The 111,131-nt window shown below is 65.8% G+C and carries 108 protein-coding genes, 1 rRNA gene and 2 pseudogenes (1 of these 111 running past the window's edge); 73 read left to right on the top strand and 38 right to left on the bottom strand.

The features are described 5' to 3' along the window. The 3 genes from AC1RQC_RS11460 to AC1RQC_RS11450 all read left to right on the top strand — a co-directional run. Nucleotides 1-749, top strand: partial view of a MetQ/NlpA family ABC transporter substrate-binding protein gene (locus AC1RQC_RS11460; protein ID WP_492883374.1) — the 3' portion only. 64 nt of this gene lie to the left of the window's left edge; the window shows 749 of its 813 coding nt (coding positions 65-813); its start codon lies beyond the left edge, outside the window; it ends in the stop codon at nt 747-749. 63 nt (nt 750-812) lie between these two features. Further along, nucleotides 813-1,706 (top strand): methionine ABC transporter ATP-binding protein, encoded by an 894-nt coding sequence (locus AC1RQC_RS11455; RefSeq protein ID WP_492808212.1) that lies wholly within the window; start codon nt 813-815, stop codon nt 1,704-1,706. Then, a complete protein-coding gene (locus AC1RQC_RS11450) occupies nt 1,687-2,343 on the top strand; it encodes a methionine ABC transporter permease (protein WP_150984309.1) in 657 nt (218 codons plus the stop codon). The genes AC1RQC_RS11455 and AC1RQC_RS11450 overlap by 20 nt, the downstream gene beginning before the upstream one ends. 60 nt (nt 2,344-2,403) lie before the next feature. Here the strand turns inward: AC1RQC_RS11450 and AC1RQC_RS11445 are convergent, their stop codons facing one another. Further along, a complete protein-coding gene (locus tag AC1RQC_RS11445) occupies nt 2,404-3,225 on the bottom strand; it encodes a class II aldolase/adducin family protein (RefSeq protein WP_492883372.1) in 822 nt (273 codons plus the stop codon). Between the two features lie 216 nt (nt 3,226-3,441). Between AC1RQC_RS11445 and AC1RQC_RS11440 the strand changes: the two genes are divergently transcribed. Both AC1RQC_RS11440 and AC1RQC_RS11435 read left to right on the top strand, forming a co-directional pair. After that, nucleotides 3,442-4,407, top strand: coding sequence for a tripartite tricarboxylate transporter substrate binding protein (locus AC1RQC_RS11440; protein ID WP_492883370.1), 966 nt, complete (start codon nt 3,442-3,444; stop codon nt 4,405-4,407). 408 nt (nt 4,408-4,815) lie between these two features. After that, nucleotides 4,816-5,325 (top strand): hypothetical protein, encoded by a 510-nt coding sequence (locus tag AC1RQC_RS11435; RefSeq protein WP_492883368.1) that lies wholly within the window; start codon nt 4,816-4,818, stop codon nt 5,323-5,325. Nucleotides 5,326-5,447: 122 nt separating this feature from the next. Here AC1RQC_RS11435 and AC1RQC_RS11430 read toward each other — a convergent pair whose 3' ends face one another. The 4 genes from AC1RQC_RS11430 to AC1RQC_RS11415 all read right to left on the bottom strand — a co-directional run bounded on the left by AC1RQC_RS11430 (nt 5,448) and on the right by AC1RQC_RS11415 (nt 9,493). Next, nucleotides 5,448-6,785, bottom strand: coding sequence for an FG-GAP repeat domain-containing protein (locus AC1RQC_RS11430; RefSeq protein ID WP_492883366.1), 1,338 nt, complete (start codon nt 6,783-6,785; stop codon nt 5,448-5,450). 111 nt (nt 6,786-6,896) lie between these two features. After that, the gene (locus tag AC1RQC_RS11425; RefSeq protein WP_492883364.1) at nt 6,897-7,907 is read right to left on the bottom strand and encodes an AraC family transcriptional regulator; all 1,011 of its coding nucleotides are present in this window, start codon (nt 7,905-7,907) and stop codon (nt 6,897-6,899) included. Nucleotides 7,908-8,068: 161 nt separating this feature from the next. Beyond that, complete coding sequence (locus AC1RQC_RS11420) at nt 8,069-9,124, bottom strand: alkene reductase (RefSeq protein WP_174427523.1); 1,056 nt, start codon at nt 9,122-9,124, stop codon at nt 8,069-8,071. Between the two features lie 72 nt (nt 9,125-9,196). Next, nucleotides 9,197-9,493, bottom strand: coding sequence for an ArsR/SmtB family transcription factor (locus AC1RQC_RS11415; RefSeq protein WP_174427524.1), 297 nt, complete (start codon nt 9,491-9,493; stop codon nt 9,197-9,199). A gap of 313 nt (nt 9,494-9,806) precedes the next feature. On the opposite strand from AC1RQC_RS11415, the gene AC1RQC_RS11410 reads away from it, so the two are divergent. The 3 genes from AC1RQC_RS11410 to AC1RQC_RS11400 all read left to right on the top strand — a co-directional run bounded on the left by AC1RQC_RS11410 (nt 9,807) and on the right by AC1RQC_RS11400 (nt 14,074). Further along, entirely contained in the window at nt 9,807-10,961 is a 1,155-nt protein-coding gene (locus AC1RQC_RS11410) for an MFS transporter (protein WP_492370594.1), read from the top strand. Nucleotides 10,962-11,106: 145 nt separating this feature from the next. After that, nucleotides 11,107-12,693, top strand: coding sequence for a DUF1800 domain-containing protein (locus AC1RQC_RS11405; RefSeq protein WP_492883362.1), 1,587 nt, complete (start codon nt 11,107-11,109; stop codon nt 12,691-12,693). Nucleotides 12,694-12,721: 28 nt separating this feature from the next. Then, complete coding sequence (locus AC1RQC_RS11400; protein WP_492883360.1) at nt 12,722-14,074, top strand: DUF1501 domain-containing protein; 1,353 nt, start codon at nt 12,722-12,724, stop codon at nt 14,072-14,074. Nucleotides 14,075-14,100: 26 nt separating this feature from the next. On the opposite strand, the gene AC1RQC_RS11395 is transcribed toward AC1RQC_RS11400, so the two are convergent. Continuing rightward, on the bottom strand, nt 14,101-14,685 hold the full coding sequence (locus tag AC1RQC_RS11395) for a gamma carbonic anhydrase family protein (RefSeq protein WP_492370455.1): 585 nt from the start codon (nt 14,683-14,685) through the stop codon (nt 14,101-14,103). 246 nt (nt 14,686-14,931) lie between these two features. On the opposite strand from AC1RQC_RS11395, the gene AC1RQC_RS11390 reads away from it, so the two are divergent. The 6 genes from AC1RQC_RS11390 (at nt 14,932) to AC1RQC_RS11365 (ending at nt 19,356) form a co-directional block, all read left to right on the top strand. After that, nucleotides 14,932-15,660 (top strand): SAM-dependent methyltransferase, encoded by a 729-nt coding sequence (locus AC1RQC_RS11390; protein ID WP_492370454.1) that lies wholly within the window; start codon nt 14,932-14,934, stop codon nt 15,658-15,660. A gap of 151 nt (nt 15,661-15,811) precedes the next feature. Beyond that, the gene (locus tag AC1RQC_RS11385; protein ID WP_492370593.1) at nt 15,812-16,330 is read left to right on the top strand and encodes a BON domain-containing protein; all 519 of its coding nucleotides are present in this window, start codon (nt 15,812-15,814) and stop codon (nt 16,328-16,330) included. 160 nt (nt 16,331-16,490) lie between these two features. Continuing rightward, a complete protein-coding gene (locus AC1RQC_RS11380; RefSeq protein ID WP_492808198.1) occupies nt 16,491-17,366 on the top strand; it encodes a hypothetical protein in 876 nt (291 codons plus the stop codon). 45 nt (nt 17,367-17,411) lie between these two features. Beyond that, nucleotides 17,412-17,816: a nuclear transport factor 2 family protein gene (locus AC1RQC_RS11375; RefSeq protein WP_492370452.1), complete on the top strand. Its 405-nt coding sequence runs from the start codon at nt 17,412-17,414 to the stop codon at nt 17,814-17,816. A gap of 224 nt (nt 17,817-18,040) precedes the next feature. Further along, complete coding sequence (locus AC1RQC_RS11370) at nt 18,041-18,970, top strand: alpha/beta hydrolase (protein WP_492370451.1); 930 nt, start codon at nt 18,041-18,043, stop codon at nt 18,968-18,970. Next, nucleotides 18,967-19,356, top strand: coding sequence for a RidA family protein (locus AC1RQC_RS11365; protein ID WP_492370450.1), 390 nt, complete (start codon nt 18,967-18,969; stop codon nt 19,354-19,356). Before AC1RQC_RS11370 ends, AC1RQC_RS11365 begins: the two co-directional genes overlap by 4 nt. A gap of 120 nt (nt 19,357-19,476) precedes the next feature. Here the strand turns inward: AC1RQC_RS11365 and AC1RQC_RS11360 are convergent, their stop codons facing one another. Beyond that, nucleotides 19,477-20,193, bottom strand: a complete 717-nt coding sequence (locus tag AC1RQC_RS11360) for an FCD domain-containing protein (RefSeq protein ID WP_492370449.1) — start codon at nt 20,191-20,193, stop codon at nt 19,477-19,479. A gap of 431 nt (nt 20,194-20,624) precedes the next feature. Here AC1RQC_RS11360 and AC1RQC_RS11355 point away from each other — a divergent pair, with 431 nt between their 5' ends. From AC1RQC_RS11355 to AC1RQC_RS11285, 15 genes and pseudogenes are all read left to right on the top strand, one after another. Further along, nucleotides 20,625-21,614, top strand: a complete 990-nt coding sequence (locus AC1RQC_RS11355; protein WP_492808196.1) for a Bug family tripartite tricarboxylate transporter substrate binding protein — start codon at nt 20,625-20,627, stop codon at nt 21,612-21,614. 45 nt (nt 21,615-21,659) lie between these two features. Beyond that, nucleotides 21,660-22,619: an NAD-dependent epimerase/dehydratase family protein gene (locus AC1RQC_RS11350; RefSeq protein ID WP_492370447.1), complete on the top strand. Its 960-nt coding sequence runs from the start codon at nt 21,660-21,662 to the stop codon at nt 22,617-22,619. Nucleotides 22,620-22,894: 275 nt separating this feature from the next. Continuing rightward, nucleotides 22,895-23,962, top strand: coding sequence for a porin (locus AC1RQC_RS11345; RefSeq protein WP_492883358.1), 1,068 nt, complete (start codon nt 22,895-22,897; stop codon nt 23,960-23,962). Nucleotides 23,963-24,065: 103 nt separating this feature from the next. Next, nucleotides 24,066-24,281, top strand: a complete 216-nt coding sequence (locus tag AC1RQC_RS11340; RefSeq protein ID WP_492370445.1) for an EthD domain-containing protein — start codon at nt 24,066-24,068, stop codon at nt 24,279-24,281. Nucleotides 24,282-24,558: 277 nt separating this feature from the next. Further along, the gene (locus tag AC1RQC_RS11335; RefSeq protein ID WP_253931624.1) at nt 24,559-25,056 is read left to right on the top strand and encodes a MarR family winged helix-turn-helix transcriptional regulator; all 498 of its coding nucleotides are present in this window, start codon (nt 24,559-24,561) and stop codon (nt 25,054-25,056) included. 188 nt (nt 25,057-25,244) lie between these two features. After that, entirely contained in the window at nt 25,245-25,670 is a 426-nt protein-coding gene (locus tag AC1RQC_RS11330) for an organic hydroperoxide resistance protein (protein ID WP_492370443.1), read from the top strand. A 145-nt stretch (nt 25,671-25,815) separates the two neighbouring features. Then, nucleotides 25,816-26,742, top strand: a complete 927-nt coding sequence (locus AC1RQC_RS11325; protein ID WP_492370442.1) for a LysR substrate-binding domain-containing protein — start codon at nt 25,816-25,818, stop codon at nt 26,740-26,742. Nucleotides 26,743-26,875: 133 nt separating this feature from the next. Further along, the gene (locus AC1RQC_RS11320; protein WP_492883356.1) at nt 26,876-27,259 is read left to right on the top strand and encodes a CzcE family metal-binding protein; all 384 of its coding nucleotides are present in this window, start codon (nt 26,876-26,878) and stop codon (nt 27,257-27,259) included. Nucleotides 27,260-27,371: 112 nt separating this feature from the next. Then, on the top strand, nt 27,372-27,743 hold the full coding sequence (locus tag AC1RQC_RS11315) for a helix-turn-helix domain-containing protein (protein ID WP_492370440.1): 372 nt from the start codon (nt 27,372-27,374) through the stop codon (nt 27,741-27,743). 2 nt (nt 27,744-27,745) lie between these two features. Then, nucleotides 27,746-28,680 (top strand): annotated as a pseudogene (locus tag AC1RQC_RS11310) (HipA N-terminal domain-containing protein). 204 nt (nt 28,681-28,884) lie between these two features. Then, nucleotides 28,885-29,889 carry a tripartite tricarboxylate transporter substrate binding protein gene (locus tag AC1RQC_RS11305; RefSeq protein ID WP_492370439.1) on the top strand — a complete coding sequence of 335 codons (1,005 nt, stop codon included), beginning with the start codon at nt 28,885-28,887 and terminating at the stop codon, nt 29,887-29,889. A gap of 52 nt (nt 29,890-29,941) precedes the next feature. Further along, nucleotides 29,942-30,331 carry a Zn-ribbon domain-containing OB-fold protein gene (locus AC1RQC_RS11300; protein WP_492370438.1) on the top strand — a complete coding sequence of 130 codons (390 nt, stop codon included), beginning with the start codon at nt 29,942-29,944 and terminating at the stop codon, nt 30,329-30,331. After that, entirely contained in the window at nt 30,328-31,509 is a 1,182-nt protein-coding gene (locus AC1RQC_RS11295; protein WP_492883354.1) for a thiolase family protein, read from the top strand. The genes AC1RQC_RS11300 and AC1RQC_RS11295 overlap by 4 nt, the downstream gene beginning before the upstream one ends. A 14-nt stretch (nt 31,510-31,523) precedes the next feature. Then, nucleotides 31,524-33,680 (top strand): 3-hydroxyacyl-CoA dehydrogenase NAD-binding domain-containing protein, encoded by a 2,157-nt coding sequence (locus AC1RQC_RS11290; RefSeq protein ID WP_492883352.1) that lies wholly within the window; start codon nt 31,524-31,526, stop codon nt 33,678-33,680. A gap of 218 nt (nt 33,681-33,898) precedes the next feature. Next, nucleotides 33,899-34,972: an FUSC family protein gene (locus tag AC1RQC_RS11285; RefSeq protein WP_492883350.1), complete on the top strand. Its 1,074-nt coding sequence runs from the start codon at nt 33,899-33,901 to the stop codon at nt 34,970-34,972. A gap of 95 nt (nt 34,973-35,067) precedes the next feature. On the opposite strand, the gene AC1RQC_RS11280 is transcribed toward AC1RQC_RS11285, so the two are convergent. Further along, complete coding sequence (locus AC1RQC_RS11280) at nt 35,068-35,889, bottom strand: CPBP family intramembrane glutamic endopeptidase (protein ID WP_492808178.1); 822 nt, start codon at nt 35,887-35,889, stop codon at nt 35,068-35,070. A 294-nt stretch (nt 35,890-36,183) separates the two neighbouring features. Between AC1RQC_RS11280 and AC1RQC_RS11275 the strand changes: the two genes are divergently transcribed. Together AC1RQC_RS11275 and AC1RQC_RS11270 are read left to right on the top strand one after the other, a co-directional pair. After that, nucleotides 36,184-36,471 carry a hypothetical protein gene (locus tag AC1RQC_RS11275; RefSeq protein ID WP_492808176.1) on the top strand — a complete coding sequence of 96 codons (288 nt, stop codon included), beginning with the start codon at nt 36,184-36,186 and terminating at the stop codon, nt 36,469-36,471. A gap of 440 nt (nt 36,472-36,911) precedes the next feature. Beyond that, nucleotides 36,912-39,491 carry a penicillin acylase family protein gene (locus AC1RQC_RS11270; protein ID WP_492808174.1) on the top strand — a complete coding sequence of 860 codons (2,580 nt, stop codon included), beginning with the start codon at nt 36,912-36,914 and terminating at the stop codon, nt 39,489-39,491. A gap of 440 nt (nt 39,492-39,931) precedes the next feature. On the opposite strand, the gene AC1RQC_RS11265 is transcribed toward AC1RQC_RS11270, so the two are convergent. The 4 genes from AC1RQC_RS11265 to AC1RQC_RS11250 form a co-directional block, all read right to left on the bottom strand. Continuing rightward, nucleotides 39,932-41,023, bottom strand: coding sequence for a porin (locus AC1RQC_RS11265; protein ID WP_492370431.1), 1,092 nt, complete (start codon nt 41,021-41,023; stop codon nt 39,932-39,934). Nucleotides 41,024-41,189: 166 nt separating this feature from the next. Continuing rightward, complete coding sequence (locus AC1RQC_RS11260; RefSeq protein WP_492370430.1) at nt 41,190-41,966, bottom strand: enoyl-CoA hydratase; 777 nt, start codon at nt 41,964-41,966, stop codon at nt 41,190-41,192. 9 nt (nt 41,967-41,975) lie between these two features. Beyond that, a complete protein-coding gene (locus AC1RQC_RS11255) occupies nt 41,976-42,947 on the bottom strand; it encodes a Bug family tripartite tricarboxylate transporter substrate binding protein (RefSeq protein ID WP_492883348.1) in 972 nt (323 codons plus the stop codon). A gap of 47 nt (nt 42,948-42,994) precedes the next feature. Then, the gene (locus AC1RQC_RS11250; protein ID WP_492370428.1) at nt 42,995-44,176 is read right to left on the bottom strand and encodes a CaiB/BaiF CoA transferase family protein; all 1,182 of its coding nucleotides are present in this window, start codon (nt 44,174-44,176) and stop codon (nt 42,995-42,997) included. A 316-nt stretch (nt 44,177-44,492) separates the two neighbouring features. On the opposite strand from AC1RQC_RS11250, the gene AC1RQC_RS11245 reads away from it, so the two are divergent. Next, entirely contained in the window at nt 44,493-44,918 is a 426-nt protein-coding gene (locus tag AC1RQC_RS11245; RefSeq protein ID WP_492370427.1) for a phasin family protein, read from the top strand. A 159-nt stretch (nt 44,919-45,077) separates the two neighbouring features. Beyond that, the gene (locus AC1RQC_RS11240; RefSeq protein WP_174426797.1) at nt 45,078-45,224 is read left to right on the top strand and encodes a DUF3096 domain-containing protein; all 147 of its coding nucleotides are present in this window, start codon (nt 45,078-45,080) and stop codon (nt 45,222-45,224) included. 191 nt (nt 45,225-45,415) lie between these two features. Here the strand turns inward: AC1RQC_RS11240 and AC1RQC_RS11235 are convergent, their stop codons facing one another. The 6 genes from AC1RQC_RS11235 to AC1RQC_RS11210 all read right to left on the bottom strand — a co-directional run bounded on the left by AC1RQC_RS11235 (nt 45,416) and on the right by AC1RQC_RS11210 (nt 50,372). After that, complete coding sequence (locus tag AC1RQC_RS11235; protein ID WP_492883346.1) at nt 45,416-45,973, bottom strand: phasin family protein; 558 nt, start codon at nt 45,971-45,973, stop codon at nt 45,416-45,418. Nucleotides 45,974-46,342: 369 nt separating this feature from the next. Beyond that, a complete protein-coding gene (locus tag AC1RQC_RS11230) occupies nt 46,343-46,666 on the bottom strand; it encodes a putative quinol monooxygenase (protein ID WP_492370425.1) in 324 nt (107 codons plus the stop codon). A 112-nt stretch (nt 46,667-46,778) separates the two neighbouring features. Next, complete coding sequence (locus AC1RQC_RS11225) at nt 46,779-47,528, bottom strand: SDR family oxidoreductase (protein ID WP_492808169.1); 750 nt, start codon at nt 47,526-47,528, stop codon at nt 46,779-46,781. Between the two features lie 224 nt (nt 47,529-47,752). Next, nucleotides 47,753-49,402, bottom strand: a complete 1,650-nt coding sequence (locus tag AC1RQC_RS11220) for an acyl-CoA synthetase (protein ID WP_492883344.1) — start codon at nt 49,400-49,402, stop codon at nt 47,753-47,755. A gap of 159 nt (nt 49,403-49,561) precedes the next feature. Then, nucleotides 49,562-50,128 (bottom strand): SH3 domain-containing protein, encoded by a 567-nt coding sequence (locus tag AC1RQC_RS11215; protein WP_492883342.1) that lies wholly within the window; start codon nt 50,126-50,128, stop codon nt 49,562-49,564. Between the two features lie 76 nt (nt 50,129-50,204). Beyond that, nucleotides 50,205-50,372, bottom strand: a complete 168-nt coding sequence (locus AC1RQC_RS11210; RefSeq protein ID WP_006164149.1) for a hypothetical protein — start codon at nt 50,370-50,372, stop codon at nt 50,205-50,207. Between the two features lie 194 nt (nt 50,373-50,566). On the opposite strand from AC1RQC_RS11210, the gene AC1RQC_RS11205 reads away from it, so the two are divergent. From AC1RQC_RS11205 to AC1RQC_RS11195, 3 genes are all read left to right on the top strand, one after another. After that, nucleotides 50,567-51,121 carry a YbhB/YbcL family Raf kinase inhibitor-like protein gene (locus AC1RQC_RS11205; RefSeq protein WP_492883340.1) on the top strand — a complete coding sequence of 185 codons (555 nt, stop codon included), beginning with the start codon at nt 50,567-50,569 and terminating at the stop codon, nt 51,119-51,121. A 275-nt stretch (nt 51,122-51,396) separates the two neighbouring features. Beyond that, the gene (locus AC1RQC_RS11200) at nt 51,397-51,525 is read left to right on the top strand and encodes a hypothetical protein (protein WP_492883338.1); all 129 of its coding nucleotides are present in this window, start codon (nt 51,397-51,399) and stop codon (nt 51,523-51,525) included. 75 nt (nt 51,526-51,600) lie between these two features. Continuing rightward, a complete protein-coding gene (locus tag AC1RQC_RS11195) occupies nt 51,601-52,806 on the top strand; it encodes an NAD(P)/FAD-dependent oxidoreductase (protein WP_492883514.1) in 1,206 nt (401 codons plus the stop codon). 39 nt (nt 52,807-52,845) lie between these two features. Here AC1RQC_RS11195 and AC1RQC_RS11190 read toward each other — a convergent pair whose 3' ends face one another. The 3 genes from AC1RQC_RS11190 to AC1RQC_RS11180 all read right to left on the bottom strand — a co-directional run bounded on the left by AC1RQC_RS11190 (nt 52,846) and on the right by AC1RQC_RS11180 (nt 56,284). After that, nucleotides 52,846-53,385: an RrF2 family transcriptional regulator gene (locus tag AC1RQC_RS11190; protein WP_492883337.1), complete on the bottom strand. Its 540-nt coding sequence runs from the start codon at nt 53,383-53,385 to the stop codon at nt 52,846-52,848. Between the two features lie 121 nt (nt 53,386-53,506). Beyond that, the gene (locus tag AC1RQC_RS11185) at nt 53,507-54,301 is read right to left on the bottom strand and encodes an SDR family NAD(P)-dependent oxidoreductase (RefSeq protein ID WP_492370419.1); all 795 of its coding nucleotides are present in this window, start codon (nt 54,299-54,301) and stop codon (nt 53,507-53,509) included. A gap of 1,140 nt (nt 54,302-55,441) precedes the next feature. Then, entirely contained in the window at nt 55,442-56,284 is an 843-nt protein-coding gene (locus tag AC1RQC_RS11180; protein WP_492883335.1) for an OmpA family protein, read from the bottom strand. Between the two features lie 409 nt (nt 56,285-56,693). On the opposite strand from AC1RQC_RS11180, the gene purT reads away from it, so the two are divergent. Further along, nucleotides 56,694-57,899, top strand: a complete 1,206-nt coding sequence (purT, locus tag AC1RQC_RS11175; protein WP_492883333.1) for a formate-dependent phosphoribosylglycinamide formyltransferase — start codon at nt 56,694-56,696, stop codon at nt 57,897-57,899. Nucleotides 57,900-57,945: 46 nt separating this feature from the next. Here the strand turns inward: purT and AC1RQC_RS11170 are convergent, their stop codons facing one another. Together AC1RQC_RS11170 and AC1RQC_RS11165 are read right to left on the bottom strand one after the other, a co-directional pair. After that, the gene (locus tag AC1RQC_RS11170) at nt 57,946-58,338 is read right to left on the bottom strand and encodes a type II toxin-antitoxin system VapC family toxin (RefSeq protein WP_150984262.1); all 393 of its coding nucleotides are present in this window, start codon (nt 58,336-58,338) and stop codon (nt 57,946-57,948) included. Then, nucleotides 58,335-58,577 carry an antitoxin gene (locus tag AC1RQC_RS11165; protein ID WP_492883331.1) on the bottom strand — a complete coding sequence of 81 codons (243 nt, stop codon included), beginning with the start codon at nt 58,575-58,577 and terminating at the stop codon, nt 58,335-58,337. Before AC1RQC_RS11165 ends, AC1RQC_RS11170 begins: the two co-directional genes overlap by 4 nt. A gap of 158 nt (nt 58,578-58,735) precedes the next feature. Here AC1RQC_RS11165 and AC1RQC_RS11160 point away from each other — a divergent pair, with 158 nt between their 5' ends. Next, nucleotides 58,736-59,434 (top strand): aspartate/glutamate racemase family protein, encoded by a 699-nt coding sequence (locus AC1RQC_RS11160; RefSeq protein ID WP_492374390.1) that lies wholly within the window; start codon nt 58,736-58,738, stop codon nt 59,432-59,434. Nucleotides 59,435-59,501: 67 nt separating this feature from the next. Beyond that, nucleotides 59,502-59,882 carry a DUF427 domain-containing protein gene (locus tag AC1RQC_RS11155; RefSeq protein WP_492374391.1) on the top strand — a complete coding sequence of 127 codons (381 nt, stop codon included), beginning with the start codon at nt 59,502-59,504 and terminating at the stop codon, nt 59,880-59,882. A gap of 62 nt (nt 59,883-59,944) precedes the next feature. On the opposite strand, the gene AC1RQC_RS11150 is transcribed toward AC1RQC_RS11155, so the two are convergent. Then, complete coding sequence (locus AC1RQC_RS11150) at nt 59,945-60,709, bottom strand: GntR family transcriptional regulator (protein ID WP_492374392.1); 765 nt, start codon at nt 60,707-60,709, stop codon at nt 59,945-59,947. A gap of 237 nt (nt 60,710-60,946) precedes the next feature. On the opposite strand from AC1RQC_RS11150, the gene AC1RQC_RS11145 reads away from it, so the two are divergent. The 7 genes from AC1RQC_RS11145 (at nt 60,947) to AC1RQC_RS11115 (ending at nt 68,126) form a co-directional block, all read left to right on the top strand. Further along, on the top strand, nt 60,947-61,843 hold the full coding sequence (locus tag AC1RQC_RS11145; protein ID WP_492374393.1) for an isocitrate lyase/PEP mutase family protein: 897 nt from the start codon (nt 60,947-60,949) through the stop codon (nt 61,841-61,843). Nucleotides 61,844-61,845: 2 nt separating this feature from the next. Then, entirely contained in the window at nt 61,846-63,246 is a 1,401-nt protein-coding gene (gene leuC / locus AC1RQC_RS11140; protein ID WP_492374394.1) for a 3-isopropylmalate dehydratase large subunit, read from the top strand. A gap of 2 nt (nt 63,247-63,248) precedes the next feature. Further along, nucleotides 63,249-63,875, top strand: a complete 627-nt coding sequence (gene leuD / locus AC1RQC_RS11135) for a 3-isopropylmalate dehydratase small subunit (RefSeq protein WP_492374429.1) — start codon at nt 63,249-63,251, stop codon at nt 63,873-63,875. Continuing rightward, nucleotides 63,872-64,498, top strand: a complete 627-nt coding sequence (locus tag AC1RQC_RS11130; RefSeq protein WP_492374395.1) for a YbhB/YbcL family Raf kinase inhibitor-like protein — start codon at nt 63,872-63,874, stop codon at nt 64,496-64,498. Before leuD ends, AC1RQC_RS11130 begins: the two co-directional genes overlap by 4 nt. Nucleotides 64,499-64,556: 58 nt before the next feature. Further along, nucleotides 64,557-65,564 carry a Bug family tripartite tricarboxylate transporter substrate binding protein gene (locus AC1RQC_RS11125; protein WP_492883328.1) on the top strand — a complete coding sequence of 336 codons (1,008 nt, stop codon included), beginning with the start codon at nt 64,557-64,559 and terminating at the stop codon, nt 65,562-65,564. 72 nt (nt 65,565-65,636) lie between these two features. Further along, nucleotides 65,637-67,085, top strand: a complete 1,449-nt coding sequence (locus tag AC1RQC_RS11120; protein WP_492374397.1) for an MmgE/PrpD family protein — start codon at nt 65,637-65,639, stop codon at nt 67,083-67,085. Nucleotides 67,086-67,121: 36 nt separating this feature from the next. Further along, entirely contained in the window at nt 67,122-68,126 is a 1,005-nt protein-coding gene (locus AC1RQC_RS11115) for a Bug family tripartite tricarboxylate transporter substrate binding protein (RefSeq protein ID WP_492374398.1), read from the top strand. Nucleotides 68,127-68,145: 19 nt separating this feature from the next. On the opposite strand, the gene AC1RQC_RS11110 is transcribed toward AC1RQC_RS11115, so the two are convergent. Next, the gene (locus AC1RQC_RS11110; RefSeq protein WP_492374399.1) at nt 68,146-69,702 is read right to left on the bottom strand and encodes an MFS transporter; all 1,557 of its coding nucleotides are present in this window, start codon (nt 69,700-69,702) and stop codon (nt 68,146-68,148) included. Nucleotides 69,703-69,950: 248 nt separating this feature from the next. Between AC1RQC_RS11110 and AC1RQC_RS11105 the strand changes: the two genes are divergently transcribed. Further along, nucleotides 69,951-70,859, top strand: a complete 909-nt coding sequence (locus tag AC1RQC_RS11105) for a LysR family transcriptional regulator (protein WP_492826170.1) — start codon at nt 69,951-69,953, stop codon at nt 70,857-70,859. A gap of 112 nt (nt 70,860-70,971) precedes the next feature. Here the strand turns inward: AC1RQC_RS11105 and AC1RQC_RS11100 are convergent, their stop codons facing one another. From AC1RQC_RS11100 to AC1RQC_RS11090, 3 genes are all read right to left on the bottom strand, one after another. Beyond that, nucleotides 70,972-71,772, bottom strand: coding sequence for an SDR family oxidoreductase (locus AC1RQC_RS11100; protein ID WP_183035589.1), 801 nt, complete (start codon nt 71,770-71,772; stop codon nt 70,972-70,974). A 191-nt stretch (nt 71,773-71,963) separates the two neighbouring features. Further along, nucleotides 71,964-73,118 (bottom strand): patatin-like phospholipase family protein, encoded by a 1,155-nt coding sequence (locus AC1RQC_RS11095; protein WP_492374401.1) that lies wholly within the window; start codon nt 73,116-73,118, stop codon nt 71,964-71,966. A gap of 272 nt (nt 73,119-73,390) precedes the next feature. Then, nucleotides 73,391-74,026, bottom strand: coding sequence for a LysE family translocator (locus tag AC1RQC_RS11090; protein ID WP_492374402.1), 636 nt, complete (start codon nt 74,024-74,026; stop codon nt 73,391-73,393). A 127-nt stretch (nt 74,027-74,153) separates the two neighbouring features. Here AC1RQC_RS11090 and AC1RQC_RS11085 point away from each other — a divergent pair, with 127 nt between their 5' ends. Beyond that, nucleotides 74,154-74,615, top strand: coding sequence for an Lrp/AsnC family transcriptional regulator (locus AC1RQC_RS11085; protein ID WP_492374403.1), 462 nt, complete (start codon nt 74,154-74,156; stop codon nt 74,613-74,615). Nucleotides 74,616-74,660: 45 nt separating this feature from the next. Here the strand turns inward: AC1RQC_RS11085 and AC1RQC_RS11080 are convergent, their stop codons facing one another. Next, on the bottom strand, nt 74,661-75,026 hold the full coding sequence (locus AC1RQC_RS11080; protein WP_492883325.1) for a hypothetical protein: 366 nt from the start codon (nt 75,024-75,026) through the stop codon (nt 74,661-74,663). Between the two features lie 156 nt (nt 75,027-75,182). Here AC1RQC_RS11080 and AC1RQC_RS11075 point away from each other — a divergent pair, with 156 nt between their 5' ends. From AC1RQC_RS11075 to yfiB, 4 genes are all read left to right on the top strand, one after another. Continuing rightward, entirely contained in the window at nt 75,183-76,139 is a 957-nt protein-coding gene (locus tag AC1RQC_RS11075; protein ID WP_492374405.1) for an ATP adenylyltransferase family protein, read from the top strand. Between the two features lie 128 nt (nt 76,140-76,267). Then, the gene (gene yfiR / locus AC1RQC_RS11070) at nt 76,268-76,897 is read left to right on the top strand and encodes a regulatory sequestration protein YfiR (RefSeq protein WP_492374406.1); all 630 of its coding nucleotides are present in this window, start codon (nt 76,268-76,270) and stop codon (nt 76,895-76,897) included. Beyond that, the gene (dgcN, locus tag AC1RQC_RS11065) at nt 76,894-78,219 is read left to right on the top strand and encodes a diguanylate cyclase DgcN/YfiN (protein ID WP_492883323.1); all 1,326 of its coding nucleotides are present in this window, start codon (nt 76,894-76,896) and stop codon (nt 78,217-78,219) included. Before yfiR ends, dgcN begins: the two co-directional genes overlap by 4 nt. Then, on the top strand, nt 78,194-78,715 hold the full coding sequence (gene yfiB, locus AC1RQC_RS11060) for an outer membrane lipoprotein YfiB (RefSeq protein ID WP_492883512.1): 522 nt from the start codon (nt 78,194-78,196) through the stop codon (nt 78,713-78,715). The genes dgcN and yfiB overlap by 26 nt, the downstream gene beginning before the upstream one ends. Before the next feature lie 117 nt (nt 78,716-78,832). Here the strand turns inward: yfiB and AC1RQC_RS11055 are convergent, their stop codons facing one another. Beyond that, the gene (locus tag AC1RQC_RS11055) at nt 78,833-79,912 is read right to left on the bottom strand and encodes a Leu/Phe/Val dehydrogenase (protein ID WP_492883321.1); all 1,080 of its coding nucleotides are present in this window, start codon (nt 79,910-79,912) and stop codon (nt 78,833-78,835) included. A 361-nt stretch (nt 79,913-80,273) separates the two neighbouring features. On the opposite strand from AC1RQC_RS11055, the gene AC1RQC_RS11050 reads away from it, so the two are divergent. Further along, a complete protein-coding gene (locus AC1RQC_RS11050; RefSeq protein WP_492374409.1) occupies nt 80,274-80,711 on the top strand; it encodes a universal stress protein in 438 nt (145 codons plus the stop codon). A 107-nt stretch (nt 80,712-80,818) separates the two neighbouring features. On the opposite strand, the gene tdh is transcribed toward AC1RQC_RS11050, so the two are convergent. Both tdh and AC1RQC_RS11040 read right to left on the bottom strand, forming a co-directional pair. Beyond that, complete coding sequence (tdh, locus tag AC1RQC_RS11045) at nt 80,819-81,874, bottom strand: L-threonine 3-dehydrogenase (protein WP_492374410.1); 1,056 nt, start codon at nt 81,872-81,874, stop codon at nt 80,819-80,821. A gap of 57 nt (nt 81,875-81,931) precedes the next feature. Then, the gene (locus tag AC1RQC_RS11040) at nt 81,932-83,134 is read right to left on the bottom strand and encodes a glycine C-acetyltransferase (protein WP_441640428.1); all 1,203 of its coding nucleotides are present in this window, start codon (nt 83,132-83,134) and stop codon (nt 81,932-81,934) included. Nucleotides 83,135-83,445: 311 nt separating this feature from the next. Between AC1RQC_RS11040 and AC1RQC_RS11035 the strand changes: the two genes are divergently transcribed. From AC1RQC_RS11035 to AC1RQC_RS11020, 4 genes are read left to right on the top strand one after another with little or no spacing between them, the layout of a single operon-like run. Next, nucleotides 83,446-84,855 carry an ABC transporter substrate-binding protein gene (locus AC1RQC_RS11035; protein WP_492883510.1) on the top strand — a complete coding sequence of 470 codons (1,410 nt, stop codon included), beginning with the start codon at nt 83,446-83,448 and terminating at the stop codon, nt 84,853-84,855. A gap of 50 nt (nt 84,856-84,905) precedes the next feature. After that, entirely contained in the window at nt 84,906-85,961 is a 1,056-nt protein-coding gene (locus tag AC1RQC_RS11030) for an ABC transporter ATP-binding protein (RefSeq protein ID WP_492808140.1), read from the top strand. Beyond that, complete coding sequence (locus AC1RQC_RS11025; protein WP_492883319.1) at nt 85,958-86,890, top strand: carbohydrate ABC transporter permease; 933 nt, start codon at nt 85,958-85,960, stop codon at nt 86,888-86,890. Before AC1RQC_RS11030 ends, AC1RQC_RS11025 begins: the two co-directional genes overlap by 4 nt. 1 nt (nt 86,891) lies before the next feature. Then, nucleotides 86,892-87,758 (top strand): carbohydrate ABC transporter permease, encoded by an 867-nt coding sequence (locus AC1RQC_RS11020; RefSeq protein ID WP_492808136.1) that lies wholly within the window; start codon nt 86,892-86,894, stop codon nt 87,756-87,758. 129 nt (nt 87,759-87,887) lie between these two features. Here the strand turns inward: AC1RQC_RS11020 and AC1RQC_RS11015 are convergent, their stop codons facing one another. Then, a complete protein-coding gene (locus AC1RQC_RS11015) occupies nt 87,888-88,619 on the bottom strand; it encodes a TetR/AcrR family transcriptional regulator (RefSeq protein WP_492808134.1) in 732 nt (243 codons plus the stop codon). A 276-nt stretch (nt 88,620-88,895) separates the two neighbouring features. Between AC1RQC_RS11015 and AC1RQC_RS11010 the strand changes: the two genes are divergently transcribed. From AC1RQC_RS11010 to AC1RQC_RS10970, 9 genes are all read left to right on the top strand, one after another. Then, nucleotides 88,896-91,025, top strand: coding sequence for a hydantoinase/oxoprolinase family protein (locus tag AC1RQC_RS11010; protein ID WP_492883317.1), 2,130 nt, complete (start codon nt 88,896-88,898; stop codon nt 91,023-91,025). Further along, nucleotides 91,022-92,755 (top strand): hydantoinase B/oxoprolinase family protein, encoded by a 1,734-nt coding sequence (locus tag AC1RQC_RS11005; RefSeq protein ID WP_492883315.1) that lies wholly within the window; start codon nt 91,022-91,024, stop codon nt 92,753-92,755. Before AC1RQC_RS11010 ends, AC1RQC_RS11005 begins: the two co-directional genes overlap by 4 nt. Before the next feature lie 65 nt (nt 92,756-92,820). Next, on the top strand, nt 92,821-93,825 hold the full coding sequence (locus tag AC1RQC_RS11000; protein ID WP_492826182.1) for an ABC transporter substrate-binding protein: 1,005 nt from the start codon (nt 92,821-92,823) through the stop codon (nt 93,823-93,825). Nucleotides 93,826-93,839: 14 nt separating this feature from the next. Further along, nucleotides 93,840-94,613, top strand: coding sequence for an ABC transporter ATP-binding protein (locus tag AC1RQC_RS10995; RefSeq protein ID WP_174426758.1), 774 nt, complete (start codon nt 93,840-93,842; stop codon nt 94,611-94,613). A gap of 4 nt (nt 94,614-94,617) precedes the next feature. Beyond that, nucleotides 94,618-95,457, top strand: a complete 840-nt coding sequence (locus tag AC1RQC_RS10990) for an ABC transporter permease (protein ID WP_174426757.1) — start codon at nt 94,618-94,620, stop codon at nt 95,455-95,457. 108 nt (nt 95,458-95,565) lie between these two features. Beyond that, the gene (locus tag AC1RQC_RS10985; protein WP_492374419.1) at nt 95,566-95,964 is read left to right on the top strand and encodes a hypothetical protein; all 399 of its coding nucleotides are present in this window, start codon (nt 95,566-95,568) and stop codon (nt 95,962-95,964) included. Nucleotides 95,965-96,059: 95 nt separating this feature from the next. Further along, nucleotides 96,060-97,133: an efflux RND transporter periplasmic adaptor subunit gene (locus AC1RQC_RS10980; RefSeq protein WP_492883314.1), complete on the top strand. Its 1,074-nt coding sequence runs from the start codon at nt 96,060-96,062 to the stop codon at nt 97,131-97,133. Further along, nucleotides 97,133-100,258, top strand: a complete 3,126-nt coding sequence (locus AC1RQC_RS10975) for an efflux RND transporter permease subunit (RefSeq protein ID WP_492883312.1) — start codon at nt 97,133-97,135, stop codon at nt 100,256-100,258. The genes AC1RQC_RS10980 and AC1RQC_RS10975 overlap by 1 nt, the downstream gene beginning before the upstream one ends. A gap of 8 nt (nt 100,259-100,266) precedes the next feature. Beyond that, a complete protein-coding gene (locus AC1RQC_RS10970; protein WP_492883310.1) occupies nt 100,267-101,529 on the top strand; it encodes a TolC family protein in 1,263 nt (420 codons plus the stop codon). A 42-nt stretch (nt 101,530-101,571) separates the two neighbouring features. Here the strand turns inward: AC1RQC_RS10970 and AC1RQC_RS10965 are convergent, their stop codons facing one another. Then, complete coding sequence (locus tag AC1RQC_RS10965; protein ID WP_492883308.1) at nt 101,572-102,267, bottom strand: TetR/AcrR family transcriptional regulator; 696 nt, start codon at nt 102,265-102,267, stop codon at nt 101,572-101,574. Nucleotides 102,268-102,386: 119 nt separating this feature from the next. On the opposite strand from AC1RQC_RS10965, the gene AC1RQC_RS10960 reads away from it, so the two are divergent. Next, on the top strand, nt 102,387-103,415 hold the full coding sequence (locus AC1RQC_RS10960) for an SDR family oxidoreductase (protein ID WP_492826193.1): 1,029 nt from the start codon (nt 102,387-102,389) through the stop codon (nt 103,413-103,415). Between the two features lie 170 nt (nt 103,416-103,585). Further along, nucleotides 103,586-104,443 (top strand): D-amino acid aminotransferase, encoded by an 858-nt coding sequence (locus tag AC1RQC_RS10955; protein ID WP_492883508.1) that lies wholly within the window; start codon nt 103,586-103,588, stop codon nt 104,441-104,443. 7 nt (nt 104,444-104,450) lie between these two features. On the opposite strand, the pseudogene AC1RQC_RS10950 reads toward AC1RQC_RS10955, so the two are convergent. Then, a pseudogene (locus tag AC1RQC_RS10950) lies at nt 104,451-104,579 on the bottom strand (ABC transporter permease); the annotation flags it as partial. Nucleotides 104,580-104,789: 210 nt separating this feature from the next. On the opposite strand from AC1RQC_RS10950, the gene msuE reads away from it, so the two are divergent. The 3 genes from msuE (at nt 104,790) to AC1RQC_RS10935 (ending at nt 107,592) form a co-directional block, all read left to right on the top strand. Continuing rightward, nucleotides 104,790-105,353, top strand: a complete 564-nt coding sequence (gene msuE, locus AC1RQC_RS10945; RefSeq protein ID WP_492374425.1) for an FMN reductase — start codon at nt 104,790-104,792, stop codon at nt 105,351-105,353. Between the two features lie 157 nt (nt 105,354-105,510). Continuing rightward, entirely contained in the window at nt 105,511-106,542 is a 1,032-nt protein-coding gene (locus AC1RQC_RS10940) for an isocitrate/isopropylmalate dehydrogenase family protein (protein WP_492883306.1), read from the top strand. A gap of 168 nt (nt 106,543-106,710) precedes the next feature. Beyond that, nucleotides 106,711-107,592, top strand: a complete 882-nt coding sequence (locus AC1RQC_RS10935; protein ID WP_492883304.1) for an alpha/beta fold hydrolase — start codon at nt 106,711-106,713, stop codon at nt 107,590-107,592. A gap of 29 nt (nt 107,593-107,621) precedes the next feature. On the opposite strand, the gene AC1RQC_RS10930 is transcribed toward AC1RQC_RS10935, so the two are convergent. Further along, complete coding sequence (locus AC1RQC_RS10930) at nt 107,622-108,257, bottom strand: 3-oxoacid CoA-transferase subunit B (RefSeq protein WP_174426746.1); 636 nt, start codon at nt 108,255-108,257, stop codon at nt 107,622-107,624. Beyond that, complete coding sequence (locus AC1RQC_RS10925) at nt 108,254-108,946, bottom strand: 3-oxoacid CoA-transferase subunit A (protein ID WP_492883506.1); 693 nt, start codon at nt 108,944-108,946, stop codon at nt 108,254-108,256. Before AC1RQC_RS10925 ends, AC1RQC_RS10930 begins: the two co-directional genes overlap by 4 nt. 143 nt (nt 108,947-109,089) lie before the next feature. On the opposite strand from AC1RQC_RS10925, the gene AC1RQC_RS10920 reads away from it, so the two are divergent. Next, nucleotides 109,090-110,016, top strand: a complete 927-nt coding sequence (locus tag AC1RQC_RS10920; RefSeq protein WP_492826196.1) for a LysR family transcriptional regulator — start codon at nt 109,090-109,092, stop codon at nt 110,014-110,016. A gap of 56 nt (nt 110,017-110,072) precedes the next feature. Here AC1RQC_RS10920 and AC1RQC_RS10915 read toward each other — a convergent pair whose 3' ends face one another. After that, nucleotides 110,073-110,477, bottom strand: a complete 405-nt coding sequence (locus tag AC1RQC_RS10915) for a ProQ/FinO family protein (protein WP_174426743.1) — start codon at nt 110,475-110,477, stop codon at nt 110,073-110,075. A 589-nt stretch (nt 110,478-111,066) separates the two neighbouring features. On the opposite strand from AC1RQC_RS10915, the gene AC1RQC_RS10910 reads away from it, so the two are divergent. Then, nucleotides 111,067-111,131, top strand: a 16S ribosomal RNA gene (locus tag AC1RQC_RS10910); the annotation flags it as partial.

Here is a 111,131-nt window from a genome sequence, read left to right as displayed (position 1 = left end):
CCCCGGCGCTGGCCGCCGACAAGCCCATCAAGGTCGGCGTGCGCGGCGGCGTGGACGAAGAGATATGGGAAGTGGTGACCAAGGTGGCCAGGAAGCAGGGCCTCAACGTGGAGCCGATCGTGATTACCGGCACCGCCAGCCCCAACGAGGCGCTGAACAATGGCGATCTCGACGCCAACGCGTTCCAGCACAAGCCGTTCCTGCGTGACCAGATCAACCAGCGCGGCTACAAGATCGTGGCGGTGGCGGATACGCTGATCTCGCCGATCGCCTTTTACTCGCGCAAATACAAGTCGCTGGAGTCGCTGCCGCAGGGCGCGCGGCTGGGCATTCCCAATGATCCGAGCAACCAGACCCGGGCGCTGGTGATCCTGCGCGATCATGGGCTGATCAAGCTGCGCGAGGGCTTCGACCCGTACACCGGCACGGCCGCGCTGGGCGATATCACCGCCAACCCGAAGAAGCTGGACCTGGTGGAAAGCGCCTCGGTGGTGCTGGCGCGCTCGCTGCCGGACGTGGATGCCGCCGCCGTGGTCAACACCTTTGCCTACCAGGCCGGGCTGATTGCCACGCGCGATGGCATTGCGGTGGAGAAGAAGGAGCACAACCCGTACGTCAACGTGATCGCCGTGCGCGAGCGTGACAAGGCCGCGCCGTGGGTGGCACCGCTGATCAAGGCGTACCAGTCGGACGAGGTGCGCAAGTTCATCCTGACCAAGTACCAGGGCTCGGTGATCCCGGCGTTCTGATGTGGTGGATGTCGTTGTTCACGCTGTTCATGCTGTTCATGTCGTTCCCGGAGGATTTTCATCGTGTCACAGGCGCCCCCGCTGCAATCAAGTCCGCCGCACATCGTCTTCGAGCAGCTTGGCAAGCACTACCCGGGCGCGCCCGCGGCCGCTTTGCAGGAAGTGTCGTTCACGGTGGCGCGCGCGGAGGTCTTCGGCATCATCGGGCGTAGCGGCGCGGGCAAGTCCACGCTGTTGCGCACCATCAACATGCTGGAGCGCCCCAGCGCTGGGCGGGTGCGCGTGGATGGCGTGGACGTGGGCACGCTGGATGAAGATGGCCTGGTGGCGCTGCGCCGGCGCATTGGCATGATCTTCCAGCATTTCAATTTACTGTCGGCCAAGACCGTGTTCGAGAACGTGGCCTTGCCGTTGCGCGTGGCCGGCGTGCCGCGCGCGGAGATTGTGCCGCGCGTGATGGCGTTGCTGGAACTGGTGGGCCTGGCCGACAAGGCGCAGGTTTATCCGGCCACGCTGTCCGGCGGGCAGAAGCAGCGCGTGGGCATTGCGCGCGCGCTGGTGCACCGCCCGGAGATCCTGCTGTGCGACGAGGCTACCTCGGCGCTGGACCCGGAGACCACCGAATCGATCCTGGCCCTGCTGCGGGATATCAACCGCACGCTTGGACTGACCGTGGTGCTGATCACGCACGACATGGCGGTGATCCGCCAGGCTTGCGACCGCGTGCTGGTGCTCGATCAAGGCCGTGCGGTGGAACTAGGCACGGTGTGGCAGGTGTTTGCCGAGCCGCAGGCCGCCGCCACGCTGGCGCTGCTGCGCCCGCTGCGGCTGGATTTGCCAGTGCCGGCCGGCGGCGAGTTTGCCAATGCCATGCATGCCGCCAATGCGGCCAACGCGTCGTACGCGCGTGCGCGCGCCAATATCGAGATACAGGCTTATGTTCCCGCCAATGGCTGACAAGTACGTGAAGGCGCTGGGCGAGACCTTGCTGATGGTGAGCGCCGCCTGCCTGGTGGTGTTCGTGTGCGGCATGGCGCTGGCCATCGTGCTGACGTTGAGCGCGCCGGGCGGCTTGCGCCCGCGTCCGCGGCTGCACCGTACGCTGTCGGCGCTGGTCAACACCTTCCGCTCGATCCCGTTCATCATCCTGCTGGTGGCGATGCTGCCCGTGACGCGGCTGATCGTCGGCACCACCATGGGCACGTGGGCGGCGGTGGTGCCGCTGAGCGTGCACCTGATTCCCTTCTTTGCGCGCATTGCGCAGGTCAGCCTGAACGAGATCGATCCGGGCCTGATCGAGGCCGCGCGCGCCATGGGCTGCCGGCGCTGGCACATCGTGCGCCACGTGCTGCTGCCCGAAGCGCTGCCCGGCATCGTTGGCGGCGCAACCGTCAGCGTGATCGCCATGATCGGCTCGTCGGCCATGGCCGGCGCGGTGGGCGCCGGCGGCCTGGGCGACCTGGCCATCCGCTACGGCTACGAGCGTTACGAGACCGCGGTGATGTTCAACGTGATCGTGATCCTGGTCGCGCTGGTCACGCTGGTGCAGTTCGGCGGCGAGCGGCTGGCGCGGCGCTTCGACCACCGGCGCTGAGCCGGCCACGGAGCGCGTGTCGTTACCGCCGTACTGACGGTTACTGGGGACGACTGCCGGTCACTGGCGATACGACGGATCGCTGCGATCGAGCTGCCGCAGCAGGGCGGCCCAGTGCTTGCGCGTGACGGGGCCGCCGGCATTGCTCACCACCAGCTCCGCCACCTTGCGCGCCACGGCATCCGGCGCGATCACCAGGGGCGCGCCGCCGGATTGCGCGGCCAGCTGCGCCACGCAGGCGCGCTCCAGCATATGCAGTTCCTGGAAGGCTTGCGCAATGGTGGGCGCGCAGGTCAGCAGGCCGTGGTTGCGCAGGATGAAGATGTCGCGCTCGCCTAGGTCCGCCACCAGCCGGGAGCGTTCGTCCAGGTCGATGGCGATGCCTTCGTAGTCGTGATAGGCCACCCTGTCGAAGAAGCGCATGGCGTGCTGCGAAATCATCAGCAGGCCATCGCGCTGTGCCGACACGCCGATGCCGGCGGCGGTGTGGGTATGGAGCACGCAGCCCACGTCGTGGCGCGCGGCGTGGATGGCGCTATGGATCACGTAGCCGGCCGGGTTGATGCCAAGGCCGGTGTCGTCGCGCAGGATTTCGCCATCGATATCGACCTTGACCAGGTTGGACGCGGTGATCTCTTCGAAGGTCAGGCCATAGGCGTTGATCAGGAAATGCGCATCCGGGCCCGGCACGCGCGCGGAGAAGTGCGTGTAGATGTGATCGGTCCAGCGGAACTGCGCCGCCAGCCGGTAGGCCGCCGCCAGCTCCACGCGCACGGCCCACTCGGCGGGCGAGACCTCGGTCTGGACGGCGGGGAAGTGCAGGGAGGGGAGGGAGAGGCTCGGGTCCGACAAGGCAAGCAGCGGTTCGGTGACGGCGTTCATGCGGCGCTCCGGAAGAAGGGGGGAGCGGAATATCATACGGCTGCCTCTCGGGCTTGCCAACGCCGCAATCGGCATATGGAAATGCACGGGCGATATGCAGCAACGCGGCGGCGATGCGCCATCCCGTAGAATTCCCCCTGCGCGGTCGTGCCGATGCACCGCGCATCATGCACGCACCTAGCACAGCACATAAAACCAATAAAGCAGGAGAGCCCCTTGAAGCAGCCCTTTGCCCTCATCGCCGTCGCAGCAGCATTGACGATGGCCGCCACCTTCGCCCACGCCGCTTATCCCGAGCGGCCCATCAAGCTGATCGTGCCCTTCCCGCCGGGGCAGGCCACCGACATCTTTGCGCGCGCGCTGGCCGAGCGGCTGGGCAAGCAGCTTGGCCAGCCGGTGGTGGTGGACAATCGTGCCGGGGCGGGCAGCAACCTCGGCATGGAGATCGCCTCCCATGCCGCGCCCGATGGCTACACCCTGGTGATGGCCGGCAGCGCGATGGCAATCAACCAGACGCTGTACAAGAAGCTGAACTACAACCCGCGCCAGGATCTCCAGCCGATCTCCGGCGTGTTCTCAGTGCCGCTGGTGTTCCTCGCCACGCCGGCTTCCGGCATCGTCTCGCTGCGCGACCTGATCGCCAAGGCCAAGGCCGCGCCAGGCAAATACAGCTACGCCAGCGCGGGCGTGGGGGGGACCCAGCATCTGTCGGCCGAAATGCTCAAGGCCCAGGTGGGCATCTTCATGGTGCACATCCCCTACAAGGGCAGCGGCCCGGCGCAGTCCGACTTTCTCGGCAACCAGATCCCGCTGATGGTGGATTCGGTGACGGCGGCGCTGCCCCTGATCCAGTCGAAGAAGGCCGTGCCGCTGGCGGTCACGGTGGCCAAGCGCACGCCGCAGCTGCCGTCGGTGCCCACGGTGCGCGAGCAAGGCGTTCCCGGCTTCGAAGCGCTGGGCTGGGCCATCCTGATGGCGCCCAAGGGCCTGCCACCCGCGCTCGTGAGCCAGCTCAACGCGGAAACGGTGAAGGCGCTGCAGTCGCCCGAGCTGTCGAAGTTCATCACCGACCGCGGCTCGGAGCCGATGCCGATGAGCCCGGAGGAAACCGGCAAGTTCGTCGACAGCGAGATCCAGAAGTGGGGCGCGGTGGTGAAACGCTCGGGCGCGCAGGCGGACTGAGCACGTAGAGGCGGGCACCCGGGCTTGACCTGCGCAAGGCGCTGGTGAGCGCCCTCGCCCTCGCCTTCGTGCCGGAAATCTGCCCTGGGCTCGACCAGGGCGTTTGTGGAGGGAGGGGAAAGACTGCCAACCGCCCCTTCGCCATTTGCGGCGGCGTGCAATGGAATAAATCCTGGACGCCAAGCGTTTACTTAACCGGGCCACAGTTCTTCTGCGGTGGATGCATCGTGTGCGATTTGCCACTCTGGTTCCGGGCCACCCGTGGGCACGCGATCGCCGAACTTGTGCTTGCCACATTCGCATCGCTGGCGGGCGCCGTCAGCCCGACTTAGCCAATCGAGGCGGACGGGCGGCCCGATCGGTATGCCGGCCGAAAGGAACTGCACCTTTCTGCAGTGGAGAATGGTCATGCAAAATCGTTTCGCCAAGTGGCTGGCCGGCACCGCGGTTGCGCTGTCTGCCTGTGCGTCCCTGCAACCCCTCCAGACTGCGCAGAAAATGATAGGCAGCCCGGCAAGCTCCGTGCGCGAGGCCTTTGGCGCGCCCACGGAGACCCATCAGCTCGCCGACGGTACCAGCCGGTGGATCTATTCGCACCAGCCCTTGGGATATGAGGTCTACGCCGCGGATTTCGACGGGAACGGAAAGCTCGTCAACTTCCGCCAGATGTTGACCGAGAAGGAGATCTACGAGGCAAAGCCGGGGGTCTGGACCAAGCGCGACGTGGCCGAGCGCTTCGGCCTGCCGCGCGAGCCTGTCCAGTACTACCCGCTCATGAAGCGCGAGGCATGGTCGTACCGGCTCTATGCGAATGGCTATCAGCCTGCCCACTTTAGTGCCTACTTCGACGACCAGGGCGTACTGGACCGCACGATGATCATCGTTGATTCGCTTGGAGGCGGCCGGCGGCGCAAGTGATGCTGCAACTGCTGATGCCCCCGGTTTTCGACGTTGTCCAGCGACGGTCGAAGCGTGCAATCGGCATCGGCTCTGCGATCCGTTGCAGCAGTCGTCGTTGACCGCCTCTCTCACCGCACCCATCAGAGAGCAAGGTGCACGGCAGGCAGGAATTGGCCACGCTGTTGCGCGTTCTGGAACAGGATGGCGATGCCCTCGCCGTCGTCCACAACGATATCCGGTGCCTTGTCGCCATTGAGGTCGCCCACGGCCATTGTGTTGGCGCCTTGGAAATTCCCGATCCTGACTGGATTGCTGAACGCCCCGCGTGTTTGGCCCTGGAAGTAGATTTGTACGCTCCCATTGAACGGCGGGGCGCCACTCGCATTCGCCGTGACGATATCCGGCTTGCCGTCGCCGTCGATATCGCTAATGGCAATGGCCATCGGCGCATGGGCGGACGGGTAGCTGACCGCGTTCAAGAATCGCCCAGGCGATGCGGCGTCCTGAAGCAGCACGGACATACTGGGGCTCGACCCGTCGCCGGCGCCTTGGTTAGCCACGGCCAGATCCGGCTTGCCGTCGCCGTTCAGGTCACCAATCGCGATGGCCGTCGGTTGGAGTCCAACCACATACTCCGTCGCCGGCAGGAAGGTTCCAGGGGTGACGCCATCCTGCATAAAGACCAGCACCTTACCAGGAGCGTTGTCCACGGCAGCCGTTACCGCGATGTCCAGACGGCCATCGCCGTTCAGGTCGGCGAGGGCAATTGCCCCGGAACCTGTGGCAGTCATGATCGACTGGGACAACACGAACGTGCCGGGCTGCGTCGCGCTCTGCGTGAAAACCAGAACCGTCGGACCGGCTGATGCCGGAGTCGCCGTCACGACGATATCGGGTCTGCCGTCACCGTTGACATCGCCGATGGCCACATCGTTGATGACGTGCGTTCCGATTGGCACTAGTTGTGGGCTGAGGAACGAGCCGGGATGGCTCGGGTCGTGCCTGAGAATGACGAAGTTATTGGGAAGCAGCATACCGGCCTTGGTGTTCTGGCTTCCCAGGACGATGTCTTTCCCGCCATTGCCGCCGAGGTCCCCGAGCGCCAGTCCTGAGGGATCGAATTCCGCGCCGAAGCGCACGCTAGCTGTGAAAGTACCCGGCAACAGTGGATTCTGCGTCAGAACGGCGACAAATCCCGGGTGCGGGGGAGCAGAGTGAACGATGGCGGCTGACACCACCAGATCGGGCGCGCCATCCTGATTGACATCGCTGATGACCACGTTGGCGGGTGAGACAAATGCGGGGATGACGTTACCGCCACCGCCACCGCCACCGTCCCCTCCACCTCCACAGCCCTGGATGGCCAAGGTCAGGGCGACCAATGCCAGCGGCCTTGCGCTCCTCGCCACGTAATGGCGTGAAGCCATGTATACGCGGGGAAACAGATTGTTGATCATCGCGTACTTCTTGTTCTTCATCTTGCACTCGCGGCCCCCGGCCCGCCATGAAGGCGATGGCCACTCCGCGGAGGCGCACTCGATGGATTCAGTATAGAAAAAATCCGGTGCGCCGCGCTGTTCGCCCCCGCGCTATAGCGCACGCACGGGAATACACAGCTCGCAAGTCAGTGAGCCCGTTCGCGCGTCCAGCGCCGACACTGCCGAGAACCGCTCGAAGCACGGGCGCTCGTCGCATTGCAGACCGCTGGACGGCAGCCATTCCCGGGTCAGCCAGGTCCATGCCTGGGCGATGGTGGCAGGGGCGCCGCTGAATTGCGCCACGGCGTAACGTCCGCCCGGCAGGACGGAGATGCTGGCCTGGCCGCTGGGCTGGAAGGTCTCAGGTATCTCCACGCAGGCGTCGTAGCGGCACTTGTCCGGCGGCGTGATGCCGGGGGCGTCGTGCCCGATGCCGTAACACGTTTGCCCGGCCAGGCCGTTGGCGTGCATCCATGGCGCGACGGCTTCACGCCAGAAGGTGCCGATCGCCGGACCGTAGGGGCCGATGTGGCGTTGGTAGGCGACACGTGCTTCGGGTAGATCGATGACGCGGACTTCCATATTGCTCTCTCCATCTGTTTGGCAGGAGAGGCCATGGTCGATGAAAGCACCGCCATCCACCTGATCGGCATTGCGCAGGACCTGATCCGGATTGCTATGGCGGTTGGCCAGGCGCGCGCGCGCCGCCGCGGCCTGCGTGGCCCGGTGTTCGGCTGCGCCGGCGCGCCAGGCAGAGGGCGTGCAGCCAAACTTGAGCTTGAAGGCGCGCGCGAATGCCTCGCCGGAGCCGAATCCGGTGGCTAGTGCGATTTCCAGCACCGAGGTGCCGGATTTGCAAGCCAGCTGAAATGCGGCGGACTCGAGCCGGCGCCGGCGTGCGTAGTCGCCCAGCGTCTCGCCCATCCAGGCCGCGAACAAGCGATGAAAATGGAAGCGGGAAAAGTTCGCGACGTCCGCCAGTTGGGCCAGGTCGAGCGGTGTGTCCAGATGCTGGTCGATATAGTCGAGCACGCGGTTCATGCGCCGCGTGTACTCCGCGCGATGGATGCGCAGTTGCGATGGGTCTGACTGCGGGCCTTCTGCTTGGTCGGTGGGTGCCATGGCTGCGGATTATGGCATGACGGCGACAAGCGCAAACCGTCCCGACCAACGGAAAACGCCCCGCGCTGGGCGGGGCGTTCAACCGTTCAACCGTTCGACTAATCGACCAGTTCGCCCGGCCGCGCGCGCTCATGCAAGCCAGCGCGGGCCGGCAGCCGTGCTCAGGCAAGCGCGGGGTAGTCGATATATCCTTCTGCGCCCGAGTGGTAGTAAGTCTCCGGCTGCGGCGCGTTCAGCGGCGCGTCGATCTGCAGGCGGCGCGGCAGGTCCGGGTTGGCGATGAACAGCTGGCCAAAGGCCACCGCGTCGGCTTCACCGGCTTGCAGCACGTGCTCGGCGGTTTCCTTGGTCATCTTCTCGTTGGCGATATAGGTGCCGCCAAATGCCTTCTTCAGCGCGGGGCCGAGGCGGGGCTCGCCCAGCGCTTCACGTGAGCAGATGAAGGCAATGCCGCGCTTGCCGAGTTCGCGCGCCACGTAGCCGAAGGTGGCCGGCAGGTCCGAGTCGCCCATGTCGTGCGCATCGGCACGCGGTGCCAGGTGAACGCCCACGCGCGATGCGCCCCACACGTCGATGCAGGCGTCGGTCACTTCCAGCAGCAGGCGGGCGCGGTTTTCGAGCGAGCCGCCGTAGGCGTCGGTGCGCTTGTTGGTGCTGTCCTGCAGGAACTGGTCGAGCAGGTAGCCGTTGGCGCCGTGCACTTCCACGCCGTCGAAGCCGGCGGCCTTGGCATTCTCGGCGCCGTGGCGGTAGGCCGCGACGATGCCGGGGATTTCATCGGTTTCCAGCGCGCGCGGCGTGACAAACGCGCGCTTGGGGCGCACCAGGCTGACATTGCCCGCGGCGGCAATGGCGCTGGGCGCCACCGGTAGTTCGCCGTCCAGGAAGACCGGATCGGAAATACGGCCCACGTGCCACAGCTGCAGGAAGATGCGGCCGCCGGCGGCGTGCACGGCATCGGTCACCACCTTCCAGCCAGCGACTTGCTCGTCGGACCAGATGCCCGGGGTGTCGGCATAGCCCACGCCTTGCGGGGTGACAGAAGTGGCTTCGCTGAGGATCAGGCCTGCGGAGGCGCGCTGCACGTAGTACTCGGCCATCAGGGCGTTGGGCACGCGGCCGCCGCCCACTGCGCGCGAGCGCGTCAGCGGCGCCATGATGACGCGGTTGGGGAGGTCGAGGTCGCCGATGCGGATGGGGTCGAAGAGAGAGGTCATGTCAGTTTGTCTGGGTGTCGAGGAGAGTGGCGCACCGTGGGTGCGTAAGTAGGCGCTCGCGCGCCGCGGGTATCAAAGATCGCTGTGCATGTGATCGAGAAAGGCCTGGATGGTCTGCTCGTCACGCTTGAAAAAAATCCATTGGCCAACCCGCTTGGAAGTCACCAGCCCGGCGCGTTGCAACGTGGCGAGATGTGCCGACACGGTGGATTGCGACAGTCCGGTGCGCGCGTCGATCAGGCCCGCGCAGACGCCCAGCTCGAGCGGATAGTCCTGCACGGCGAAATTCTCCTGCGGGGCTTTCAGCCAGGCGAGGATGCTGCGCCGTACGGGATTGGCCAGGGCCTTGTGGATGGCGTCGATGTCCATTGCGTGGGTTTGTCCGGTATCGGAGGCGCGGGCTGTTTCGCGTTTTGGCGAAACATATATCCGCTTCTCACAAAATTAATATCGTGACTATACGATATACGTCGCGGCTCTGCTGGAGTGGTCTTTGCGCCACCTGGTAGTGCCTACTCGACGTATGGTTATTTCTATCTGGTTGCTTAAAGAAACCAATGTGATTTAGACTCCGTTCAGTTTCTTTATAAAACCAAATGGATCCATGATGACGCCTAACCCAGCCACCGCCGCCACCCTGGCCACCGCACCGTTGGCGCAGACCTCGGACGCGCCGTCTGCCATGCCGTCGTCGCTGGTCTGGCTGTTCGCATTGGCGTGTGGGCTCAGCGTGGCCAACGTCTACTACGCGCAGCCCTTGCTGGATGCGATGGCGCGCGAGTTCGGCTTCGGCTATGGCTCGGTCGGCATCGTCGTCACGGCCACGCAGGTGGGCTGCGCGCTGGCGCTGCTGCTGCTGGTGCCGGTGGGCGACCTGGTGGACCGGCGCCGCCTGATCCTGTTGCAGTTGCTGTTGCTCGCCGTCGCCCTGGCGCTTGTGGCGGCGGCTTCGACGCGCACGGCATTGCTGGCAGGCATGCTCGCCGTGGGTCTGCTGGGCACGGCGATGACCCAGGGACTGATTGCGTTCGCGGCCACGCTCGCCGCGCCGGCCGAGCGCGGGCGCGTGGTGGGCGCCGCGCAGGGCGGCGTGGTGATCGGCTTGCTGATGGCGCGGGCTATGGCGGGCGCGCTGGCGGATCTAGCCGGCTGGCGCGCGGTGTACGTGGTCTCGGGCGTGCTGGCGTTGCTGATGATCGCGCTACTGGCGCGCCGTTTGCCGCGGCAGGCCAGCGCGCCGGTGAAGATGCGCTACATCAGCCTGCTCGCGTCGATGTTCATGCTGCTGGCGCAGGAGCGCGCGCTGCAGGTCCGTGGCGTGCTCGCCATGCTGATGTTCGCCGCGTTCAGCGTGTTCTGGACCGCGCTGGTGCTGCCGCTGAGCGCGCCGCCGTATTCGATGTCGCATACCGCTATCGGTGCCTTTGGGCTGGTTGGCGCCGTGGGCGCGCTGGCGGCCGCGCGTGCCGGGCGCCTCGCGGATCGCGGGCTGGGACAGTGGACCACCGGCATCGCGCTGGTGCTGCTGGTGGCGTGCTGGGCGCCGCTGGCTTTTGCGCCGGAGTCGCTGTGGCTACTGGTGGCGGGCATCATCGTGCTGGACCTGGCCGGGCAGGCCATCCATGTCACCAACCAGAGCATGGTGTTTCGGGTGCGGCCGGAAGCGCACAGCCGGCTGGTGGGCTGCTACATGTTGTTCTATGCGCTCGGCAGCGGTGCCGGGTCCATCGCCTCGACGCATGTCTATGCGCGCGCAGGATGGTCCGGCGTTTGCATGCTGGGCGCGGCGATCAGCGCGGCCGCGCTGGTATTCTGGGGTGTGACCTTACGCCGGTAACGCGGTGATAAAGCTGCGATAAAGCGGCGGGAACTTTCATTTTGCTTACTGGTTCAGGCTGGATATCGGGTGAATCCACGTCAACCAAATCCCGTCCGCCAGCGTAAGAGCGGTGTCACCCCTTGGGGTTCGAGACAGGCCAACCATGTCCTTGAGCATTTCACGCCTGCTGTCACGCCTGATGTCGGCTTGCCTCCTGAGTGCGGCCGCAGGCCTGCTGGGTGCTTGCGCGCAAGGCGGCAGCGCGCCGGAGGGTACAACCGGTGCGGCCCTGAAGCCGGCCGACCTGCACTGGCTCAACACCGTTACCTTCGGCGCCAACCAGTCCAGCATCGAGCGCCTGCGCAAGCTGGGGCGCGAGCGCTATCTCGAAGAACAACTCAAGGCGCCCGGCACCGATACGGGCGAGCTTGCCACCACCATCGGGGCGCTGAGCATTGCCCAGCAAAGTGGTGAGCAAAGGCTGCGCAGCGTGCGCGCCGAGCAGCAGCGCATCAACACCCTTACCGACGAAGACGAAAAACAGAAGGCGCGCGACGCGCTCAACCGCAGCGGCAACGACGTGGTGCTCGACACCAGCCGCCGCCATCTGCTGCGCGCCCTCTACTCGCCCGCGCAGCTGCGCGAGCAGATGACGTGGTTCTGGATGAACCACTTCAGCGTGTACTCCGGCAAGGGCTCGGTGCGTTGGGTACTGGCCGACTACGAGGACAAGGCGGTGCGCCCGCATGCGCTGGGCAAGTTCCGCGACCTGCTGATGGCGACCGTGACATCGCCCGCCATGCTGGAGTACCTGGACAACGCGCAGAGCGCGGTCAACCGCATCAACGAAAACTATGCGCGCGAGCTGATGGAGCTGCACACGCTGGGCGTGGCCGGCGGCCCGAGCGGCTCGCGCTATACGCAGCAGGATGTGCAGGAACTGGCCCGCGTGCTCACCGGCCTGGGCATCAACGCCAGCGGCGAGCCGCCCAAGCTAGCACCGCAAAAGCAGGCGCTTTACCGCGCGGGCGGGTTGTTCGAGTTCAACCCGAACCGGCACGACTTCGGGCCCAAGACCTTGCTTGGCCATCGTATCGAGCCGAGCGGTTTCCACGAGGTGGAGCAGGCCGTGGAGATTCTCAGCCGCGATCCGGCCACCGCGCGTTTCATCTCCTACAAGCTCGCCGCGCACTTCGTCGGCGATACGCCGCCGCCGTCGCTCGTCAATCGCATGGCAGGCACCTTCACGCAGACCGATGGCGATATCGCGGCGGTGCTGCGCACGCTGTTCCTGTCGCCTGAGCTGAACACCACGCTGGCCTCCGGCACGCGCAAGTTCAAGGACCCGATGCAGTTCGTGGCTTCGTCGCTGCGGCTGGCATATGACGGCCGCACGGTGGCCAACCTGCGCCCCGCCATCGGCTGGCTTAACCAGCTTGGCGAGCCGCTCTATGGCCGCATCACGCCGGACGGTTTCCCGGCAGCGGAGAGCGCATGGGCCAGTTCCGGGCAGATGGTCAAGCGCTTCGAGATCGCGCGCGCCATTGGCTCGGGGCAGGCCGGGCTGTTCTCCAAGGATGATGGCAAGCCGGCCGAGCGCACCGGCTTTCCTTTGCTGACCAACCGCGTGTTCTTCGACAGCATCGAATCCACGCTCGGCCCCGCCACGCGCACCGCGATGACGCAGGCGACGTCGCAGGCGGAGTGGAACACCATCTTGCTGTCGTCGCCCGAATGGATGCAGGACTGAGCAGTCCGCCCTGAACAAGGAGTACCCCATGCAACGACGTGACTGGCTAAAGGGCGCGGGGCTTGCCGGACTCGCGGCATTGGCGCCCGGCATCGTCTCGCGTGCCTACGCGCTGCCGCAGCAGGCCGATGCGCGTTTCCTGCTGGTGTTCCTGCGTGGTGGCTACGATGCCACCAACGTGCTGGTGCCTGCGGGCAGCGATTTCTACTACGCATCGCGCCCGACCATCGCCATTGCCAGGCCGGTGGCGCAGGGCGCTCCGGCCGATCCGCGCGCCGCGCTGTCGCTGGCGGCGGCCTTCGATGGCGGCGCGGGCAGGGGCATCGATGCGTGGGCGCTGCACCCCGCGCTCAAGGACAGCCTGCTGCCGCTGTGGCAGAAGCAGCAGCTTGCGTTCGTGCCGTTTGCCGGCACCGATGACCTCTCGCGCAGCCACTTCGAGACGCAGGACGGGGTCGAGGCCGGGCTGCCGCTCACCGGCAACGGCAAGGGCAGCGGGCACATCGATGCCTCGCTGCGCGGCTCCGGCTTTCTTAACCGGCTGGCCGAATCCATGGGCGGGCGCGCCGCGCCCGTCGCCTTTACCGATGGCCTGCCGATGGCGCTGAGCGGCGCGCTCACCGTGCCCAATGTCTCGCTCAAGGGTACCGGACGCACGCCCTTCGACGAGCGCCAGACCCGCGTGCTTGCGCAGATGTATCGCGGCACCCGCTTCGAGTCGCTGATCAACGAGGGCTTCGAACTGCGCCAGACCGTGGCGCAGGAGGCCGAGGCCATGCAGCGCCGCAACACAATGATGGCCGCGAACCTGCCCGCGCAGGCCGAGCCTGACATGGCGGGCCGCATGCAGGAGATGCAGGCGGCCAACCGCCGCGCGCTCAGCGCCAAGGGCTTCGAGGTGGAAGCGCGCCGCATGGCGGGGCTGATGCGTGAGCGCTTCAATCTTGGCTTTATCGATGTCGGTGGCTGGGATACGCACGTGAACCAGGGCGGCGCACAGGGACAGCTGGCCAACCTGCTCGATAACCTCGGGCGCGGCATCTCCGGATTCGCGGACGAGATCGGGCCGGCGTGGAGCAAGACCACCGTGGTGGTGGTCTCCGAATTCGGCCGCACCTTCCGCGAGAATGGCACGCGCGGCACCGACCACGGTCACGGCACGGCGTACTGGGTGGCCGGCGGCGCCGTGCGTGGCGGGCGCATTGCCGGCGAGCAAGTGGCGGTGGAGCAGCGCACTCTGAACCAGAATCGCGACTGGCCGGTGCTCAATGAATACCGCGCGATGCTGGGCGGGCTCTTCAAGCGCCTGTACGGGCTGGACGATGCGCGCCTGGCACATGTGTTTCCCGATGCGCGGGCAGTGGATATCGGGCTGGTCTAGCTCGCGGCGATCGTGGAGAGTTTGTGTCAAACGTCGGTCGCCCCCAGCTCCGCCTGCAGCCGCTCCATCTCTCGCATCATCTGCGCCGAAAACGCCGGCCCTTCCCACGCCCGATAATTCTGCTCCGCATAGGCCAGCGCGTTCTTGTAATACAAGAACGCATTGAGCCGGTTGCGCACATAGTTGTTCTGCGTGCGCGTGACCTTGCCCGGGCTGCCCATCACGATGGAGTTGGGCGGAATCACGGTGCCTTCCTTGAGGAAAGCGTGCCCGGCAATGATGCAGTTGTCGCCGATCACGCAGCCGTCCATGATTGTGGCGTTGATGCCGATCAGGCAGTTGTCGCCGATCGTGCAGCCGTGGATGGTGCAGTGGTGGGTGATCGAGCAGTGGCTGCCGATGATGGTCGGCGTGCGATCGCCGATATGCAGCATCGCGAAGTCCTGGATATTGGTGTAGGCGCCGATCACGATTTCCCGACTCTCGGCGCGCGCTGCCACATTGATCCAGATCGATGCGCCCTCGTGCACGGTGATCTTGCCGTAGAGGTAGGCCGATTCGTGCACGTAGGCGGTGGGGTGCAAGCTCACATCGGGGCCGATGAATGCCATCGCTGTCTCCTTGGGTTATTTTTGGATTGCGCAGATTGTACGTCGATGCGTTGATGCGCCGGGGTACGTTCCATCTGCCGCGTTGATGCTTTTGCGACGGGTTCGTTTCCGTTTTTGTATTCAACCTTGTGCTGGTAGGTTTCATCCCAGCATAAGTTGTCATCTTGTCGCGCAGGGACCGGCCCTTTAGGCTGTTCAGGGTCATCTCCCTGCAACAAGACAGAGCGAACGAAAAGGAACGTTTCCATGACCCCCAATAAAACCGCCGCCGCTGATCCCGCAGCCAAATTCGACCCCGGCCGCGCTGGCGAGTACGAAAAGCAAAGCCGCATCGCGCTGGCTGGCTACGACGCCTGCCATGAACTGTCCGCCTGCATGCTGGCGGCAACGCTGGGCACCGGGCGCGCGGCCGAGGTGCTGGTGGTCGGCGCCGGCGGCACGGCACAGGAGATCGTTTGCGCGGCCAGGCTGGAGCCGGCGTGGCGCTTCACGGCGGTCGATCCGTCGGCGCCGATGCTGGACCTTGCCATGGCGCGCGTCGCCCAGGCCGGGCTGGCCGAGCGCACGCATGCCGTGCCGGGCGTGGTGGAGGACCTGCCCGCCACGCCGCGTTTCGACGCCGCCACGTTGATCGGCGTGCTGCATCACCTGCCGGGGGACGACGCCAAGCGCGATATCTTGCGCGCCATCGCCGCCCGCCTGAAACCGGGCGCGCCGCTGATCCTCGCCGGCAATTACCGCGCCTATGCCAGCGAGCCGCTGCTGCTGGCTGCGTGGGGCGAGCGCTGGCGCATGCAAGGCGCCAGCGCCGACGAGGTCCAGGCCAAGCTGGGCAAGATCCTGCAAGGCGCGGACCCGCCGCACTCGGAGGCTGCCGTGCAGGCGCTGCTGGCCGAGGCGGGCTTTGCCGCGCCGCAACGCTTCTTCGGCAGCCTGTTCTGGGGCGCGTGGCTGGCGCGCAAGCAGGGCAGCTGAGCCTGGACGCTCGCGCATGGCCGGGCTTTGCGCGCAGGCCAGCCGGTTCTATCCTACGCAGACGAGAGCCGCCCTCAAGGAGCTTGCCATGCCCGTCCGCTCTTTGTCCTTGCCCGTGCTGATCGCCATGGCGGCGCTGGCCGGCACCGCCATGCTGGCATGGCCGGCGCGCGGCGCCGACAGCGACCAGGAAAACCGTGGCCACGATCCCTTCTTCCAGATCTCGTCGCGCATCGCCAGTTGCCCGGAGCCGCTCGGGCCTCGCGTGGACGAAGCACAATGGCGGCGCGACGCCCATCACCGGATCGAGGACGGCAACCACTGCTATGTCGAAGGCCGCTGCCGTCTCGGCAATGCCTACCAGTACGAGAAGGAAATCGTGGAAAGTACGCAGCGCCGCCTGCAGTCGCTGTCGATCACGCTGCCGGGCTGGCGGGAATCCTCGCTGTGGCTCACCGTGCGGGGCCGCTGGCTGCTGGTGCAGGGCTGCGTGGGGCGGGGTTTCCCCGGGCAGCCCTTCGTGGCCGCATTGCGCGAAGTTGCCGACGTGGAGATCGTGGTCGACCAGATCACGGCGGATCCGGCGCGCGGCGTGCCTTACCCCGTATTCGGTGGCCGTCCCGGCCCGGCGGCGGCCGTTCCGCCTCAATCCGGCCGAGAGCCGAATTAGGCATTTTCTTCCTGGGCTTGGATTCTTTGGTGCTGGCGCCAATCCGGGTTGTGGGGCGTCATGCCAAGTGCTACCTTCTGGGCGTGCTGGCGGCCCGTCCGGGTTGAGACCCCGACCCATGGGGAAGCGCCAGCGGCAGGTTTTTTGCTCGGGACACGACATGACTGCTCACCCTCACGGGCCGAAGCCCGCCTTCAGGCGGCTGGGTGCGGTGCTGCTTCCATTGCTGCTATGCGGGCTCGCCGATGAAGCCCTGGCGCAGCAAGGCCCCGCCGATAACCCGGCGCAGGGCGTGCCCGGCACCATCTGCGACGCGCCCTGGTTCCAGTCCGGCGCGCGGGCGCAGATGGAGGCCAGTGGCGACATGCCGATGTCGATCACCATGACCATCCGGAACCCGACGCTCACGGATAATGGCTGCAGCGCCTGGCTGTCGATTCACTCGAAGTCGGCGCTGGCGGCCATGATGGGCCCGCCGGTCGTCATGGACCAGGTCCACAAGATGACATTCGACCGCGGCGCGGCGGCCGGCTCGGTCGGCAGCGTGAGCAGCCAGCGCGCCACCATCAATGCGCAGGCGCGCTACACGCGGCTGTTCGGACAGGCATCGTTCCAGGGCAAAGGCGTGCTCAGCTACGCGGGCCTTGCGATACGGGAGGGCGTGGTGCTGCCGGGCGAGACGCTCAGTTCCAGCCTGGATCTCGAGATCCACAGCCTGGCAACGGACGAGATGGTCACGACCATTCGCGCGCCATCGGCCTCGGTCTCGGTTGGCGAGCGGCGTGTCGGCCGTGCGCAATCCATCGAGACCATGCTGGGCCGCCGCGAATGCATGCCGATCACTTACGAAAAGCGCACCTCGCTGGGGCCATTGATGATGGGCGACGACCTCATCCAGACCGAGCCCGCGATCATGAACGTCACCGACTGGTACTGCCCGACGGAAGCGTTCGTGCTGCGCACAGAGGTGCGGCAAAAAGGCAAGGTCGAGAGAATCGACACGACTGCCATTGGCATGGACGACGACGCGCAGTGAGGCAGGATGCTGAGCGCTGGCGGGAACACCAAGGAGCACCACGACATGAACAACGAGAACCAAGAGATCGATTTGCTGCCCTTGCTCCGGCAACTCGAAACCGAACTGCACCGTCCCGCCGCGCGCGGCGATCGCCATCGGCTGGACGCGCTGCTGCACGACGACTTCCTGGAGTTTGGCCGCTCGGGTGGCATTTATACCAAGGCCGACACGCTGGACGAGCTGCCCACCGAAGCCGCCTCGGGCACGATCTGGGCGCAGGATTTCTCGCTGCGCTCGCTTGCGCCGGGCGTGGCCATGCTGAACTACCGCTCTGCCTGCCAGCAGCCGGACAGCCGGCTGGAGCGGCACACCCTGCGCACCTCGATCTGGACGCTGACTGACAAGGGTTGGCAGATGTCGTTTCACCAGGGCACGCCGACGGAGAGCTTCGCGGCAAAGCCCGTGTAATCGAGCAGCTGCATAGCGGCTCCTGCTCCTGGCCGCCACCACATTCATACCGATCCCGGCAGCACAGCGCGCCTGCGGCCCTCTGTGTGCTGAATTGTACGTGTCGCAATAATTTATAAATAATTGCGATTTGTGTTTGTTGACTTGCTATGCATATTTAAATACATTGTCGAGCACGCGGGCGCGCCCGCCATGGAGAAGGCAGGCCGCGCTTTGCAGCCCGCATGACACCCAAGCAAGAACACGCGGCGAGACATGCCGATTCGACCGAGACCAGATTGAATACTTCAGACCCAACTTCCCATGAACCGCAGGCGCAACTGCCCACTGAGGCGGCCCGCACATACGAGCAGACCGTGTTGGACTGGTCCCAGGATCTGCCCGGCGGCATTACGGCGGCGCGTGACCTGCGCTATGGACCGGACCGCCAGCACAGCTATGACGTGTTTACCGCCAACACCTTGCGCAATGCGCCCGTGCTTGTGTTCTGGCACGGTGGGGGATGGACGAATGGCTATAAGGAGTACGTCTCCTTCCTGGCGTCCAACGTGATCCGCCTGGGCATGGTCCTGGTTGCGCCGACCTATCGGCTGGCGCCGGCGCATCGTTTGCCCGCGGCATTTGACGACGCCGTGGCGCTCCTGGCGGAATTGCCCCGACGGATTGGGGCGCTCGGTGGGGACGCCAGCCGGCTTTACCTGGCCGGGCATTCCGCCGGGGGCGGGATCGCGGCAATGGCGGCGCTGCGTACACCGGCCTTGCGCGCGGCCGGTGTCGGGCCCGAGGCGATCCGAGGTTGCCTGCCGATCAGCGGCATCATGGATCTCCATCATCCGAGCCCGCTGCCGCAAAGCCTGGAGGACCGGGTCTATACCATGCTGCTGGAAGCGCCCGATCTTGACGCTGTTATGAGCCCATTGTGCTGGGCCGCAGGCAACACCGTCCCCATGATCCTGAGTTACGGCGAGCACGATAGCGAGCGCGTGGTTCTCTCTAACCGCCGCCTGCGCGCCATGCTGGCTTGCCAGGCCGGCCCGGTCGCATGCCATGTGCAACAAGGGGAGGATCACTTCCGAACGCACACTGCGCTGAAGGATCCTTCGCACCCGTGGTTCGCGCGGCTTTCCGCGCTCGTCGAGGAGACGTCACAATGAAAGAGGTGATCGATATCGGCCTGCCCGTACCGGGCCAGCCCTTCTCTTGGGCAACCAAGGCGGCGGGGCTGCTGTTCACGGCGCATGGCCCGGTTCGCCGCGATGGCTCGGTCGATACCGGGGACATCGCGATTCAGGCGCGGCTCACTTTCGAAAACCTGCGGATGGCAGCCGAGGCGGCGGGCGCGGATCTGTCGTGTGTTGCCCAGGTGCTGGTCACGCTGGTGGATGCCGGCGATGTGCCCGTTGTCGATGCCGTGTATCGGGAGTTCTTTGCCGCGCCCTATCCAAACCGCTCGACCGTGATTGCAAAGGCGCTGGTGGTGCCTGGCATGCGCATCGAGATCGTTGCCTATGTTTCGCTGACTTCCGTGCAAGCTGGCTAAGTCGGCGAACCATGTACGTGAACGAGCGAACACGCAAGTTCGCTGAATGCAGGTGCGCGGAAACACCGGGCGCTGCCCACAATTGGGGCAGCGCATTTCCGCGTTGACCGGTGGCGCGGGCTACTCCGCGAAGCGTTTGCTGAGTACGTCGGCCGTGCGCATCAGGTGCTGGCGCAGCAGCTTGGAGGCCTTCGCGGTGTCGCGGGCGAGGACGGCTTCCATCAGGTCCAGGTGTTCCTTGAGGACATCGTTGGCCAGCTCTTTGCTGGAGCGCGGATAAGCCAGGCGGATACGGCGATACCGCTCCGAATGATCCACCAGTTGTTCGTCGATGCGCAGCAGCCATCTCGAAGTGGCCGCGGAGACCAGCGCGAAATGAAAGCGGCGATGCGCCGATTCCCATAGTTCGACGGCGACAGTATCTGAAGCATCCGTCGGGAGCCGGGCCTTGGTCAGCTTGTAGTAGGCGGCCATGATGTTTGCACCCCAATCGTCGTCGCCGTGCGCGATGGCATCTTCCAGCAGCAACAACTCAATCGACGTGCGCGCGCTCATCAGGTCGAGCAGGTCGCTCCTGGACAGCGGCGAAACGCTGAACCCACGCTGGCCTTCGTTGCTGACGAGTCCTTCGCCGCAGAGCAGCATCAGTGCCTCGCGAATCGGGCTGACACCCAGTTCGTAGCGCTGTTGCAGCGCCTGGAGGCGAAGCTTTTCCCCGGGGGCCAGGCCGCCCGCGATGATGTCCGCGCGCAGCAGTTGATACGCCCGCTCGGAGATGGTCTGCGCTGGAGCGGGTTCGGTGTTCTGCAGCTTACGCAGCAAGTCTGTAGTCCGCATGATCGCTCTTCTATGGTGAATCTCGGCGGGTTTCGGGAAAAACTCAGGAGCGCAGAATTATATACCTGGGATCATCTTTCATAAATTATCGGAGTTCAACGAAATTGTGAGCTAAAGGGATTGCCGCAGCCAGATACGGCTGTGTGCCTGCAACGCTGGTAAACGAAGCGGCACTCAGCGATCCGCTACCCTCCGTACCTCCCTCCCCATTTCCTTCCGACGCTCGGCATGATTTGTTCGCCCCGGCGTTGTTTAGGGTTTGTACCAACGCTTATTTGATCGAGAAAAATTTATAATTTTTCACATTCCTTATGTGAACATATGTTTCATATATGAACAGATGGGACGTGGCAAAGAGGGCCTCATGGCGCATGAGGCTGCGTGATCAAGAGTGCATATGTGCAGGTCTAAATAACTTCCAGAGGGTTGTCATGAAGCATTTCGAAAGGCGCAAGGTGTTGGTTGCCATCGCAGCCGTTGTCTCCGTCCTGGCCACCGGTGCCACTTGGGCACAGGGCGGCTATCCGACCAAGCCCGTCACCCTCGTCGTGGCCTATCCGGCGGGCGGCGACACGGACGTGCTGGCACGCCTGTTTGCCGAGAAGCTCACCGGCCGCCTGGGGCAGCCAGTGGTGGTGGAGAACCGCTCAGGCGCGGGTGGGACGATCGGCACGGCATACGTGGCGAAGGCGGCGGCCGACGGCTACACGCTGCTGTTTGCGCCGAACACCATCTCCATCTCGCCGCACGTGCTGCGCCCGGGCACTGGCGCGTCGTACGACCCGCAAAAAGACCTGACGCCAATCGCGCTGCTCGGGACCCAGTCGTTGTTCGTGATCGTGAACAAGGCCGCCGGCGTGAACAAGATGGAGGACCTTGTGGCGCACGCGAAGTCGGGCAGCCTGCAGAGCTATGCCAGCCCCGGCAATGGTTCGCCGATGCAGATCCTTGCCGAGCTCTTCAACAAGTCGGCGGGCGTGAAGATCATGCAGGTACCTTATCGCGGCAGCGCACCAGCGGTCGTTGATCTGCTTGGCGGCCAGGTCCCGATGATGTACTCGACGCTGGGACCGGTTGCGCAATATTTTCCCTCCGGAAAGCTGATGCCTCTTGCCGTGGCCGACCAGAAGCGCTCGCCGTTTGCGCCCAACGTGCCGACGCTTGCCGAGTTGGGATACAAGGACGCCGAGGTCGGGGCCTGGCAAGCCGTGGTCGGACCGAAGGGGATGCCGGCAGAGCTTGTGCGCACGCTGAACGGCCACTTCAACGAAATCCTGAAGATGCCCGATGTGGTTGCCCGCATGGCCACCATTGCCGTGACGGCCCAGGGTAGCGACCCGGCCACGCTGGGCAAGCTCATTGCCTCGGACTATGCGCGCTACGGCAAGCTGGTCAAGGAATTCGGCATCCAGGCGGATTAGTCTTCCGGCAATCAGCGAATCTGCGTTGGGCGCGGAGAACTCAATATGACTACCTTGATAACCGGTGCCGGCCTGATCGGCCGACTGACCGCTAGCCAGCTGCAAGCCCAGGGGGAACCCGTCTTGCTGGTGGACGTAAAGCATCCGGCGCCACAAGACCTGGGCACGCTGCCACTTGAGCTTTGCGACGTCACGGATTTCAACAGGCTCAGCCAGTTGGCAGACGAACACGGTGTCACCGCGATCGTGCACACCGCGGCGCTGCTGTCCACGGCAATCCGCAAGGACCCGCTGGCCGGAATCCGCGTCAATACAATCGGTACCGCCAACGTGCTGGAGCTGGCGAGGCAGCGCAAGCTCGGTCGCGTGGTCATCGCCAGTTCCACGACCGTCATGTACTCGGCGTTCGCCTCGCTGCCGGCTACGCCCATCGTCGAGGATTTCCCGTATCGCATCGTGAGTGAGCGGCCGGCCAGCATCTATGCCGCCACCAAGATCGCGAGTGAGCACCTGGCGCTAGCGTACGCGTCGCTGTACGGCGTGAGCGTTGTCGTGCTGCGCTACGGCGCGGTGCTCGGCGCAGGGGGGGATGCGGTGACCAGTGTGCCCGGAAGGCTGCTGACCAGTTTGCTGCAGGCAGGCCGCCTGGATGAAACCGCGCACCTGGACGATCCGATCCTTCTCTGGAACGGCCGTGAGGAGTTCATCGATGCACGCGATTGCGCCGCGGCTAACCTTGCCGCGCTGCGGGCGCAGGCGCCGCAACAGCGCGTGTACAACATTGCGACCGGCGATTGGTTCTCGGTCACCGAATTCATCGATGTGGTCCGCCAGCGCTACCCGGCGCTGCGGGTAGCGGAGTTGCGTCTGCCGGAGGGCGGCTTTGCCGCTTTCCCCCATGTGCGGCCCGCGCCGTCAGACGTTAGCGCGGCAAGGCGCGAACTCGGATTTCATGCGGCTCACTCACTGGCCGACTCGGTCGGGCATTTCTCCGACTTGCTGTGATCTAGCCAGACCATCCGGGCGGGCTGCGCCGCTACGCAGCCGTCCCTGAAATCGCATTGCACCTGTTTTCCCCCGTCGTTTCGCCCGGGGTGGGTTTTGTGCGCGCTGGATCCTTATTTGTATGAAGTCATGGAATTTGTAAATTTCTTGCGTGATTGCTGATGCTGCCCGCGCAGTAGGGGCAGCTTCGCGAGCAGGGCGAGTCCGAGAGAGCGGGGAAAGTCCGTCTCTCTTGGAATCAAAACGATTCGATTCGAACGGCTGGAGGGAAGGGAATGAAGCGGGCATTGATGGTGTTTGGCGCGGTGGGAGCAATCGGCGCAACGGGAGGAATGAGCGGGGCCTGGGCGCAGTCGTCCAGCGTGACCCTCTATGGCGTGACGGACATGGGCGTTGTCCGTGAAAGCGGTGCCGCTGCCGGTTCCGTGACCAAGGTCACCAGCGGGATGATGGCGGGATCCCGTGTTGGTATGCGCGGGCGGGAAGAGCTGGGGGGCGGATTGGCCGCCTTCTTCACGCTTGAGGCGGGCATCCTGATGGACACCGGCGCTTCGGGGCAGGGCGGCCTGTTGTTCGGCCGCCAGTCCTACCTGGGACTGGACTCGCGCTATGGTCGGCTGACCCTAGGGCGCCAGTACACGACGCTGGCCTACGCCCAGGTCGAAATGGATCCCTTCGTCACGGGCCTGGCCGGCACTTCCGCCAACCTGATTTCGGCTGGTGGGCGTGGCGGCAGCAACCGTTTCGACAATGCCGTGAAATACAACCTGCCTGGCTCGCTCGCGGGCCTCGAAGGCGAAGTGTCGTACAGCTTTGGCGAGGTTGCCGGAAGCACCAATACCAACAGCCAGTTTGGCGCGTCTCTCGGCTATACGCGTGGCCCGTTCAAGGCGAAACTGGCTTACGCCGATGCCCAGGATGCCAACGGACCGGGCAAGAATGCCCGCGAGGTCTTCTTTGGCGCGAAGTACGATTTCGGCATCGCAACGGGGTACTTCAACTATGTCGTCAATCGCGGCGCGATCGTTCCTGGCACGCCCAACTACAAGTCGGAGGATGTGCTGGTCGGGGCTTCCGTGCCGATTGGATCGGGCCGCGCCATCCTCTCCTACATCTACAAGAACGATCGCACGGCGGCGAACAACGATGCCCAGCAGTTCGCCGTGGGCTATGTCTACGACCTGTCCAAGCGGACCAGCATCTACACGTCATACGCGCATATCCGGAACAATGCGCCGAACACCGCAGCGACCGGTTTCTATCGTGTCTGGAATGCGAATGATGTTGGCAATGCCGGCGCCGGCAACAGCGCGGTGAGCATTGGCATGAACCACATTTTTTGATTTGCGGCGCTGGGTGCCAATGGCTAGGGCTGGCAACCCTGCGCTGGCGGCCAGCGCGGCCGCAGGATGCCGCCGCCAGAGCGAGTTTCGTTGAGGAGAGACCGTGATCGTACGTTGTGCATGCTTGCAGGGCGATGTCGACCCGGAGAACCGTATGGCTTTCGATCGGTTCATGGCGTCCGAATTGCGGCCTCTGATGAAGCGCTTTCCTGGCGTTATCTCCGTGCGCATCATGCGTGCCGAGCGCATCGAGGACGGCGGACCTCCGATCTATATGACATTCGAATCTGTCTATCCATCGATCGAGGTCATGGAGTAGCGCGCGAAGAAGATTGCCGTGAACTCGATCGCTCCCGGATTCACCGATACGCCGATGTCGCGCAGGATGCCCGCCGACCAATATGCTTCCGCAGTGGCGCTGGAGCCAGGCGGCGCGGCAGCAAAGCCGGATGATATCGCTAAGGCGTTCCCTGATTTCGGTCAAGCCGGAAGTGGCCACGCAGGATGTCCTGTGCGAAAAGCGTGATTGAAAGTGATGCAATGTGCTCATTAAAAATAGCTTGCAATTAAATAACGCGCTATGTATATTTCAGCCCATGGACACGAAACGCACCTCCCGGACCAAGCAGGCGGCACACGACGCCACGGCAAATGCCGCGTCGGCGTTGCTTCTGGACCAGCAGTTCTGCTTTTCCGTGTACGCCACGTCGCTTGCGCTGAACAAGCTGTACCGCAAGTTGCTGGCGCCGCTGGGCCTGACATATCCGCAGTATCTGGTGATGATGGTGCTGTGGGAAGCCGATGGCCTGACCGTGTCGGAAATCGGCGGCCGCCTGCATCTGGATTCGGCCACGCTGACCCCGCTGCTCAAGCGCATGGAAGCGCAGCAACTGCTGCGGCGTGAACGTGCCGTAGCCGACGAGCGCCAGGTCATTGTCACGCTGACCGCCGAAGGCCATGCGCTCAAGGAGCCGGCGCAGGCGGTGCCCCGCGCGGTGCTGTGTGCCTCGGGCTGCAGCGTCGATCAGGTGGTGGCCGTGAAGGCGGAGTTGGACCAGTTGCGCGAGCGGTTTGCCGTAGCGGCCGGCGGCTAAGGATCAAGGCGCCGGCGTGATGGGCGCGGCGGCGGCTGATGGTGGGCTGAACAACTTGACAGCCCGTTTTGATTGTCTAATATATAGCGTGCTATTTAATAGCTAGCTATTAAATATGGAAAGCGAACAGGCTTTCTCCAACCCAAGGCTCGATGAGCCAGTTTTATCAACTAGCCAGGAGTGTCATCATGTCGATCGAAAAAGTCCTCTACCGTGCTTCCGCCACCGCAACCGGAGGCCGTGACGGCCGCGCCGTGTCGTCCGATGGCGCCCTGGATATCAAGCTGGCCACCCCGCGCGAGCTGGGTGGCGCGGGTGGTGCCGGCACCAACCCGGAACAACTGTTCGCGGCTGGCTACTCGGCTTGCTTCCTCGGCGCGCTGAAGTTCGTGGCGGCGCGTGACAAGGTGGCACTGCCTGCCGACACCGCCATCACCGGCCAGGTCGGCATCGGCGCCATTCCCACCGGGTTTGGCATCGAGGTGGACCTGAACATCGCGCTGCCCGGCCTGGACCGCGCCGTCGCGCAAGACCTGGTCGACAAGGCACACGTGGTCTGCCCGTACTCGAATGCCACGCGTGGCAATATCGACGTGCGCCTGACGCTGGTCTAAGCGTAGATCCGGATCCCGAGGGTCCCCGGGCCGGCCCCGCGCAATGTTCTAAAATGAGCATCCCTTGCGCGGGGCCGGCTGCTTTGTCTCGCGTGCCGCCTCAAGTGGCAACCAGCGAAACAAGAAGACGGACCCCGGAGACACAGTGCGCTACGAACTCACCGACCTGCGCCTGTTCCAGGCGATTGCCGAAGCACAAAGCCTTTCCAGCGGTGCTTCCGCTATCCACATCACGGCATCCGCCGCCAGCTACCGCCTCAAGAATCTCGAACACGCGATGGGCACGGCCCTGTTCGTGCGCAGCGCGCGCGGCATGGAACTCACCCCTGCCGGCGAGACCTTGCTGGTGCACGTGCGCGAACTGCTGCGCGGCGTGGAGCGCATGCATGGCGAGGTCGGGCGCTTTTCCGCCGGACTCAAGGGCCATATACGGCTGCTGGCCAACAGCAGCTCGCTCAACGGTTTTATCATCCCCAGCGTGAGCCGCTTCCTGGCGGCCAACCCGGACGTCAACATCGACCTGGAAGAGCGCGCCAGCCAGGCGATTCCCTCCGCCGTGGCCGCGCAGGAGGCCGATATCGGCATTCTGGCTGGCGACATCGATGCCAGCGACGTGCGCGCTGTGCGCTACGCGGTGGACGAACTGATCCTGGCGGTGCCCAACGGCCATCCGCTGGCGCGCCAGGCCGAGTTGCGCTTCGGCGCCGCGCTGGATTTCGATTTCGTCTGCATGAGCCGCGGCAGCAGCAACTTCCTCTTCCTGCGCGACATGGCGCAGCGCGCCGGCAAAAGCCCCAACGTGCGGCTGCACGCCCACAGCTTCGAGGCTGCGTTGTCGCTGGTCGAAGCCGGCGTGGGCGTGGCGCTGGTACCGCGCAGCGTGGCCGCGGCGGCCCTGCGCGAAGCCCGGATAGCCGGCGTGCGGCTGGCGGAAACCTGGGCCCGACGCGAGCTGAACCTGATCGTGCGCGCCGAAGGCAAGCTGCCGTCCTTCACGGCGGCGTTCGTGCAATTCCTGCTCAATGATCCGCGTGTTGCCGCCACGCGCGAGGATGGCGCCCCGGTCGCGTAGTTGCCGGCGTCACCACTGAGTATGAAAAAAGCGACTGAATGCACGATGAATATATCATTTTTAGAATAGATTCATCGTCGCTACACTTTCCTCGTGTACCCAGATCTGACAAGGGTAGGCACAAGGAAAAACGATGAACAAGAAGCAAACGCTCGCCGCCGCTCTGGCACTCTCCCTCCTCGGCATCGCCTCTGCGAGTCCCTCCGCCTGGAGCGCCACGGCGCCCACGCCGGCCACGCCGGCCACCAAAGCCGCCCGTGTCGCCGCCCTGTTCGGCAGTCCCGCCGACGTGAGCACGACGACCCGCACGGTCACGCTGGTCCCGGGCATGAACTACGTGAACGTGGCATCCGGCGAATCGGTGGCCTTCCGCGCCGGCGACAAGACCGTTGGCTGGACGTTCCTGGAGGCCATTGGCGGGACCTCGGTCGATATGAGGACCATCTTCCCTGAGGTGGCGCAGGCCAAGGGGATCCGGGTGTACATCGCGCCGAGCCAGTTGTTTACCGGAGGATGAGCTTGGATGGAATACAGTACATAGATTGTATTTTCAATTTACATTGTTTAACCTGTATTCTGTTTTTACAAGCTATAGTTTGTTGGGTAAATAACATGTGCCGGAGATCGCCATGGACTATCCCATCAAAGCCATCAGCCAGCTACGTCCCATCCTGCAAGGCTTTCGCAAGGCCAGTCACCTGACGCAGGCGGAGGTTGCCGCCAAGCTGGGCATCACGCAGCAGTCCTACGCCCAACTGGAGGCCAACCCCGCCGCGGCCAGTATTGAGCGTCTCTACCGGACCCTGCAAGTTCTTGGGGTGGAACTGGTATTGAGTCCGGTAGCCTCACAGGCTGCCATGCGTCCCAGCGCCTATCAGTCGGCGCCGGGACAAGGCACCGCGGCGACTGCATTGGTGGCGCAAGATAGCGCCGCCTGCGCCAAGCCCAAGCGCGCGAAGGCGACCGCGCCCACCGCGCCGAAGCGGCGCGAGGCTTGGTAGGCATGGGATGCCGCTCACACAAGCAAAGGCTGCAGATCTGGATGAACGGCGTCCCGGTCGGCATCTGGGAGCGCGCAGGTGGAGTCGCTGACCTACTTTGACGAGTGGATCGAGGACAAGCAAGGGCGCCCGCTTTCCCTGTCCCTCCCATTCCTGCCGGCCAATGCGTCCTACAAGGGCCGCATCGTCACCGATTTCTTCGACAATCTGCTGCCGGACAGCGATGCCATCCGGCGTCGCCTCGCGCAACGCTACCGGACCGGCGGCGTCACGCCGTTCGAACTGCTAGCCGTGCTGGGGCGCGATTGCGTTGGCGCGCTGCAGTTGCTGGAGGAGGGGGATGCGCCAGTCGACCTGACGACGATCAACGGCAGGCCATTGTCTGAAGCGCAGGTCGCACGCGTGCTTCGCGACACCACGAGCGCCGCGCCACTGGGTGCTTACGATGGCGACGACGAGCTACGCCTATCGATTGCGGGAGCGCAAGGACAGGCGCAATTTCTTCAAGGCGCAACTGGTGTTCTGGCTACTTGCCGCGACAGACGGCCATGCGAAGAATTTCAGCATTGCGCTACTGCCGCGCGGCAGTTACCAGTCCACGCCGCTCTACGATGTGCTTTCGGCTCACCCAATCATCGGGCCCGGCCGCAACCAGGTCGCGCCGCAGAAAGCGAAGCTGGCCATGACGGTTCGCGGTAACGAGAACGACTACCTGATCGGGCAGATACGCCGCAGGCACTGGCTTGCACAAGGCCGGCAGGTCGGCTTGAGCACGCAGAGCGTCGAAGCGCTTATCCAGGAACTGATCGCCGCAACGGACCTGGTGCTGTCCACGGCCGCGGCCAGCCTGCCTGCAGGTTTCCCCGCCGACCTGGCCGACGCAATTCTCGACGGCGTACGGCGGCAGTCCCGCAAGCTGGCCGGAATGCGGACATAGCGGAGCAACTGCCAAGCGCCCGCCGGCTTTGATAACCACCCCCCCGAGCGTTCCAATTCCACGAACCGGTGATTCGAATCTTTCGGATGGCCGGGCTCCGGCCACAAAAATATACTGGCCGGCAGCCCCAAGCCATCGATGGCGGCGTTCTCCGCCTCTTGTCGACCAGGCGGCGGCACACAAGAACGAAAGACCGGAGACACCGTGAAATCCATCCAGGCCCGCCTGCGCCTGCTCGCCTTGTGCGGCAGCGCCCTTAGTTCCCTGATTTCCCTGACAGCCTGCGCGCCCGCGCTGGCCCAACCGGACCCGTATCCCAGCAAGCCTGTCACCATCGTGGTGGCATTCGCGCCCGGCGGCATGACCGATATCGTGGGGCGTTTGCTGGCGGCCGAACTGTCGCAGGCGTTCAAGCAGAGCTTTGTGGTGGAGAACCGTCCCGGCGCTGCCGGGCAGATCGCTACCGAGTATGTGGCGCGCAAGCCCAACGATGGTTACACGCTGCTGCTTAGTGCGACCGGCCATGTGATCGGGCCGGCCGTGCAGAAGAACGTGCGCTACCAGCCGGTGAAGGATTTCGAGCCGATCGCATTGATCGCCAAGGCGCCGAACATGCTGGTGGTGAACCCATCGGTGCCGGCCAGGACGTTGCCGGAGTTCATCAAGTGGGCTAAATCGCAGCCCAGCGTGCCGTATGGCTCGGCCGGGGTCGGCGGCTCCACGCACCTTGCCGGCGAGCTGTTCCGGCAGGTGGCGGGCGTGCCGCTGGTGCATGTGCCGTACAAGGGCGCGTCGCCGTCGACCAACGATGTGGTGGCGGGGCAGATTCCGATGGTGTTCCAGGATTCCATGAGCGTGTCGGCGTTTATCGCGGCCGGCAAGCTGCGTCCGATCGCGGTCACCAGCGCGGAGCGCAGCAAGCTGTTTCCCGATCTGCCGACCATTGCCGAAGCCGGTTTCAAGAACTATGACCTCTACACCTGGCTGGGTCTGTACGCGCCGGCCGGCACGTCGCCGGAGATCGTGGCGCGGCTGAACCAGGAGGCCAACCGCATCATGAGCTCGCCGGAGATGGCGGCCAAGCTGCGCAAGCAAAGCGCCGAAGCCGCGGGCACGCTGGGGCCGGCGGCATTCCGAAAGTACGTCGAGGCCGAGGTGGCCAAGTGGCAGCGCACTGTCCAGGTTACCGGCGTGAAGGTGGACGAGTAAGTGGGCGGCCAGGTGAACGAGCCGGTGAACGAGCAAGGGCGGAGCCATACCGATGCATGACGAATCATCCACGCAGGATGCCCAGGGCGCGGACGCCTTCTACTTTGGGCAACTGGCCCAGGGCCGCTTCGTCATTCCCCGCTGTGCGGATTGTGGCCGGTGGCACTTCTTTCCACGCGTGCTTTGCCCGCACTGCGGCTCGGATACGCTGCAATGGCTTGCGCCCTCGGGCCGCGGCACCGTGTACTCCACCACCACGGTGCGCCGTAGGGAGGGCGACTACAACGTCTGCCTGGTCGACCTGGACGAAGGGCCAAGGATGATGAGCCGCATCACCGGCGTCGCGCCGGATGCGGTCCGCATCGGCATGCGCGTGCAGGTGCAGATCGCGCACGAAGAAGCCGGGCCGTTGCTCGTATTCACTCCGGGAGAGACGCAATGATGGGTAGCACCAGAGGCACATCCGGCTCGCAGCGCGGCGCCATCGCCATCCTCGGCACCGGGCTGGCCGGCCTGGGCCACGCCGGCGGGCGTACCGAGCAGGAGATCATCGCGCAGGCAGCGCATGCCGCGGTGAAGGCCAGCGGACTGCGCATGCAGGAGATCGACGGCATCATCACCTCCAGCCTCACCTCGCCGTGGTGGGTGATGCGCATGGCCGAGTACCTCGGCATCCGGCCGAGATTCTCCGATAGCACGATGTTTGGCGGCTCGTCGTTTATCGCCGACCTGAAGATTGCCGCCATGGCGATCGAGGCGGGCGAATGCGACAACGTACTGATCTGCTACGGCAGCACGCCACGCAGCGTGCCGAGCAGCTCGCGCCAGAACCAGATGCGGGCCGAGCTTGACCCGCAGCCCTACGAACACCCGTACAAGCCCTTCAACCCGCCCAGCAGCTATGCGCTGGCCGCGGCGCGCCACATGCACCAGTACGGCACCACGCGCACGCAACTGGCTGAGGTGGCCGTGGCCGCGCGCAGGTGGGCGCAGCTCAATCCCCATGCGTTCTCGCGCGACCCGCTCACGGTGGATGACGTCATCAACGCGAAGATGATCTCGGACCCGCTCACGGTGCGTGATTGCTGCCTGGTCACCGATGGCGCCGGCGCCTTCGTGGTCACGCGGGCTGACCGCGCGCGCGGCCTGCACGCCAGCCCGGTGTATGTGCTGGGTTGCGGCCATGCTCACTGGCACCGGCAGATTTCCTGCATGGACGATGTGACGGTCACGCCCGCCGTGGAGTCCGGGCGCAGGGCATTCACCGAGGCGGGCCTGACGCCGGACGATATCGACGTGGTGGAGCTCTACGATGCGTTCACCATCAACCCGATCCTGTTCCTGGAGGATCTCGGCTTCTGCGCCAAGGGCGAGGGCGGCGCCTTCGTGTCCGGTGGGCGCATCGAGCCGGGCGGCGCGTTCCCGATGAACACCAATGGCGGCGGGCTGTCCTGCCTCCACCCGGGCATGTACAGCATCTTCCTGGTGATCGAGGCCGTCACGCAGCTGCGCCGCGAGGCGGGCGCCCGCCAGGTCAAGGACGCGGACATTGCGCTGGTGCATGGCAATGGCGGCGTGCTGTCCAGCCAGGCTACGGCCATTCTCTCCACCTCGCTTTGAGCCCGAGCAATCCCATGACTTCCCATTCTTCGGCATCCGCCTTCACCTCGCTCACCGCTACGGTTCCGACGGTGCCTACGGTGCCTACGGTGCAATACGGCCGCCAGGGCCGCATCGCCATCCTGTTGCTCGACAACCCGCCCGTGAACGGCCTGGGGGACACCGTGCGCCTTGGTCTGTTCGACGGCATCTCCCAGGCCACGCAAGACGATGCTGTGACGGCAATCGTGATCCTCGGCGCCGGCAAGGTGTTCTGCGGCGGCGCGGATATCCGCCAGTTCAATACGCCGGCTGCCAGCGCGCAGCCCACCTTGCGCCAGGTGATCGCGCGCATCGAGCAGTCGGCCAAGCCGGTGGTTGCCGCCATCCATGGCGTGGCGCTGGGCGGTGGCATGGAACTGGCGCTCGGTTGCCACTACCGCATCGCCAGCGCCGATGCCAGCCTGGGGCTGCCGGAGGTCAACCTCGGGCTGGTGCCGGGCGGCGGCGGCACGCAGCGCCTGCCGCGCCTGATTGGCGTACCGGCGGCGCTGGCGCTGATCCAGGGCGGCAAGCCCGTGCGTGGTGACAAGGCGGTGGCGCTCGGCATGGCCGATGCACTGATCGACGGCGAGCCGCTGGCCGCGGCCGTGGCCTTCGCCGAGCGCGTGGCGGGTTTGCCGGGCGCCCATCCTGTGATCGCGCGCAAGCCTTGTGCCGATGCCGCTGGCGTGGACTTCGCAGTGCGCAGCGCGGCGGTTAACGCCAAGGCGCGCAATGCGCTGGCGCAACGCGCCGCCATTGCGTGCGTGGAAGCCGCCACGCGCCTGCCGATCGACGCCGGTCTTGACGACGAACGTGTCCGCTTCGACCAGCTCGTGGCAGGCACGGAATCGAAGGCGCTGCGCCACCTCTTCTTCGCCGAGCGCGAGGCGCCCAAGATGGCAGCACTGCCGGCAGGCGCATCGCTGCGCACGGTGGCGCGGGTGGGCATTCTCGGCGCCGGCACCATGGGCGCCGGCATCGCCATGGCCTTTGCCAACGCCGGCATTCCGGTGACCTTGCTGGAGCAGCAGCAGGCCGCGCTGGATCGGGGGCTGGCCATGATCCGCCGCAACTACGAGATCACGGCCGCCAAGGGCAAGCTCACGGCGCAGGATATTGCGCAGCGGATGGCATGCATCACGCCCACGCTGGCCGATACCGACCTGGCGGACGCCGACCTGGTCATCGAAGCGGTCTTCGAGGACATGGCGGTCAAGGAAGCCGTGTTCGCCTGGCTCGACGCGTTATGCAAGCCCGGCGCCATCCTCGCCACCAATACCTCGCGCCTGAGCATCGACGTCATCGCTGCGTCCACTTCGCGCCCGCAAGATGTGATCGGCCTGCACTTCTTCAGCCCGGCCAATGTCATGAAGCTGCTGGAAGTGGTGCAGGGCGAGCGCACCGCGCCGGAGGTCATCGCCACCTGCATGAAGATGGCCCAGGCCATCGGCAAGATCCCGGTGCTGGTGCGCGTGTGCGAAGGTTTTGTCGGCAACCGCATGCTCACGCCATACTGGCGCGAGGCCGGCTTCCTGCTGGAGGAGGGCGCATCGCCGCAACAGGTGGACGGCGCGCTCACGCGCTTTGGCATGGCCATGGGCCCGCTGGCCATGGCCGATCTTGCCGGCATGGATATCAACTGGGCCACGCGCAAGCGGCTCGCGCCGACGCGGCCCGCGCACCTGCGCTACTCCAAGGTGGCCGATCGCATCTGCGAGCAAGGCCGCTTCGGCCAGAAGACCAATGCGGGCTACTACCGCTACGAAGCCGGCAGCCGCGCGCCGCTACCCGATCCGGCGGTCGACGCGCTGATCCGCGCTTGCGCGGCGCAAGCCGGCATCGAACGCCGCGAGGTGAGTGACGAGGAGATCGTCGAGCGCTGCATGCTCGCGCTGGCGAACGAGGGCGCGCGCATCCTGGAGGAGGGCATCGCGCAGCGTGCCGCGGATATCGACGTGGTGTACGTGCATGGCTACGGCTTTCCTGCCTGGCGCGGCGGGCCGATGTTCCATGCCGAGACCATCGGCCTGGGCCGCACGCTCGACAAGATCCGGGCGTTGAATGCCATCCACGGCGAGCACTGGACGCCGGCGCCACTGCTGGTGCGGCTGGTGGCGCAGGGGCGCGAGACCTTCGCCGCAGGCTGAGATGGCGCAAGGCGCGTGCCTGTGTGCCCGGGCACCGGTTGCCTTACGGTGGAAGGCGGAGGACACTAGCGTAGTTTTTGCTGGTGCCAGCCGGGCGGTTGCGCCCAGCCTTTCATTGTTGTCAGCCTGGATGCACTGATCCGCATGTCGTTCAACCCCTTCTTCCCATACCTGCTGCAGCGCATGGACGAAGGCATCGCGCAGGCCGGCGGGCCAGCATGACCAGCATGCTGCTTTCCCGTGTCCATCCGTGGCTGCGCCGTGTGCTGCGCCCGGTGCTGGATCCGGCGCGGCGCTACCGCCATGCCAAGGTGATTCATGCCGCCAGGGTAGCGCTTGGCCTGCTGACGTCCATCGCGCTGACCACCGGCATCCACCTGCCCCATGGCGAATGGGCATCGATCACGCTGCTGGTGGTCATCGGCGGCCTGCAGCACCACGGCAATATCCGCAAGAAGGCGGCCGAGCGTGCGCTCGGCACGCTGATCGGCGCGGGCGCGGGGCTGGTGATCATCCTGCAGCAATCGTATTTGCACGCGCCCTTGCTCAGCTACGCGCTGATCGTGATCGCTTGCGCCGTCTGTGCGTATCACGCGATCGGCAAGGGCGGCTACGTGGCGCTGCTCTCCGCCATTACCATCTTTATCGTCGCCGGCCATGGCGAGAACGCCATTGCGGACGGCCTCTGGCGCGCGGCGGATGTGCTGATCGGCATCGCGATCGCACTGCTGTTCTCCTTCGCGCTGCCACTGCACGCCACCTATACGTGGCGCTACAAGCTGGCCGAGGCCCTGCGCAGTTGCGCCAGGATGCATGCGGCCATTGTCAACGACGCGGGCTTCGACCGGGCCGTACTGCAGCAGGCCATGGTGCTGCAAGGCAGCTTGCTGGTACAGCTGCGATCGCTGATGCCGTCGGTGGCCAAGGAGATCAACGTATCGATGGAGCAGCTCGAAGCCATCCAGCACGGCATGCGCGTGTGCATCAGCCTGCTGGAAGTGCTCGCGGCCACGCGCCCGCGCGTTGACGACGAAGAGGCCAAGGCATTCGTGCGCGACCATCTTGCCGAAGAGAACCGCCGCATCAGCGCCATGCTGATCGGCATGGCGCGCGCGTTGACCCATGGCGTGGTGGCGCGCCTGGCGCCGCGTGGTACTTGTTCGCTTGCGCGAATTGCGGGCACCGTTGCGCCGCAATGGGCTGGCTATGTCTCGCTGACGCTGCGCTTGTCCGGCGAGTTCGACGATCTCAGGCAGCGTCTGGCGGCCATCGCGGATCGATGGAATATTTAAGCCTGCTTTGGTGTTCACCGGTGGCCTCGACGCCGGTGATGAGGTTTGCCCGGGGCGCCGGCCTCGTGGATTGCCAGCAGGGAGAAATCGGGATGTCAGGATTGGCCTTCGGTCGCACCCACGCCACGCGGGTACCAGAGCAGCCGGCGTAGCATCCAGGCCCCGGCCAGCCCCAATGGAACGGCTAACGCCCACACGCCGACCGGGGCTTCCAGCGCCGTGCTTTCCGGCGCCATCGCGGCTGAGATCATGACGCCGGTGTTCAGGCCCGCATGCAGGACAATGCCAGGCCAGAGCGAACGCGTGCGGCAATAGAGCGCCGCCGCGAACAGCCCGATGGCGAACGCAATCACGAACTGGTAGATATTCAGGTGCGCCACGCCGAAGACGAAGGCCGAATACACGGTGGCATCGGCACGCACGTACCGACGGAGCATGCCGCGCAGCAGGATGCCGCGGAAGAACATCTCCTCCACGAACGGCGCGATCACGCACACCAGCACCCAGATGCCAATGCCCCCGCTCGTCATCTCCGTGATCATGCGCGCATCATCGGCGGAAAATGGGAACAGCGCCTCTATGCCGACCATGGCCAGTCCGTCCAGCAGCAGGATCAGCGGCACCATCAGCAGGATCGGCGGGCCCAACAGGCCCAGCGTGGCCGCCACGCTGGCGCTGCCCTCGTGGAACAGCTTGCGATAGCTCAACCCGCTGGCATGCAGCAAGGTGCTGAACACCAGCCCATAGCAGGCCACGCGAATGAGACTGGCGGCGGCCATTGGCTGCATGCCGCTGCGCAGCAAGGCCGGGCGCAGCAACATGGTCAATATCACCTCGACAAACCAGGCCACGAAGGTGAGCGCGAGCGCCCACTGGAAGGTAATCGGTTGGGTCTGGTCTGGCCGGTTGGGATTCATGGATCGCGAGATCTTTCGGGGCGAAGGGCTTGTTGTAGACGGCCGTCTCCATTAACGGCAGCGGCATCGCGATTCTGTAGAGTCGGCCCCTCGAAAATGACGTGAAAGGCAGGCGCAATAGCCGGGCCAGCACGCCACGGGGCGTGCATTGTGGCTTTTCGCCCTCGCACCTGCCAGGTACTAACAATTGATTACAACCGAGGGAGGCCCGTCGCACTATGCTCCCCGAGCCCCAAAAGACTGCGGCCGCCAATACAGCGGCATGCCGTACAACATGACAAGCAGGAAAATCGCATGAACCAGATCTACTCGTTTGCCCTGATGGCGATTGCCACGCTGGCGGCGACCTCGGGAGCCGCCCAGGCGCAGCATGTTGTCGGGGGGATGGGCGAGGAAGTGAGGATCGGTGCTTTCGGTGGCCGCGCCGACAATCACCTGGGCGGCCGCAGCCTGCCCGACAGCCATGGGCTCAATGCAGCAGGCCGGGACAGGAACCGCACGCGAGCCGTCAACCGACAAGCAGTGCGCGCCAGTGGCGCACGCGGAAGAACGCCTTCACTTCCCGGCAGAAATTTGCCCTAGGGGGCAGAGGCACCATCTTCCCGCCGCTCCGGAGCCCGAGCGCATACCTTGGTGGGTGAGTCGGGATGACTTCGCAAGCATTCCGCCAGGCGCGCCAGGGTACTGCCGCTTCAACGATGCAAATTACCGTCTGTCACCGATCCTGGACGTGACGCTGACTGCATTTCATGGGCGAGGACGTTCCATTCCGACTCGTTCCTTCCGGACTGGGATACGTCCCTGAAAAAGCGGTTCCACGAGAGCGAAGCCGCTTAATCCTGTTCCCGCCTCCACAACTCGGCTAGTTTCCGCCCGGTTGCCAAGCGTCGCTTACCAGCGATTCGCTGCTGCCTATACGCGACATCGATGCATGGGCAGATGCGTCTTTATTAATTGACCGCCCGGTCGGTTTATTTTAGGATGTGCCGGCGCCATGAAGAAAAAAAGACCCCGGAGACATCATGACCCTGCGCCCCCGCCTTGCCCGCCTTGCATCGACTGCCGTCATCCTCGCCCTCGGCGGCATCGCGGATATTCCCATTGGTCTTGCGACGGCGCATGCGGCCTCGTCCCATGCCGCGCAGCAGGTCGTGATCAAGCGGGACGAGTATGGCGTGCCGCATATCTACGCGGATACCGCCTACAAACTTTTCTATGGCTATGCCTATGCCGTCGCGCAAGACCGGCTGTTCCAGATGGAGATGGCAAAGCGCAGCACGCAAGGAACGGTGGCCGAGGTGCTGGGCGAGAAGTTCGTCAAGTTCGACCTGGCAACGCGCGGCAATTACTGGCCCGCGGCGATCGAGCAACAAATCGCGGCCTTGCCGAAGAGGGAGCGCGACATCCTCGATGGCTATGCCGCCGGGATGAATGCGTGGATCGCGCAAGTCCGTGCGCGGCCTGACACCTTGATGCCAAAGCAGTTCAACGATGCGGGCTTCAAGCCGTCAGACTGGAGCGCATTCGACGTGGCGATGGTGTTCGTCGGTACCATGGCGAACCGCTTCTCCGACAGCACCAGCGAGGTGGACAACCTGGCGTTGCTTACTGCCCTGAAAGACCGGTATGGTGAAGCGCGTGGCATGGATCTGTTCACGCAGTTGAAGTGGCTCGTCAATCCAAAGGCGGTCACCACCATCGCGGCCGGCGAGCGTACTTACCCGATACGGCTCGGCGCCCCGGCAGGCACCGGCGAACTTGCCTACGCATTGCCACGCTACGACGGACCGCCGCCGATGGCGGAGCGGCCCGCGCGCGGCGACGACGGCATGTTGCTCGCGCTCGACACGCAGGCCAACCGCGACACCGTGTTCGCCCAGTATGCGCAGAGCGGCGCCAACGGCCCTGCCGGCTTCCCGACCACCAGCAATATGTGGGTGATCGGCAAGCAGCGTGCGCGCGGCGCCAAGGCGATCATGCTCAACGGGCCACAGTTTGGCTGGTTCAACCCGGGTTACACCTACGGTATCGGCCTGCATGGCGCGGGCTTCGATATCGTCGGCAATACGCCGTTTGCCTACCCTTGCATCCTGTTTGGCCACAACGGCAAGATCTCATGGGGATCGACCGCCGGCTTCGGCGACGACATCGACATGTTCGCCGAGCGCGTCGACCCCGCTCGGCCTGATTTCTACTGGCACAACGGCAAGTGGGTGCAGATGCAAAAGCGCGCCGAGATCATCCACGTCAAGGATGGCGCGCCCGTGATACTCGACGTCTACCGCACCGTGCACGGCATCGTCATGCAGCGGGACGACGCCACGCACACTGCCTATGCCAAGGCACGCGCCTGGAGCGGAAAGGAAGTGCAGTCGCTCCTGGCGTGGACCCATCAGGCGCAGGCGCATGACTGGAAGAGTTGGACGGCCCAGGCTGCACGACAGGCCCTGACCATCAATTGGTACTACGCGGACCGCCAGGGCAATATCGGATACGCACACACCGGCGCCTATCCACATCGTCGGACGGGCCATGACCCGCGCCTGCCCGTGCCCGGTACCGGGGAATGGGACTGGCGCGGCGTGCTGCCGTTCTCCACCAACCCGCAGGTCTACAACCCGCGCTCCGGCTATATCGCCAACTGGAACAACTCGCCTGAGAAGGGCTACCCGGCCTCTGATCTGTTTGCCTTCCTGTGGGGTGCAGCGGACCGCAATGTCGAAATCCAGCATCGCATCGAGGCGCACGCGACGCTTGACAGCGACGATGCCTGGCAGATCCTGAAGGACACCAGCCGCTCGGACCTGAACGTGCGGCACTTCCTGCCATTCATCCGCAATGCCGCGGCGGCGCTGCCTGCCGATGATCCGCGCCGCCGCCTCGCCGATACGCTGGCGGGCTGGAGTGGCATCAACGACGACCCGCGCGACACCGGAACGTATGCCCAGCCCGGCTCAGCCATCATGAACGCCTGGCTCACGTCGATGCTGGCAAGGACCGTCGTCAAGGCGGTTCCCGCGCCCTTCGACAAGTGGTACATGGCCAGCGGCTATGAGACGACGCAGGATGGGCCCACCGGCTCGCTGAACCTCAGCACGGGCAGCAAGGTTCTTTATGAGGCGTTGCTGGGATCTCGCTCGGCCATTGCCCAGCGCGTGGACCTGTTTGGCGGCGCTGCGCCAGACGATGTCATTCGCGCCGCACTGGGCGACACCTGGACATCGCTGTCGGCCAAGTACGGGGACGATATCGCCCGCTGGCAACCGCCAGCCGTGATGCTCACCTTCCGCGCGAACAACTTCTTCGGCATTCCGCAGGCGGATGCGGCCGAAGCCATCCGTGTGCCGGAGTACCAGAATCGCGGGACGGAGAATGACCTGATTGTGTTCGGCAGTGCCGCCGCTGCCGGCAAGACGCAGGCATGGGATGTGGTGGCACCGGGGCAGAGCGGGTTCGTCGCGCCAGATGGCACCCGCTCACCGCACTACAGCGACCAGCTCGCCCTCTATACGGGCTTTGGCCGCAAGCCGCTGCGCCTGGAGGCGGGCGAAGTCGCGCGCCATACGCGCAGCGAAGAAAGGGTCACGGTCGCACCGCGATAGCTCGTGGCTGGCGGCCTCAGGCTGACCGCCGGCGCCGGACCCGGTGGCGATGCGATCGATCTGGCCTCGTCATGCCGATACGCTCGCCACCCGCCAGGATTCAGGGATGACCGCTGTGTCTCTTCGCCAGCGGCAGCATTGGCTGCGCGCCGCTGGCCGGCCCGAGCTTCGCCTTTCTCTTGTCGGCCATGGCCTTGTCGATCACCTTCTGCTGCGCCAGGTCGTGAAACGCGTGGGCACGAAGGGGAAGTCACAGGACGGGCAGGAAGTTGAGTCACGCCGGCGGGCAGCCACACATCATCCGCACCGTGCCAAAACTTGGGTATGTGCTTGATCAAGACAAGAGGCAACCATGAAATGGGAGCCCTCACTGTCGGTCATGCGCCCGGCGGCGAACAGACCGGCGATGCCGACACAGCCCCCGCTGCAGGAAAAACGGCTCAGAACCGATGCCGCACGCCCACAATCGCCCCCACCTGGCTCTGCCCGGCCCCGACTTGTTCCGTGGTATTCACCAGCGTCGTCGCATTGGCATTCAGCGATGGCCCGAACCCGGACAATCCCATCGCAGACCCATCACGGTTCTTCGCGTAAGCGAGGATCGTGTAGAGATCGGTGCGCTTGGACAGCGCGTACGTGCCGGATAACACAAAGCTCAGCGGATCGGCCGAGGAGTTGCGCACGTCGGTGTAGTACGCAGCGCCGGTCAGCGAAATGGCTGGCGTGGCCTGGTACTGCACGCCGGCCCAGTAGAGGTTGGTGCGCAGGGAACTGGTGGTGAAGTCGCCACGGTAGTAGCGGTAGCCCGCCAGCACCTTGACCGACGAGAAGGCATAGGCCGCGGCCACGGCGGCGCGGCGCTCGCGGTTGTCCTGCAGCGTGACCGTGCTGCCGCGGACTTCGTCGTAGGCCACGCGCGTGGACAGGCGGCCGCTGGTGTAGCCCAGGCTGGCGCTCCATTCCCGTCCTGCCTTGGATGCGCCTGCGATTTCGCCGCCGGCGGTGCTGTCGTAGCCGGTGCTGTAGAGCAGGCCGTAGTAGATGCCGCCAGTGGTGCCGGTGAACTTGATGGCATTGTCGGCGCGGCCTGACATCCATTTGTCGTGCATCAGCAGGGAGTAGCGGGTCGAGATGACCATGGGGTCGAACGCCGACGAGAGATCGTACAGCAGCGTTTGTTGGCGGCCTAGGGTCAGCGTGCCGTACTGGGCCTGCAGGCCGGCGAAGGCCTGGCGGCCGAACAGGCGGCCGCCCTGGTTGACCTTGCCAGTGTCGAGGTCGAAGCCGTTCTCCAGTACGAATACGCCCTTGAGGCCGTTGCCCAGGTCCTCCGTGCCACGCAGGCCGAAGCGCGAGGTGGAGAGGTTGCCGGTGGACATGCGCACCGTGGAGTCGCTGCCGCCGGTGGCGTTGGGCACGTGGCTCAGGTATTCGATGCCGGCATCGACCACGCCGTAAAGCGTGATACTGCCTTGCGCCATTGCGGCGCCGGGAATGAGCGGCAACAGCGCCAGCCATGCACGAGATTTCATTACGTTGATTTCCTTATGATTTGCGACGCCCCAAGGGCTCGGGCATCGCAGCGGCGTCAATGTAGCGTCATAAGGACAATGCAAAAAAGGGAGTTCCCGGAACAGACTGTTCCTGCCGGCGAACAGTCCGTCCCGGCTCCCTTGGCCCCTTTTTCCCGCGTACCGCTTAGCGCTTGCGCTGCAAGAACTCGTTCATGTACCGCTGCGGCTCCCCGGTCTCGAAGGCACTGCCAAACTCCGCCACGCTGTTGTTGATGGCCACATCCAGCGGCGCCTCTTCCCACTCGCGTAACAGCCGCTTCTGCTGGCGCACCACGGCAGGGCCGAAGCCGGCCAGCAGCGTGGCGAGGCGTTCGACCTCGGCGTCCAGTTCGGCTAGCGGCACCACCTTGCTCACCAGGCCCCAGGCCAGCGCTTCGCGCGCGTCGGAGATCTCGCCGGTCAGCAGCATCCATGCGGCGCGGGCGTTGCCGATCAGGCGGGGCATCAGCGCAGCGTGGATGACCGACGGAATGCCGACCTTGACCTCGGGCATGCCGACGTGGGTGTTGTCCGCGGCGACGCGGATGTCGCAGGCCAGCGCGAGTTCCAGGCCGCCGCCCAGGCACCAGCCGGGCATGCGCGCGATCACCGGCACGGGGAAGTGGCGCAGCGCGTCGCACAGGCCGCGCAGGCCACTGATGAAGCGCTGCGCGCTGTCGCGGGTCAGGGCGGCCATCTCCTTGATGTCGGCGCCGCCGATAAAGCCTTTTTCTCCGGCGCCTTGCACGATCAGCACGCGGATCTCGTCCCGGGCCGCGAGCTCGGCCACGGCCTGGGTCAGTGCGGCGATGACCGGCGTGCTCAGGATATTGAGCGAGCCGGCCTCGCGGATGGTGAGGGTGGCGATGCCGAGCGCATTGATCTCGATGCCGGCGTATGGCTTGTTATCTGCTTGGCTCATGACGTGGTCTCACTGCAGTTTTGTGAAATGGATATCTTCGACGACCTTCTTCCAGTGCGCGTTCTGGCCGCGGATCAGCTCGGCGAATGCCTTGCGCGTCATCGGTGCTGGAATGGCGCCTTGCTTCTCGATGGCGGTGACGACTTCGGGATCGGCCAGCACCTGCCGCACTGCGTCGTTGAGTTTGTCCAGGATAGCCGCCGGCGTGCCGGCGGGCGCGCCCAGTCCGAACCAGGAGGGATTGTTCATGGCCGGCAGGCCGGCCTCGGCATAGGTTGGCACATTGGGCAGTACCTTCAGCCGCTGCCTGGCAGCCACCGCCAGCGGGCGCAGGCGGTTGCCCTGGATCAGGCTGGAGGAGGAGGGAATGTTGTCGAACACCACCTGGATCTGGCCTGCCACCGCATCGTTGAGCGCGGGGCCCAGGCCCTTGTAGGGCACGTGGAGCATCCTGGTGCCAGTCTCGTTCATGAACAGCTCGCCGTTCATATGGCTCAGGCCGCCATTGCCCGACGATCCGAACGAGTACTTGCCCGGGTTGGCCTTGAGCAGCTTGATGAAGGCGGGCAGGTCGCTGGCCGGGAAGGCCGGGTTGACCACCAGGACGTTGGGCACGTCGGCGAGGTTGCTGATGGGTTCGAAATCCCTGACGGGGTCGTAGGCTGTCTTGGCGTACACGTTGGGGTTGACCGCGTGCGAGCTTTCCACTTCCATGACCAGCGTATAGCCGTCCGCAGGCTGCTTGGCCGCATAGGCGCTGCCTACGGCGCCGCCCGCGCCAGGGCGGTTTTCCACCACGACGGGCTGCTTGAGCACGACGCCGAGCCGGGTGCCGACGATGCGCGCGATGATGTCGGTGGTGCCGCCGGCCGCGTAGGGCACGATCAGCTTGATGGGTTTGCCGGGGTAGGCCGAGGCGTACGCGCCGCTGGCAAGGCTCAGGCCAGCGAGCAGGGTGGTGGCGATGATGCGTTTGTTCAAGCGATGTCTCCGGATGGGTTCTTTTTAGGTGTCGGTGCGCGCCGGCACTAGCTGCCGTTGCGCCGGCCGTGCTCATCGAGCAGCGGCGGCGGCGCCAGTGCTCGCGCGCCGCTGCCGGCCAGCATGGGGTTGCGGATCATCGGCACGCGGCCAAGCACCGGGTGCTCGGCTTGCTGCACCAGTTGGCGGTGCGCGACCTGCGGATGCGCAAACACTTCTGCCATGGAGTGGATCGGGCCCCATGGCACGCCGGCCGCGTCGAAGGCTTGCGTCCAGCTCTGCCGGTCGCGGGTGGGGAACACGTCGGTGAGCAGCTTGCGCAGCGCCGGCAGGTTGGCGATGCGCCCCGAGTTGCTGGCGTAGCGTGGGTCCGTTGCCAGCGCGCCGAGGCTGGCCACTTCGCAGAAGCGCGCGAACTGCGCGTCGTTGCCGATGGCGAGGATCAGGTGGCCATCGGCGCAGCGGAAGACTTCGTACGGCGCGCAGTTGGGATGCGCATTGCCGCTGCGTTGCGGCGCCTTGCCGGACACCAGGTAGTTGGAGGCCTGGTTGGCATTGAGCGCGACTGCCACGTCGAGCAGGGCGATATCCAGGTATTCGCCTTCGCCGGTGGCGTGACGGCGCAGCAAGGCCGCCAGCACCGCCGAGGTGGCATACATGCCGGTGGTCAGGTCCACCACCGCCACGCCCGTGCGCAGCGGGCCGGCGCCAGGCTCGCCGTCGGGGTGCCCGGTGTAGCTCATCAGCCCGCCCATGCCCTGGAACACATAGTCGTAGCCGGGCTTGTCCGCCATCGGGCCGCTCTGGCCAAAGCCGGTGATCGACAGGTAGACCAGCCGCGGGTTGAGCGCCTTGAGCGTTTCATAGTCCAGGCCGTAGCGGCGCAGCGTGCCAACCTTGTAGTTCTCCACCAGCACATCGGCTTGCAGCGCAAGCTCGCGGATCTGCGCGGCGCCTTCGGGGGTGGCGTAGTCGATGGCCACGGATTGCTTGCCGCGGTTGCAGCAGATGAAGTAGGCGGAGAGGCCAGCCTCGCTATTGCCGCCCGCGCTGCCTTCGGGCGCGTGCAAGTAGGGCGGGCCCCAGCCGCGCGTGTCGTCGCCGTGACCGGGGCGTTCTACCTTGGTGACTTCGGCGCCCAGGTCGGCCAGGTTCTGCGTGCACCACGGGCCGGCCAGTATCCGGGACAAATCCAGCACCTTGATGCCGGCCAGGGCCTGATGAAGCATGGGGTCTCCGCAAGACAATTCGTTATGGTGCGGGCGAGTGTATCGGCGGCCCCCGGGGCGGGCCAGTTCATAGTTTTCAAGGAAGCGTTCGCCGAATTCGAACGGCCCGGTGAAGCCATGGTGAGGGCCGGGGCGGCCTGAAGTGAATTCCGCAGCGCTCGGCTGCAGACGGTGGCGCATTCCCCTCCTAGCGGCGTGCGGTACGCGCTACACTTGAGCTACTGCGCCCGCGATCGAGAAGTGGATCGGGCAGAAGCATCCGGATCCCGGCGCGGCCAGTTTCCTGCTTCACCTACCCCCAGCGAGGAGATGCATCATGTCGATACCGTCCAATCCGTTCACCGATTTCAGCAAGTTGCTTGAGCAGTACAAGCTCCCCGGGGTCGATATGACCTCGGTAATCGAAGCGCGGCGCAAGGATATCGAAGCCATCACGGAGGCCAACAAGGTGGCCTACGAAGGCATGCAGGCACTGGTGCAGAAGCAAACGGAGATCCTGAGCAAGACCATGCAGGAGATCCAGTCGGCGGCGCAAAAGATGACCACCGGCGGCAACCCGGCCGAGGCCATGGCCAAGCAGGGCGAGTTCGTTCAGCAGGGCCTGCAGAAGGCGTTCAACAATATGCGTGAACTGGCGGAAATGGCGCAGAAATCGCAGGCCGAGGCGCTGGCCGTGATTACCAAGCGCGCGGAGCAGAATATCGAAGAGGCGAAAAACCTGATGAAGCCGAAGGGCAAGTAAGCGCGAGCAAGCGCAAGTCCGCACAAGCGACAAGCCTGTTGCGGACAGCCTCGCCAAGCCAGGATCGCTCCAGATCCTGGCTTGGCGGGCCGCGCCACGGCGTCATGCCAGCGCGTCCATCGCAGTGCATGGATTGCACTGCTGTGAAAGGGATCCATCATGATCGCCATCACGAACGCCAGCCCACTGATCTCGCTGATCGCGGGCATCCTGATCCTGATCATGCCGCGGCTGCTGAACTACATCGTGGCAATCTACCTGATCATCATCGGCTTGCTAGGGCTGTTCGGCGGGCACCTGCACTAAGAGCGCCGTTTCAAAGAGATCCTGGCGTCGTTGCGCGGCCTTGGTCGATCTACTTGTAGGGTCTGCGGCCGCGCGCCTGGCCAGAACCGCTTCGCTTCATTCTGAAACGGCCTCCAAGGCGCCGGGCGTAGCCGAAGGCAATGCGCGCATCTCCCGCGCAGCACGGGAAGGCCGCGCTGCGCGGGCGTGCTTTACGCCTTGACAGCGCGGCGTGCGCTTTGCTGGGCTGCGCCAGTCGCTGCCGCGGTCGATGCTTCGATGTTGGACTTCACCGTTTCAACCGCTTGCTTCGAGGCCTTCTGCACCGATTCGTAGGTGTTGTTGGCGGCGGCAACCGTCTGCTGCAGCAGGGCGGTGATCGCCTCCGATCCGGCCGGCGCATTCTTTACGAACGTATCGACGAAGGTTTGCACGCTGCGGTTGTGCTGTTCGTATTGCGCTTCCACCGTCTTGGTGAGCTCGGCCTGCGTGGCCGAGGCAATCTCGTACACGTGGCGGGCATACGCCAGCGCCTTGTCGGCTGCCGGCTGCGCGAACTTACCCTGCGCGCTGAAGACATCCTTCAGGTCGCCACCGGACAAGGCCGCCTGCACGGTCTCCTGGCTTTCGGCCAGGCTCGACTTCACGGCTTGCAGGTTCAGCTCGGCCAGTTTCTGGAAACCGTCGAAAGCCGTATTCGTCAGCGCGAACAAGTTGGCGAAATGGGCTTTCTGGGCTTCAGCGAACTGGTCGGACGAAAAAACGAACATGCGTGTTCTCCTGTGTATCGCCCGGCAGCCAGGCCGACATGCACGGGATGTGCCGTCGCGGCAAGCGGGTCGAATATGAGATTCGGAAAGGCGGCGGCATCACTGATTTGCGCAGTGCACCATCCAAGGGCAGATTCTAGAGCCCTCTATTTGGATAGCCCCTAGGGAGATACCCGAACAAGCACGGTATCCCGCTTGTTGCTGTGCAGCAAGGTCGACATGCGCGTACCCAACTGTGTGGGGGTGCCTCCCGGCGTACCCCGTACGCAATCCAGATGACGATCCGGGGCGGGCGCAAAGAGCGCATCCTCCACTTCCGGATGACCGTCTTCCGGCTCCCGCGATGAGGGCAACGTCAATTGCCCGAGCTTATGCCGCCGGCTTCTCGAACGCGCGCAGCGGCTTGAGGAATTCCAGCGTGCGCTCGCGCTTGAGCAGCCTCGGCAATGCCTGCTCATAGGCTTGCCGATAGGGCCGGCTCAAGTGATATGTCTGGAAATATGCTGGGCTGCAAGCCCAGGTCTCGTAGAGCACCAGCGTATCGTGGTCTTCGACCGAGCGATGCAGGTAGGTGTTGACGAAATCCGGCTCCTTGGCCATTTGTTCCAGCACTTGCAGCAAGCTGGATTCGAGTTCGTCGCGATGCTCCGGCTTACCCGGCAGGTGGACGATAAAGGCGATGCTTTCGCTCATGGTGTTCAGTGCTCCTTGCTGATGCTTAGTCAGACAATTCAGCTAAGCCAGTTAGGCCAGTTAAGCCCGTTAAGCCCGTTAAGCCAGTTAAGCCAGTTAGGCCGCTCAAACCTCACAACTGGCTCATGCCGCCATCGACGATGATCTCCGTGCCGACGATGAACGCCGACTCGGTGGCCGAGAGATGCAGCACCGTTGCCGCGATTTCCTTCGCCTCGCCAAAGCGGCCGAGCGGGACCTGGCTCTTGATCTGGGCGGCTGTGTTGGCGAGGGTGTCGGCGTCCAGGCCGAGCTTGCCGTAGAGCGGCGTGCTCACAGGGCCCGGGCTGAGCACATTGACGCGGACTCCGCGCGGCAGCAGCTCGGCGGAGAGCGTCTTGGCCAGCGAGATGAGGCCGGCCTTGCTGGCCGCGTAGACCGCAGATGACGGCATGCCGATGTGCGCGTTGATGGAGCCGTTGAGCACAATCGATGCGCCTGGATTGAACAGCGGCGCCAGTGCCTGGATCTGGAAGAAGGGGCCCTTCACATTGGTATTGAAGGTCTGGTCCCACATCGATTCCTCGACATCCGACAACGGTGCGAACCTGGCGACGCCCGCGTTGATGAACACGGCATCGAGCTTGATGCCTTCATCGGTGAGGCGTTTTGCCAGCGCGCGGGCGGCGTCCACGGTGCCGGCGTCATTCTGGATGGCTAGCGCGTTGGCGCCCAGCGTGGGCTTGGCGGCCTCCAGCGTCGCGGTGTCCCGGCCCGTCACGATGACGCGCGCGCCCTCGGCGGCGAATGCCTGCGCGGTAGCCAGGCCCATGCCACTGTTGCCGCCAGTGACCAGTACGGTTTTGCCTTCGAAGCGATTCATGGTGTTCTCCTGAGAACGTGGTGTGGTGATGTGAATGGAGTATGGACAGCGCGGGACAATAAGCCATGCGAAAGAGTTAGCAATCTTGTTCGATAAGATTGGACGTCTTTGGTGGCCTGTCAAAAAGCGCTGCCAACCACACGCGGACTCGGGGGAAAGGAAAAAAGGGCGCTGCCAGGCAGCGCCCCCCATGTTTTGCCGCGTCAGCAGCCGTGCCGGCAACGTTACGCCTGCGTCTCGCGCTGCCGCGCCACTTCCTGGTTGCGCAGGATAAAGCGCTGGACCTTGCCGCTCGGCGTCTTCGGCAACTCGGGAACGAACTCGATTTCGCGGGGATAGGCGTGGGCCGCGAGGCGATTGCGCACGTGCAGGCGCAGTTCTTCGGCCAGCTCCGGGCTCGCCTTGTATTGGGGGCCGAGCACGACAAAGGCCTTGATCAGTTCGGTGCGTTCCGGATCGGGTTTGCCGATGACCGCGGTCTCGACCACCGCCGGATGCTCGATCAGCGCGCTCTCTACATCGAACGGGCCGACGCGGTAGCCGGAGGTGGTGATGACATCGTCGGCGCGGCCGATAAAGCTGATGCTGCCATCGGGGTTCAGCTCCGCGGTGTCGCCGGTCAGGTAATACTGGCCGACGAAGGCGCCGGTGGGCGTGCCGTGGTAGCCGGCGAACCAGGCCATCGGCGATTGCTGCATATCCAGCGCGAGCGTGCCAGGCTCGCCGGCCGGCAACTCGCGTGCGTTGTCGTCCAGCACCACCACGCGATGGCCCGGGCTGGCGAAGCCGGCCGCGCCCAGGTGCACCGGATGGCGCAGCGCGTGGTGATTGCACAGCACCATGCCGAGCTCGGTCTGGCCGTAGTGATCGTGGATGGTGACGCAGAGCTGGTCGGCGAACCAGCGGATCACTTCCGGGTTGAGTGGCTCGCCCGCGCTGCTGACCGCGCGCAGCTTGCCGCGCAGCGGGCCGGCCACGGCCTGCCCCGCCGCGATCAGCAGGCGATAGGCGGTGGGCGAGCCGGCCAGGTTGGTGATGCCGTACTTGTCGATCATCCGGCATGTGCTCTCGATGCTGAACGGGCCGTCATAGAACGTGGTGGGATGCCCCAGGGCCAGAGGCCCGGTCACCGCGTAATACAAGCCATAGGCCCAGCCAGGATCGGCGAGGTTCCAGAAGGCATCCTCGGGGCGCAGGTCGACCGCATCGCGCATATAGCCCGCGAACGCAGCCACGGCCTTGAGCGGCACCAGCAGCGGCTTGGCGGGGCCGGTGGTGCCGGAGGTGAACATCATCAGGAACGGATCGTCGCCGGTGCGCATGACCGGATCGAACCGGGCCGGCTGGCGGTCAAGCTCCGCCCAGAAACTGAAGTCTCCGCGCGCGATGCCGCGGCCTTTGGTGCCGCCAACGGTGAGTACTTGGGGGCAGTTCTCCACCTCATCGAGCTTGCCGCGATTGGCGCCGTCGGTGACCACGAGCCGGGCGCCGGAGGTCTGCAGCCGATGCTCGATGGCCTTGGGGCCAAAGGCTGTGAACAACGGCTGGTAGACCGCGCCGGCGCGCCAGGTGCCCAGGATGGTGACAAGCAACTCCGGGGTGCGCGGCAGCAGGCCAGCCACACGATCGCCGGGGCCGATGCCCTGCGCCGCGAGAAAGCTGGCGAACTGCGCGGAGAGCTTCTGCAACTGGCTGAAGGTATAGCTCTCGCTGGTGCCGTCGCGGCTCTCCCAGAACAGCGCGATGCGCCCTGGCAGTGCATGGCGGTCGCAGCATTCGACGCAGGCATTGATGGCATCGAGCTTGCCGCTCAGGCGCTCCGAGATCGATGCCTCATAGGAAAAGCCGGCGATGGCCTCGGCGTAGTCGCGCATGGTGGTCTCCTGGTTTTCTTGTATGAATCGCAGCTGTCCGCATGGACAGGGGGTGCGCGAAATTCTGGGCCACGCCAGCGTGCCCGGCAATGGCCAAAATTTCCAGGGTGGCTGAACCCGTTTGCCAGTGTGCGTCGCGAGGGCCGTTTGGGCGCGATGCTATCGGCCGCCGTGGCCACCATGGCCGCCGCCGCCGCCACCGCCGCCACCGCCGTGACCGCCGTGACCGCCGTGACCGCCGTGACCACCGTGGCCACCGCCACCGCCGTGACCGCCGCCGTGACCCGGCGGACGGCTGGGCGGATAACCACCAGGCGGGCGCACATGTACTGGCGGATAGCCCGGTCCCGGCCCATATGGCGGACGCTGCGCCCAGCGTCCCTGGTCGTGGTACCAAGGCCGCCCGCGATAGTAGTTACCCCAGTAGGAGCCGATGGAGAATGTGATGATGGGAAGGCCAATCACGGTGCCGTAGTTCAGCACAGGAACACTGCCGCCCTGATAGGCGTACCCAAGCTGCCCGGCATAGACCCAGCCACGCAGGTTAGGCAGCGCCACGTCGCACCATGTGTACTGGCTGACGCACCCCATCACCGTGAGCGGCACGCCGCCGGACAACTGCGCCACCACCGGGTAATCCGGTGCGGGTCCGGCACGCAGGTAGACGGGGGCGGTGGTAAAGGCTTGGGCAGGCTGCGCAAGCGCCACACCGGGCGCGGCCAGCAATGCGGTGATTCCTGCTAGAACGCACTTAACAGCCACTCGGCGCATCAAGGCCTCCGCGGCCGCTGTTGATTGCGGTTTACCCCACCACGTGCCAAGGCGAGACGGAGAACGCCACCATCAGAACGGAAACGATGGCGGGTGCACCGTATTTGATCGCGAGCGATTGGGAGAGTGTGCCGAGCAGGACATAGAGGCACACCAAGCCGATCGCGCACATGAACACAAGGCTTTGATAATCTTGCATGGATGTCTCCTTTAGTCGTTATATTTTTAACGTTATTTCTAATGACATCGTCCGTACTTAGGTACTTAGCAACAGCCTTGAGCACGATCAAGCCCATATTAAGTCTGGTCAATCGTGAATGCCAGAGGGTATACGCGCACCTTCCTTTGCGTGTGCCGAATACATTCCACTCATTCCATCGGAGCGAGACACAAATGAATTTCATCAGAACACGCTTCGCGTCGCTGGCTGGCGCACTGGTTTTGGGCTGCATTGGCACGGCATATGCGGCAGGCATGCAAGTGTCGTCCGCATCGTTCGCGGATGGGGCGACGATCCCTACGCTGCACGGCAACAATACGTCCGATTGCGGCGGCAAAGGCGTGTCGCCGCAGGTGTCGTGGTCGAATCTTCCCGCCGGCACCAAGTCCATCGCGGTGCTGCTACTGGATCCTGACGGCAATATGGGATTAGGCAATTCGCATTGGGTTGCCTACAACATCGCCGCCGATCGCGGTCAGTTGAAGGAAGGCGAGGGACAGGCCGATGGCCATGGCATCACCGTTGGCAAGAATGTCCGGGGCGAGCCGATTTATCGAGGACCTTGTCCGCAAGCTGGTGATGCGCCGCATCATTATGTGTTGACCGTCATCGCCACAGACCTTGCGCCAACCGCGCTGCCGCCCGGCCTGAACAGGGACGAACTGATGCAGGCGCTAAAAGGCCATGCGCTTGGCGGCCAAAGCGTCATTGGAAGATATGCGCGCTAAAAAGGTGGCGTATCTCATTGAGCGCACCTTTCATGAACAGGAGGCTACGGGCATCAGGCCATCAACAATAACGCTCGGAAATAGCCCGCGGCAATTGCCACAAAAGCAATACACCATGACCCGCCACGCTGGCGTTGCGCGAGTGTTGCCCGCGCGGTGCCCGCCATCACAGGGCTGCAACCAACGCCAACACCGCCACCACCACTAACGCGCCAACGTGATGTCGAACATCACGCAATGATGCTTGGCGCGCTCGATCCCCTCGCTATGATTTCGTGCTGCTGCTGCTGCTGCTGCTGCTGCTGCTGCTGCTGCTGCTGCTGCTGCTGCTGCGGGCAAGGCGCATCGTCGCCGCATGCGGCGAACTCGCCGTTGGCAACGCGTGCCGTAAAAAATCCCTTTAGTTATGATCCGGCGCGTCGCACGGCGTGCCAGGCCCGGCAGCATGAACGCTTGCGTAAATTCAGAGGAGTTGCATGATGGCCAAACGTATCCTGATAGTTGGCGCCGGTTTCGCCGGTATGTGGAGTGCCCTGAGCGCGGCGCGCCTGATCGATCTGCATGGCCAGAAGGATGTGGAGATCGCACTGATCGCGCCTCAGCCGGAACTGCATGTGCGTCCGCGCTTCTATGAGGCAGGCGCTGCGCGGATGAAGGCGCCGCTGCGCGACATCTTCAATGCGGTTGGCGTCAGGTTCATCCAGGGCACCGTCGAGCGGATCCATGCGGACCGCAATGAAGTCGAGGTGGTTGGCGTCGATCAAGCGAGGTCCACGCTGTCCTATGACCGCCTCGTGCTCGCTACGGGCAGCCGCCTGGTCCGCCCGCAGATCCCGGGCTTGGACAAGCATGTGTTCAGCGTGGACCAGATCGATGAGGCGGCCGAGCTGGAGGCGCATATCAAGCGCCTTGCCGATCATCCGGCATCGGCCGCGCGCAATACCATTGTGGTGGCCGGTGGCGGCTTCACCGGCATCGAGACCGCGGCCGAAATGCCGGCGCGCCTGCGCGAAGCGCTGGGTGAGGACGCCGTGGTGAACGTCATCGTGGTCGATCGCAATGACGAGGTGGCCGCCGAGCTCGGCGCCGGCCCGCGTCCCGTCATCACGCAAGCGCTTGAAGAGCTTGGCGTGACCTGGCGGCTAGGCGCGTCGGTGGCGTCGGTCGACGAGAACGGCCTGACCACGGCGGACGGCGAGCGCATCGATGCCAAGACGGTGATCTGGACGGCGGGCGTGCGCGCCAGCGCGCTCACGCAGCAGATTCCCGCGCAGCGCGATGCATTCGGCCGCTTGCATGTGGACAGCAACCTGCGCGTCAAGGGCGTGGATGCCGTGTTCGCCACCGGTGATGTCGCATATGCCGCCACGGACGATGACGGCAACTATGCCGCGATGTCGTGCCAGCACGCGCTGAACCTTGGCCGCTCGGCGGGGCACAACGTTGCCGCGGATCTGCTCGGCCTCGCACCGATCCCCTACCGCCAGCCGCGGTACGTCACCTGCCTGGACCTGGGCCCGTGGGGCGCGGTCTACACCGAGGGCTGGGAGCGTGAAGTCAAGCTCGTTGGCGCGGACGCCAAGGCGCTGAAGGGCCGGATTAATTCCGAATGGATCTATCCACCCAGCGCCGATCGCGCGCAGGCACTGGCCGCGGCCAATCCCGATCGCACCGTGGTAGCGTAAATCCGCTGCGTTGGCTGGCCGGAATCGCGCTCGCCGAGCCTAGTCTTTGTCTGCCGTATCGCGCTCGCCGCGCCGGTGGGTGGCGCGGTCGGCGAGCCATCGCACTACGTGCGGGCCGAAGTTGGCTGGCGCCTTGACGAGGGTCCGCTCGGCGAGATCCGCGAGCGTGTGCTTGGCCAGTTCCTGCCGCATGGCCTTTTGTGCCGCCTGCATGACGGCATCGATGGAGCAGGTGCCACGGGTGGCCCAGGCGGGCGGCGATGCATCGAACAGCGCGCAGCGCTCGCGGATCTCGCGGCAGTCGAACAGCGCCTTGTCGCCGTCGATAGCTTGCACGACATCCATGACCGTGATCTTTGCCGCCGGCCGCGCCAGCGAGAAGCCGCCGCGAATGCCTTCAGTGGCCACGACCAGGTTGGCCTTGGCCAGCTTGGTGAACAATTTGGCGAGGTATTCGGCAGGGACGCCCTGCAGCTCGGCCAGGTCGCGCACGCTGGCTTCCTTGACGCTTGCCGTCGGGTCGGCGAGGAACAGGAGGCAGTGCAGTCCGTATTCGACGCCCGTGCTGATGTGGGACATGGCTTAACTAAGATAGATTGAATCGTAGTTCAGCCTATGCAGATTCAGTGCGAAGCGCAAGCGTCGGGAACGGCCAGCAGGCGCGGCCGCATGGCCACGCAAGGAAGGCTGCGCACAGGACTCAGGCGATCGTATCCACGACCCCGCCGTCCACGCGCAATGCGGCGCCGGTGGTGGCCGAGGCTTGCGGGGAGCAGGCATAGACGATCATGTTGGCGACTTCTTCGACGCTGGCGGCACGCTGGATGATCGAGGTGGAACGGTGTGTCTTGACGAAGTCCGCAGCCACGGTTTCGGCGGATTGCCCCGAGCTTGCAATGGCATCCTTGAGCATGTCGGTGACGCCCTCTGACAGCGTGGGGCCTGGCAGCACCGCATTGACGGTCACACCGGTACCGGCAAGCCGCTTGGCCAGCCCGCGCGAGACCGCGAGTTGCGCGGTCTTGGAAAAGCCGTAGTGGATCATGTCGGCGGGGATGTTCAGTGCCGATTCCGACGAGACGAACACGATCCGTCCCCATTTACGCTCGGCCATGGAGGGCGCATAGGCCCGCGACAGCCGCACGCCCGACATGACGTTGGTTTCGAAGAAGCGGGTCCATTCGCTGTCGGGCGTCTCAAAGAAGTCCTGCGGCTGGAAGATGCCAAGGTTATTCACCAGCACATCCACCCGGGGATGCGCCGTCACCAGGCGGGCGCAGACCTCGGGGTCGGCAAGGTCGCCGACGAAACCCGTCACGTCAGCGCCGGCAACAGCGGCGCGCAACGCTTGCAGGGCCTTGTCCACCGTGGCCTCGCTGCGCCCGTTGACGATGACGCTGGCACCCGCGCCAGCGAGTCCCTTGGCCGTTGCGAATCCGATGCCGGCGGTGGATCCTGAAACAAGGGCGATCTTGCCCGTGAGATCAATTTTCATGGCCATTCCTGGTTATGGCTGGTTAGCCCGGTAGGGAGGCCTGCCGAGCGCAGGCCGACTGACCTAGTGTATTGGCTCCATGGATTTCGGCAAGGCCCGTCGCTTAGAGGCCATTTCCAAAAGATGCTGGCGTCGTTGCGCGGCCTTGGCCGATCCACTTGTACTTGAGGTAAGGGGGTAAGGGGGGCGATGTTGGTTTTTGGACCCAACAGCCATACGACATCCCCCTGCGGGGGCTGCCGGTCACTCTTCTTTGCGTCGGCAAAGAAGACTAACGAGAAGAAAGCCGACCCTGCCGGGAGCAGAGCAATAAGGCTCTCGAATATCGGTGGTTTCGTCGTATGGCCCTGAGTGCCGACGGGCTTCTGCCGGTACCGGCTTGACTGACCACGAACCTGCCGGCCTCCGGGATTCGTGGTGCGGCCCCCGGTAGCAGACATCACTTGCTTCAAGCCGTCTGTCGCTCGCGCAGTGGCCGGCCACGAAGTTGCAGGCGCACCGGTTCCGTCGTGGGCGCGGTGGCACCGGGTTGATATGCCCAAGGCCTTGACCACCGCGCCCGCCCCACCACGAAACCATTGACAGGCGATGTCTCGTGGTGCTTCGCGCCGGTAACGGCAGATTGGCGAATGGGCAAGGATTCCGCTACCGGGGGCCGCACTACGAATCCCGGAAATGGGCAGCGTCGTGGTCAGTCAAGCCGGTACCGGCAGATGCCAATAGAACCGCTGGCCATACGACGAAACCAGCACCCTGCGCACCCGCGATTGCTCTGCGCCCGGCAGGGTCGGCTTTCTTCTCGTTAGTCTTCTTTGCCGACGCAAAGAAGAGTGACCGGCAGCCCCCGCAGGGGGATGTCGTATGGCTGTTGGGTCCAATAACCAACGCCGCCCCGAAACGTAACGACACCCCCCAAAGCCCCCTTTTGCCGGGGCTTGGATTGCGGCCGTGCTCCCGCACGATGAAGGCGCTGCCGCGACGCTGCCATCCGGCAAGAATCCCCCGAGTGCAGAAGTTGCGATCGGCGATCCACAGTTCGGCCGGCTGGGCCGATGCGAGCAAAGTCTCCACATTGACTCTGGTTTCTGTTCGAGAACACGGAGGGTGTCCTAATTTTCGTCACCTTGAAAGGGGTGCCTCTCAGGTGGCCACGCGTACCAGTTCCACGCGCCGGTTCTTGCCGCGGCCTTCCTCGCTGGCATTGTCGGCAATCGGCTTGCTGGCGCCAAAGCCCTCGGCACGCACGCAGGACTTGTCGACGCCCTTGGCAATCAGTGCGGCGGCTACGGCTTCGGCGCGCTTCTTGGACAATTGCTGATTGTGTTTTTCATCGCCGACATTGTCGGTATGCCCATCGATCGACAGCTTCAGCGTAGGCGCCTTGTCCAGGAGCTTGCCGATTTCGTCGATGACCGGCTGGTCGTCCTGGCGGATGGCCGCCTTGTCGGTATCGAAATTCAGGTAGAGCGCGATATGGCCCTTTTCATCGAGTGCCTTTTGCATGTCGTCGGCCTTGACCAGGCCCACCACGGTCTTCATCTGGCCTTCCGTGACCGTGATGATCTGGGTGTAGCCGCCACCGACAAACAGGCCGATCCAGACGTTGCCTTCCGGCTTGCGGATCAGGTAGTAGTCATAGCTGTCGGGGCTCATCGCCACGCGCATCTTGTTGACGATCAGGTCGCCCAGGTCGTTGTTGTTCTGGGCCAGCATGGCGGGGTTGGTCGGCAGCATGGCGCTGACCTTGACGCCGCCCAGCGCCTTGATGACCGCTTCGTAATTGCGTTGCGCGGCGAGGTCGGAAAGCTTCGCGTCCGAGTTCATGAAATGCCGGTTTTCGTCGCGTCCTTCGACCGGCAGGAGCTGGCTGCCGGCGATCACGTAGATGCGGTCGAATTCGGAGCTTTTGACAAACTTGTGGCCGTCGATCAGCCCGCTTGGCCAGTCGATATAGGGGAAGGGCGGCAGCTCGGCAGTGGACATCGGCACGCTTGCGATATCGAACCTGGCGGCGGCCGGAACTGCGGCTGATGCGGTGGCAGGAGCCGGTGACGTGGCCGCGGGAGCCGCGGCCTGATCGCTGGCCGGCGCAGTTGTATCGTGTTTTTTCTTGCAGCCCGACAGCGCGAGTACGCCGACGAATGCAACGGTACAGCCGACTTTCAACCATGCTTGCATATTGTCCGATCCGTGTATGTTCAAGTCGATGAAGCCCGACTCATCGGTAAATTCGCTGAGCCGGATTCTACGCGGGGTTGGTGTCAATGCCGCGCCGATGTGGCGAAAGCCTCACCGGCCTCGCATGCCTCCCGGGCCGGCTTGCCGGCCTGCCTGGGCGCGCTCTTTCGGTCCACGTACAATCGCTGTTTTTACTTGATCCCAAGGGTCCCACATGACCACTATCGGCACCCCTCTCTCGCCTGGCGCGACCAAAGTCATGCTGCTGGGCTCCGGCGAGCTCGGCAAGGAAGTCCTGATCGCGCTGCAACGCCTCGGCGTTGAAACGATTGCGGTGGACCGCTATGCCGATGCGCCCGGCCAGCAGGTGGCGCACCATGCGCGCACTATTTCCATGAGCGACCCGGACCAGCTCAAGGCGCTGATCGAGGCCGAGAAGCCGGACCTGGTGGTGCCGGAGATCGAGGCCATTGCCACGCAGATGCTGGAGACGCTGGAAGCCGCCGGCGTGGTGCGCGTCATCCCCACGGCGCGCGCGGCGCGCCTGACCATGGACCGCGAAGGCATCCGCCGCCTGGCCGCGGAGACGCTCGGCGTGCCCACCAGCCCCTACAAGTTCTGCGACTCGCTGGAAGAGCTGCGGGCCGCCATCGATGGCGGCATCGGCTACCCGTGCGTGGTCAAGCCGGTGATGAGCAGCTCCGGCAAGGGCCAGAGCAAGATCGACGGCCCCGCCGACGTCAAGGCCGCATGGGACTACGCCATGGCCGGTGGCCGTGTCAGCCACGGCCGCGTGATCGTGGAAGGTTTCATCGACTTCGACTACGAAATCACGCTGCTGACGGTGCGCGCGATCGGCGCCGACGGCCAGGTGGAAACGCAGTTCTGCGAGCCGATCGGCCACGTGCAGGTCAGCGGGGATTACGTGGAAAGCTGGCAGCCGCATCCGATGCATCCGGCCGCGCTGCAAAAATCCCAGCAGATTGCGCAGGCGGTCACCGCCAACCTGGGCGGGCAAGGCCTGTTCGGCGTGGAACTGTTCGTCAAGGGCGAGCAGGTCTGGTTCAGCGAAGTCAGCCCGCGTCCGCATGACACCGGCATGGTGACCATGATCACCCAGTGGCAGAACGAGTTCGAGCTGCACGCGCGCGCCATTCTCGGCCTGCCGGTCAGCACCGCGCTCAAGAGCCCGGGCGCCAGTGCGGTGATCTACGGCGGCGTGGATGCCAAGGGCGTAGTGTTCGACGGCGTGGATGAGGCGCTGCGCGTGCCGCAGACCGAGCTGCGCTTGTTTGGCAAGCCAGAGAGCTTCACCAAGCGCCGCATGGGCGTGGCGCTGGCGTACGACGCCGATGTGGAAGCGGCCCGCGTGCGCGCCAAGGATGCGGCGGGACGCGTGAAGCCGCGCGTGGCAGGCTGAGCGTATTGCGCGAGGAGGGAGAGAGCCCACGCGCGCGCGCTCGGTATCAGCCCTCCCAATCCTCGACGCGCAGGCCAGGTACGCGTTGAAACTCGCGGGTGTTGTGGGTGACAAGTGTCAGGGCTCGGGCGCGGGCCTGGCCCGCAATCAGTACATCGTAAGGGCCAATTGGTGTGCCGGCTGTGGCTAGCGCCGCTCGCAACTCACCGGCGTGACGCGCATCTTCGCGGTCGAAATCCAGCACCTCGAATTGCAACCCTTCGACCCGAGCGAGGTTTTCCGTGGCGCGTTGGCTCTTGAACGCGCCATAGAATAGCTCGTGCGCCACAATGGCCGGGATGCCGAAATCTTGCGGCTGGTGTTGCCGCAATCGATTCAGAAAGCCTGCGTGACCTCTCAGGAGCGCAATGACGGCATTGCTGTCGAGCAGGAATTTCACTTAAAAAAATCCAGTTCTGGCCGGCTCTGATCTGCGGGCTGTTCGCTTGCCGCCTGCGCGAAGTCTTCGTCCAGCGGGCCGACGATGGGATCCAGCCACGCCCAATCGCTGGCAATAGGCTCCAGGATGATGGCGTTGCCATGGCGGCGAATGCGCACCTCGCTTGCCTCGAAACGGAAGTCTTTCGGCAAGCGTACGGCTTGTGATCGCCCAGACCAGAAGATTTTCGCGGTATCCATGCCGCACTCCTGTTGAGTGAGATATGCCAAAAGTATATGCCGGAGTGCCGAGGCGTTCAATAGCGATTAGTGATTTATGATGCCTATTGATTGGCCTCTACCAGCCGAATTCGTTCAGACACTGCATTCCCCGATCACATCGCATGGAGCCAACCGTCATGACCCTGCATATTGGCATTGTTGCCTGCTCCGCCGAAGGCGCCGCGCTTTGCTACCGGACCATCTGCATGGAGGGCGCGCGGCTGCTCGGGCCGCATGCGCATCCCGAGATATCCATGCATACCCCGTCGCTTGCCGAGTACGTCAAGCACCTGGATCGCGGCGACTGGCAGGCCGTAGGTGAGTTGATGCTCACCTCTGCCAGGAAGCTCGCTGGCATGGGCGCGGATTTCCTGATCTGTCCCGACAACACCATTCACCAGGCGCTGCCGTACGTGGTGGCGCGTTCGCCGCGGCCCTGGCTGCATATTGCCGAGGTGGTCGCCGAGAGCGCGGCGGCGCGCGGCTTCACCCGCCTGGGCCTGACGGGAACGCGCTGGCTTGTCGACAGTGAGGTCTACCCCGAAAAGCTTGCCGCGCGCGTGCTCGGCTTCATGCGGCCGGACCCCGCCGAGCGCGATGAAATCAATCGCATCATCATGGACGAACTGGTGGGCGGCATCGCCACCCCGGAAGCACTCACTTACTTTCAGCGGGTTATCGGGCGGATGAAGTCACAGGGTTGCGATGCGGTTGTGCTCGGCTGCACGGAAATCCCGCTGATCGTAAACGATGCCAACTCGCCACTGCCGACGCTGGATTCCACGCGGCTGCTGGCGCAGGCGGCACTGCGCAGGGCGGTGCAAGGCGCATCTTGATGCCGGGCAAGCTGGCGCGTTCACGCGTAGTATTGGCGGGCCCTGCAACACATCAGGAAGCCCAGCCATGACCAGCAAGCCCATCAAGATCCCGGGGCCCGATCATCCGATCGTGATCGAGGCAAACCCCGCGCGCGTCGTCGTGGCGCTCGGCGGCGTCGTCATTGCCGACACCCGCAGCGCGCTCACGCTGCGCGAGGCATCCTACCCGGCGGTGCAGTACATTCCGCGCAAGGATGTCGATATGTCACTGCTGGCCCGCACGGACCACGCCACCTACTGCCCGTACAAAGGCGAGTGCGCTTACTACAGCATCCCCGCGGGCGGTGAGCGATCGGTCAATGCGGTGTGGACTTACGAGGCGCCGTATGCCGCCGTCGAGGCCATCAAGGACCACGTGGCTTTCTACCCCAGCCGTGTCGATGCCATCGAGCAGCAGCAGGGCTAGCCAGTGAACGCCAGGGCCGCGCGCCTGGCCAGAACCGCTTCGCTTCATGTTGAGGCGGCCTCTTAGCCGCGTGGCACGTCATGGACGAACTGCCCGGCGCTTAGCGTGTTGACCTTGTCGCCCGAGATATCCATCAGGATGCGGCTGCGTTCCGGGGACATATACACCGTGATGTACTGGACCGGCCGCGACTCCGGGTCATGCAGCAGGCGCACCAGCTTGAGCAGCGGCGCGCCAACCTCCGTGCGCAGCCAGCCCGCGTAGGCGGGGTCGGCCGCCTGGGCCGTGATTTCCTGCACCACGCGGCCGAATTTCACCCCCTGCGCCATCAGGATCTCGTAGAGCGCGTGCTTGCGCAGCGCCGCTGCCGACACGCGCTTGCCCAGCGCGGCGGGAACCCATGCATCCGTCAGCATCACCGGCGTGCCCTTGATGCTGCGCAGGCGCAGCGCGTGCACGGCTTGTTCGCCCGGGGTGAGTTGCAGCAGTTGGGCAATGTCCGCCGGCGGCACGGCAGTGGTCACCTCAAGGACCTCGACGTCCGTCTCCAGTGCTGCTTTGCGCAGGCCGTCGATCACGCTAAGGCTCGGGCTGCTGCGCCCCGCCGGCATGTCCGCTCGCACAAAGGTGCCAAGGCCATGGCGCCGCTCCACCAGCCCCAGCGCCGCCAGCTCGGATAGCGCCCGCCGCACCGTGATGCGCGAGACGCCAAAGCGCTCGCACAGTGCTTCTTCTTTCGGCAAAGCCCCCGTTTCCGCATAGACGCCGCGCGTGATTTCATCGCGCAGCACGAGAAAGAGCTGCCGGTGCAGTGAGGTACCGGGCATATGGCCCAGCGTAGAAGGGGAGTCGGTCGTGCGCGGCATGAGGTGACGGTTTAGTGGCGTGGGCAGCATAGCACAACGGTCCAGCGGCGAATTTCCCGATTCTTGACGGAACCGGTAAGTTGTATCTAGAATATAAACACATAAACACAGGGTGACGGTAGACAACCCGTTCCCCTCCGCGCTGATGCTCACTCCGTACGCATTCCGTCACCCACCGCAAGCACACAGGACCCGTCCATGACCCTCGCAGCTATCCTTCGCCAGCGCCTGCAGGTGCCCGGCATGATCATCGCGCCCGGCGCTTACGACGCCATCGGCGCGCGCCTGATCGAGCAGGCCGGCTTCTCCGCTTGCTACATGACTGGCGCCGGCACGTCGGCGGCGCGCGGCTTCCCCGATTTCGGCCTGCTGACGATGAGTGAGATGGTTGAAAACGCCGCGGTGATGGCGCGCTCCGTGTCGATCCCGCTGATTGCCGACGCCGACACCGGCTACGGCAATCAGCTCAACGTCACCCGCACCGTGCGCGAGTACGAGGCCCGTGGCGTGGCGGCGATCCATATCGAGGACCAGGTTGCGCCCAAGCGTTGCGGCCATCTGGATGGCAAGGAGGTGGTTTCGCGCGTGGAGTTCGTCTCCAAGATCCGCGCGGCGGTGCAGGCGCGCCGCATGCCGGATTTCGTCATCATCGCGCGCACCGATGCGCGCGCCATGCTCGGGCTGGAAGAGGCTATCTGGCGCGCCAACGCCGCACTGGAAGCTGGCGCGGACCTGGCCTTCGTGGAAGCCACGCAGACCATCGAGGAAGTCGCGGCAGTGCCGCGGCTGGTGCGCGGCCCTTGCCTGCTGAACGTGGTGCCCGGCGGCCGCACGCCGATCTTCGACCTGCGCGAGGCCGAGGCCATGGGCTATAAGCTGGCCATCCTGCCGGGCCTGATGCTCAAGGCCGCGATCCAGGCGGGCGACGAAGCGCTGGCCGAGCTCAAGGCCACCTTTACCGCGCCAGGCGTGTCGGCCAGCGTGGGGCAGACCTTCCGGCGCTTCGGCGCTGATGAATGGGATAGCCTGCGCCAGCGCTTCAATGCCGGCGAGCGCGCCACCAACCCCGACGCGCCGGCAAGCGCAAAGGCTTGACGATGGCGCGCACTCTCTTTGACAAGCTCTGGGACGCGCATGTGGTGCGCGAACTCGGCGATGGCTGGGCGCTGCTGCACATCGACCGTCACTTGCTGCACGATCTTTCCGGCCCGCCGGCGCTGGCCGAGGTGGCGGCACGCGGCTTGCCGCTACATGATCCGGCGCTGGTGTTCTCCACGCCGGACCACGCCGTCTCCAGCCAGCCCGGGCGCGATGGCAATACCCATGTGCCGGGCGGGCGCCTGTGGTCTGCGCTGCGCGAGCGCTCGGCCGCGGCGGGTGTGACGATGTTCGACCTTGGCCAGCCGGGGCAGGGCATCGTCCACGTGATGGGCCCAGAGCTTGGCATCGTGTTGCCCGGCCTGACGGTCATCTGCGGCGACAGCCATACCTGTACCAATGGCGGCCTGGGCGCGATGGCCTTCGGCGTGGGCTCGTCCGAGAGCACGCACGCGCTTGCCACGCAGACGCTGCGCCAGCAAAAGCCGCGGCGCATGCGCATCCGATGCGACGGCGTGCTGGCCGAGGGCATCACCGCGAAGGATCTGGCGCTGCATATCATCGGCCGGCTCGGCGCGGCGGCTGGCGGCGGCTATGCCATCGAGTTTGCCGGCACGGCCATCGAAGCGCTGGAAGTGGAAGGGCGCCTGACGCTGTGCAACCTGAGCGTGGAACTGGGCGCGCGCTTTGGCATGGTGGCGCCCGATGCGCGCACCATCGAATGGCTGCGCGGCCGCCCGTATGCGCCCACCGGCGCGCAGTTCGACGTCGCGGCCGAGTACTGGCGCACGCTCGCCACCGATGCCGGCGCCGCGTTCGATCGCGAAGAGGTGATCGACGCCGCCGCCGTGGCGCCCACCATCACGTGGGGCACCAGCCCCGAGCACGCGATGGCGATCGACGGGCATATCCCCGATCCGGCCGCCGCCAGCGACCAGGCGGCCAGTGCCGCCATTGGCGCCGCGCTGGATTACATGGGCCTGGCACCCAATGCCCCCATCGCCGGTACGCCGGTGGACTGGGTCTTTATCGGCTCCTGCGCGAACTCGCGCCTGTCCGACCTGCGCGCAGCGGCCGCCGTGGCGCGCGGGCGGCGTGTGGCCCCGGGCGTGACCGCCTGGGTGGTGCCGGGCTCGGAGAACGTCAAGCGCGCGGCCGAGGCCGAGGGGCTGCGCGCCGTGTTCGAGGATGCGGGCTTTGCCTGGCGCGAGCCCGGCTGCAGCATGTGCGTGGCCGCCAACGGCGAGCAGGTGCCGCCCGGGCAGCGCTCGGTCTCCACCTCCAACCGCAATTTTGTCGGGCGTCAGGGGCCAGGCGCCCGCACGCATCTTGCCAGCCCCGCGATGGCCGCCGCCGCTGCGGTCACAGGCTGCATTGCCGACGTACGGAAACTCACATGACCATGCAACCCTTTACGGTCGTAACGGGCGCTGCCGTGCCGCTGTTGCGCGCCAACATCGACACCGACGTGATCATCCGCATCGAGCGGCTCACCGCGTTGCCGCGCGAGCAACTCGGCCCCTACGCGCTGGAAGCGCTGCGCTACCGCGCCGATGGCAGCGAGGACCCGGGCTGCGTGTTCAACCAGCCGGCGTTTCGCGGCGCGCCGGTACTGCTGGCCGGCGCCAACTTTGGCTGCGGATCCTCGCGCGAGGGCGCGGTGTGGGCGCTGATGGGCCTGGGCGTGCGCTGCGTGATCGCGCCGAGCTATGGCGATATCTTTTACAACAACTGCTTCCAGAATGGCGTGCTGCCGATCCAGCTCACCGCCGAAACGGTGCAAGCGCTGGCCGCGCAATGCGCAAGCGGCGCGCCGGTGCGGGTGGACCTGGCGAGCGCCACGCTGACCGCGCCCGATGGCGCGATCGTCGCGTTTCCCGTCGACCGGCTGCGTCGTGAAGCCCTGCTGCACGGGCTGGACGATATCGGCCTTACGCTCAAGGACGACGCGCTGATCCGTGCCTGGCAGCAAGCCGATCGCACCCGCCGGCCCTGGGCCTGGACGGTGCGCCGGCAAGACGTGGCATGAACGCCCGGTTGCAGCATCCACTGTTGCTGCGCGCAGCCGGCCTGCTGCTGCGCGGACGCCACGCGGGCGATGGCAGCCTGGCTTGCAGCGACGCCGTGCTGGGCGCATTGCCCCACACGCTGGCGCTGCACAGCGCGTCGTTTGCCGATCACGGCGCGATGCCCGTGCGCCACGCGGGTGCGAGCGTGGGCGCCAACTGCTCGCCTGCGCTGGCCTGGACGGGATTGCCGGCAACGGCCACGCACTGGCTGTTGATGGTCGAGGATCCGGATGTGCCGCTGGCTTCCGCCATCGTGCACGCGCTTGCCTGGGGCCCGGCCTCGGTCGGCGCGCTGGCCGAAGGCGCGCTGTCGCGCGCGCCGCTGCCGGGCGGCGTGACGCTGGCCGTCAACGGGCTGGGCCATGCAGCTTACGACGGCCCCCGGCCCCTGCCGGGACACGGGCCACATCGCTACGTGTTCCAGCTGTTCGCGCTTGCCGCCGAGCCGCCAGCCGGTCTTGCGCGCGAAGCGCTGATGGCGTGGCTGCGCGCGCATGCCATCGCGCGGGGCCGGCTCGATGGCGTGTTCCAGCGCGACTGGCGTGGCCGGCCGCTGACTCCAGCGAGCGTCGCGCCGGCTTGAGTGCTCGCACGGCTAGCCGGAAACACCACGGGTTACCACTAAAAAATACGGAGACAACATGCCATCCCTGATCCAACGACAAACCAGGCGCCGAGCCGTCGGCCCGCTCGCCATCGGCGCGACACTGCTGTCGGCCGGCACGCTAGCCGCCGCCAGCCCTACTGCCAGCCCCGGCGCATGGCGCCCGGATCGTCCGGTCACACTGGTGGTCCCCTATAGCGCCGGCGGTGGTACGGACGCCACCGCGCGCGCGGTGTCCAAGCCGCTTGGCGTGCTCTGGGGCCAGCCGGTGGTGGTGGAGAACCTGCCGGGCGCCGACGGCCTGATTGGCACGCGGCGCGTGATGGAGGCGAAGCCCGATGGTTATACCCTGCTGCTGCAGGTGCCGGCAATCGTGGCCACCAGGTACACGCCCGGGTTCAAGGGTGTCGACCCGTTGGCGCGGCTCGACCCCATCACGGCGATTTCGCAGTCGCCCGCCGCAGTGGTAGCCAGCGCCAAGCTGCCCGTGAAGACGTTCGCGGAACTCGTGCAGTACTGCAAGACCGTAGCCAAGACCTGTTCGCTTGGCACCGGCGAAAGTCTAGCGCGCATCTCCGGCAAGCAACTGGCGGCGGAGGCGGGCTTGCCTAACCTCATTGTCGTCAACTACCGTGGCACTGGCGCCATCGTCACGGACCTGATCGCCAACAACGTCAACCTGGCGTTCACCGGCATCACTGCCGCGCTGCCGCACTACAAGGCGGGCACGCTGAAGATCCTTGCCACGCAGGGGCACAAGCGCGCCGCCGCGCTGCCTGATGTGCCTACCACGGCCGAGGCCGGTTACCCGCAGTTCCAGTCGGTCACCTGGTATGGCCTGTTCGCGCCCAAGGACACCCCGGCGGCGATCACGCAGGGCATTGTCGCCGCGCTGCGCGAGGCCGTGAAGGATCCGGAGGTGCAACGGACCGTCGCCGCCGCGGGCGCCGAGCTGGTGGTGAATCCGCCTGCCGAGTTTGCCGCGCAGGTACGCCAGGAAAGCGAGCGCCTGGGGGTGCTGGTCAAGCAGTATCCATTCGAGTAGGGGGACCTGACTGCCAGCCGACTGCGCCAGTCTCCACGTAGCCTCACGTAACGCCACATAGACAGACACACCATGCAAAACCAGGATCAGAATCAGAACGCCGCACCCATGCCGCCAACCGATCCCGACGGGCCCACCGGCAGGCTCGCCCAATGGCTGGCCGCCTTCCGGCTGGAGCAAGCCAGCGCCACCGCGCGCGAGCGCGCCAAGGCGCTCACGCTGGACGGCATCGGCTGTGCCATCGTCGGCGCGCAATTGCCGTGGTCGCGCACCGCCGCCAACATCGTCCGCCAGATGGAGGGGCAGGGGGACCGCACCATCGTCGGCTGGGGGGCGCGCACCAGCGCGCCGGGCGCCGCGCTGCTCAATGGCACCTTTATCCAGGGGTTTGAGCTTGACGACTACCATCCGCTCGGGCCGCTGCACAGCGCCTCGCTCGTGCTGCCCGCGCTGTGGGCCGCATCCGAAGGCGAGAGCCGCGTGTGCGGGCGGCGCTTCCTGGAGGCGGCCATGGCCGGCTATGAGGTGGGCCCGCGCGTGGGCATGGCCCTGCACGGCGCGCAGATGTTGTCGCGCGGCTGGCATTCCGGATCGGTGTTCGGCACGCATGCAGCCGCCGCCGCGGTGGGCAAGCTGCTGGGGCTCGACGCCGCGCGTTTTGAGGATGCGCTGGGGTTGGCCGGCACGCAGTCGGCCGGGTTGATGGCGGCGCAGTACGAGGCCATGTGCAAGCGCATGCACCACGGCTTCGCCGCGCGCAATGGGCTCTACGCGGCGGTGCTGGCGGCGGGCGGCTACACCGGCATCAAGCGCGTGTTCGAGCGCGAGTACGGCGGCTTTCTCTCGACGTTCGGCGAAGGGCATGCGCCGGACGCCGCGCAGATCACCGATGGCCTGGGCGAGCGTTGGGAAGTCGAGCGCATCGTCATCAAGCCGTACGCGGCCATGGGTGGCATCCACGCGCCGCTCGATGCGCTGTTCGACGTGGGCGCGCAGCGCGCGCTCAAGGCGCGGGAGATCGCCGCTATCGAGGTGGATGTGTCGCATGCCGTCTATCACCATGGCTGGTGGGTGCCGCAGCGGCCGCTGACGCCAATCGGCGCGCAGATGAACATCGGCTACGCGCTTGCGGTAGCGGTGCTGGACGGCGCGGCGCTGGTGCCGCAGTTCACGCCGGCGCGCATCGATGCCGACGATGTCTGGGCGCTGCTGCCGCGTATCGCCGTGCGCCACGATCCCGCCTTCGACGCAGGCGGGCAACGGGCACGCGGGCGCGTGCGTCTGGCCGTGACCTTCACCGACGCTCAGCGCATCGAGGTCAATCGTACGGCATCGCGCGCCATCGAAGCGCCGCAATCGAGCGACGAAGTGGCCGCGAAGTACAGGGCCCTGACGGACGGGTTGATTGCGCCGCAGCGGCAGCAAGCCATCGAGCGCATGGTGCGGGATCTTGAGCAGCTCGACGATGTGCGCGACTTGCTCGCCCTGCTTGCGCCGCCGGTGGGCTGCGCGTTCGACTGAGTGCCTGCCGTCAACAAAGAACACCAGGAGTGAGACATGACCCAACGAATCCCCCGGCGTGCCGTGCTGGCCCGGATGGCAGCATGCGCGATGCTGGCCCTATCCAGCCTTTCGGCCGTTGCGCAGGCGCACTGGCCGGACAAGCCGATCCGCCTGGTGCTGCCATTCTCGGCCGGCGGCCCGGGCGACATCACGACGCGGCTGATCGCGCAGGCGCTTGGCCGGCAGCTGGGCCAGACCGTGATTGTGGACAACAAGCCGGGCGCCGGCGGCATCATCGGCGCGGAGTTTGTCGCCAAGAGCCCGCCCGATGGCTATACGCTGCTGATCGCCGGCAATGGCGCGGTCGCCAACGCGTTGTTGCGCGCGAAGATGCCCTACGCCGACGGCGACCTCGTTCCTGTGGTCAGCACCAATGCGGCGCCGTCGGTGATGGTGGTGGGCGCCGGTGCCTCGCGCAAGGACATCAAGGACATCAAGGACCTGAAGGCGCTGCAGGCCTACGGCAAGGCCAAGGGTGGCATCACGTTCGGCACCGCCGGCGCCGGCAGCACCGGGCATTTCGTGGCGGAGATGGTGGAGACCGCGCTCGGCGTGCCAGTGACACTGGTGCACTACAAGAGCGGCTCGGAAACGCTTAACGCGGTTATTGGCGGGCAGATCGACCTGGCGTCCGAAGCCCCGGTTGGCGTGCTCGGCTTCCTGCGCGGCGGCAAGCTGCGCGCGCTGGCGGTGACCGACGACAAGCGCGCGCAGGCGTTGCCGGACGTGCCCACCACGGCGGAGCAAGGCTTTGCAGGCATCCGCATGGAGCACTGGGGCGGCATCTATGCGCCCAATGGCACGCCGGCGCCGATCCTGGACCGCATCGCGCAAGCCACGCAGGCCGCGTTCCAGAGCGATGCCGGCCTGCGCGCGCAGTTCGAGACCTATGGCTACCGCCCCGTGTCGGGCACGCGGATGGAGTTCACGCGTTTTGTGCAGGACGAGAAGCAGCGCCTTGGCAAGATCGTGCACGACGCGCACATGACGATCGATTGAGTGGTTGGCACGGCGCGCTTTAGCGGCGCGCCGGCACTTCCACACGCACCGCCTGGTGCGCCGGCGATTCGTCCTTCATCAGCAGGCGCACCAGGACGGCGCTGAGCAGTGCAACCCCGGCGGCCACGCAAAGAATCCAGGCGAAGCCATCCGCGAAGGCGGTGCGCGCAAGCGGTTCCAGCACGCTGCGCAGCGGGGCTTGCACATCGGCCATCGCGCCGTGCAGGTCGCCGGCAACCACGCGCGGGATGATGTGTGCGGCCAGGCCGGGCACTATCCCCGAGCTTTCCTCATGCGCATGCAGCGCCGTGTCGAATGTGGCTTGGGTACGGTAGGCGAGCAGGCCCCCGAGCAAGCCGAAGGACAGCACGATCGCGCTGAACCGCGTGGTGGTGCTGATGCCGGACGCCATGCCGGAGCGCTCGTGCGGAATGCAGGCCATGATGTTCTTCTGCGTATCGCCGTTGAGCAGGCCCGCGCCGCTGCCGGTGACGGCAATGGCCAGCGCGAAAGGCAGGTAGGACATGGTGACGGCCGCCCACGCGCTCAGCAGGTTGCCGAGGCCGACCAGCACGAGCCCGAACACCAGCATCGACGGCGCGTCCAGCCGTCCCGACAGCTGCACGCCGATGCGCGGAAAGATCAGCATGGTCAGCGCAAACGGCAGCATGGCGGCACCTGAGGCGATCGCCGAGAACCCCAGGCCCGTTTGCAGATATAGCGGGATCAAGGTCATCATCACTTGGGCGCAGGCGGCATAGGCGGCCATGCCGAGCAATGCGCCGATCAGGCGCGGATTGCGCAACAGCGTGAGATCCACCATGGGCCGGCGCTGGATGCGCTCCACGCCGATAAACAGCGCGAAGAGCACGGCCCCGCCGGCCAGCCGCATCTGGGTGTGCGTATCGCCCCAGCCAATGCGGTTGGCCTCGATCAGGGCCCAGATCATCAGGCACAGGCTGCCGCAAAAGCATAGCCCGCCCCACAGGTCGATGCGCGCCGCTCTCGTGTCGCGCGACTCCGCGATATGCCGCAGCACCATGGCGCCCAGCACGATGCCGACCGGCAGGTTCAGCAGGAACACCCAGCGCCATCCCAGCGCCTGGCTGATGAGGCCGCCAAGGCCGGGGGCTACCAGCATGGCCACACCCATGCACGCGCCCCAGAACGCCCACGCCCGGGCGCGCTCGCGCTCATCGTGAAAGGCGTGCGCGATGGTCGCCAGCGCGGAGGTCAGCAGCATGGCCGCGCCCACGCCCTTGACGGCGCGCGCCAGGTTCAGCGCCAGGCTGCTCCCCGCCAGGCCGCAGCCTAGCGAGGCCAGCATGAAGACCGCCAGGCCGGTCAGCAGCATGCGCTTGCGGCCGAACTTGTCGGCCAGGCTGCCCGCGGGCAGCAGGCCGCCGGCAAAGGTCAGCATGTAGGCGCTGACCACCCACTCGATATCGGAGAACGTGGCATGCAGGTCGCTCGCGATGCGCGGCAGCGTGACAGCCACGATGTTGGTGTCCAGGACGATCAGCGCGCAGGCGCCCGAGGCGGTCAGCAGCGCGGCGCGCGAGTTCATGCCGCTCATGCCGGCTCCTGCTCAAACTGCCCTGCCGGCGATATTGCCTGAAATGAAATAAATCCGGATGTGCCGTGCCCGGCGGGCCGTGGGTGCCGCTTTGTCTTGTGCCGCATGTCGTCGCTTCCTGTCGCATTCCTTGATGGGGTGCGGGCTAGGATACGGCGGGCAGGGCCGTGCGTTGTTGCGCCGGCCGTGCTATTTTGTTGCCTGTTAGCTAACAATCAGAAAGTACTCCGAAGGAAAACAGCAAACCGATGGAACTGCGCCACTTTCGCTACTTCATCGCGGTAGCCCAGGACTTGCACTTCACCCGGGCCGCTGCGCGGCTCGGCATTTCCACGCCGACGCTCACCCGCCAGATCCAGGAGATGGAAGCCAGCCTTGGCATTCGCCTGTTCGAGCGCAACCAGCGCTCGGTGGCGTTGACACCGGCCGGCGAGGTGCTGCTGGCGGAAGCGCAAGCCGTGGTGGCGCAGTTCGAGGCCGCACAACTGCGCGCGCAGCGCGAGGCGCGTGGCGAGACGGGCAAGATCCATGTGGGTTATGTCGCCTCGGCGGCCTACTCGGGCGTGCTCCAGCGGCAAGTCGCGGCATTCCGCAAGGCCTGCCCCGATGTGCAGCTGCTGGTGCGCGAGGCGCCCATGGGCACGCTGCCCGAGCAGGTCAGGGATGGGCAGGTCGACATCGCCTATATCCGCTCCCCGATGAACCTGCCCGAGGGCGTGGACGCGCTGCCGCTGGCGCCCGAAGGCTTTATCCTCGCGCTGCACAGCGATTCATGGCTGTGCGGCCTGGCCGAGATCCAGCCCGCGCATCTCAAGGCGGAGACATTCATTCTTCCCGAACAGGTTTCGGGCACGCTGTCCACCGCCGAGCAGGGTGGCTTCGTGCCCAGGCTGGGCCCGCAGCCGGGCGGGCTGGTGGCCGTGCTGGCGCTGGTGTCGCTGGGCGAAGGCGTGGCGATTGTCCCGAACGCCGTGGCCGGCCACATCAGCCTGCCCAGCCTTGTCTACCGGGATATCGCGGGCCTGGAGGTGACGTCGTATCTGTCGCTGATGTCGCGCCAGTACGAGAAGGCCGCGACCATTCGACGCTATATCGAACTGGTGTCGCGGCCCGCGGTTACCTCAGGCCGAAAAAGCCGAGTACAAACAGGACAATGACCACCGCGCCTACCAACCAGACGATGCTGTTCATGACACGCTCCTTGTGCAGACTGTAGCTTGACAATCGCACACGTGGCGGGGCGCGTCTGTACGGTAGCGTTCAGCGGCGTCAGACCACCATGGGCGTGGTGGCGCCATCGACCGACAGGATGGCGCCCGAGATATAGCTGGCGCGGGGCGAGGCGAGGAACAGCACGGCGTCCGCTACCTCCTCCGGCGTGGCCAGGCGGCCCAGGCCAGTGCGCGCGTTGGCGCGTGCCAATGCCTGCTCCACGGTCGTGCCGCCGATGCGCGCATCCACTTCCATGCCTTGCTGCAGGCGTTCGGTATGCGTGGCCGACGGGTTGACGGCGTTCACACGCACACCCTGCTTGCCGTAGGCATTGGCCAGGCCGGCGCTGGCCAGCATCAGCGCCGCGTTGGCCGCGCCGCCCGCCAGGTGGGCGGGGTTGGCCAGCTTGCCGCCCATGCCCACGATATTGACGATGGCGCCGCGCCCCTGCTGCGCCATGCGCTTGACCACGGGGTCGATCACGTTGATGTAGCTGAAGTACTTGGCGGCCATGGCGTCCTGCCACAGCTGCGGGGTCAGCTCGTCCGGCGGGCGGCGCTTGGCGGCACCGGCGGAGGTCACCAGGATGTCGATGGCACCAAGCGCGGCCACTGCCTCCTCTACCGCGCGCGCGGCCGCGGCGATATCGGTCAGGTCGGCGGACACCGCGACCACGTCCTTGGCGTATTCGCCTTCGCCTTCGGCCAGGCTGGCGCAGGCCTTGGCCAGGTTCTCGGCGCTGCGCGAAACGATGGCTACGCGCGCACCCTCGCGCAGGAAGCCGGCCGCGCAGGCCAGGCCAATGCCGCGGCTGCCGCCGGTGATGAGCACGCGTTGATTGCGAAGTTCGAGATCCATGGTGATGTGTCCTGGCTGGTCAGGGAGCGCGCGGGCGTCGATTGATCAATCAATCAACGGCGGGTCCGCGTGCGTGGCGGGGCGGCTGTCAGGCCGGTGAGACAACAGGGGTGCCATCTTAGCGCGCCCGCGCCAGCCTTGCTGGCGAGCGCTCAATCCCGGGACGTCGTGCCAGCGCGGCGTCAACGCACCTACGCCGGTGTCAGCGCCACATGCACCGCGATGCCCTCGATCGGGTCGAGCACGCCGCGCCAGGGCGCGGCTGCGATGGCTTGCTTGCCGTGGACATAGCCAGCGTTCCAGCGCGCGTCGATGCCGGCGGCGCTGAAGTCGATATCCTTGGTCAGGTCTTCGCCGTCGAACGACGGCGCATTGAGTTCGACCACGTGCATGGTGGTATGGCAGCCCCAGCCCAGCAACGCCTCGACCGCGGGCGTGCTGCGCTCCGCCTGGGGAATGTGCTTGGCCAGTTCGCGGATCACATGCCGCAGCCGGTGCAATTGCCTCTGGTGCTCCAGCTGGGTTTCGGCGCGGCTTGAGTACTGGATATCCCGCTGCCGTCCCATGGCTTGCCAGATGGTGTCGGGCTCCGGGCCTTGCAGGGGCCACAGCTGCACGGCGAAGATCACCGAGCTGCGGCGAGGGTGGTCGTCGAGCACGGCTTCGATCGGCGTGTTGGAGCAGATGCCGCCGTCCCAAAACGCTTCGCCGTCGATCCGGATCGCCGGGAAGCCCGGCGGCAGCGCCGCGGATGCCAGCAGATGCTCCACGCTCAGCGCGGTGTCCCGGTTGGTGTAGTAGCACATCCTGCCGCTGCGGACATTGACCATGCCGACGGTGAGCCGCGTGTGCTTCTCGCTGAGGTAAGCGAAATCCACTAGCGAGAGCAGGGTGTCGCGCAGTGGCGAGACCGAATAGAAGCCGGCCCGCTCCACCCCGAGCGGCACGCGCGTGCCGAACCAGGCCGCCGGGTTTGGCGTGAAGAAGCCAGGGATGCCCTGGGTGAGGGTTGCAAGGTTCGACATCGTGCCGTCGCCGCCCGAGAGCAGGCGGGCTAGTTCTAGCGGCCCGTGGCGGCCCACCTGCTCCCAGAACTGCCGCAGGCGCGGCAAGCGATCCGCAGGCCGGTTGCCTGCCACGATCGAGCCGTTGATGGCGCCGATGGAGGTGCCGATGGCCCAGTCGGGCTCGACCCCTGCCTCGTGCAGCGCCTGGTAGACCCCGGCCTGGAAGGCGCCCAGCGCGCCCCCGCCCTGCAGGACGAAGACCACTTGCTGATCGATGGGCCGACTGGCCGCGCCAGGCGCGTCGGTCGGGGCTGCGGCGGGTTGCGTCTTGCTATCCATGGTGTTCCGGCTCCCGGGTTGTCAGGGGGCGGCCGCGTTTGCCGGTGTTCGCGGCATGAGCGGCCGCCGGACCTGGACGGGATCGTCGTCGACCGCAATGATGACGGGCTTGTCCATGGCCCCCTTGCCGCTTGGTGTGCATCGGCGGCCCTTCAAGCAGACTCAAGGTGCCTGGCCGCCTAGTAAGGCTAGCACCTCGCGCTGTTCTTGCCAGAGCCGTGTTGCCGGTGGGCAAAAGGCGTCACACGCGTGGAGATGCTGTCGTCCTGTGCTTAGCTTTGCTCGAAGGAGATCCGCGCGGCAAAGGCCAGCAGCGCGGCCGAGAAGGACCAGCGCTGGACCGTCTGCGCGCGCGGGCTCCGGCGTAGCCAGCCGGTCAGGCGCAGCGCGCCGAACACGCACGCCAGGTCGAAGGCCACGCCGGTCAGCACCAGCACCACGCCGAGCTCAAGCACTTGCGACCACACCGGCGCGCCATGCGGATCCACGAACTGTGGCAACAGCACGGAACAAAAGAGCAGGGCCTTGGGATTCAGGATGCTGCTGAGCGCGCCCTTGGCAACGGAGGCGCGCAGCCGCACCGGCGGTGCTGCCGCGCCGGTGCCGGCGTGCATCCCGAAGGCCGGGCTGCGGAAGATCTGGACGGCCACATAGGCCAGGTATAGGCCGCCCGCGACGCGGATGCCCTGGTAAAGCCAGGGCGCCGCGCGCAGCAGCGCGGCCACGCCGCATGCCGAGAGCGTGACATGCGCGGCGCGTGCCATGGCAAGTCCGGCGACGGTGGCCAGGCCATGGCGCACGCCCCGGCCGGTGCTGGTTTGCAGCACCAGTGCCATGTCAGGCCCGGGTAAGGCATAGACCACGGCCAGGGCGCCGATGAAGGTAACGAGCAAATGTAGGGAGACCATGATGCATGCGGTGACGAGGGCAACATCATGACCCAGGGGTATGAGGGAATTCTGGCGATTTTATGGGTTAAACCCATATAATTTGGGGGAATCCGCTAATTTTTTCTGGTTTATTGAGGGCTTGCTTTTGGATCTCGACAAAATCGATCGCGCCATCCTGATGGCGCTGCAGGCGGACGGACGCGCCACCAACGCCAGCGTGGCGGAATCCGTGGGGCTGAGCGAGACACCGTGCGCGCGCCGGCTCAAGCGGCTGGAGGCCGACGGCTATATCGAGGCCTATCGTGCGGTGCTGTCCCGCCAGGCCCTGGGGCTTGGCCTGATGGCGTTCACGCAGGTCCGCTTTGGCGTGCACAGCCGTGAGCTCTCCGACCGCTTCGAGCGGGAGATCCAGGCCATCCCGCGCATCGTCTCGTGCCATAACGTGTCGGGCAGCGCCGATTACCTGCTCCTGGTGGTCGCGCGCGACCTGGAGGATTACGGCATCTTCATGCGCGATGTACTGCGCACATTGCCCGGCGTGACGGCGGTGGAATCCATGCTGTCGCTGGGCGAGGTCAAGCGCAATGCCGGCTTGCCGTTGCTATGACGTGACGACGTGATGGCGTTGCAAGGCTTGGCGCCGCATCCGGCTTCAGTCGTCGCGGTTCGCGACCAAGGACAGCTCACGCGCCACAAAGAAGCATAAAAACGCGATGGCCGTGCACAGGATCGCCACGGTGAAGGCCAGTTGCTTGCCGTGCCACAGATCCGAAAACCACTGCGAGAACTCGGCCGCCAGTACAGCAGCCTTGCCGCCGATACGTTCGAGCTGGAAATCATATTGCCGCTTCCACCCGGGGCCGTAGGCCAGGTCGCCGGCCTCGTCGCTCGCGGCGCACAGATAGATCAGGACGCCTGCGATCCAGCCTGCAGCGAGGATCACGGCGCCCAGCAGGTAAATGCGAGCGGGGAGGGACCAGCGCTTGCCCGGTGCGTGCCGTTGTTCCGCGTTGCTCATTGGTGTCCTCTGTGGTGGCCCCTGTGGTTTCCTCTGTTTCCCCAGGTGGCTTCCACGCATTGTAATAAAGGGAGTGTCACTTCCTGCCTGCCCTGCCTCCGAGGGATAAGATCGATCAGTCCCCCGGCTTTAGTCACTCACCCCTTGGGCCAGACCATGCCACATCGATCTCTCCAGCCCGGCACGCTGTGGCCGGCCATCCTGCGCCAGACGGAGCACGCCCTGCGATGTGGCGCGCTGCGTCCTATCGAGACCTTCCAGGCGGGCATCGACGATGGCGGCGTGCGTTTCCTGGTGCGCCAGGTTTCCAGCCTTGCGCGCAAGGACCGCGACAGGGACCAGAGCCAGGCGCGGCAGAAGGACAACGCCGTTCCCGGCAACCAGGCGGGCACCGACCCGTTCCTTCCCTACGACCCGGACCTGTTTGTCGCCGACATCTCCGAGACCCATCTTGCGCTGCTGAACAAGTTCAACGTCCTGGACCATCACCTGCTGATCGTTACCCGCCGCTTCGAGCCGCAGGACGCGCTGCTCAACCTGGCGGATTTCGAGGCGCTGCTTGCCTGCATGGCCGAGTTCGATGGCCTTGGCTTCTATAACGGGGGTGCGGCGGCCGGCGCAAGCCAGCGCCACAAGCACCTGCAACTGGTGCCGCTGCCGCTTGCCAGCGAAGGCCCGGCGTTGCCCATCGCGCCGCTGCTTGCGGCCGCGCGCATCGATGGCGCCGTCGGCATCGTGCCGGGGTTGGCGTTTTCGCATGCGTTCGCGCCGCTGGCTTTGCCGGCGGCCCGCGGGCCGGATCTGGCGCGCACCGCACTTGCGCGCTATCGCGCGCTGCTGGCAGCGGCTGGCGTGCGGGTGATCGATGTGGATGGAGAACCGCAGCCGTTGGCGCCATACAACCTGCTCGTCACGCCGCTTGGGATGCTGATCGTGCCAAGGTCGGCGGAGTCCGTCGAGGGCATCTCGGTCAATACGCTCGGGTTTGCAGGATCGTTCTTTGTGCGGAACGAGGCACAGATGCGCACCATCGAGCGGCTCGGCCCCATGGCGATGCTGCGGCAAGTCGCGGGCCTGGCTTCGGCGTCACCGGCGGCGCCGGGCCAGAAATAAGGGGTAAATATAAAAGCGGGCGCGCCGTTAAAGGGTTTGGGCTAGCAAGGATTCCAGTGGCGCTCGCGCCGGGCCGGAATCCCTGCTTGATCGTGCTAGCCAGGTCAGGCCACATCGCTCGCTGCGCGATGCGGCGTTCCCCAAATGCGTTACTTGGTAGGCCTCACCACTTGCCTCTTCAAACGGCTACCGCCCCAGCCAGTCCGAGCCGCGGCCGCAAGCATTCGCGCCTGCCGCGCTTGCTGCCGGCCCTCCTTGCCGCCATCCTCTGCGCGCAGTCGCAGCACACCGCTGCAGACACGGCCCCCCCGCGTTCCGAGGCGGTGGCGCGGGTGGTGTTCAGCCTGCTTGGCTATGCGCGCTGGCCAACCGAGCGGGAAGTCCTGCGCCTGTGCGTGGACGGCTCGGCCCGCTACGGCGCCAAGCTTGCGGAGGGCGGCGTCCTGGCAACCGGCCGCTCCGTGCAATCCAGGCGCATCGACCTGCAGGATGGCGTGTCCACCGCGGGCTGCGATTCCGTCTACCTCGGGCCCATGACGGATGCCCGGCGCAAGAAGCTGTCGACGGAGCTGATCGGGCGCCCGGTCCTTGTCATCACGGAAGAAGACTACGAGTGCGAGATCGGCAGCATGTTCTGCCTCAACGTGGTCGATGGCCACGTCTCGTTCCGCGTCAACCTGGATGCCGTTGCCCGCAGCGGCATCCATATCCATCCGGCCGTATTGCAGCTTGGCCGCCGCCGGGGGCCATCGCCATGAAGCTGCCATTGCGGCCCGACGCGACGAGATCGCGTCCGACGCTGTACAACGCGCTGCGCCGTATTCATCTCAGCGTGGCGTTGATCGCCGTGTGCACGGCGGGCATCTCGCTGACCGCGCTCGGGCTGGCCGCGCTGCGCGTCTATGCCGACCACAACCTGCGCCTGGTTGCCCGCTCCGTGGCGTACACGCTGGAAGCGCCGGTGGTGTTCCGCGACCAGGCGGCCGCCAACGAGGCGCTGGTGGCAATCGCCGCGACGGAGGTGGCCCAGGCCCGCGTCTATGACAAGGACAACCGCCTGCTGGCCGAGTGGCAGCGCCCGGCCGACGAGCGGTTTCCCGGCCTGCAGCGCCTGGCCAGCCGCGTGATGGCGCTGGGCCCGGTGGAGCAGGAGATCCTGCATGAAACGCAGGCGGTGGGCACCGTCCGCCTGACCGCCTACACCGGCAACCTCTTGCGCTTTGTGCTCAGCGGGCTGCTGGGGCTGCTGGCTTGCCTGCTGCTTACCGCGGTCAGCGCGCACTACATGTCGAGCCGCATGCTGGTCCATATCATCGAGCCGGTGCGCAACCTCATGCGCGTGGCCCATGCCGTGCGCTCGGAGCGCGCTTTCGACCAGCGCACGCCGCCGGCGCATATTGCCGAGCTCAACGCGCTCGGGGAGGATTTCAACGGCCTGCTCGACGAACTGGAGACCTGGCAGAGCCAGCTCCAGCACGAGAACAGGTCGCTGGCGCACCGCGCCAGCCACGACAGCCTGACCGGCCTGCTCAATCGGGCGGCGTTCGAGGATGCGCTGCATCGGGCCGTGCGCTTTGCCGGCACCTCCAAGGCTTACGCCGGCGTGCTCTACCTGGACAGCGACGCGTTCAAGAAGATCAACGACAACTTTGGCCATGCCGCCGGGGACGAGGTGTTGTCCGACATTGCCCGGCGCATCCGCTCCTGCGTGCGCGAGGGCGACCTGGTGGCCAGGCTCGGCGGCGATGAATTCGCAGTACTGCTCACCTCGCTGCGCAAGCCTGCCGATCTCATCCAGGTCGCGGAGCATATCCTGCTTCGCATGAAGGACCCTGTGCAACTGTCGAGCGGCACCAGGATCGAAGCGTCGCTTAGCATCGGGTTGTCCGTGTTTCCGCTTCATGCGCAGACCGCCGCCACCTTGATGCAGACCGCGGACGAGGCCATGTACGAGGCCAAGCGCAGGTCGGGAGGTGGTTGGGAGAGCGCGCAGCCGCGGCTGGGGCGGCCCGAATTCGCCTTCGGGCCCGAGCGCCAGGACAACGAGAAAAATGATGGGGACATGGATCGTGCTATCTAACTTGCGAATCACTGGCAGCCGGGGCCTGGCTGCCGCCGCGGTGGCCATCACCGTTGCCCTGGCCGCCTGCCAGACGGCGCCCGCTTCCAAGCTCGCCCCTGCGCAAGTCCAGGCGTTGCAGTCGCAGGGGTTCACGCTCACCGAGAACGGCTGGGAGCTCGGCTTGTCCGAGAAGGTGCTTTTCGGCCTGAACGAGGATGTGATCAGCACAGACCGGCAAGAGGCCGTGCAGCGTATCGGCCTGGCGCTGTCAGGCGCGGGCATCGATCTGGTGCGGCTGGACGGGCACACTGACGATTCCGGCTCGGCTGACTATAACCAGCAGCTATCGGTCCGGCGCGCGGAGGCGGTGGCGAAGGTGCTCGCCACGTCGGGATTCCAGCCCGAGAACATCCAGGTGCGCGGACTGGGCAAGAGCAAGCCGGTGGCGGACAACCGCACCGCTGCCGGGCGCTCGGAGAACCGGCGCGTGGCCATCGTGATCACGATCGAGTAGTTGCCGGTGACCTCCACAAAGCGGCAAGCTCAAGCACGGGCTCCAGGATGACGGCGCGATCCCGGCTCCCGGCCGGGTCCGCACCGTTGCCAGCGCGGACCCTCAACACCGCCAAGGCTAGCGGACGCCCTGCGCCAGCTTCTCCTGCGCCCAGTTGACTGCCTCGCGCGCGGGCGCAATCCCGCTCTTCTCCACGCGCTGGGCCAGTGCGAACACGCGCTCGCGGATATGCGCCACTTCGGCCAGCACCGCGGCTTCCTCCGCGCCGCCGAGATACTCGCGGGCACAACTGATGATGCCGCCCGCGTTGATCAGGAAATCCGGCGCGTAGAAGATGCCGCGGCGTTGCAGCGTGTCGCCCTCGTCCAGCGACGCGAGCTGGTTATTGGCGCCGCCCGCGACGATCTTGAACTGGCAGCCCTCGGCCACCGCCGGGGTGATCACCGCGCCGAGCGCGCAGGGCGCGAACACATCGGCGGCCACGCTGGTGATGGCCGTGGTGGAAACCACCTGCGCGCCGAATTGCTCGCGCGCCTGCTCGGCCTTGGCGCCGTGGATATCGGCCACGATCAGCCGCGCGCCGGCCGCATGCAGCTGGCGGCACAGGTCCCAGCCCACCGAGCCAAGGCCCTGCACGGCAACGGACACGCCTTGCAGGCTGTTATGGTCCAGCACGTAGCGCACGGCGGCCTCGATGCCGACGAACACGCCATAAGCGGTCTTGGGCGACGGGTTGCCACCGAAGGTGCCCTCGCGCGGCATGCCGCTGATGTAGCGGGTCTGCGTGCGGGCGGCGATCATGTCTTCCACCGTGGTGCCGACGTCTTCGGCGGTGATGTAGCGGCCACCCAGCGATTCGACCATGCGGCCGAAGGCGCGGAACAGCTTGGTGCGATCGGTTTGTGCCGGGGTACGCAGGATCACGGCTTTGCCGCCGCCGAAGGGCAGGTCGGCCAGTGCGTTCTTGTAGGCCATGCCTTGCGACAGGCGCAGGGCGTCGGTCAGGGCGTCGCTCTCGGCGGGATAGGCCCAGTAGCGGCAGCCGCCAAACGCGGGGCCAAGGCTGGTGCTGTAGATGGCGATGATGGCCTGCAGGCCGGACTCGGGATCGGTGGCGAGCGTGACGCGCTCGTGGGATGGGCCTTCGCCAGTGCCGAACAGGCGGCCGGCGGCCTCTGCGTTGATGCGTTCAGTCAAAGCGTCTTCTCCATGAAGATTGGGAGCGCAAAGGGATACCTTCGCTTTCCGGGTGCACCGCATTGGGTTGCAAGGCAGTGCAGTTGCAACGGCAGCCGTCGAGGGCTGCCGTTTCGATAAGGCCGGACTGCCATTGTGTGGCTGCCCGGCCTCGGGTAAACGCTTGGTGCCGCGTCGTGGCGCGGAACCGGTGCTGGATCTTACCGGCAAATCGCGGGGAGATGAAGGGCGCGCGCGGTGTGTGCGGTGTATGAGCGGTACCGGCACATCTATACTTGGAGCAAGGTAATCCTCAACCCGAGCGAAGCGTGAGAGGGCGCCTGTGCGGTGGCCTGCGCCCTTCGCGTGCCAGGAGGGCACCATGTTCCAGCATCTGCTGCTGCCCGTCGACGGCTCACCCCTGTCCGAAGCCGCTTTCAGCAAGGCCCTGGTGTTCGCCCGCGAGGCGCGAGCCCGGGTCACGGTGATCCGGGTGATCCCGGACTTCCATGTCTACACCTACCAGGTGGAATTGCTGGCCGACACCCGTACGCGGTTCGTGCAGGAAGCCACCCGCAGTTCGGCGGACTACCTGAAAACCCTGGCCGCCGAAGCCGAGGCGGCGGACGTGTCTTGCGAGACCCTTTGCGTCATACATGACCACCCCTATGAGGCCATCATCCAGGCCGCGCAGGAAAAGGAGTGCGACCTGATCGTGATGGCCTCGCACGGGCGGCGCGGTTTGCAGGGCGTGCTGATCGGCAGCGAGACCAACAAGGTGCTGACGCATAGCAATATCCCTGTGCTGGTGTATCGCTAGCGGCTCACCGCAAGTGGCTTGCGTTGTGCGGCGCCAGCCACCTGCGGCGAGGCGGCGCCCGGGCAAGACATGCATGGGCTACCAGCATGCGCTACCAGCATGCGCTTCTAGCCCGCGGCAGTCGCCGCCTTGTCCGGGCGCGTCCATTCCAGCACCACCTTGCCGCTGTTGCCCGACAGCATGGCCGCAAAGCCGGCCTCGAAGTCGCTCACGCTGAAGCGATGCGTGATCATCGGCGTCAGGTCCAGCCCGCTTTGCAGCATGGCAACCATCTTGTACCAGGTCTCGAACATCTCGCGGCCGTAGATGCCCTTGATCTCCAGCCCCTTGAAAATCACCTGGTTCCAGTCTATCGCCATCTTCGATGGCGGAATGCCGAGCATGGCAATCTTGCCGCCGTGGTTCATGTGCTCGAGCATGGTCGCAAAGGCGGTTGGCACACCGGACATTTCCATGCCCACGTCGAAGCCTTCCGTCATGTGCAACTCGGCAGCCACGTCTTTCAGGTTCTCGTGCTGCACGTTGACGGCGCGCGTGGCGCCCATCTTGCGCGCCAGCGCGAGCCGGTATTCGTTGACGTCGGTGATCACCACATTGCGCGCGCCTACGTGCCGAGCGATGGCGGCAGCCATGATGCCGATGGGGCCGGCGCCGGTGATCAGCACGTCCTCGCCCACCAGGTTGAAAGACAGCGCGGTGTGCGTCGCGTTGCCAAAGGGGTCGAAGATGGCGGCGATCTCGTCCGGGATATCGTCGGGAATGCGGAACGCGTTGAAGGCCGGAATCACCAGGTACTCGGCAAAGGCGCCGGCGCGGTTCACGCCCACGCCTACCGAGTTGCGGCACAGGTGGCGGCGCCCGGCGCGGCAGTTGCGGCAGAAGCCGCAGGTGATATGCCCCTCGCCGGAAACGCGGTCGCCAATGGCCAGCCCGCGCACTTCCTGCCCGATGGCGACGATCTCGCCCACATACTCGTGCCCCACCTGCATCGGCACGGGGATGGTGTTCTGCGCCCACTCGTCCCATTTCCAGATATGGATGTCGGTGCCGCAGATGGCCGTCTGGCGGATGCGGATCATCACATCGTTGTGGCCGACTTCCGGCTCGGGGACGTCGGTCAGCGTCAGGCCGGGCGCGCGTTCGAGTTTGGCGAGGGCTTTCATGAGGGAGCCTCCTGCTTGCTGCGTGGATGAAGCGCTTGGGTGATGCTTTAGTGTCGCTCAGGCGATGGCGCCGAACTTGCGGCCTACCTTGGCAAACGCGGCCACGGCCCGCTCGATCTGCTCGGCCGTATGCGCTGCGCTCATCTGCGTGCGGATCCGTGCCCGGCCCTTGGGCACCACCGGGAAGGAGAAGCCCACCACGTACACATGCTCCGCCAGCAACGCATCCGCCATGCCGGATGCCAGCGCGGCATCGCCCAGCATCACCGGGATGATGGGATGCTGGCCCGGCACCAGCGTAAAGCCCAGCGCCGTCATCTCGCGGCGGAAATGCTCGCCGTTCTCCCGCACGCGCGCGCGCAATGCCGCGCCTTCTTCGCTGGCCAGCAGCTCCAGCACTTTCAGCGTGGCGGCGCAGATGCTCGGCGCCAGCGAGTTGGAAAAAAGATAAGGCCGCGAGCGCTGCCGCAGCAACTCCACGATTTCCCGGTGCGCCGCCACATAGCCACCGGAGGCGCCGCCCAGCGCCTTGCCCAGCGTGCCGGTGATGATATCCACGCGGCCCTCCACGCCACACAGCTCCGGCGTGCCACGCCCGTGCTCGCCCACGAAGCCCACCGCGTGCGAATCGTCGACCATCACCAGCGCCCCGTAGCGGTCCGCCAGGTCGCAGATGGATTTGAGGTCCGCGATGATGCCGTCCATCGAGAACACGCCGTCGGTGGCGATCAGCTTGAAGCGCGCGCCGGCGGCATCCGCCTCCTGCAGCCGGGTCTCCAGGTCGGCCATGTCGTTGTTGCGGTAGCGGTAGCGCCTGGCCTTGCACAGGCGCACGCCGTCGATGATGCTGGCGTGGTTGAGCTCGTCGCTGATGACGGCGTCCTGGTCGTCGAGCAAGGTCTCGAACAGGCCGCCGTTGGCGTCGAAGCAACTGGAGTAGAGGATGCTGTCGCCGGTGTGGAGGAACTTGGCGAGTACGGCTTCGAGGGTCTTGTGCACGGACTGGGTGCCGCAAATGAAGCGGACCGAGGCCATGCCGAAACCGTCTTGCTCCAGGCCGCGCCGGGCGGCTTCGATCAGGCGGTGGTCATCTGCCAGGCCCAGGTAGTTGTTGGCGCAGAAGTTCAGTACGTGCTCGCCGCCCGCCAGCCGGATATCGGCAGCCTGCGGGCTGGCGATGACGCGCTCGGATTTATGGAAGCCGTCGGCGCGAATGGTGCTCAAGGTGTCGCGAAGGTGGGAGAGATAGCGGTCGCGCATGGGAGGTCCCCGGCTAGGTTGTTGGGCGGCGTGGCTTGCGCCAGCCTCCATGGTATGGCGAAAGCCGGGAAAATACCGCTTTTGCCGTGCGCGTGTTTTGTGCTGCGCTGCGCAAGCGGTGGCTGGCGCAGCGCGACCGATGCTGCTATGCGGCAGCTGCCGCGCCGGTCCCTGGATCGGATCGAAAACGCAATGAAATCAAGCCTTTGTCTCTTTGCCTTAGGGTTGGCAACTCCTATCCTTAAGTGAGGCTGCGCATGTCGCCGCGATCGGCGCGCATGCCGGCTACCGGCTTGCTGGCGGAGGCGGCCATGAACGAAGACGTACGGATTGCTCCTATCGAGCGAATCATCTATTCGCGCCGGCACGGATCCACCGGCAACCTTGTTCGCCACAACGCGCGGCGCCGCCGCCTGATCCAGGCCGCCGCGGCTACCGCGCTTGCCGCGGGGCTCGGCCCCTTGGTGCTGCCACGTCGGGCACAGGCAGCCAAGCACACCTTGAAGATCCTCCAGTGGAACCACTTCGTGCCGGGCTATGACAAGTGGTTCGACAACACCTACGTGAAGGAATGGGGCCAGCGCAACGATACCGAGGTCATCGTCGATCACGTGGGGATCCCCGCGCTGGCCACGCGGGCCGCCGCCGAGGTATCCGCCCAGAAGGGGCACGACCTGTTCATGTTCCTGTCGCCTGCGCCAGTGTACGAGGAGCAGGTCATCGACCACCGCGAGATTTACGAGGAATGCCAGCGCAAGCATGGCAAGCCGGTCGAACTGGCGATCAAGAGTACGTATAACCCGAAGACGAAGAAGTACTTCGGCTTCTCCGACAGCTTCGTGCCGGACCCGATCAATTTCCGCAGGGACCTGTGGGACGAGATCGGCATGGCACCGCCGGACAGCTGGGACGACGTGCTGAGCGCGGGCCGCAAGATCAAGCGCAAACGCAACGTGCCGGTGGGCATTGGCTTGTCGGCTGAACTCGATACCGCGATGGCGATGCGCACCATCCTCTTCGCATTCGGCGGCTCGGTCCAGGATGAGCGCCATACCGTCGTGCTGAATTCGAAGAACACACTGGAGGCGGTCAAGTTCGTCAAGGCCCTGTACCAGGAAACCATGACGCCGGAGGTGCTGGCGTGGGATCCGTCCTCCAACAACCGCGCCATGCTGGCGGGCAAGATCTCGCTTTGCCTGAACGCTATTTCCATCACGCGCGAAGGCGAGAACAAGAACATTCCAGTCACGCCCGATATCTGGCTGACCCAGGCCCTGCGTGGCCCGGTGCGCCGCATCGGCATGGAGCACGTGATGGACTGCTACGTGATCTGGAAATTCGCCGAGAACATAGCGGGTGCCAAGAAGTTCCTGCTGGACTATATCGACAACTTCCACCAGGCCTTTCTCGGCAGCGAGTTCTACAACTTCCCCTGCTTCCCGAGCACGGTCCCGGACCTGCAGAAGCTGATCGCCGATGATCCCAAGGCCCGCCCGCGCGACAAGTACAAGGTGCTGGGCAGCCTGATGAACCAGGCCACCAACGTCGGCTACCCCGGCTATGCCAATGCGGCCATCGACGAGATCTTCAATACCTGGGTGCTCAACACCATGTTCGCCAAGGCCGCCACCGGCGATGAAACGCCGGAGAATGCCATCCGCGCCGCGCAAGCCACGTGCAAGCGGATCTTCGCCAAGTGGCGGGAAAAAGGACTCGTATGAGCCGCCCCCGCCGGACCGCAGGCATCGGGATGGGCGTGGGCCGATAAGTCATGGCCACGGTGGAAACCCGCTCACTCACCAAGCGCTTCGACGGCACCAATGCGGTCGACGGCATCGACCTGGCCGTGCACGAAGCTGAGTTCCTGGTGCTGCTGGGCCCGTCCGGCTCGGGCAAGACCACCTTGCTGCGCCTGATTGCCGGGCTGGAAGCACCCACCTTCGGCGATATCCTGGTGGGCGGCCGTGTCGTCACCGGGCTGCCACCGCGCGCGCACAACATGGCCATGGTGTTCCAGAGCTACGCGCTCTATCCACACTTGAGCGTGGCCGGCAACATCGCCTTCCCGCTGGAGGCGCAGCACATGCCGCGCGAGGCGATCGCGAGCAAGGTGAGCTGGGCCGCGGCGCTGTTTGGCATCGGCCACCTGCTGGCGCGCAAGCCGCGCCAGCTCTCCGGCGGCGAGCGCCAGCGGGTGGCGCTGGCGCGCGCCGTGGTGCGCGATCCGGTGGCCTTCCTGCTGGACGAGCCGCTCTCCAATCTCGACGCCAAGCTCAGGACCTCCGCGCGCGAGGAATTGCAGCAGCTTCAGCGGCGCCTGGCGACCACCACGATCTACGTCACGCACGACCAGGTCGAGGCGCTGGCGCTCGGTGACCGGGTCGCCATTCTCGACCACGGCCGCGTGCACCAGCTCGGCACCCCGCAGCAAGTGTACGAGCAGCCGGCAGATACCTTCGTGGCCACCTTCATCGGCTCGCCGCCGATGAACCTGGTCCAGACGGAGGCGATGGTGACGGGCTTCCGGCCGGAGCACTTCCTGCCGCGCGGGGTCTACGGCGGCGATGAAGTGCTGGAACCCTTCTCCTTCCATATCACCCGCATCGAGAATCTCGGGTCCGACCGGCTGGTGTATGGCCTGCTGGAGCCACCGCTGCCGCCGGCCAAGGTTATCTCGCGGATTCCCTGCACCGTCACCTTCCCGCTGGAGACAGGCGTGCGCTACCCGTTCGCGGTGCGGCGTGCCGACCTGAGGCGCTTTGATCCGCGTTCCGGCGCCAGCCTCGGTGCGCCGTCGTCCGTGGCGCCGTCCGTGAGGCCGGCATGAGCACCCGGGCTCCCGTCGCGCTAGCGCCACAGGCCGGTGCCTGGCATGCGTTGGAGGGCGAGCGCTGGCTCGGCGCCTTGATGCTGGCGCCGGCACTCATCTATATCGCGTTGCTGCTCGGCTTTCCCTTCCTGCTGTCGATCTACTACAGCCTGTCCGACATCACCGTGGGCAGCCGCGCCATGCATTTCGTTGGCCTGGAGAATTTCCGGCGCATTGTGCAGAACCCCACCTTCTGGCGCTCGCTTGGCAATGCGCTGGTGTTCACGCTGGTGTCGCAGGCGCTGGTGGTGGTCCTGGCCAAGATCCTGGCGCTGTCGCTGTTGCGTGATTTTCGCGGCAAATGGCTGGTGCGGCTGCTGATCCTGCTGCCGTGGGTGGCGCCGATCTCGCTGGGTTCGATCGGCTGGCTGTGGATATTCGATCCGGTCTACAGCATCATCAACTGGACGCTGCGCGCGCTCGGCCTGTTCGGCCCGCATACCTGGCCGATCTGGCTGGGCCAGCCGGACCTGGCCATGGCGTCGGTGATCCTGGTGGATGTCTGGCGCCTGCTGCCGCTGGCCACGGTCATTATCCTGGCCGGCCTGCACGGCATCCCGCAGGATATCCACGACGCCGCCGCCATGGACGGCGCCGGCTTCTGGCGCCACCTGTTGCGCATCAATATCCCGCTGGTGATGCCGATCATGCTGGTGGCGTTGTTGTTCGGCATCGTGTTTACGCTCACCGACATGATCATCATCTTCGTGCTGACCCGTGGCGGGCCTTACGACACCACGCAGGTGCTGGCCAGCCTGGCATTTTTCACCGGCATCCAGGGCGGCGACCTGGCCGAGGGCGCGGCGATTTCGCTGTTCCTGTTCCCGCTGCTGGTAGCGGTGGTGGCCCTGCTGCTGACCATCGCCAACCGCGCGGAGGTAGCCTGACATGCATGCCGATGCCAGTCACTGGAAGCGCCGAGGCGCGCGCTGGGGCGCACGCTTCGGCCATGTCGCCATCCTTGCCGTCTTCGCGGGGTTCTGCGCCTTTCCCTTCTACTGGATGCTGATCACCACCTTCAAGGATGTCCATGACCTGATCAACACAGCCAACAACCCCTTCCTGTTCAACCAGCCGCCCACCCTGGACAACCTGCGCGTGCTGTTCCTGGAGACACGGTACCTGCGCTGGATCGCCAATACGCTGCTGGTGGGGGCGATGGTGGTGGCCATCACCCTGCTGCTGGCGGTGCCCGCCGGCTACAGCCTGGCCCGGCTGGCAGGCAGCCGCGGGCGGCAGCTGGCGATCGCCATCTTCCTGACCTACCTGATCCCGCCCACAATCCTGTTCATCCCCTTCTCCCGCATCATCGGCGCGCTTGGCCTGCAGGATTCGCTGTGGTCGCTGGTGCTGGTGTACCCGAGTTTCACGGTGCCGTTCTGCACCTGGCTGATGATGGGCTTCTTCAAGGCGGTGCCGCGCGATATCGAAGAGGCGGCGATGATGGACGGGCTGAGCCGCTTCGGCGCCTTCCTGAAGGTGGTGGTGCCGCTGTCGTCGGCCGGCATCCTGACCGTAGTCATATTCACGCTGACGCTGGTGATGCAGGAATTCGTCTATGCCCTCACCTTTATCACCAGTTCGTCGCAGTACACCGTCAGCGTTGGCGTGCCGACCTTCCTGGTGCGCGGGGATGTCTATTTCTGGGGCTCCCTGATGGGTGCATGCCTGGTCGTCAGCGTGCCGGTAGCAGTGCTCTACAACCTGTTCGTCGACCGCTTTGTCGCGGGTTTTACCGTGGGTGCGGTGAAGTGATCGGGTTTGGCGGTGGCCGGATCCGTGCCGACAGCGAAGCGATCCGGGCAGCGTCGAGCGCGGATCGTCGGCCAGCGCAGATGCCATCAGAGCTAGCCGCCGGCCAACGGGGCGGCCCGGCAATGCGTGCTACGGCAGCGCTGCCGCGCCTTGCGTGCGCACCGTCGCCTGCTCCGCGCGCGGCTGTTCCTTGTCCCGCGTCGCTGCGGCGCCAAAATTGCACAGGTAGCTCATCACCATGTCTGGCACATGCTGCAGCCTCGACGCCACGCGATCCGGGGCGGCGAGGTCCACGCCAAGCACGAACGACAGCGTGTAGCGGTTCGAGATGAAGTAAGACCCCAGGCCCGAGATCGAAACATATAGATCCACCCAGTCTGCATCCGGCCTGAACACGCCTTGTTCCTTCCCGCGCTCCAGAATCTCCGCCAGCGCGCTCTTCAGCGGATTGAACATGGCAGGAATCACCTTGGACTTGCGGATGTGCGCTGCCTTGTGCAGGTTCTCCGTGCCCAGCAGCAGGATGAATTCCGGTTGCTCGATGAAATGCTGGATGGTGTGCATCACCAGCGCACGCATATCGTCGACGGGGCTCTTTCCCGTCAGGCCGAGTTCGTTCTGCCGCTCGCGCATGGCAGCGTAGGCGCGCTCCATGACTTCGATGAACAGCGCTTCCTTGCTGTCGAAGTAGTGGTAGACCAGGTTCTTGCTGATCTTGCTGCGGGCCACGATGCTGTCCACGCGGGCGCCGTCAAAGCCCTTGGCGGCGAATTCCTTCGACGCCATCTGGAGGATCTTCTCGCGCGTGGCCTGGGCGTCGCGCGGCTTTGGCTTGCGCACGGTCTTGGCGGTCACTGGCATACGAATGTTCCTCGATAAATTTGTCATGGCGGGCGGCACCGTGCCAGTGCACCCGCTAACCAGATGGTTAGTGTACACCCCCTGAAGCGCACTGCAAGAAGGCTGCCAGCCAAGCGCTGGCGCCATTCTGGTGCTCCGTGAAAACCCGGTTGACAAGCAAAATCCCGTCTTCTATTGTACTGACTAGTTAGTTAGCAGATTGGTTGGTGCGCGTTCCGGGGCAACGGAATGCGCGGCACGCGCAAGTCGCCCGTGCCTCACATCCTTGGAGTTGACATGGTTCATGCGGGAAGCAATGCGGGCGTCCGGGTCGGGTGCGATATCGGGGGCACGTTCACGGATATCGTCCTGGCAATGCCGGACGGGCGGCTGTTCGTCAACAAGACATCGACCACGCCGCACGACCTGGGCGAGGCCATCGTCACTGGCCTGAAGTCGCTGATCGGGCAGGCCGGGATTGCCCCGGGCGACATCACGGAAATTGTCCACGGCACGACCACGGCGTCCAACACCATCTTGCAGAAGGTGGGCGCACGCACCGGCGTGCTGACCACGGCGGGCTTTCGCGACGTGCTGGAGATTGGCCGCATCCGCACCCCCACCATGTTCGACCTGGGCTGGCAGAAGCCGCAGCCGCTGGCGGCGCGTCGCTATCGCCGCGGGCTGAACGAGCGCATCGACGCGCGCGGCAACATCATCGTGCCGCTCGACGTGGACGAGGTACTGACCGTGGCGCGCGGGCTGGTGGAAGAGGGCGTGGAAGCGCTGGCCATCTGCTTTATCAACAGCTATATCAACCCGCTGCATGAGCTGGAGGCGAAGGCGCAACTGGAGCGGGAGTTTCCCCGCCTGCTGGTGACCGCATCATGCGATGTGCTGCCGGAAATCAAGGAGTACGAGCGCACCAGCACCACGGTGGTCAATGCCTACATCCTGCCTGCCATGCGCACCTACCTGCGGCGCCTGAAGGATGACCTGGCCCGCATGGGGGTGTCGGCGTCGCTGCAGGTGATGGCGTCCAACGGCGGCATGATGGGCGTGGGCAGCGCGAGCGAGAAGCCGGTGTTTGCCGTGGCTTCCGGGCCGGCCGGCGGCGTGGCGGGCGCGGCGCAGATTGGCGCGCTGGGTGGCGGGCGCGACCTGATCGTGTTCGACATGGGCGGCACAACGGCCAAGGCGTCGATCATCACCGACGGCACGCCGTCGCTGACCACCGAGTACGAGTTCCGCGACGGCATCAGCGCCCCGAGCCGCTTTGTCAAAGGCGGGGGCTATGTGCTGAAGGTACCGGCCATCGATATCGCGGAGGTGGGCGCGGGCGGCGGCTCGCTGGCATGGATGGATGCCGGTGGCCTGCTGTGCGTGGGCCCTGAATCGGCCGGCGCCAACCCGGGGCCCGCGTGCTACGGGCGCGGCAACGATCGGCCTACGGTGACCGACGCCAACATGGTGCTTGGCTACCTGAATCCCGAATCGCTGGCGGGCGGCAGCCTCAAGGTGGACCCGGAGCAATCGCGCCGTGCCATTGACGCGCATATCGGCGCGCCGCTCAAGCTCGATACGCTGGCCGCCGCGCACGGCATCCGCCATGTGGCCAACGTGAGCATGGCGCGCGCGCTGCGTGCCGTGACGGTGGAGCGTGGGCGCGACCCGCGCGACATGACGATGATCGCCTTCGGCGGCGGGGGCCCGCTGCACGCGGTGGACGTGGCCATGCTGCTGGGCATCAAGCGGGTGATCGCACCGGTGATGGCGGGCGTGTTCTGCTCGGCCGGCATGCTGTGCGCGGATGCCGAGCATAACTTCGTCAAGGCCATCCTGCGGCCGCTGGCGGATTGCGATGGCGCCGGCATTGGCACGGTGATCGACGAATTGCGCCAGCAAGGCCTGGCCATCCTCGCGCTGGAAGGCTATCCGGAGGCCGCGGTCGAGATGGCGGTGGGCATCGACCTGCGCTACCTCGGCCAGAGCTCGGAGCTGACCATCCCGCTGCCCGGCGGTGAAACCGGCAAGGCGCCGGACGCTGCCGCGCTTGCGCAGCTTATCGAGGACTTCGGCGTCCAGTACCAGCAAACCTTCGGCTACCGCAACGACGAGCCGCTGGAGCTGGTCAACGTGCGCCTGAGCGCCTATGGCCGCAGCGACCAGCGGCTGGATTTCAACGCGATCCAGGTGGATGCCAGCGCGCTGCATGGTGTTGCCGGCACGCGCCAGGTGAGTTTCGGGCGCGACCAGGCGCCGCGCGAGACCTTGCTGATCCCGCGCTCGGCCATGACGGATGCGCCGCGCCAGGGCCCGCTCATCATTGAGTCGTACGACACCACCATCGTCGTGCCGCCGGGCGCCTCGGCGCGCGCGGACACGATCGGCAACATCATCATCGATATCGCCCAGGAGGCAGCATGAGCACGCAGTTCGACCCGGTGACCTTCGCGGTCGTCAAGAACGCGATGGACTCCATCGTCGACGAAGTGGCCTACACGGTCATTCGCACGGCGCGCTCGGAGATCGTCAAGGACGTGATGGACTACTCGGCCGCGATCTGCGACCGGCACGGCCGCATGGTGGCGCAGGCCAAGACCATCGCGCTGCACCTGGGGGCGATCCCCGAGGCCATGGAAGCCGTGCAGGCGCGCTATGGCAACGCGCTGAACCCGGGCGACGCGGTGATCGTCAACGATCCCTACCAGGGCGGCATGCACCTGCCGGACATCTTCATGTTCGTGCCGTTCTTCTACGGAGGCGAGCTGGAAGGCTATTGCGTGGTGATCTGCCACCACACCGACGTGGGCGGCCGCGTGCCGGGCTCCAACGCCAGCGACTCCACCGAGATCTACCAGGAAGGGCTGCGCATCCCGGTACTCAAGCTCTATGAGGCCGGCAAGGTCAACGACACGCTGGAACGCATCATCGCGCAGAACGTGCGCCTGCCCGAGCGCGTGCTGGGCGACCTGAAGGCGCAGTACGCCGCAACCCAGGTAGGCGTGCGCGAACTCACCGCGCTGTTCGACCGCTACGGCCGCGACGACACGCGCGCCTACCTGAACGAACTGCTGGACTATGCCGAACGCCTCACGCGCGAAGAGATCCGAAAATGGCCCAAAGGCACCTTCCGCTTCACCGACTACATCGACGACGACGGCTTGTCGCCGGAGCCGATCCCCATCCAGGTGGCACTGACGGTGCATGACGATTACGTCAGCGCGGACTACACGGGATCGTCGCCCCAGGTGCGCGCGGCCATCAACTCCACGCTGTCATACACAAAGTCCTGCACCTACCTGAGCGTGCGCTGCGCGTTGAAGGGCGATGTGCCGAACAATGCCGGCGTGTTCCGCTGTATCGAGGTGCGCGTGCCGGAAGGCTCCGTGCTCAATCCCCTGCCACCGAGCGCGGTGGCAGCGCGCGCGCTGACGGGCTACCGCGTGTTCGATGCGATGCTCGGCGCGCTGGCGCAAGTGGTGCCGGACCGTATTCCCGCAGCCGGCGAAGGCGGCAACACGGTGGTGTGCCTGTCCGGCATCAGCGATGAGAACAAGCCTTACATCATTGTGGACATGATCTGCGGCGCATGGGGCGCGCGCCCGGCCAGCGATGGCATCGAGGCCATCACCAATGCCTCGCAGAACCTGTCGAACACGCCGGTGGAAACGCTGGAGGCGCAGCACCCCGTGCGCGTGGAAGCCTACGAGCTGGTGGAGGATTCCTGCGGCGCGGGCGAGTTTCGCGGCGGTCTGGGCATTCGCCGCAGCTATCGCGTGCTGGCGCCCAACGCGCTGCTGCAATTGCGTGCTGACCGCATGAAGTTCTCGCCCTATGGCCTGGCCGGTGGCGGCCCCGCCAGTCCGGCGCGCAACCTGCTGCAGCAAGGCGATGCGGTCACGGACCTGCCGAGCAAGGTTGGCATGACGATCGCGCGCAACGATGTGGTGACGCATATCCAGCCCGGCGGCGGCGGCTTCGGCGATCCGCTGGCGCGTGACTTCGAGCGCATCCGGCAGGACGTATGGAACCACAAGCTCACCGCTGCCTATGTGCTCGAGCATTACAAGGTGGTGGTGAACCCCGCCACCGGCGAGATCGATGTGCCATCCACTGCGGCATTGCGCGCGAAGCTGCTGGCCAAGGCGGCGTAGTATTTCCGGACGGCTGGCAGCCGTCCGCTTACGCATACCCACAGACACCCCAAGAGGAAATCGAGATGCGTTTTTCTGTCATGAAACTGGCCTGGCGCGCCTGTGCCGCCGCGACAACGTGGATGCTGTTCGCCGGCGCGGCCTCAGCGCAGGCGCCCGCCCAGAAGCTGCTGGTGCGGATGGACTACTCGCCATGGGGCATGCATGCCGCCATGCACCTGGCCAAGCAGAAGGGCTGGTTCCAGGAGGCCGGGCTCGACGTGGAAGTGCAGGACGGCACCGGCACCATCAACACCCTGCAACTGCTCGCCGCGGGCCAGGCCGATGTGGGCCAGGTGCAGCTTGGCACCATGGCCGTGGCCAAGGAGAACGGGCTGGACCTGATGTCCATCGCCGGCTTCGCCCGCAAGGGCGACCTGGCGGTGATGGTCGATGAAAAGCTGGGCGTCAAATCCGTGCAGGACCTGCTCGGCAAGAAGCTGGTGTGCTTCACCACCAGTCCGTGGGCACCATTTATCGATCCCTACTTCAAGGCCAACAAGATCGCCAAGGGCAAGGCCACCATCGTGATGGTGTCGCCCGCGGCCATGATCTCCACCTACGCCTCGGGCAACAGCGACGGCTTCCTGTCGCAAGCGCCGTTCGGCCAGCCGATGGTGTCCAAGGTACGCCCCGCCAAGGCGCTGCTGTTGTCCGACAGCGGCATCAATTTCCCCAGCTACGGGCTGGTGGCCACGCCGCAGCGGCTGGCCGAGAAGGGCGCCGCGCTGAAGAAGTTTGCCCAGGTGCAGGTGCGCGCGTGGGAGTACATCTATGCGGGCCACGCCGATGAAGGCGTGGCCGCCATCCTGGCGCAGCGCCCCAACGCCAAGCTCGACCCGCAGATCCTGCTGGCGCAGATCCAGGCTTACCGTACGTTCTTCGACAGTCCCACGCAGAAGAGCCTGCCGATCGGCAAGCAGAGCGACGCCGACTGGGCGGCCGCCATCCAGTCGATGGAGCAGGCCGGCATGATCAAGCCCGGGCGCAAGCCGGCCGACTACTACACCAACGCCATGCTGGCGAACTAGGCCGGGAGACGCACATGTCGGCATTCCTGCAGATCGGGCAACTCAACAAGGTCTACCATTCCCAGCGCGAACCGCTGTACGCGTTGAAGGACGTCAGCCTCGATATCGAGCAAGGAGAATTCGTCAGCATCGTCGGCCCCAGCGGCTGCGGCAAAAGCACGCTGCTCAAGTGCGTGGCCGGGCTGGAACCCATCTCCAGCGGCCACCTGGCGCTGCAGGGCGACCCCATCGTGGGCCCGCCGGCCAACATGGGCGTGGTGTTCCAGCGCGACCTGCTGCTGGACTGGCGCACCATCCTGGACAACGTGCTGATTGCCGCCGAGTTCCACGACCTGGATCGCGCGGACTTCGAGGAGCGCGCGCGTTCCGTGCTCAACCTGTTCGGCCTTGGCGCGTTCGCGCACCGCTATCCGTGGGAGCTGTCCGGCGGCATGCGCCAGCGCGCCTCGATCTGCCGCGCGCTGCTGGTGGACCCGCAGTTGCTGCTGATGGACGAGCCCTTCGGCGCGCTCGATCCTTTCACGCGGGACGATCTCAACGAGGAGCTGCAGCGCACCTGGCTGGCCACCGGCAAGACCGTGCTGTTCATCACGCATTCGATCTCCGAAGCCGTGTACCTGAGCGACCGCGTGGTGGTGATGTCGCGCAACCCGGGCGGCATCGCGGCGGTGATTCCGATCGAGCTGGAACGGCCACGCGGGCTGGCGGTGCGGGAGACGGAGGCCTTTGCTGGCTACGTGTCGCAGATCCGCCAGATTTTCCGTGAGCTTGGTATCTACAGGGGATGATGTGATGAAGTTGCTATGGAAGCGTTCCGAGAACAGCCGGCTGGCCATCCTGACCATCGTGGTGCTGTTGCTGATCTGGGAGGGCGCGGTGCGGGCCTTTGGCGTACGCGAGTTCCTGCTGCCGCCGCCCAGCAAGATCTTTACCGAGTTCCTGGCGCAGCCGGGTTTCCTGCTGATGCAGAGCCTGGACACGCTGCAGACCACGCTGGCGGGCTTTGTCCTCGCCGTGGTGCTGGGCGTGGGCTCGGCCATCGGCATCGTGTATTCCCGTTTCCTGGATCGCACGCTTTACTCCCTGATGGTGGCGCTCAACGCCGTGCCCAAGGTGGCGCTGGCGCCGCTGTTCGTGATCTGGCTGGGTACCGGTTCCGCGCCCAAGATCGCCATTGCCATGCTGATCGCGATCTTCCCGATCTTGATCGACACGGTGCTCGGCCTCAAATCCATCGACCCGGAAATGCTCAACATGGCGCGCGCCAACCAGGCGTCGCGCAGCAAGGTGCTGTGGAAGATCCGCTTTCCCAACGCCCTGCCCAGCATCTTCGCGGGGATGAAGGTGGGCGTGTCGTTCGCGCTGGTGGGCACCATCGTCGGCGAGTTCGTGGCGGGCGAGACCGGGCTTGGCCACGTCATCCTGGTGGCGCAAGGCAGCTTCGACACGCCGACCGTGTTCGTGGCGCTGGCGCTGCTGTGCGCGCTGGGCGTGATCCTCTTCAAGGCGCTGGAGTGGGCCGAGGAGCGGATGCTGCCGTGGCACGCGTCGCAGCGCGGCAGGCCGGGACAAAGCCATGTGCCCGCGCCGGGTACGGAGCGGTTGACGCAACTGGTGCAAGCCAAACGCTGAGGGGGCGGGCGGCGCGGATGGTCCGTTCACAAGCTGCGCCGCCGCCTCAAACTCGGCTACAATCGCGCCATGTTTCGCGCAGACCGCCCCTCCTTCTTGCGGGGAGCCTTGCTGCTGTTGCTGTTTGCAATGCAGTTCCTCACCCCGCTTCTGCACGGCCATCTCGGAACCCCGAAACTCCATGGCCTGCATGTGCACACGGCGCTCCAAGGTGCGGTTAATTCTTATTCTCCTTCCGCTTCATCCCCTTTGCCCGCGGGTTCCGCCGCGCTGATCGCGGTCGAGCCGCTTGAGGTCGATGTGCAGACCGCCATCGGCCCCATTGCCTTTTCCCTCCACGTGCAGGCCGCGGATGTGCTGATCGGCCTGGTCTTCGCGTTCCTGCTGTTTGCCGCGCGGCCGCTGCCGGTGTTCCGGCGCCTGCCGTGGCGCCAGCGCACGCCGCCCCGATGGCGTGGCAGCGACAGCAGGCCACCCCCTGCGCACGCCCCTCCCCTCGCTTGCTGATTCCCCTGCCGGCCACGCCGGCGGTGCACGCTCGCGCGCCTGATCGAGGCTGATCATGGCGTGCCGGGCGCTTCCATCCTGCTTTGGAGTCAGGCATGTTTTCCCGTCGAGTTGCTTTCGTTGGCGCGCTGATCGCGTCGACGCTGTTCCCCATCGGCATGGCCCGCGCGCAGGTACTGACGCTGTCCGATGCCCAGGCCCGCGCGCTCGGCGTGCGGTTTGATCCGGTCGCCGGTGCCGCGCAGCTGGAGACCGGCGCCAGCGCTCGCGTGGTGCTCAAGCCCGATGCGCAGTACGTGGTTGCCGCGCCTTACGCCGGCATGGTCTCGCGCGTGCTGGTGTCGATCGGCCAGGCGGTGCGCGCCGGCCAGCCGCTGGCCACCTTTGCCAGCCCGCAACTGTTCGAGGCTGGGCGTGCGCTGTCGGAAGCGCGCTCGCAGGCCAACCTGGCCCGCCTGGCGCTGGCGCGGGACCGTGGCTTGCACGACGACGGCATCATCCCGGGCAGCCGCTGGCAAGCTACGCAGGCACGCGCGGCGGAAGGCGCGGCGATGGTGCGCGCCCGCGAGGCCGAGATGGCTGCCGCGGGCATCGTGTTCGCCGGCGGCTCGGGTGAGCCGCAACTGGTGGCCGGCCGTACCGGGCTCATTGCCGAGGTCAACGCCGTGCCTGGCACGCGCGTGGAAGGCGCCGCGCCGTTGTTCCGCATCGTGGACCCCACCGCGCTGGAGCTTGATCTGCTGGTCGGCCGCGATGCGCCGGCTCCCACCGTCGGCGAACGTGTGGAGGTGCGCCAGCGCGGCGCCACCGGCACGGTGGCCGGCGTGGTGCCGGCAAGCGACGGCACCGCCGCCGTGCGCGTGCGCGCGGTGCTGGACAAGCGCGGTAGCCTGCAGGCTGGCGAGAGCGTGAATGTGATCGTGCACTTGCGTAGCACGCCCGACGCCACTGGCGCGGGCCGCGTGCGGGTGCCGGCCATGGCGCTGACGTATTGGCGCGGCACGCCGGGCGTGTTCGTGGCGACCAAGACCGGCGTGCGCTACCAGACCGTGGTGGTCGAAGCCGTGGACGATGCCGCCGCGACCGTGCGCGGCCCGCTGCCCGCCGGCACGCGCGTGGCGGTGGCCGGCGTGGGCGCGCTCAAGGGCATGCTCGCGGGAGGCCAGTGATGCTTGCCGGCCTGATTGAATTCTCCCTGCGCCAAAGGGCGCTGGTGCTGATTGCCGCCTGCGTGCTGGCTGTGGCCGGAGCGTGGGCTTACTTGAAGTTGCCCATCGATGCCTTTCCGGACATCTCGCCCACCCAGGTCAAGGTCATCCTGAAGATCCCCGGCATGACGCCGGAGGAAGTCGAGCAGCGCGTCTCCACGCCGATCGAGCAGGAACTGCTGGGCATCCCGCACAAGACCATCGTCCGCTCGGTGTCCAAGTACGGCATCAGCGACGTGACGGTCGATTTCGAGGAGGGCGTGGACAGTTACTGGGCCCGCCAGCAGGTGTCCGAGCGGCTTGCCGGCCTGCTGCGCGACCTGCCGCCCAACGCCATCGGCGGGCTGGCGCCGATCACCACGCCGCTGGGCGAGATGTTCATGTTCACGGTGGAGGGCGATGCCTTCTCGCTGGCCGAACGGCGCCGCGTGCTGGACTGGGTACTGCGCCCGGCCTTGCGCACGGTGCCCGGCGTGGCGGATGTCAACGCGCTGGGCGGCGAGGTGCGCAGCTACGAGGTCATCCCCGACCCGGCGCGGCTGCGCGCCCGCGCCGTTACGGTGGAGCAACTGCGCCAGGCGCTCGACGCCAACAACCGCAACGACGGCGCGGGCCGGGTGGAGCAGGGCGACGAGAACTGGGTGGTGCGCGTGGAAGGCGGCGTGCGCGGCGTGGAAGACTTGCGCCAGGTGGCCGTTGCCGCGCCGGGCGGGCGCAACGGCATGCCGCTGGTGACGGTGGGCGACGTGGCCACCGTCAGGCTAGGCGTGGCCACGCGCAACGGCGCGGTCAGCAAGGACGGGCGTGGCGAAGCGGTGCAGGGGCTGGTGCTGGCCCTGCGCGGCGCCGATGCCCGCCAGCTGGTCGCCGACGTGCAGGCCAGGCTGGATGCACTGGCGCCGCAACTGCCCAAGGGCATGTCCACGCACGTGTTCTACAACCGGGGTGAACTGGTCACGCGTGCCGCCAATACCGTGGTGCGGGCACTGATCGAGGCCAGCCTGCTGGTGGTGGTGACGCTGTACCTGTTTCTCGGCGGCCTGCGCGCGGCGCTGGTGGTGGCGGCAACCCTGCCGCTGTCGATGCTGGCGACCTTCCTGCTGATGCGCTACGTGGGGCTGACCGCCAACCTGATGAGCCTGGGCGGCCTGGCGATTGCCCTGGGCATGCTGGTGGACGCGGCGGTGGTGGTGGTGGAGAACATCGAATCCGCCTTGGCGAAGGCGCACGAACGCAAGTCCGACCCATCGCTGCGCGGCGCGGTGATCCGCCATGCCGTCGCCAGCGTGGCGGTGCCGATGCTGGCCGGGGTGTCGATCATCGCGATCGTGTTCCTGCCGCTGCTGTCGCTGCAAGGCTTGGAGGGCAAGCTGTTTGGCCCGGTGGCGCTGACCATCGTGCTGGCGCTGGCGTCGTCGGTGGCGATCGCGTTCACCGTGGTGCCGGCGCTGGCGTCGCTGCTGCTGCGCGCGCATGCGGACGAGACCCCGTACCTGATGCGCAAGGTGGCACGCGGCTTTGCCCGGCTGCAGGACTGGAGCGGGCGGCATCCGCGCGCGGTCTTTGCCTCGGCGGGCGTGGCGCTGGCCGTGGCGGTGGCGCTCTACCTGTCGGTGGGCAAGACCTTCATGCCCACCATGGACGAGGGCGACATGATCGTGCAGCTGCAGAAGGCGCCGTCGGTCTCGCTGGCCACCTCGGTGGGCCTGGACCTGCGGGTGCAGCAGGCGCTGCTGGCCGAGGTGCCGGAGATCCGCTCGATCGTGGCGCGCTCCGGCTCGGACGATCTCGGCCTCGATCCGATGGGGCTGAACGAGACCGACACCTTCCTCGTGCTGCAGCCAAAGGACCAGTGGCGCGGCAGCAAGGAAGACATCGCCATCGCCATTCGCCGCGTCATGGAGCGTTTCCCGGGCGTGGTGTATGGCTTCACGCAGCCTATCGAGATGCGCGTCTCGGAGATGCTGACCGGCACGCGCGGCGACGTGGCCATCAAGGTGTTCGGCGCTGATCTGGGCGCCATCGACACGGCGGCGCAGGCCATCGCCGCGCGCGTGCGCAAGATCCCCGGCGCGGCCGAAGTGATCGCGCCCAGCAACGAGGGCGTGCAGTACCTCACGCTTGCGCTGGACCGCGCCGCCGTCGGCCGCGCGGGGCTCTCCGGCGATGCGCTGCAAGCGTTGCTGCGCGCGCAGGTGGAGGGCGAGCGGATCGGCATCGTGCCAGAGGGCACCGTGCGCACGCCGCTGATCCTGCGTGGCAGCGATAGCCTGCGGCAGACCCCGGAGACCTTCACCAGCCTGCAGGTGACAGCGCCGGACGGCACGTCCTGGCCGCTCACCTCCCTGGCACAGGTGCGGCGCGTGGAAGGGCCGGTGCGCATCAACCACGAAGACGGTGGGCGCTTTGCGGTGATCCAGGTCAGCGTGGAAGGACGCGACCTGACCGGCTTCGTGCAGGAGGCACAAACGGCCGTGGCGGGCCTGTCAGGACTGCCCAAGGGATTGCGCGTGGCCTGGGGCGGCCAGTTCGAAAACCAGCAGCGCGCCGCCGCGCGCCTTGCGCTGGTGGTGCCGCTGGCGCTGGGTGCCATCTTCCTGCTGCTGATGTTGACCTTCCGCTCGATCCGCCAGGCGGCGCTCGTCATCGCCAACATTCCGTTCGCGCTGGTGGGCGGCATCGCCGCGCTGCGGGTGGCGGGCGAGTACCTGTCGGTGCCGGCCTCGGTGGGCTTTATCGCGCTGCTGGGCATTGCCGTGCTGAACGGCGTGGTGCTGGTTTCGCATTTCAATACCTTGCTGGACGAAGGGCGGCCAATGGCCGAGGCGGTGCGCACCGGCGTGCGCGACCGCTTGCGGCCGGTCCTGATGACCGCCTGCATCACGGCGCTGGGGATGATCCCTCTGCTGCTCGCCACCGGGCCCGGCTCTGAGATCCAGCGCCCGCTGGCCATCGTTGTCTCGGGTGGCCTGGTCAGCTCCACCGCACTGACCTTGCTGTTGTTGCCGCTGTTGTTCGAGCGCTTTGGCGTGGCGCGGTCGCGCGAGGACAAGCCAGGCCGCATGGCACAAGGAGAAGTGCAATGAGAGGCGCAATGAGCAAGATGGCAGCCGCGGCTGCCATGATCGCGGCCACGGGGATGCCGGGCGCCGTGTGGGCGCAAGCAGCCATGCCGGCGCAGGCCGGCGTGCTGCCCCTTGAGTCCGCCGTGCGCGACGCCGTTGGCCAGTCGCCGGACGTGCAGATGGCCGAGGCTCGCCGCGATGCGGTGCTGGCCCGGGCGGACGGCATCCGTGCCGGCACCGCCGAGGCCGTGGTGCGGGCCATCGGGCAGCGCCGCCAGGTGCGCGAGCCGTCCGACCGGTTTGCCGAAGGGCAACTGGCACTGGAGCGCCCGCTGCGGCTTTGGGGCAAGGCCGACGCCGATGGCGAACTGGCCGATGCCACGGCGCAGTCAGGCCAGCTCGCCGTGATGGATGCACGCCATGAAGTCTCGCGGCAAATCCTGTCGCTGTGGTTCGGGGCGCTGCGCGCGCAACAGGCGCGGCTGGCGGCGCAGGGCAACGACAGCCTGGCGGGCGAGCTGGCGGCCGTGACCGCACGCCGGGTGCAGGCCGGCGATGCGGCGCCCATGGACCATGAGCTTCTGCTGGCCGAGCGCGCCCGCACCGCTGCCGCGCTGGCCAGCGCGCGCGCGGCGGAAGCGGCGGCGGCGGCCGAACTGCGGGCGCGCTTCCCGGGCCTGGGCGTGCCCGGCGGCCTGCCGGCGGATGTGCGCCTGCAGGCGTTGCCGGACGACCCCGCCGATGCACTGCGCAGCCGCTATGTGGAGGACAGCCACGAGTTTCGCCTCGCCCAGTCCCAGGAGACGCAAGCCCAGCGGCAGGCCCGGCGCACCGACCTGGAGCGCAAACCGGACCCGACCGTGGGCGTGTTCTTCACGGTGGAGCGCGGCGGCGCGGAGCGGATTGCGGGCGTGAGCATCAGCATGCCGCTTGGCTCCGCGCACCGGCGTTCGGCGGCGGTGGCGGCAGCGGCCGACGCGCAGGCTGCCGCACGCAGCCGGGTGGCGGTGGAGCGCAGGATCGGCGCCGAGTTCGAGGTGCTGTACCGCGGCCTGGAAGGCAAGCGCGCCGCAGCCGTGGCGCAGGCCGAAGCGCTCGCGCTACAGCGCAGTGCCGCGGCACGCACCGGCCGGGCCTACAAGGCGGGGGAAACCGGCCTGAGCGAACTGCTGATGGTCCGGCGTGCCTTGGCCGATACCACGTTGGCCGAACGCGTGGCTCTGGTCGATGCGCTGGAGGCCGACAGCCGGTTGCGGCTGGACCTGCACCGGATGTGGGATTTCGATGATTGAGCCAGTGCCCGGGTGCGGTGCGCCCGGGCGTCCGGCTACCGGCTACCGGCTCGCGCGGCCGCCCCGCTTTGCCGGATGACTGGCATCGGCTGCTTTGCCAGCCACCTGCGCGCTCGCCAGCAGGCCGCGCAGGAACAGCATCAGCATCCGGCCGGTCGGGTCGGCGCTCGTCGTGCCCCGTTGCAGCGCGAGGCCATGGGCGAGCGCCATGAAACCCGCGGCCAGCTCTTCCGGCTGGGCTGGCGGCACGCGGCCCAGATGGCGGAACAGGCGCTCGATCAGGCCGCCGAGTTCGCCGCGATGCGTCTCGCAGACCGCACGGTAAACGCTGGCAAACGACGGGCTGCGATTGGCGTGCATCTGCAGCTCGATCGATAGCATGGCCCAGTCGGCATCCGCATGGAGCGCCGCGGCCCAGGCATCCAGGCCCGCGAGCACCTCTGCGCCGGTGTGCTCCGCCGTGTCGAACACCGCTGCCAGCTGCTTTGCCTCGGCCTCCATATGGCCGCGCAGCAGATCTAGCAGCAGCGCCTCCTTGTCCGGGAAGTTCGAATAGAACGCCCCCTGCGAGTACCCAGCTTCCTCCGCGATATCCCGGATCGACGTGCCGCCGAAGCCGCGCTGCATAAACAAACTGCGCGCGGCCTCAAGCAGGCGCTCGCGGGTTTGCGCCTGGCTTTGCTCGCGGCTCAGGCGCTTGCGCGGGACGGGTTGCTTTGTTGGCGTGGCATTGGGCATGGCATTGGGCGTGGCGAGAGGGATTGCCGTATCGATTGCATTTGGGATTTCAGCTGCTATGATAACGGATATCAATTGATATCTGAATTTCATATGACCTTCGAGATAAGGGCCTGTCCATGAACTTGCAAACCGCTTTCGTGACCGGTGCCACCGGTCTGCTCGGCAACAATCTTGTCCGCGAACTGCAGGGCCGCGGTGTCGCGGTCAAGGCGCTGGTGCGCTCGGCGCAGAAGGCCAGGCAGCAATTCGGCGATCTCGCGGGTGTGGAGTTCGTGGTTGGCGACATGGCCGATGTCAAGGCGTTCGCCCCGGCCATGCACGGCTGCGATGTGGTGTTCCATACCGCCGCGTTCTTCCGCGACAACTACAAGGGTGGCAGTCACTGGGAAACGCTCAGGCGCATCAATGTCGACGGCACGGCCGCCCTGATCGCGCAAGCCTACGCGGCAGGCGTGCGCCGCTTCGTGCAGACCTCGTCCATCGCCGTGCTCAACGGCGCGCCGGGTTCGGTGATCGATGAAACGCACGTGCGCGAACCTGCCGACGCCGATGACTACTATCGCAGCAAGATCCTGGGCGACCGCGCCGTCCTCGCTTTCCTCGAGAATGCCCCCGAGATGCATGCCACGTTCGTGCTGCCCGGCTGGATGTGGGGGCCGGGCGATATCGGGCCGACGTCAGCCGGACAAGTCGCGCTCGATACGGCGATGCGCCGATTGCCGGGCCTGGTTCCAGGGAGCTTTTCCGTGGTCGACGCCCGCGATGTCGCACAGGCGCATATCGCCGCGGCGCTGCGCGGGCGGCGCGGCGAGCGCTATCTCGCGGCGGGCCGTCATATGACCATGCGCGAGCTGATCCCGCTGATCGGACGCACCGCGGGGGTGGCAACGCCCAAGCGCGCGCTGCCTGTGCCGTTGTTGTTTGCGCTGGCCTGCGTGCAGGAAATCTACGCCCGGATCACCGGCAAGCCGATCCTGCTCAGCCTGGCAACCGTGCGGCTGATGGTGAAGGAAGCGGACCGGACCCGCTTTAGCCATGCCAAAAGCGAGGGCGAGCTAGGCTTGGGCTTCCGGCCCGTGGATCACACGGTTCGAGATGTCATTGCCTGGTATCGGGCGCACGGATGGCTGCCGGCCTCGGCATGAGGGCCGGGGGCGCAAGCTGAACGCCATGGCGGCGGGGCCGGGTGGCGGAGCAGGCCAAGGTCATGCCGATTTTGCATAGGCTACCCCCGCGCCTTGTGGAAGAATGCATGCATTCTTCCAGTGCGCACCCGTACTGCAACCCAGGCCCCGCCAGCCTCACCCTACCCACCATGAACGAAGAAATCGTCTATCTCAACGGCGAGCTCACGCCCTTGTCCGAAGCCCGCGTCCCCGTGCTGGATCGCGGCTTTATCTTTGGCGATGGCGTGTATGAAGTGGTCCCCATCTATGCCGGCAAGCCGTTCCGCCTGCCGCAGCACCTGGCGCGGCTGGCGCGCAGCCTGGACACCATCGGCATCCCCAACCCGCACACCGATGCGCAGTGGATGGCGCTGATCGACCGCGTGGTGCAGGCCAACGGCCTCGCCGACCAGATGGTGTACATCCAGGTCACGCGCGGCGTGGCGCGGCGCACCCATGCCTTCCCCAAGACGGTGACGCCGACGGTGCTCATCATGACCAACCCGATGTTGCTGCCCTCGGCGGCCATGCGCGAGAAGGGCGTGGCCTGCGTGACAGCGCAGGACAAGCGCTGGCTGCACTGCCAGGTGAAATCCACCTCGCTGCTGGGCAATGTGCTGGCGGCGCAGCACGCGGTGGAGAACGACGCCACCGAGACCATCCAGTTCCGCGATGGGATGCTGACCGAGGCCTCCGCGTCCAACGTCTGGGTGGTCAGCAAGGGCCGGGTCTCGGCGCCGCCGAAGGACAACCTGATCCTGGAAGGGATCCGCTACGGCTGGATGGAGGAGCTGTGCGCGGCGCTGGATATCTCGCTGGAAGCGCGCCGCATTTCGCAGGACGAGGTGATGGGCGCGGATGAGGTGTTGCTGACCTCGGCCAGCAAGGAGATCCTGCCGGTGGTCACCATCGATGGCAAGACTATCGGCGATGGCGCGCCCGGCCCGGTGTTCAAGAAGCTGTACGCCGCATACCAGGACGCCAAGGCGGCCACGGCGGCGGCGTGATCAACGCCTAAGCAGCGCTGCTGCCCGTGCCGAAGGCGCCGATCAGCAGCAGGCCGACCACGATGTCCGCATGGTTCAGCAGGTTGTACGCCTCCCAGGTGTAGTAACCGATGCCGTACTGGCTGGCGATCATCTCGGTGTAGAAACGGGCCCTTGCCGCAGGGAACGGATGATTCCGACTATGCAACTGAGAATTTCGCCACGCATGCCATGGCGGCCGCCCGTTTATGCATAGTTGAAATTCGTCGTTCAGCGGGCGGCGCGGCTGCGCTATGGTGAAGAACTTGCAAGCGGCCGCCGTGAACAATGGCGAGGGCGGCCTTCAATCCAAAGGAGGTTCTCCCCCATGGCTAGACCGCTGAACGTGGTTGCCGTCAACGGCAGCGCGCAGCAGCCTTCGCGCACGCTGGCGCTGGTGCAGGCGTTGCTTGATGAACTGGCGGGCAGGCTGCTGTTGCAGACCCGGATCGTCAACCTCGGCGATATCGCCCGCCCGCTAGGCGCGGCGCTGTCGCGCGCTGAACTGCCCGCGGAGATTGAAAGCGAGATCGCCGCGATCGAGTCCGCCGATCTGCTGGTGGTGGCCGCGCCGGTCTATCGGGGCTCTTATCCCGGCCATTTCAAGCATCTCTTCGACCTGGTCGGGCAGGATGCGCTGATCGACAAGCCGGTGCTGCTGGCGGCCACCGGCGGCAGCGACCGGCACGCGCTGGTGCTGGAGCATCAGCTACGGCCGCTGTTCGGCTTCCTGCAGGCGCTGACGCTGCCGATCGGCGTGTATGGCAGCCCGGGGGACTTCCAGAACTACCAGGTCAGCAGCGCGGCGCTGGCCGAGCGCATCCGGCTCGCGGCGGACCGCGCGGCGCCGCTGTTCGGCGCGAGCCGGCTACCGCTGCAGCGTGCGGCGTGACGACAAGCGGCCCTAGGCTATAGCTATAGCTCGTTCCACAGGATTCCCTTCCGGCAGCGCGATCCCGCTGGGCTGACATGATCCGCGCTAGACAGAAATGCGCCCGCGTTGCATGCTCTGCGAACGCGGACATTCAACCTGTCGAGAGGAATCGCATATGGAAAAGCCAGCACGCAATCAGATCCCCGCCACCCTGATCCCGGGCGACGGCATCGGCCCGGAGGTGGTGCAAGCCACCGTCAAGGTGCTGGACGCGCTGGGCGCGCCGTTTTCCTGGGATGTGCAGCAGGCTGGCATGGCGGGCATCGACCAGGGCGGTGATCCGCTGCCGCAGGCCACCCTCGAGAGCATCCGCCGCACAGGCCTGGCGCTCAAGGGCCCGCTGACCACGCCGGTGGGCGGGGGCTTTCGCTCTGTCAATGTGCGGCTGCGCGAAGCCTTCAACCTCTTTGCCAACGTACGGCCCGCGCGCACGCTGGTGCCGGGCCGCTTCGAGGATATCGACCTGGTGCTGGTGCGCGAGAACGTGGGCGGCTTCTATGTCGCGCACGATTACTACATCGCCGTGGGCGATGACCCGCACGCGGTGGCTGTGTCCACTGGCACCAATACGCGCGACGCCTGCCGGCGTATCGCCCGTTTTGCGTTCGAGTATGCGGTCAAGAACCAGCGCAAGAAGATCACCGTGGTGCACAAGGCCAATATCCTGAAGGCACTGACCGGCATCTTCCTGGAGGCCGCGCGCGAGGTGGCGCAGGGCTATGTGGGCCGCGTGGAGATGGATGATCGCATCGTCGATGCCTGCGCCATGCAGCTCGTGCTCAATCCCTGGCAGTTCGACATGTTGCTCTGTACCAACCTGTTCGGCGACATCCTGTCCGACCAGATCGCTGGCCTTGTGGGCGGGCTGGGCATGGCGCCGGGCGCCAATATCGGCGAGACGGCAGCCATCTTCGAAGCCGTGCACGGCTCCGCGCCGGACATCGCCGGCAAGGGCATCGCCAACCCGATCTCGCTGATGCTGGCCGCCGGCCTGATGCTCGAGCATGTGGGCCGCCAGGACCTGGCGGTGCGGCTGCGCCAAGCGATCGACCTGGCGCTCAACCAGGATCAGGTGAAAACCGGCGACCTCAAGGGCTCGGCCTCGACCTTGCAGTTCGCCGAGGCGGTGATCAAGCGGCTGGGGTAACCGCGCGGCGGGCTTCCCGGCCTGTGCCGGGCGGCGTACTGCTACCCCTGCCATCCCCCACAGCGGCAGGGCGGAGCAACCCCGATAGCCTGAACGCGCCCACTTGCGTACCATGTCTGCGCCGCAACCGTCACTCCCGACACGGCCGGCGTTAACCGAGGGCTTGGCATGCAGACATCGGAACCCTACGTCCACTTTCGTCTCGATTCGAATGACGATCACAAGATCGAGGTCCACCGCTGGCAGGGCGGCGCCGCGCCGCGTGCCGTGGTCCAGATCGCGCATGGCATGGGCGAGCATGCGCGGCGTTACCGGCCCTTGGCCGACGCGCTGGTGCGCGCGGGCTATGTGGTCTACGCCAGCGAGCATCGCGGACACGGCGCCGATGCAGCCGCGCAGGACAAGCTTGGCGACTTCGGCCCGCGTGGCTTCGCCGCGCTGGCGGACGATATGGCCGTGCTCAGCCGGCACGCGCGCTCGCAGCATCCCGGGGTGCCGCTGATCCTGTTTGGCCACAGCATGGGCTCGTTCGCAGCGCAGTGCTACCTGGTTGAGCACAGCGCGCTGCTCGACGGCGTATCGCTGTCGGGCACCACTGCGGTGGACCTGATGCTGGCAGCAGCGCAGGCGGGATTCAAGCTGGAAGACATGAATGCCGGGGTGCCGGATAGCCGCACGCCATTCGACTGGCTCAGCCGTGACCCCGCCCAGGTGGATGCGTATATCGCCGATCCGTTGTGCGGGTTCACCGTGACGCCGGCTTCGCGCGCCTCGATGTTCACCGAGTGCGCGCGCCTGGCAGCGCCGGATACGCTGCGCTGCATCCGTCCGGCGTTGCCGATGTACCTGTTCACCGGCGATTCCGATCCGGTCAACAATCATCTGGCATGGTTCGAGCCGCTGGTTAGCCGCTACCGCGCGGCAGGGCAGGCCGATGTGTCGTCCCACGTGTTCGGCGGGGCGCGGCATGAGACGTTGAACGAGACCAACCGCGAGGAAGTGGTCGCGGTGTTCGTCGCGTGGATCGAGCGGGTGGTGTCAAGCCGCTGAAATGCCGATTCGCGGATTCGCCGATGGCGCTAGGCTAGCAGCCGCGCCTCGGTCAGCGCCTGCAACTCGCCGAGGGTCATGCCCTCGGCCATGGCCTCCACCAGCAAGCCGTCGGGCGTCACGCGCATCACCGCCAGGTCGGTATAGATGCGGCTGACCACACCGCTTGCCGTCAACGGCAGTGTGCAGCGGTGCAACAGGCGCGGGCGAGCGTCGCGCGTGGTGTGTTCCATCAGCACCCAGACCTCGCGCGCGCCGAAGGCCAGTTCCATGGCGCCTCCCACAGCGGGCGGCGTATTCGGGTCGCCGCGGCTCCAGTTGGCCAGGTCGCCGTTCTCCGCCACTTCGTAGGCGCCAAGGATGGCGAGGTCCAGGTGGCCGCCGCGCATCATCGCGAAGCTCAGCGCGGAATCGAAGATGGCCGCGCCAGGCTGCAATGTCACCGGCTGCTTGCTGGCATTGATCAGGTCCGGGTTCTCCTGGCCCAGTGGCGGGCGTGGCCCGAGATGCAGGATGCCGTTTTCGCTATGCAGGAAGACCTCGCGCTCCCGCGGGATCATGTCGCCGACCAGCGTCGGCAGGCCGATGCCCAGGTTGACGTAGGCACCCGGCCGGATGTCCTGCGCCGCGCGCCGGGCGATCTGTTCCCTGTTCCATCGCTTCATGGCTGGCTCCCGGCTTGCTGTTTGTTGGCGTTAGCGGTGACGACGCGGTGGACAAAGATGCCGGGCGTCACGATATGTTCGGGGTTCATCGCGCCGGCCTCGACCATCGCCTCCACCTCCGCCACCACCACGCGCGCGGCCGTGGCCATGATGGGGTTGAAGTTGCGGCCCGCCAGGTGATAGTCCAGGTTGCCAAGGCGATCCGCATGACGTCCGCGAATCAGCGCAAAGTCCGCATGCAGCGGCAGCTCCAGCACGTGCAGCGCACCGTTGATCTCCCGCGTGTCCTTGCCTTGGGCAAGGATCGTCCCGGCAGTGACGGGGCAGTAGAACCCGCCCAGCCCGGCTCCGGCGCAACGAATGCGCTCTACCAGCGTGCCCTGCGCCACCAGTTCCAGCTCGACCTCGCCGCGCCGGTAAGCGTCGCGGAACGCCGTGGCGCCCGCTGTCAGCGGGTAGGAGCAGACCAGCTTGCGCATGCGCCCGGCTTCGATCAGGCTCGCCACGCCTTCGCCGTCGTAGCCGGCGTTGTTGGAGATCACCGTGAGATCCCGCGCGCCATGCGCCAGCACCGCCGCGATCAGGCCGTCGGGCAGGCCCGCGCTGCCGAAGCCGCCCACCATCACGGTGGCGCCGTCGCGCAGGTCAGCGATGGCCTCTGCGCAGCTTGCTACCCGTTTGTTGACCAATCCCATGCCCGACTTGCTCCCGATGCGTGCCGCGGCGTCGTCGCCGCCAAGTCGTGCATCATGCGGCGCAGGCTTCGATAGGTTCAAGTGCGCAAAGCTTAATTGTTGATAAGCTGTGCTTATATTGAAAGCGGGCCATCGCGATGAACCTCGAACTCCGACACTACCGATACTTTGCCGCGCTGGCCGAGGAGCTGCACTTTGGCCGCGCGGCTGAGCGCCTGGGCATATCGCAGCCGGCGCTGAGCCAGCAGTTCCGGTGGATCGAGCAAGAGGTGGGCGCGCCGCTGCTCTCGCGCAGCAAGCGCCGGATTGCGCTGACCGATGTGGGTGCGGTCTTTTACGAGGAAGCGATGGGTGTGCTGCGCCAGGTCCAGCATGCCGGGCTGGTCACGGCCAGCGCCAGCCGGGGTGATGTCGGCGGCGCTGCCATCGGGTATGTGGCGTCAGCCGCGTTGTCAGGATTATTGCCAAGGCTCGTCTATCGTTTTCGCCAGGATCATCCGGCCGTGCGGCTTGCCATGCGGGAGATGGACATGCCGGCCCAGCTCGAAGCGGTGGCACGCGGCGAACTCGATATCGGTTTTATCCGGCCACCGTTGCGGTCCTTGCCGGAAGGGCTGGCCTTGTTCGACATCGCGTCCGAAGCCGTTGTGGCGGCCTTGCACGCCACCCATACGCTGGCTGGCCGCGCTCGCGTCGACGTAGCCATGCTGCGCGACGAGATCTTTATCTGCACGCATACCGAGCACGGTACCGGCTTCTACGCCATCACGCTCGCCATCTGTGGCAATGCTGGCTTCCAGCCGCGCGTGGAGGCTTTGTCGACCCAGATGGCCACCATCATCAGCATGGTGGCGGCCGGGTTTGGCGTGGCGCTGATCCCCGCCTCGATGCGCGCGTTCGCCCCGCCCGACGTGGTCTTCAAGCCGCTGGCCCGCAACGACGTGGCGTCGCAACTGGCCGTGGTCCATCGCAAGAACGAGCGCTCGCCCACGGTGCTTAGGCTGATCGAGCGCTGCCGTGAAGCGAAGGGGGCAGAGCGGCCGCCAGAGTCAATCGTGCGGTAAGCCTTATAGCCTTATAGCCTTATGCCTGTCCGTATCTGCCGCGCCACCGCCGCCGCTTATTTCTTGAAGCGCGTTGCTTCCGCTTGCGTGACAGAGCCCGCATCGGCGCCGTTGAGGTCTACTCGCGCAGCGCCTTCCGTAAGACATGCCTTGTAACGGGTCCCACGGCACCAGGTCTTGATGGCTTCGCGCAACTCCGCCTCTTGCAAGCCCAGCTCGCTAGCGTAGCCAAGCAGATCGTCAAAGATGCCGACTTTCAACGCTCTCTTCGGCGCGGGGTTCTTAGGGAAGGCGAGGGGGAAGCGCTTTTGAAGCCGCCCGATGTTCCGTACAACAGGATCCACCGGTTTCGACTGGGCCGCTTGCGCGGATGGGCGGGCGCGTGTGGGCTTGGCCGCCGGCTTGGGTTTGGCCTGTTGCGCCAGCTGCGCTTTCAGCGCAGCAAGTTGTTCGAATCCCATAGTGTTCTGTTGTGAAGAGGTGAGGAGTGAACGCGAATTTTAGCGGAAGCCGGTCAGCCCCGAGGTTTGATGCTAAATTGTGCGTCGTGAGGCGCTTTTTACGTGTCGACGAAATTTTCCAGAAAAGACTTGCCAGCACCGTGCCGACAGCTTAGTATTCGCCCCCTTCCGCAGTACAACACTCAGCCGCAAGGCAGACGGGCGAAGGTTGCGGGGGATGGCAGGAAAGGTGAGAAGAGCGCGTAGCGAATCCAGCCTGAGCAAGAAAAGATTAAAAAAGTATTGATGAAACGCAGATAATTCTTTATAGTCTCGTTTCTCTGCTGCAGCAAACGCAGCGACGCGGTGAGCAAAGCGAACCGCGGCCAGTTCTTTAACAAACAAACAACAACCGATAAGTGTGGGCGCTTGATAGCGGATGCGGAAGACTTCGGTCTTTTAGCTTACAAGTTATAAAGTGCTCGCACAGTAAAACATGTTGGTTATGTCCGGGGTGCAAATCGCGGATGTAGCCAGTCAGTTTTCTGAGAGTGAGCGACCGCTCGAAAGAGCGAGATCCATAGGGAAACCGAAGGATCACACAGGTATTAAACTGAAGAGTTTGATCCTGGCTCAGATTGAACGCTGGCGGCATGCCTTACACATGCAAGTCGA

The sequence above is a fragment of the Cupriavidus sp. GW822-FHT03E04 genome (assembly GCF_058801495.1).
This window is presented reverse-complemented; position numbering and strand designations above follow the sequence as displayed.

Bases quoted from the DNA above. Each gene is read 5' to 3' on its own strand.
- AC1RQC_RS11450 (WP_150984309.1), top strand. From the start codon at position 1,687: ATGTTCCCGCCAATGGCTGACAAGTACGTGAAGGCGCTGGGCGAGACC.
- AC1RQC_RS11445 (WP_492883372.1), bottom strand. From the start codon at position 3,225: ATGAACGCCGTCACCGAACCGCTGCTTGCCTTGTCGGACCCGAGCCTC.
- AC1RQC_RS11435 (WP_492883368.1), top strand. From the start codon at position 4,816: ATGCAAAATCGTTTCGCCAAGTGGCTGGCCGGCACCGCGGTTGCGCTG.
- AC1RQC_RS11430 (WP_492883366.1), bottom strand. From the start codon at position 6,785: ATGAAGAACAAGAAGTACGCGATGATCAACAATCTGTTTCCCCGCGTA.
- AC1RQC_RS11425 (WP_492883364.1), bottom strand. From the start codon at position 7,907: ATGGCACCCACCGACCAAGCAGAAGGCCCGCAGTCAGACCCATCGCAA.
- AC1RQC_RS11420 (WP_174427523.1), bottom strand. From the start codon at position 9,124: ATGACCTCTCTCTTCGACCCCATCCGCATCGGCGACCTCGACCTCCCC.
- AC1RQC_RS11415 (WP_174427524.1), bottom strand. From the start codon at position 9,493: ATGGACATCGACGCCATCCACAAGGCCCTGGCCAATCCCGTACGGCGC.
- AC1RQC_RS11410 (WP_492370594.1), top strand. From the start codon at position 9,807: ATGCCGTCGTCGCTGGTCTGGCTGTTCGCATTGGCGTGTGGGCTCAGC.
- AC1RQC_RS11405 (WP_492883362.1), top strand. From the start codon at position 11,107: ATGTCCTTGAGCATTTCACGCCTGCTGTCACGCCTGATGTCGGCTTGC.
- AC1RQC_RS11400 (WP_492883360.1), top strand. From the start codon at position 12,722: ATGCAACGACGTGACTGGCTAAAGGGCGCGGGGCTTGCCGGACTCGCG.
- AC1RQC_RS11395 (WP_492370455.1), bottom strand. From the start codon at position 14,685: ATGGCATTCATCGGCCCCGATGTGAGCTTGCACCCCACCGCCTACGTG.
- AC1RQC_RS11390 (WP_492370454.1), top strand. From the start codon at position 14,932: ATGACCCCCAATAAAACCGCCGCCGCTGATCCCGCAGCCAAATTCGAC.
- AC1RQC_RS11385 (WP_492370593.1), top strand. From the start codon at position 15,812: ATGCTGGCATGGCCGGCGCGCGGCGCCGACAGCGACCAGGAAAACCGT.
- AC1RQC_RS11380 (WP_492808198.1), top strand. From the start codon at position 16,491: ATGACTGCTCACCCTCACGGGCCGAAGCCCGCCTTCAGGCGGCTGGGT.
- AC1RQC_RS11375 (WP_492370452.1), top strand. From the start codon at position 17,412: ATGAACAACGAGAACCAAGAGATCGATTTGCTGCCCTTGCTCCGGCAA.
- AC1RQC_RS11370 (WP_492370451.1), top strand. From the start codon at position 18,041: ATGACACCCAAGCAAGAACACGCGGCGAGACATGCCGATTCGACCGAG.
- AC1RQC_RS11365 (WP_492370450.1), top strand. From the start codon at position 18,967: ATGAAAGAGGTGATCGATATCGGCCTGCCCGTACCGGGCCAGCCCTTC.
- AC1RQC_RS11360 (WP_492370449.1), bottom strand. From the start codon at position 20,193: ATGCGGACTACAGACTTGCTGCGTAAGCTGCAGAACACCGAACCCGCT.
- AC1RQC_RS11355 (WP_492808196.1), top strand. From the start codon at position 20,625: ATGAAGCATTTCGAAAGGCGCAAGGTGTTGGTTGCCATCGCAGCCGTT.
- AC1RQC_RS11350 (WP_492370447.1), top strand. From the start codon at position 21,660: ATGACTACCTTGATAACCGGTGCCGGCCTGATCGGCCGACTGACCGCT.
- AC1RQC_RS11345 (WP_492883358.1), top strand. From the start codon at position 22,895: ATGAAGCGGGCATTGATGGTGTTTGGCGCGGTGGGAGCAATCGGCGCA.
- AC1RQC_RS11335 (WP_253931624.1), top strand. From the start codon at position 24,559: ATGGACACGAAACGCACCTCCCGGACCAAGCAGGCGGCACACGACGCC.
- AC1RQC_RS11330 (WP_492370443.1), top strand. From the start codon at position 25,245: ATGTCGATCGAAAAAGTCCTCTACCGTGCTTCCGCCACCGCAACCGGA.
- AC1RQC_RS11320 (WP_492883356.1), top strand. From the start codon at position 26,876: ATGAACAAGAAGCAAACGCTCGCCGCCGCTCTGGCACTCTCCCTCCTC.
- AC1RQC_RS11315 (WP_492370440.1), top strand. From the start codon at position 27,372: ATGGACTATCCCATCAAAGCCATCAGCCAGCTACGTCCCATCCTGCAA.
- AC1RQC_RS11300 (WP_492370438.1), top strand. From the start codon at position 29,942: ATGCATGACGAATCATCCACGCAGGATGCCCAGGGCGCGGACGCCTTC.
- AC1RQC_RS11295 (WP_492883354.1), top strand. From the start codon at position 30,328: ATGATGGGTAGCACCAGAGGCACATCCGGCTCGCAGCGCGGCGCCATC.
- AC1RQC_RS11290 (WP_492883352.1), top strand. From the start codon at position 31,524: ATGACTTCCCATTCTTCGGCATCCGCCTTCACCTCGCTCACCGCTACG.
- AC1RQC_RS11285 (WP_492883350.1), top strand. From the start codon at position 33,899: ATGACCAGCATGCTGCTTTCCCGTGTCCATCCGTGGCTGCGCCGTGTG.
- AC1RQC_RS11280 (WP_492808178.1), bottom strand. From the start codon at position 35,889: ATGAATCCCAACCGGCCAGACCAGACCCAACCGATTACCTTCCAGTGG.
- AC1RQC_RS11275 (WP_492808176.1), top strand. From the start codon at position 36,184: ATGAACCAGATCTACTCGTTTGCCCTGATGGCGATTGCCACGCTGGCG.
- AC1RQC_RS11270 (WP_492808174.1), top strand. From the start codon at position 36,912: ATGACCCTGCGCCCCCGCCTTGCCCGCCTTGCATCGACTGCCGTCATC.
- AC1RQC_RS11265 (WP_492370431.1), bottom strand. From the start codon at position 41,023: ATGAAATCTCGTGCATGGCTGGCGCTGTTGCCGCTCATTCCCGGCGCC.
- AC1RQC_RS11260 (WP_492370430.1), bottom strand. From the start codon at position 41,966: ATGAGCCAAGCAGATAACAAGCCATACGCCGGCATCGAGATCAATGCG.
- AC1RQC_RS11250 (WP_492370428.1), bottom strand. From the start codon at position 44,176: ATGCTTCATCAGGCCCTGGCCGGCATCAAGGTGCTGGATTTGTCCCGG.
- AC1RQC_RS11245 (WP_492370427.1), top strand. From the start codon at position 44,493: ATGTCGATACCGTCCAATCCGTTCACCGATTTCAGCAAGTTGCTTGAG.
- AC1RQC_RS11240 (WP_174426797.1), top strand. From the start codon at position 45,078: ATGATCGCCATCACGAACGCCAGCCCACTGATCTCGCTGATCGCGGGC.
- AC1RQC_RS11235 (WP_492883346.1), bottom strand. From the start codon at position 45,973: ATGTTCGTTTTTTCGTCCGACCAGTTCGCTGAAGCCCAGAAAGCCCAT.
- AC1RQC_RS11230 (WP_492370425.1), bottom strand. From the start codon at position 46,666: ATGAGCGAAAGCATCGCCTTTATCGTCCACCTGCCGGGTAAGCCGGAG.
- AC1RQC_RS11225 (WP_492808169.1), bottom strand. From the start codon at position 47,528: ATGAATCGCTTCGAAGGCAAAACCGTACTGGTCACTGGCGGCAACAGT.
- AC1RQC_RS11220 (WP_492883344.1), bottom strand. From the start codon at position 49,402: ATGCGCGACTACGCCGAGGCCATCGCCGGCTTTTCCTATGAGGCATCG.
- AC1RQC_RS11210 (WP_006164149.1), bottom strand. From the start codon at position 50,372: ATGCAAGATTATCAAAGCCTTGTGTTCATGTGCGCGATCGGCTTGGTG.
- AC1RQC_RS11205 (WP_492883340.1), top strand. From the start codon at position 50,567: ATGAATTTCATCAGAACACGCTTCGCGTCGCTGGCTGGCGCACTGGTT.
- AC1RQC_RS11195 (WP_492883514.1), top strand. From the start codon at position 51,601: ATGGCCAAACGTATCCTGATAGTTGGCGCCGGTTTCGCCGGTATGTGG.
- AC1RQC_RS11190 (WP_492883337.1), bottom strand. From the start codon at position 53,385: ATGTCCCACATCAGCACGGGCGTCGAATACGGACTGCACTGCCTCCTG.
- AC1RQC_RS11185 (WP_492370419.1), bottom strand. From the start codon at position 54,301: ATGAAAATTGATCTCACGGGCAAGATCGCCCTTGTTTCAGGATCCACC.
- AC1RQC_RS11180 (WP_492883335.1), bottom strand. From the start codon at position 56,284: ATGTCCACTGCCGAGCTGCCGCCCTTCCCCTATATCGACTGGCCAAGC.
- purT (WP_492883333.1), top strand. From the start codon at position 56,694: ATGACCACTATCGGCACCCCTCTCTCGCCTGGCGCGACCAAAGTCATG.
- AC1RQC_RS11165 (WP_492883331.1), bottom strand. From the start codon at position 58,577: ATGGATACCGCGAAAATCTTCTGGTCTGGGCGATCACAAGCCGTACGC.
- AC1RQC_RS11160 (WP_492374390.1), top strand. From the start codon at position 58,736: ATGACCCTGCATATTGGCATTGTTGCCTGCTCCGCCGAAGGCGCCGCG.
- AC1RQC_RS11155 (WP_492374391.1), top strand. From the start codon at position 59,502: ATGACCAGCAAGCCCATCAAGATCCCGGGGCCCGATCATCCGATCGTG.
- AC1RQC_RS11150 (WP_492374392.1), bottom strand. From the start codon at position 60,709: ATGCCCGGTACCTCACTGCACCGGCAGCTCTTTCTCGTGCTGCGCGAT.
- AC1RQC_RS11145 (WP_492374393.1), top strand. From the start codon at position 60,947: ATGACCCTCGCAGCTATCCTTCGCCAGCGCCTGCAGGTGCCCGGCATG.
- leuC (WP_492374394.1), top strand. From the start codon at position 61,846: ATGGCGCGCACTCTCTTTGACAAGCTCTGGGACGCGCATGTGGTGCGC.
- leuD (WP_492374429.1), top strand. From the start codon at position 63,249: ATGCAACCCTTTACGGTCGTAACGGGCGCTGCCGTGCCGCTGTTGCGC.
- AC1RQC_RS11130 (WP_492374395.1), top strand. From the start codon at position 63,872: ATGAACGCCCGGTTGCAGCATCCACTGTTGCTGCGCGCAGCCGGCCTG.
- AC1RQC_RS11125 (WP_492883328.1), top strand. From the start codon at position 64,557: ATGCCATCCCTGATCCAACGACAAACCAGGCGCCGAGCCGTCGGCCCG.
- AC1RQC_RS11120 (WP_492374397.1), top strand. From the start codon at position 65,637: ATGCAAAACCAGGATCAGAATCAGAACGCCGCACCCATGCCGCCAACC.
- AC1RQC_RS11115 (WP_492374398.1), top strand. From the start codon at position 67,122: ATGACCCAACGAATCCCCCGGCGTGCCGTGCTGGCCCGGATGGCAGCA.
- AC1RQC_RS11110 (WP_492374399.1), bottom strand. From the start codon at position 69,702: ATGAGCGGCATGAACTCGCGCGCCGCGCTGCTGACCGCCTCGGGCGCC.
- AC1RQC_RS11105 (WP_492826170.1), top strand. From the start codon at position 69,951: ATGGAACTGCGCCACTTTCGCTACTTCATCGCGGTAGCCCAGGACTTG.
- AC1RQC_RS11100 (WP_183035589.1), bottom strand. From the start codon at position 71,772: ATGGATCTCGAACTTCGCAATCAACGCGTGCTCATCACCGGCGGCAGC.
- AC1RQC_RS11095 (WP_492374401.1), bottom strand. From the start codon at position 73,118: ATGGATAGCAAGACGCAACCCGCCGCAGCCCCGACCGACGCGCCTGGC.
- AC1RQC_RS11090 (WP_492374402.1), bottom strand. From the start codon at position 74,026: ATGGTCTCCCTACATTTGCTCGTTACCTTCATCGGCGCCCTGGCCGTG.
- AC1RQC_RS11080 (WP_492883325.1), bottom strand. From the start codon at position 75,026: ATGAGCAACGCGGAACAACGGCACGCACCGGGCAAGCGCTGGTCCCTC.
- AC1RQC_RS11075 (WP_492374405.1), top strand. From the start codon at position 75,183: ATGCCACATCGATCTCTCCAGCCCGGCACGCTGTGGCCGGCCATCCTG.
- yfiR (WP_492374406.1), top strand. From the start codon at position 76,268: ATGCGGCGTTCCCCAAATGCGTTACTTGGTAGGCCTCACCACTTGCCT.
- dgcN (WP_492883323.1), top strand. From the start codon at position 76,894: ATGAAGCTGCCATTGCGGCCCGACGCGACGAGATCGCGTCCGACGCTG.
- yfiB (WP_492883512.1), top strand. From the start codon at position 78,194: ATGGGGACATGGATCGTGCTATCTAACTTGCGAATCACTGGCAGCCGG.
- AC1RQC_RS11050 (WP_492374409.1), top strand. From the start codon at position 80,274: ATGTTCCAGCATCTGCTGCTGCCCGTCGACGGCTCACCCCTGTCCGAA.
- tdh (WP_492374410.1), bottom strand. From the start codon at position 81,874: ATGAAAGCCCTCGCCAAACTCGAACGCGCGCCCGGCCTGACGCTGACC.
- AC1RQC_RS11040 (WP_441640428.1), bottom strand. From the start codon at position 83,134: ATGCGCGACCGCTATCTCTCCCACCTTCGCGACACCTTGAGCACCATT.
- AC1RQC_RS11035 (WP_492883510.1), top strand. From the start codon at position 83,446: ATGAACGAAGACGTACGGATTGCTCCTATCGAGCGAATCATCTATTCG.
- AC1RQC_RS11030 (WP_492808140.1), top strand. From the start codon at position 84,906: ATGGCCACGGTGGAAACCCGCTCACTCACCAAGCGCTTCGACGGCACC.
- AC1RQC_RS11025 (WP_492883319.1), top strand. From the start codon at position 85,958: ATGAGCACCCGGGCTCCCGTCGCGCTAGCGCCACAGGCCGGTGCCTGG.
- AC1RQC_RS11020 (WP_492808136.1), top strand. From the start codon at position 86,892: ATGCATGCCGATGCCAGTCACTGGAAGCGCCGAGGCGCGCGCTGGGGC.
- AC1RQC_RS11015 (WP_492808134.1), bottom strand. From the start codon at position 88,619: ATGCCAGTGACCGCCAAGACCGTGCGCAAGCCAAAGCCGCGCGACGCC.
- AC1RQC_RS11010 (WP_492883317.1), top strand. From the start codon at position 88,896: ATGGTTCATGCGGGAAGCAATGCGGGCGTCCGGGTCGGGTGCGATATC.
- AC1RQC_RS11005 (WP_492883315.1), top strand. From the start codon at position 91,022: ATGAGCACGCAGTTCGACCCGGTGACCTTCGCGGTCGTCAAGAACGCG.
- AC1RQC_RS11000 (WP_492826182.1), top strand. From the start codon at position 92,821: ATGCGTTTTTCTGTCATGAAACTGGCCTGGCGCGCCTGTGCCGCCGCG.
- AC1RQC_RS10995 (WP_174426758.1), top strand. From the start codon at position 93,840: ATGTCGGCATTCCTGCAGATCGGGCAACTCAACAAGGTCTACCATTCC.
- AC1RQC_RS10990 (WP_174426757.1), top strand. From the start codon at position 94,618: ATGAAGTTGCTATGGAAGCGTTCCGAGAACAGCCGGCTGGCCATCCTG.
- AC1RQC_RS10980 (WP_492883314.1), top strand. From the start codon at position 96,060: ATGTTTTCCCGTCGAGTTGCTTTCGTTGGCGCGCTGATCGCGTCGACG.
- AC1RQC_RS10975 (WP_492883312.1), top strand. From the start codon at position 97,133: ATGCTTGCCGGCCTGATTGAATTCTCCCTGCGCCAAAGGGCGCTGGTG.
- AC1RQC_RS10970 (WP_492883310.1), top strand. From the start codon at position 100,267: ATGAGCAAGATGGCAGCCGCGGCTGCCATGATCGCGGCCACGGGGATG.
- AC1RQC_RS10965 (WP_492883308.1), bottom strand. From the start codon at position 102,267: ATGCCCAATGCCACGCCAACAAAGCAACCCGTCCCGCGCAAGCGCCTG.
- AC1RQC_RS10960 (WP_492826193.1), top strand. From the start codon at position 102,387: ATGAACTTGCAAACCGCTTTCGTGACCGGTGCCACCGGTCTGCTCGGC.
- AC1RQC_RS10955 (WP_492883508.1), top strand. From the start codon at position 103,586: ATGAACGAAGAAATCGTCTATCTCAACGGCGAGCTCACGCCCTTGTCC.
- msuE (WP_492374425.1), top strand. From the start codon at position 104,790: ATGGCTAGACCGCTGAACGTGGTTGCCGTCAACGGCAGCGCGCAGCAG.
- AC1RQC_RS10940 (WP_492883306.1), top strand. From the start codon at position 105,511: ATGGAAAAGCCAGCACGCAATCAGATCCCCGCCACCCTGATCCCGGGC.
- AC1RQC_RS10935 (WP_492883304.1), top strand. From the start codon at position 106,711: ATGCAGACATCGGAACCCTACGTCCACTTTCGTCTCGATTCGAATGAC.
- AC1RQC_RS10930 (WP_174426746.1), bottom strand. From the start codon at position 108,257: ATGAAGCGATGGAACAGGGAACAGATCGCCCGGCGCGCGGCGCAGGAC.
- AC1RQC_RS10920 (WP_492826196.1), top strand. From the start codon at position 109,090: ATGAACCTCGAACTCCGACACTACCGATACTTTGCCGCGCTGGCCGAG.
- AC1RQC_RS10915 (WP_174426743.1), bottom strand. From the start codon at position 110,477: ATGGGATTCGAACAACTTGCTGCGCTGAAAGCGCAGCTGGCGCAACAG.